The following is a 115,343-nucleotide window of genomic DNA, read 5'->3' as shown; positions in this document are numbered from 1 at the left end:
ATCTATTTTAACAGTAACTTTCTTTTTCTTGTCTTTTTTACCTTTCTTTTTATCCTTTTTCTCGTCTTCAGCTTTTACATAGTAATCACCTTCTTCATGATCTCTATTTGTTTTTTCCCAATCTTCTTTTTGAAGCCATACCATCCAAACATCATAATTGATTCCACTTCTATTTGATAAAAAGGCGAGTTTTTTTCCATCAGCACTCCAAACAGGACTTCTATCTCCTCTTGGATGCATACTTACATTAAATTTCTTTTTACTGTCTTCTACAGATTGAATGTAGATTTCACTATCAAAGTTTAAATCTTCCTGAGAGTAAGCGATGTATTTGCTATCAGGACTCCATGAAAGTCCATCTGCAGATGCCCAAGTATCTGAATAAGTCTTCGGATTCTTAATTTTACCTTCTTTAATATCAGCAATAATTAACTTACTTCTACCTTCAGTATACGCTATTTTCTTTTGATCAGGAGAAACAATGATATTTTTAATATCGACTTTAGCCTTTGTTAATTTCTCTGTTTTAACCGTTAAACTTCTCGATAATTTCACCAAAGTATCTGATGAAACAGCACTATAGATATTATAATACCCATCTCTATCCGAAAGGTAAATTACAGTTTTGTTATCTATCCATTGTGGTTGCCTATCATTAAATAAATCTTTACTAATATTATTAGAATTCTTCTTTTCTTTATCGTTTTCCTTTACGAAAATTTCTCCTTCAATTTCTAATGCTGTTAACTTTCCGTCAGGAGAAATAGCGTAGTTACTTACTTTTGATGTAGTTGTTTTGGTTTCTTCAATATCAAAACGATTATCTGAAGGGATGTTTAATGCTAGCTTTCTTGTATTTCCATTCTCTAAAATATAAGTATCGATTCCTGAAGTATAAACTATTGTTCCATTTTTACTCACTGAAAACGATCTTACCCCATCAACTTTCTGAAAAGTTAATTGAACCGCTTCTCCTTCTTTTTCTCCGGTACTCGAAATAGATTGCTTATAAATATTATACCTCCCACTTTTTGCTCCGATATAATATAAGTTTCCTTGCCCATCCCAAAGAGATGAGTGATCATTTTTATTACTTGTAGTTATCTGATGATATTTATTAGCTCTCTTATTATATACCCAAATATCTCGTTGAGCAGAACCAGAATAATCTTCACGAGAGATTCTACATGCTCCTTTTGTGTAGGATACCAAATTCTTATCAGGCGAAATCGATGCTGCAAACCCGTAAGCAGTGATTAACCTCTTAGGAGTTCCTCCATTTTCATTTACTGAATAAATTTGTGCATCCCATTCGGGTCCTTTTAAAACTCTATTAGTTGTAAAAATAATATTCTTCCCACTCCAATCGGAAGGAGTGTTTGTTGTTGGATAAAATGTTAATTGTTTTGGAAGCCCTCCTTCTACTGGAACAGTGAAAACATTTGTATTTCCTTTTCTATTTGATGAAAACGCCAGTTCACTCCCACTTGAATTCCATATAGGGTTCCCTTCATAGGCTTGATGAACTGTTAATCTTTTTGTTTGTTGGTTAGTTACGTTATAAACCCAAATGTCTCCATGGTAACTGAACGCAATATGTGACCCGTCTGGGCTAATTTTTGGTTGTCGAATTAATGTTTGACTAAATACATGCCCTCCAAGCATTAATAGTAAAACTAAAACTATATTTTTTAATTGCATTTTATATTATTTATGCCACTAAATTACTTTATTGCAACGGAGTGTCTATAAAATTTAGCATTATATTAACAATTCTTAACAGTTTCACGTACAACAATTGTAATTTCTACATATTTTCTTATCATTTTCTCAACGTTTCACACTTTTCGTTCGAACATTCTTATTTGCAGAGTTTAAAAACATAAAAAAGCCGCTCGATAACGAGCGGCCTACGAAAGCTTTAATTTTATTAATACTATTCGATGATTATCTTTTTTGTAACAACCATTTCTTTACTATTGATTCTTATAAAGTAAATACCTTTAGGCAGGTATGCTATAGACATACGATATGCTTCATTTTTTAAAGCAACACCATTGAAATATCTTAATATATGTCCTTTAGAATTAAATAATCTAATAGCAACCGTTTCTTCTTTATCTCCTTTAATATAAACATACTCTCCTTTTACTGGATTCGGATATACTTTAATATTATCTAAATAATCTCCGTGATCATCTGATGAGTCATCATATTTTGCTCTAGGAGATTTCCAAATTCCTCTACCATAAGTTGCAGCATATAAATAACCATCAGCATAATTAATTTCAAGTTCATTTATCCTCACATTAGGTAAGTTATTTGAAAATGGTTCCCATTCATTCATATTCATATCTCTATAATAAATACCATAATCCATTCCTAGATATAAACCATCTCTTTTATTGTTATCCCATTCAAGAGCATATGGAGAAAAGTTAGGTAAACCAGTACTATAATGAATCCAACTACCTCCTCCATCTGTGCTTATAAGAACTTTTTCTTCAGCACCGGAAAGAGCTACAGCAATTTTATTTGGATCTGTAGGATGAATTGCAATACTATTTACCTCACCTTTAAATCCCTTTAATTTACTCCATTCTTGAGTTGCCCCACCGTTTAGAGTTCTGTAAATTTTTGTTCTTCCTCGTAAATCTTCAGGAATGTACCAACCATTACCATAATAAATAGAAGCATAAACAATATCAGGGTTTGACGGTGCTATTTTTACATGGGTCGCATTTCTTCCTAAATCTTGCGATATTTGCTGCCATGAATCGGCTCCATCTACAGATTTATAAACACTTCTTGAACCATAATATAAATCTCCATTTTGATCTTGCTCCAATGGTGTAACCCAGTTACCACGTCCAGGACTGCTTCTTCTCATTTGCCACCAGAATGAATCATTTCCTTGTGTAGATGTTTTATACAGACCTCCAAACTGACTTGTACCATAAACGACCATAGGATTGTTTATGTCTATTAAACCTTCCATTCCATCAGCTCCTAACCAATCAATCCAAGCATCACTCGCTTCACGACCTCCTCTATAAATAGAAGATCCATTATCTTGAGAACCGGCTGTAATAACTACTGGATTTGTTTGAGAAACCCCTAGTTTATAGAATTGTCTAATTCCTAAACCAGTTGTTAAATCTTTGTAATAATCAGCATTTAAGTTAGTTGTATCTTCGCTCAAAAAGATACCTCCATCTGTAACAACAAATAAATCATTACCAACAAACTCTAAATCATCAACATCAGCATGACAATAACCTATATTTAGGTTCTTTGCTCCTTCAACAGTCCACTGTGAAGAGTTTGTAAATGACAAACCTCCGTCCATAGACCTCCATGTATTAATCCCAGCAATATGAACTTCATCTGGGTTTGTTGGAGATATAGCGATTCCCATATCTCTAGGAGCTTGTCCTCTTCTATCAGAAGCATCATCTGCATAACCAAAGTAGTTCTTGTTACCGTGATCTAATTTCTGAAAAGTAACTCCGTTGTCTACTGATTTATATAAAGCATTAAAACGACTCCATCTCTCTTCTAATACATAAACAATATTAGAATCTGCTTTCGATACACCAATCATTTTTGCCCCAAAAGGGAATGTTTTATCCTCTACAAAAGTATTTCCTCCATCAGTAGACCTGAAGAAACCACCGTTACCTCCATAAACTCCAAATGACGATGCAAATATTGTATCCGTATTATTCGGATCAAATTCTACATCGTAAAACCTTCCTTGAATAACTAGATCCCATGACGCTCCCCCATCAAAAGATTTATACAAACCATTTGATTGGTTACAAGCATATAATACGTTTGGGTTTTTCGGATGAATTAAAATTTTTAAAACGCTTCCATTTCCGGCATTTCCAACCTTTTCCCATGTTGCTCCAGCATTTACTGATTTATAAACATGTCCAAAGGCAGAGCCCCAATAATATACTTGCGTATTTGATTGCTCCATTGCCAAGGAATAGGTATACATGTTTCCATGATTATCCGTTAAAGAATTCCACGTTCTTCCTTTGTCAGTGGTTTTCCAGATACCGCCTCCAATAGAACCAATAATTATGTGATCGTGATTCTTGTTTTCCACAGCAAAACTTGAAATTCTTCCAACACCTGGATTCCATCCAGTTGTTTCGTTGAAATAAGTTGGACCTAACTCTGACCAACTAGCTCCATTATCCAAAACTTGATCTGATGAATTTGCATTTCTTCTTTGGTTTTGAGCTTCAAGTTCATTGAATAAATAGTTCGGGTCTTTTACGAAACCATTCACATCCAATTGTTTCATTGCAAAATACTCCCAACGTTTGTACTGCTTATATCCAGTACCTTTTCCTGTTCCATTGATTTCAAAATACTTCTCAGCTTCCTCTTGAATTTCGGATAGCCTATGACTATTTTCTGAAATCATTTTTTGATAATCTTGTGCGTACGAAGAAACATAAGTACACGACAAGAAAACTAATAGTAGTTTTAGTTTTTTCACCATAATTAGTGTTTTTATAATTATTTTGGTTAAGCAGCCGAAAGTAATCTAAAAAGTATAACCACAAGGTGAAAAACAAGAGTTTTACAGGTCTTTAAAATTTCTCTACAAATCTTTTTCTTTTGATGATATTTTTAACACTTATGTTTAAAAGTATATCGATACGTTTGAAATTTCATCTTCAAAATTGATATCAAAAAAAATAAGATTGCTATTCGCAATCTTATTTTTTTATCTAGGTATTATTGTTATTCTTTCAATAAATTAACTATCCATTAATAATGGATTTTACAAAGTCTTTAGATTTAAATATTCCGTTTTGATCTAAATATTTAATATAGGCAGAACCTATGATTGCCCCATTTGCATAAGAACAAGCTGTTGAAAAAGTTTGATTATCCGAAATTCCAAAACCAACAATTAATTTACTTTTTAAATCCATTGATTTAATTCTTTCGAAGTATTCAATTTGCTGATGTGACACTTCTCCTTTTGCCCCAGTAATTGAAGCCGATGCAACCACATAAATAAAAGTATCTGTTAAGCTATCAATTTTACGAATACGTTCTTCCGAAGTATGTGGTGTAATTAAAAACACATTACTAATTCCATGCTTTTCGAAAAGAGGTTTATAATGACTCTCGTATTCTACCATAGGTAAATCAGGAATAATAATGGTATCAATACCACATTCTTTCACCTTTTCACAAAAAGCTTCTTCACCATACTTGATAATTTGATTCACATATCCCATCAAAACTAATGGAGTTGAGTTCTTCTCCTTTAGAGCAATCAATTGTTCAAATACAACATCTAGGTTCATCCCATTTTTTAAAGCGACAGAACTACTATGTTGAATTGTTGGTCCATCTGCCAACGGATCAGAGTACGGTAATCCTACTTCTATGAAATCAACACCAGCCTTACCTAACTCGTTAATGATTGTTTCTGTTCCATTTAAATCGGGAAAACCTGCTGTAAAAAATATAGACAATAAATTTTTGTCTTTCTGACTAAATAATTTTTGTAATGAATTCATTTCTATATTCTTTTTAACCTTCTAAATGTTTAATATATGTTTCTAAGTCTTTATCTCCTCTACCCGACAAATTAATCACGATTGTTTTATCCTTGCTTAAGTCCATTTTTGGTAATACTGCCAGAGCGTGAGCTGTTTCTAAAGCAGGAATAATTCCTTCAATTTTTGTTAATTCATAGGCCGCATCTAATGCTTCTTTATCTGTGGCATTCATAAATGTCGCACGTTTACTTTCGTGCAAAAAAGCATGTAACGGTCCTACACCTGGGTAGTCCAGTCCTGCAGAAATAGAATATGGCTCTACAATTTGCCCATACTCATCTTGCATTAAGATGGTTTTACTTCCATGAATAACACCAACTTCACCCAACTGAGAAGTCGCCGCACTTTCTCCAGAGTTAACTCCTAATCCAGCTGCTTCTACTGCAATCAACTCAACCTCTTCGTCATCTAGATAATGGTAAAATGCACCAGCAGCATTGCTTCCTCCTCCGACACAAGCAATAATAGCATCTGGGTTTTCTTTTCCAGTTTGCTCTTTGAGTTGAACTTTCATTTCTTCAGAGATAACAGCTTGCAAACGAGCAACCATATCAGGATATGGATGTGGCCCTACAACCGAACCTATTAAATAATACGTATCTGGGTTCTGAATCCAATAACGAATGGCTTCATTCGTTGCATCTTTTAATGTTTTACTACCACTCGTTGCCGGTACTACTTTGGCTCCAAGCATTTTCATTCTTGCAACATTAGGTGCCTGACGCTTAATATCAGTTTCTCCCATAAAAACAATACATTCAAGTCCCATTAAAGCACAAACCGTTGCTGACGCTACACCATGCTGTCCTGCTCCTGTTTCCGCAATAATTTTAGTTTTTCCTAAATGTTTTGCTATAAGAATCTGCCCTATCGTATTATTTACTTTATGAGCTCCAGTATGATTTAAGTCTTCTCTTTTCAAATAGATGGTAGCTCCATACTTTTCTGAAAGACGTTTTGCTAAGTATAAAGGACTTGGTCTACCAACATAATGCTTCAATAAATCTTTATACTCTTCTTGAAAGGCTGGTGAATTAATAATATGAATATAGTTGTCTTCTAATTCCTTTACATTAGGATATAATAATTCTGGAATAAAAGCTCCTCCGAACTGTCCATAATACCCATTATTATCAGGTTGAAATTTCATAATTCGTCTCTTATTTTTTTACTATTGTTATAAACTTCTTTAACTGTTTGATCGATTTGTCACCTGGTTTTGTTTCAAATCGGCTATTCACATCGAGGGCAATACATTTTTTTGCATGTGATGTTTTCATAAATTCTTTTACCGAATCTACTTCCTGTAAACCTATACCTCCACTTAAAAAATAAGGTGTGTCAGAGTTATACTTTTCCAATAACTTCCAATCAAAGGTCACTCCATTTCCTCCTCTTTCTTTTCCTTTGGTATCAAAAAGAAAATAATCCACTTTGCCTTCATATGGCTTGAGCTTATCAAAATCAAAAGTATCTTTTACTCCAAAAACCTTCATCATCTCCACTTTTGGTAAATGTTCTTTCAATTTTTCTATATACTCGGGTGATTCATCACCATGTAACTGCAATACTGATAACTGATATTCTTCTGCCAACGACACAACTATCTCTAAATACTCATTTACAAAAACACCTACTTTTTTAATGCTCTTTGGTATCTCAGGAATAATTCCTTCAAAATTTCTTTTTGACTTTTCATAGAAAATAAACCCCAAGTAATCTGGTTTCAATTCAGCAACTTGCTTAATATTTTCTACATACTTCATTCCACAAACTTTCAACTTCATCTTACTATGCTTTTTTATCGTTGAATAATAAACAAATGGCTTTAAAACAATCAGATTCAAATGATATGGTTCTTACACTATCTTTTGAAAACTCAACATCAAAATCTAAATCTATTTCTCCATTAGATTTAATTGAATCGATATAAAAAGTATTACCTTTTGCTTCACTTAACACTCCATAAAAAAGTTCATCCTCTTCATTATCTTGAAATTCGAAACAACCATATTTAGTCTCTACCCATTTAAGTATCTCAATCGTGTTTGTTCCGAATTCAAATCCTTCTGGTTTTTCAAATACGGACTCTCTTAACTCAAGAACTCGCTTTAAACTCTCATTATCATTTGAAAATCTATTTTCCAAATATTTCTTATTAATTAGCTTATAGCCATCTAGTTGAAAATCTACAGGAATCGATTTAATTAAAATCCAATCTTCATTCTCATCTAATAAAACACCTGTTTCGAATTCTTCCCAATCAATTAAAATATAATCCTCTATTAACATTGTTTTATTATCTAATTTGACTGATAAACTCTTGACAAGCAAGTCCTGGGTTTTCTGTTTTCATAAAGTTTTCACCTATCAAAAACCCTTGAAAACCATATTCTTTTAAACCAGTTATAATTCGAGGATCAGAAATTCCACTTTCAGAAACTTTCACAGCACTATCAGGAATTTGACTCGCTAAAGCTATCGAATGCTCTAAATCAACCTCAAATGTTTTTAAGTTTCTGTTATTGATTCCTATTATTTTATTATCCAAATCTGAGATCTTATCTAAATCTTCCTGTGTATGAATTTCATACAACACTTCTAAACCTAAATCAGCAGCTAATTGTCCGTAATCCTTCAATTCTTTTGCCGACAAACAGGTAGCTATCAATAAAACAGCATCTGCTCCAATTGCCTTAGCCTCTACAATTTGAAAACCATCAACCACAAAATCCTTTCTTAGAATTGGTGTCTGTTGATTTATTGTTCTTGCCTCCATTAAATCGGCCATTGTTCCTCCAAAGAATGAAGTGTCCGTTAAAATAGATTGTGCTGCAACTTTTGCTTCCAAATACCCTTCAGTTACTTCTGCAATAGTAGCGCTATCATTGATAATTCCTTTAGAAGGTGATTGCCTTTTATATTCGGCTATAATTCCTGTAGAATATTGATTTGTGAGTGCTTCTTTTAACGAAAATCTTGATCTTTTAAAATTTGGGCTCTCTACCAACTTTTTTACGGGAACCTCAGCTTTTATCTTCGCTACTTCGTTCTTTTTAAATGCTATTATTTTATCTAGTATTGTCATTTTTTTAATTATCAGTGTTCAATTATCAATTATGAGTGATTAGCTTTTAATGTTGTTTATTGTGATAAACAAGTTGTTCTCCCACATATTCAATTACTTCAATAAAAAACTCTTTTAATATATTTATCTGTTTAGCTTTATCATCTTCCTCATCAAAAGATTCAAATCTATTCGTTTCTTTATCAAATAATTCAAAAAAATATGCTTTATCGTATTCAGAATAATAATGCTTCCATTTAAAGTTTTGATTTATATTTCTTTCATTTAAGCGTAAAACATCACATAGTTCTTTATCAGAAAACTCAATTGACACTTCTGTTCTGTTATCATAATATAACCCGATACTTCCTTTTACCTCAAAATCAAAATTTTCAAATCTGACCATGAACGGCTTCCCTACCCAAGCATTAGTAATTTTTACACCTCCATTTTGTTGACTTGTAAAGTTTATTTTGTCTTCTTCTGATTTTTTTGAAATAATAGTAACTTCATCCAAAGAGTTCAAAAAAGAATACAATGATTGAATTCCTTCTAACTTCATTTTTTTTATTTCTTTTATTAAACAAACATTTTCTAAATAAGTAATATACCCTTTAAGTAATTCTTGATCTATTTTTCCATTTTTGTTCAAATGTTCATTCTTTAATGCATTTCTAAAACCTTTCCACGTTGTTATTTTATAACCTTCATGTTCTTCAAGTTCATAATTGGTAATATACCCTCTCTTTGCGTTTGGAAAGTCATCAACATATTGAAGAAAATGCTGTTTTGGATCATTTATTTTCACTTCAATAATATACTCCTGTCCATCATTTTTAAAATAAAAATCTGATCTACTGCTTCCTCTTGAATATTCTCTTTGAAAATCTGAAATATTACTCCAATTATTATCTTCCTCTTCGAAAAAGAAGCTTAAAAAAATATTTCTAAACTCTAAAGAAGACTCGCAAAATGCCCATGTGATATCTGAAAGATCATTCTCTTTTCTGAGTCTCCATGAGACATATCCAAAAAACTTTGATATTTCACTCATTTCTCAATACTAATATCTCATTACTTAATGCTAACCAATCTGTTCAAACAATCTTTTGCTTTTAATCCGAATAATGAATCCTTCGCTTCATCATATGCTGCTTCAAAAGACTTATTTTGATCTACAATTTTTAATGCGTAAGCCGCATTTGTTAACACAACATTATTCTGAGCATCGGTTCCTTCACCATTTAATATCGTTTTGAATATTTTCGCCGCATCAGCTACAGAATTCCCACCATAAATATCCGACTGTTTCAAAGTCTGTAATTGTAAATCGCTTGGCGTAATTAATTGCTCACCTTCCTTTGAAAACAATTTAAAACCTCCTGTTAGAGAAATCTCATCATAACCATCTAAAGCATGTACAATACCATAATTAGAATCTTCCTCTTGTAAAATGTAATTATACAATCGTGCTACCTCAAGATTAAAAGTTCCTAACAATTGATTTTGAGGTGAACTTGGATTCACCAGAGGACCTAACATATTAAAGAATGTCTTTAATTTTAAAGCTTTCCTTACTGGACCAACAGCTTTCATTGCTGGATGAAATTTTGGAGCATGCAAAAAACAGATATTTGCTTTTTCCAAATGAGATTTTAATGTTGCTTCATCATTTGTAAACTCATACCCAAAACTTTCCAACATATCTGAAGAACCAGACTTAGATGATACTGAATAATTACCGTGTTTTGCCACTTTCTGACCTGTTCCTGCAACTACAAAAGAGGTTAAGGTTGAAATATTAAAAGTATCTTTACCATCGCCACCAGTACCAACAATATCAATGGTATTATAGTCAGATAGATCTACCTTTATTGCCAACTCCAATAAAGCTTCCCTAAAACCGGCCAACTCATTTACAGTTATTGGACGCATCATGAAAACGGTTAAAAAAGAGGCTAGGTGGGCTTCATTATATTTTTCATTCGCAATATTGATCAACATTTCTTTGGCTTCTAACTTTGTTAGTCTTTTATGTTGATATAATTTTTCGAGGGTTTCTTTCATCGTTCTTATTATTGATGTTAGGCTACTAATTTTTTCTCAACGTCAGCAATAAAATTACTAACTAGTTTTTCTCCAACTTCTGTTAAAATACTTTCTGGATGAAATTGAACGGCGCTAATTTGAAATTCCTTGTGTCTTATTGCCATGACACCTCCATCTTCGTCGATAGCAGTTATTTCTAAAGATTCAGGTAAATCTTCTTTTGAAGCAATCCATGAATGGTATCTTGCCGCTGGAAACGTTTCTGGAACACCTTTAAATATGGTAGCCTCCTTCTCCAATACTTTCATATCTGTTGCTACCCCATGGAAAACTTCATTCATATTAATGATTTTCCCGCCAAAAACTTCTGTAATTGCCTGTAAACCTAAACACACACCGAAAATAGGTAGCTTACCTGCATATGTCTTTATTACTTCTTTAAGAATTCCTGCTTCATCAGGTATTCCAGGACCTGGAGAAAGAATAATCAAGTCGTAAGTACCAACTTCTTCTATTGATATTTCATCATTTCGATAAACATCTGGATACTTATCGGTTATCTTTTCAACCATATGCACTAGGTTGTAGGTAAATGAATCGTAGTTATCTAAAATTAATATCTTCATTTTTTTAGTATTGAGGATTGTGTATTGAGAACTTCTCTTTTCTCAATTCTAATATTTTACATCTATTTTTTAAACGTTTTCTGCTAAAACCAAGGCCTTCTTCAAGGCTGCCAATTTATTATTCACTTCTTGCAATTCTCCTTCTTCACTTGAATGAATTACAATTCCAGCACCAGCTTGATAATACAATACATTCTTCTTGCTAACAAATGAACGTATAGCAATGGCCAAGTTGACTGAACCGTCCAAACCTATAATTCCAACCGCTCCTCCATAGAATCCTCTCGATTGATTTTCATACGTATCTATTAATTGCATGGCTTTGTATTTTGGAGCACCGCTCAAGGTTCCTGCAGGAAAGGTGTCTCCAACAATTTTAATTGGGTTCCCCTTTATTTGTCCTTGAACAGTAGATACTAAGTGAATCACATGACTGAAATACTGGACTTCTTTAAAAACTTCAACAACAACATTATCCGCATGCTTACTCAAATCATTTCGAGCTAAATCAACTAACATAACATGTTCCGCTGTTTCTTTTTTATCTTCAGAAAGCTTTTTCCCTAGTTTTAAATCTTCAGCCATATTTCCCGTTCTACGGAAAGTTCCAGCAATAGGATTTATAATAGCTTTTCCTTCATTTATTTTAATTTGAGCTTCTGGTGAAGACCCCATTAATTTGAAACTTCCATAATCAAAATAGAAAAGATAAGGTGAAGGATTAATTGATCTCAATGCTCGATAAACATTAAACTCATCCCCTTTAAACTTCTGTTGAAACTGTCGAGATAATACTAACTGAAAAACGTCACCTCTTTTACAATGAGCTTTCGCATTTTTAACGTACTCTTTGAATTCATCATTTGTACAATTTGAAGTTTCCTCTCCTACAATTTCAAATTTTTGTGTATTGAATGACTGTGCTTCAATGATTGTTTCTATTTCTTGAATTTTTGATTCTTCCCCATCTTCAATGTTTTCAATTAAAATCAACTCATCGTTAAAATGATTAATTGCAATAATAAATCTGTAAAAACTATATTGCATCATTGGAATAGCGGATGGAGCATCCTTAACATTCAATTTTATGGTTTCAAAATATTGAACACTATCGTAAGTTGTATATCCATATAAACCATTAAAAGATTTCACTTCAGGATCACAATTAAGTTCTATTGAAGAAGCAAACTCATTAAACAACTCGTTAAAGTTTCTATCAATTGTACTCGTACTAATTTCTTCTCCTTTTTTTAATACAGAAAATTTGTCTTTATCTGCTTTCATTCCAATAATAGGCTCTATACAGATAAATGAAAAGCTCTCCTCTTTACTATGATAATCAGAACTTTCCAGCAATAAAGTATTTGAATAACGATCTCTTAATCGAAGATATAGACCTACAGGAGTAACAGTATCAGAAAGTCTTTTTTTAGAAACTGTAGTAAACTTAATTTTTTCCATTTTTAGTTTTAGTCGTATTGTTTAAAAACAAAAAAGGCTTATCGTGAGATAAGCCTTTTTAATTTATATTTTGATTATAGGGTGCTGCTCACTTAATTTTTGTTAAGAGAGTTCCACCACCATATGTTGTTTTGCGTTAACATGATATGGCAAATTTAAAATAGATTTTTTAGAATGCAAACTTTTAGAGGATTTTATTTTTTGAAGTAGATTTTTCTTGCAACTGTAAATGATTTTATAACGACAATAACATCCCTTTTCCTACAATTTACCCTTAAAACCTGTGATAAAAACTATTGTAAGTTATAATTTTAAATAAAAAAACACTTTTTAATTAAAAATTAAAACCAATAAACTTAAAAATATTTACAAAAACAAACAATCACCGTTAGTTTGTATCAGCAAATTAAATAATAATTATTTAAGGATTGTTGTTTGATAATTAATTAAGAAATAAAAATTTAAAGATATATGTGTGGAATTGTTTGTGCTTTCGATTTAAAAGAAGAGTCTGAGGTTTTAAGACCTCAAATATTAGAAATGGCTAAAAAAATTAGACATAGAGGTCCGGACTGGAGTGGAATATATAGTGATAAAAAAAGTATCATGGCTCATGAACGTTTGGCTATTGTAGACCCAACCTCTGGACAACAACCTTTATTTAGTAAAGATAGAAGATTTGTTTTAGCTGCGAATGGAGAAATCTACAACCACCAAGAGATTAGAAAGCAGTTAACAGATGACCATGAGTTTTTAACAAAGTCTGACTGTGAAGTTATTTTAGCTTTATATAAGGAAAAAGGAGAACACTTCTTAGATGATTTAAACGGAATCTTTGGTTTTGCTGTTTATGACACCGCAACAGATGAATACTTAATTGCTCGTGACCATATTGGAATTATTCCTTTATATATGGGCTGGGATAAAAAAGGAACTTTCTATGTAGCTTCAGAATTGAAAGCATTAGAAGGACAGTGTAACAAAATTGAGGTATTTCCTCCAGGTCACTATTATACAAGAGAAGGCGGTTTACAAAAGTGGTATTCAAGAGATTGGATGGAATATGAAGCTGTAAAAGACAACCAAACGAGTATTGATGAATTGCGTGATGCTTTAGAAGCTGCCGTACACAGACAATTAATGAGTGATGTACCTTATGGAGTTTTACTTTCTGGAGGTTTGGATTCATCGATTACTTCTGCAATCGCTAAAAAATATGCTTCAAAAAGAGTGGAATCTGACGATAAAGATGAAGCTTGGTACCCGCAACTACACTCGTTTTCAATCGGCTTAGAGGGCTCACCAGATTTAGCTGCCGCTAAAGTAGTATCTGAACACATTGGAACAATTCATCACGAAATCACATTTACCATTCAAGAAGGTTTAGATGCAATTAAAGATGTAATTTATCACTTAGAAACCTACGATATTACAACAATTCGCGCCTCTACTCCAATGTATTTAATGTCAAGAGTAATCAAATCTATGGGTATTAAAATGGTATTATCTGGTGAAGGTGCTGATGAAATTTTTGGAGGATATTTATACTTCCACAAAGCTCCAAACGCTCAGGAGTTCCATGATGAAAACGTACGTAAACTGGACAAACTTTATCAATATGATTGCTTAAGAGCAAACAAGAGTTTAATGGCTTGGGGTATTGAAGGTAGAGTTCCGTTCTTAGATAAAGAATTTATGGATGTTGCCATGTCTATAAACCCACAAGACAAAATGATTAACGGTGAACGTATGGAGAAATGGGTTTTAAGAAAAGCATTTGAGAGCTACTTACCAGAAAGTGTAGCTTGGAGACAAAAAGAACAATTTTCAGATGGTGTAGGTTATAGCTGGATTGATACTTTAAAAGAAGTTGTAGAAACAGCAGTAACGGATGAAATGATGGACAATGCAGCTCACCGTTTTCCAATTCAAACTCCAAGAGCTAAAGAAGAATATTACTACCGCTCTATTTTCGAAGAACATTTCCCTAGCGATACAGCTGCATTAACTGTTCCTTCGGTTCCTTCGATTGCGTGTAGTACCCCAACTGCCTTAGCATGGGATGCTAGTTTTCAAAATGTAAATGAACCTAGTGGACGTGCTATAGCAACGGTTCACGAAGATGCTTATTAATATTATTATTAGTTTCTTTTAAATTTTTAGTTGTGTAAAAACCTTGCAAAAGCAAGGTTTTTTTTATTCAAAATCTAAAACATTTTCAGCTTTTATTAACTGCGCTAAAGCTTCAATTTTTTGCATTACTTTATTATAGAATTGATTTTGCTCTTTTTCTCCTGAGGTATTCAATAATTTCGAGTGCTTAATTTGTTTATCAAAATATTTCTTCGCCTCCAAACAGGTTTCTTTGTCAGTTATTTTGAAATAAGAAAGCATTGCACTCGGAACAAATAACATTTGCTTGCTTTCATTAAATACCAACACGTTATTATTCATTAGTAATAACTCATTATAATATAAGTTAAACTCTTGCTTTTTTGAAACTACCTTTGTTGATATTTCATCAAGCAACTCCTTTAAACAATTACACAAATCAATAGCTTCTTCATAAGTTACTTGGTTTGCTTTATAGTAAAAATGTATTTGCTTTAAAGTACTGTTTATTGTAGTAACATCCCAAATTTCCGAAACAGAAATATGATTGTAAATATCCGCAAGCTTACTCGCTGACTGTATTGTTGAGAGTTTTGGGTAAAATTCACTAAAAGACTTATTTCTAAAACTCTTATCCAACAACTTGAGCCATACATAAATTTTAAAACGACTTAATTCTCCAGACCTCAACAAATGAAATAAAGGAATGTCTTTTGCTGAGTACAATATTTGAAACCCAATATTATTAACTATTATTGAAAGTGATTCGTATGAACTTCGAAAATACCGTTCTAAATCTTCCTCATTATTTAATTGGGGAGTTTTTTCCATGGAAACATAGCCTGAATACGCTTCTCCAGTTAACGAATCTAACGACAGGTCAAAATAATGAGCTAATAACATGGCCTCGTCCAAAGAAATTTTACTTTTCAAACTTGTTCTTCGATGCGCTGCATCATAGCTTATATCCAATACTTTCGCTATTTCTTCATTCAATGATTTTGCCTGTAAATCTTCTTGAATTTTATCTAATAGAAGTTTCTGAAACATAGTACAAGATATCTCATTTTTGTGATAATCACAAAAAAAAGCAGTTCATGTTGTGATTAAACGAACTTCAAACTTATATATCACAATAATTTTACCCTATCAAAAAACATATCAAAATGAAAAAATTAATCTTAATTATTGGTTTGATGTTTTCGGTAGGTACCTTCTCTCAAGAAAGAGAATTCTACCGAAGTCCAAGCATTAAAGGGGGTACTGGCATTTTCATCCCCCAAGGAAAATTAACTAAATACTTTGGTGTTTCTCCTTACTTCGAAATTACTGTTGATATCCCCTTTTTCAATAGAGATATTCTTGGAATAAGTGTGCAATGTGCTGTGCCTAGACAGAAAGATAATTTCACCTATATAAGAACTATTGACACTATAAAAACAAGAAGTACTTTCATGTTGAACCTTGTTGCTAACTTAAAAAAGAGAGTTATTGAAACTTCTAAAAAACGGCTCGATTTAAATTTCGGCATTGGTGTTTCAGGAATACAAACCGATGCTCGAAATCCAGATTTTTCTGGAGAAAAAAGTCAAAATAAATATGAAATGGTTTCATCATTACTAATAAATCCTTCGATAGAATTCACTAAAAAAATGAAAAGTAGTAATGAATTGACTTTTGCCTTTGGATTACAATATTCTCCTTATAAAATCGAAGGAGCTATTCAAGAAGACATTGGAGGTTTAGCGTTAATTCCAAAGTTAATTTACCTATTCTAAAATTAAAATAATGAAAACATTAAACATACCTTTAAGTTTGATTCTATTCAGATTTTCACTTGCACCAATCATAATACTCTTGGCTATTTTACTAAAAGAGAAATCCAATTTGATAATAACTATTTTAATGTATCTAGGTTTAACTTCTGATATCCTTGATGGAATTATTGCTAGGAAAGAAAATATTTCATCCGAAAAACTAAGAAGACTCGATAGTCAAACCGATATGGTTTTCTGGCTCTCCATTGGTTGTAGCTGCTATATCTTATATCCTGAATTAATACATGAGAACCTATATGCTGTTTGGTCTATTTTAGTCATGGAAATCATGTGTTATATTGTTAGTTTTCTGAAGTTTGGAAAAGAAACTTGTACTCACGCTTTTTTGTCCAAAATTTGGGGACTAACACTTCTCACGGCATTCACTTCTTTAATAGGTTTTCAAAATGCAGGTTTTCCTTTTTACCTAGCTGTAATTGTAGGACTCATAGCTCATATCGATGTGATACTTATCATTTTGATACTTCCAAAATGGACTCATGACGTACCAAGTTGTTATCACGCTTATTTAATCAGAAAGGGTAAAAAGTTTAACAAACATAAACTACTAAATAGCTAAAAATAAAAAAGAATACATCGTTTACAAATGTTTTTTCATTTCAGGGGAAATTGCTAAAAAATAGGTTGCCTACAAAGGCAACCTATTTCGTATACTATTTTAATAGTATTATTTTATATGTAAACCCAACGTCCGTTAATGTAATCTACTTCATAATTATTGTAGTAATCTCCGTACCACCATTTATTATGCTCTCTACGAACTCGAACACCATCAATAACATGATGTTGGCTATTTGCAAATGCAGCACCATTCAATACCCAAGTTTGATTCATTTCTAAAACCTCATAAAATCTGTTATCATATTCAACATAATACCACCATTTATCCCATCTTCTTTTAACTGTCACTCCATGGATTGTATAATACGTATTATCTTGATATTCTCCATCGTCACCGTCATCACCACCATCATCGCCGTCATCACCACCGTCGTCTCCGCCACCATTATCACCAGGATACATCGTATTAATAGCACTTATATCTCCACTTGATAATCTCGTACTACTTTGAATGATACCTCCATTCTTTTTTCTAATGGTCGGTTGTCCATTTGCAGAAAACCCATAAGAAGAATAGTGCATAATTGAATTAAAGTCATAAGCCCCATAATCTCTATAATTCCAACCTGTCGCTTTATTAAAATTGTGTTCTTGACCTCGCTGTACATTATTCCAATAAATATCTACATACTGATCCCTATCAGAACGATTTTGCTCATGATGTAAACCAATGGCATGCCCCAACTCATGTATAATAATATGCTTTACCAAACAACCTTGTCCTAAAGTCATTCTGGTTGGACCGTAACTTGATGTACCAATATAACTAGAGCATCCTTGCCCCGAATCGATATAAACGTATTGCTGTTGTCCAGATCTTCTTACAAACTTTAGATTGGTTTTATCCTCTAACTCTCTCATTGCATCCTCGATCAACCCTCTGTAATAACTAAGATTCGAAGATATAGAATAAGGAACAGTATTGTTTGGCCATAAACCCTGCGATTTAAGTCCTACACCTCTGTTATTTGAATGCTCCTCTCCATTTTCATAGCCAGCCGCTTGAATAGATTCCTCATAAGTATCCCTCAACAACTCTTTATGTAAGAGCATATCTCCTCCAAAAACATACTCTCCATTAATAATTTCATAAGTAATTTTTTTTCCTAAATAGTACCCTTCTTTTACTTCTCCCCTTTCACCAGGAAAAGCGCTAAATGCATTTGTTTCTGAGGTTACCTGATCGTTCTCCAATACTTCTTCATTGTTGCACGATAGAAATAGAAGGGTAACGAAAATTAGCATTACCAATTTTACGCTTAATTTCATAATTTTAAATTTAATGTTAATAATGTTGGTTAAAACGTAACAATTAAAGTTTGAAAGTAATCGCATGGTTGGCTTTCTCTTGCCAGAAAGCTGAAATTAGTTTGATTTTTTATCTAGTACTTTGTGGGTTTTGTTAACATTTTTTTGCCATACATACTAGATTTAGGCGATATCGCAGAAGTAGTTAGTAGAAATGGTTAAACAATGATGTAAGAATGCACTGTTAGTAAAATAAAGAAACTTAAAGTCACAATACAAAAAGTTCCTCTTTTTCTTTTCACTTATTTATGATCTCGAAGATCCCCCAACATCCAATTTTGATAATTGAATGATTAATAACCGATGAACCGAAGTTCTAAAAATCATCACTTATGACAATTGGGATGCAAATATATAGCCACCAACAGATTAAAAAAAAATATAAATTATTAAATATCACAAAAACTAAAAAACATTTGCAATAAATAATAAATACTGTTGTTTAAAATGCCCTTGAAAAAACTCAAGGGCATCCGAGTTAACTATAAATTTGTTGCCTTACAACGTAATTGTTTTTGAAACTATTCTATACGTACTCCCATTTTCCATTGACATAATCTACTTCATTCCAACTTCCATAGTACAATCTCCACCATTTTCCATTGTATCGTAAAACCTGCCATCCGTCTACATTATAATAGGTATTATGCTTATAAATGTTTCCATTAACATTCCATACCCATTTACCATTAACATCGTCTATAGAAATATACGTATTTGCTCCATTAATATTTGTCAGATACCACCAACGATCCTGATCTCTAAAAACGGTTACACCATGAATCGTATAATTAGTTCCGTTCTGATATTGGTTTCCGCCTCCATTATCACCTTGATCAACATATCTCCAAGCTCCATTAACATATTCTACTTCTTTCCATTTATTTTCGGCTTGAACCCAATACCACCATTTATCATCATGACGATAAACACGTAATCCATATAGTGTATAGTAATTACCATTTACATACTGGTCACCCCCTCCATTATCACCAGGATACATAACATTTAAACCTGCAATGTCTCCTTGAGATAAATACTCTCTATTTGATTGATACGTAGAACCATCTAATTTAGTAATCGTTGGATACCCTTGTCCATACTTTGAAAAAGCATAGGAACCATAGAGCATGATAGAATTATAATCTAAGGCGCTCGTATAATCTGCTCCACTTAAATGTTGCTCTTGGTAGGTATAAAAGTTAAACGCCATACCTTCCTGAATATAATCCCAATTTATTCTTAAATAGCTATCTCTATCCGATCTACTCTGCTCATGAAACAATCCAACGGTATGTCCTATTTCGTGAATTACCGTACCTGTTGAACAATTAATTTCAAGATTAACATATTGCATTCCTCCTTTCATACCTAAATCAGCAGAACATCCTTGATTTACTGGTCGAAAATAAACATAGTTTTGCTGGTTTGTTCTTTGAACAAATTTAAGATTCGTATTGGTTTCCCAATGAGCAATTGCATCTGTAACCCTATATTGATTTGGCAAATTTGATGCTATCGAATAATACACTGTATTATTTGGCCATCTTCCACCTGTTAAACCGACACTTCTTACACCGAAACTATGAGCCGTTTCATTTGAATCCAAAATTAAATCATCTAAATTCTCAGTAAGAAACTTTTTGTTCAGGATCATATCTCCTTCTAAAATATAATCTCCATTGATTTCTTCATAGGTAACTTCATTTCCCAGATAAAACCCTTTCTTAACAATTCCTCTTTGTTCGGGGTAAGCCACCTCTAAAGAAGCTGAAACATCTTCTTTTCCGGAGGGAGCGGCTGGATTAATAACTTCTTCATCTTTACAAGATAAAAACAACATGGTAGCGCATACCATGATTAACAAACTTCGTGTGTTTGATTTCATAATTTAAAATTTAATGTTTGTGGTTTTGGTTAAAACGCAGTAATTAAAGTTTGAAATTCAAATACGATAGTCCTTAAACGGTAAAATTCTAAAGAAAACCAGAATTAACAGCCTAAATGTGGTTCAGACTAAAATTGTAAAATGATATAGTTTTCAGAATGAAATGCGTAGTAAATATTTTTATAAGTATGATACAAAGGGAAACACCTGAAACCTCAATGAGGCTTCTAAGCTTTTCTTTCTCTTTTCATTGAAATATGATTATCATTGATAACCATTAATGCGCCACTATGAAGTAAGGCGCCCCATATAACCGTTAAACCGAAGTTTAAGAATCATTTCCTTATAATGATTGCGGGCGCAAAAGTAATTGTTCGGACTGCTCTAAGAAACTGATTTTCTTTAATAATTTATTAAATATCACAAACTCCGAATAAACTCTTTGCATAATATAAAAAAGCCTCTGAAAAAAATTTCCAAAGGCTTTTCACTTCAATAAATCTGCTAAATATTATTAGTTCGGAGCTACATAAAAAGGAGAAAGATTCACTTTTGCATTCCCTCTGGCTCCATAGTGATTCGTATAAGTTTTATTCTTTTCAATAGTATACAAAGAATCTACATAATCATCATCATTTCTAAACCAAGCTTCTGGCATCGCTTCAAGTATTGCTCCTGCAACTTGCCCTAAAACACTTACCCATGGTTGAGTAGTAACAGTTCCAATTATTTGAAATACCCCATTAATAATTGTTTGTGTTAATTCTTTATAATTTCCACTATCATCTTTTTCAAAAAACTGAATATTTGCTGCTTGATATTGATAATCATCCCAAAACAATAAGATTTGATTTGGATAATAATCAGTTCCTTCATGATCAAGATATTCCATGGTAATAACTTTAATCTCAGGACTATTATCTTCGCTTCTAATTCCAGAGGTGATAGCATAAATTTCAGCAGCTCCTAAAATCCATGACTCCTCATCATTATTCAATCTTATTTTATCTAATTTCGTTGTTTCTAATCCTCCTGTTTTATTAGCTCCCATATTTTCATGGACTTTGCCTCCATTAAAACTTGATTTTTGTAAACCACTCTCTTTTAAAAGCCTGTTCATATGATATACTTCTTTCTTTAAGGCTTCTATTCCATTTTCCTCTATGACAATTACAGGTTGATTTGGTGTTATTTTTGCATCTAGCACAACAGCCTTCTTATTCATATCATACGCTATAACAGACTCCCAATCCTTTTCTTCTCCTTTAGGTGCATATGAAAATAACAAATTTGAAAAATCAGTATTTCCTTTTGGATTATGCATCCATATTTCTAAGATTTCTATTTTATCTGGAGCCTCTTCAGAAACGGCGTTTTTCTCTAATTCTGACGATTGTTTAGACAATTTTCTAAACGAACTTTGATCATCGACATAAGAAGTATTTTTACTTAAAACTTCTGATAACAAAACACCATTTTTTTGGTTCCTTAACAACTCTAATGTTGTTTCTTTGAATTTTTCATTTTTCATTAAACTAATAAGCTCAAGTGCTATTTCTTTTTTGTTTACACTCTCCGAGTTTAATTGTTCTTCTTCTGGTGATAATTCAGTTGAATCTGTACAACTAATTATCAATAAAGAAACCAAAAGGCTTCTAAATAAAAATTGAAGGGTTTTCATTATTGTAATTATTTAGGTTAATAAAATTTCAGCTACAATATAAAAAAACCTCAATAAAAACAATAAAAAATGTTAATTTAATAAATAAAAACCACACAAAACGTTAAATTATAAAAATAAACTCAACAAAAAGTCCACCAAACTCATATTTTAGGCTTATATTTAGATTAACCCTTTCTAAAAAGTGATTTCTTTTCCGAATTATTCTTTATCTCGAACCTTTTCAGACAAAGTTTCATTTAAATAATCGATTTTAAGGCTTCATTTAAGTTTGACTAGATAGGAACTCTTGAATAAATTACAAAAACCTTCATTTTTAGTGTTTTTAAGCAATTTAAGACACTTTTACAAAAACGTAGTTTTTTTCATTTTTTATTAACAAAACCTCTTAAAAACTTTATTTTAAGGTTAAAAAAACGTAAATTTGTATATAAGAATGATCGCAAATGTGCGATTATTTTTTTGGGGGATTTCTAATAATTTACTTTTTTCAGGAATAACATCGTTTGTTCCTTTTAATTATTGTCATCTCCAGAACATAACGTAAAGAATAAAACAAAACTCAATAGTATGAGCGAAGAAAAAAAGCACAATTATTCCGCCGACAGTATTCAGGCACTTGAAGGAATGGAGCATGTTCGTATGCGTCCTTCGATGTATATTGGTGATGTTGGAGTTCGTGGTTTACACCACTTAGTTTATGAAGTTGTTGATAACTCTATCGATGAGGCACTTGCTGGTCATTGTGATGAGATTTCTGTTGACATAAACGAAGATAACTCTATTACGGTAAGAGATAACGGTCGTGGAATTCCTGTTGGGCTTCATAAAAAAGAAGGAGTATCTGCTCTTGAAGTAGTAATGACCAAAATTGGAGCTGGTGGTAAATTCGATAAGGATTCATATAAAGTTTCTGGAGGATTACACGGAGTTGGTGTATCTTGTGTTAATGCTTTATCTGATCATTTAAAAGCTACGGTACATAGAGATGGAAAAATATGGGAGCAAGAATATGAGCGAGGTAAAACTTTATATCCAGTTAAAACTGTTGGAGGTACAGATAAGACAGGTACAGAAGTAACATTTTCTCCAGATAAAAGCATATTTCAACAAACTACTGAATACAACTATGATACCTTGGCCGCTCGTATGCGAGAGCTAGCCTATCTAAACAAAGGAATCACTGTTGTGTTAACTGATAAAAGAGAGAAAGATGATGAAGGAAACTTTATATCTGAAACTTTTCACAGTACAGAAGGACTATCAGAGTTTGTTAAGTTTTTAGATAGCACAAGAGAGCAATTAACCTCTGATGTTATTGCTATGGAGGGTGAAAAAAATGGAATTCCTGTGGAAGTTGCCATGGTTTATAACACCTCTTACTCAGAAAACTTACATTCTTATGTAAATAATATTAATACGCATGAAGGAGGTACTCACCTTTCAGGATTTCGTCGTGGTTTAACACATACACTTAAAAAGTATGCTGATGAATCTGGCTTACTTAAAAATGTGAAGTTTGAAATCTCTGGAGATGATTTCCGTGAAGGTTTAACCGCTATTGTTTCTGTAAAAGTAGCTGAACCTCAATTCGAAGGACAAACAAAAACTAAGTTAGGAAACCGTGAGGTTACTTCGGCTGTTTCGCAAGCAGTGGCTGAAATGCTGAATGACTTCTTAGAAGAAAATCCTAACGATGCAAAAACCATTGTACAAAAAGTAATTTTAGCAGCTCAAGCTAGACATGCTGCTAAAAAAGCTCGTGAAATGGTGCAACGTAAAACTGTAATGAGTATTGGAGGGCTTCCTGGTAAACTTTCCGATTGTTCTGAAACGGATCCTGCTATTTGTGAAATATTCTTGGTCGAGGGAGATTCGGCAGGTGGTACTGCAAAACAAGGACGTGATAGAAATTTCCAAGCAATATTGCCTTTACGTGGTAAGATTTTGAATGTGGAAAAAGCAATGCAACATAAGGTTTTTGAAAATGAAGAAATCAAAAACATGTTTACTGCATTGGGGATTACCATCGGAACTGAAGAAGACCCAAGAGCTTTGAACTTATCGAAACTTCGTTACCATAAAGTTGTTATTATGTGTGATGCCGATGTTGATGGTTCTCACATTGCAACCCTTATTTTAACATTCTTCTTCCGTTACATGAGAGAAATGGTTGAGCAAGGATATATTTATATTGCTACTCCTCCGTTATACCTTGTAAAAAAAGGACAGAAGAAAGAATATGCTTGGGATGACAACCAACGTGACCTTATAGTTCAAAAAATGGGTGGTGGTGCAAGTATTCAACGTTATAAGGGTCTTGGAGAGATGAATGCTGAGCAATTATGGGATACTACAATGAACCCTGAGTTTAGAACTCTTCGCCAAGTAACTATTGATAATCTTACAGAAGCAGATAGAGTTTTCTCTATGTTAATGGGTGACGATGTTCCACCTAGAAGGGACTTTATCGAAAGAAATGCAAAATATGCAAATATTGACGCTTAATCGATTAGCGTTAAAAAATAGAACCTCAACGAATTGTTGAGGTTTTTTTATTTAGGGAGTTATCCTATTTGTTTAATGGATATTTTTTATAATTTTGATTAACATTAGAAACATCTATACATTATAGATGTATACTTTTTTAATCTAACAAAAATGAAAGTATTAAAAGCAATTAGCTTACTCACAGCAATTTTTTGTTTTTCAAAATTGCAGTCTCAAGAATTAGAAACCATCCTCTTAGCTAAAGACGATGCAACAAAATTAACCAAAGCATACCTTGCTCCTTCGTTCAAAGGATTGATGTTTGCAATGAATAACGGTTGGTATCATACTGCTAAAGTTCATAAAAAATTTGGTTTTGACATTTCTATTGGAGCAAATGCGGCAGCTGTTCCATCTCAAGATGAGATATTTTCTATAGCTGAACTAGGTTTATCCAATAACACAACAGTTACTAATGGTGTTACAACTTCACCAACAGTTGCAGGTAATGAATCAATCACTCCTGCTGAATTTCAATATTCTACTCAAATAGAAGGTCAAAATGTAACTGCCAATTTTACCATGCCAAAAGGTATCAAGGAAGATCTTCCTACAAGTGCTATTCCTGCACCAGCCATTCAAGTAGGTGTTGGTCTTCCCTATAAATTAGACGCTATTGTTCGTTATGTTCCAAAAATTGGAGTAGATAACGTAAAAGTTGGTCTTTTTGGTTTAGGAATAAAAAAGGAAATTACGGAATGGTTTGGTCCGTTAGACAAATTACCTCTTCATGTATCCTTATTGGCTGCATACTCAAATATGAGTGTTGATTATGAAATCGGAAATGTAAGTGGAGATGTTTCTACTCAAAATGCTTCAACTGAGTTTGATTTGAACACCTATACTGTTCAAGCAATCGCTTCGTTAAACTTTCCTATATTTAATGTTTATGGAGGTGTTGGTTATAATGCAGGAAATGTTAAACTTAATATGTTGGGTACTTATACACTAAGCTATGATCCCGCTATTAACGGAGCTCCGAATGTTGAAGAGTCAATTACAGACCCTATCTCGTTAAAAACGAATTCAGGAAGTATGAATGCCACCATTGGTGCTAGATTGAGTTTAGGCTTCTTCAAATTATATGGAAGCTATACTCTCCAAGAATATAACACATTAAATGCGGGAATTGCTTTTAGTTTTAGATAACAGTTAGTTCCATTTTAATATAAAAACAAAAACTTTTTAGTTGAAAATTATCAGTTAAAATTAAAATTTGTTAAGACCATCTAAATTTAGATGGTCTTTTGTTTTTTATCCTTCACCAAATCGCTATTTTTGTGCATCTTATTAATAAATTATCTTAACTAAATAATATAAAAAATGAAAGTAACAGTTGTAGGAGCAGGTGCTGTAGGTGCAAGTTGTGCCGAGTACATTGCTATTAAAGATTTTGCTTCAGAGGTTGTTTTAGTCGACATCAAGGAAGGTTTTGCTGAAGGTAAAGCTATGGATTTAATGCAAACTGCTTCGTTAAATGGATTTGATACTAAAATTACGGGAACTACTGGAGATTATAGCAAAACTGCTGGTTCTGATATCTGCGTAATTACCTCTGGTATTGCTCGTAAACCAGGAATGTCTCGTGATGAGTTATTAGGTATTAATGCTGGTATCGTAAAATCTGTTTCTGCAAGTTTAATAGAACACTCTCCAAATACAATTATTATTGTAGTATCAAATCCAATGGATACTATGACTTATTTGGTTCACAAAACTACTGGATTACCTAAAAACAGAATTATCGGTATGGGTGGTGCCTTAGATTCTGCTCGTTTCAAGTATAGATTAGCAGAAGCTTTAGAAGCTCCTATCTCTGATGTTGATGGAATGGTTATTGGTGGGCACTCTGATAAAGGGATGGTTCCTTTAACTCGTTTAGCTACTAGAAACTCTGTTCCTGTTTCAGAATTTTTATCTGAAGAAAGATTAAGTCAAGTAAAAGAAGATACTAAAGTTGGAGGAGCTACTTTAACTAAATTATTAGGAACTTCTGCATGGTATGCTCCAGGAGCTGCTGTTTCTGGATTAGTACAAGCAATTGCATGCGACCAAAAGAAGATTTTCCCTTGTTCAACTTTATTAGAAGGTGAATACGGTTTATCAGGCTTATGTATTGGTGTACCTGTAGTATTAGGTAAAAACGGTATTGAAAGAGTTGTTGAAATCAACTTAAATGATGCCGAAAAGCAACATTTAGCTGATTCAGCCGCTGCTGTAAAGAAAAATAATGAAGCGTTAACTTTCTAAGAAAGTAAGCTTAAAACATAGTAAAATGCCTTATGAACATCAGTTCGTAAGGCATTTTTTTCTTAAAAAGTGTTAAACTTTATATTAAAGTGTAAGTTTATAAAGAAATGCTCGTCTACCTACCAGAGAAACATAGCTTATGTTTCTTTTTCATAGTTTTTCATAGCAATTTTCCCACTTCTTTCTAGAAGTGGGTTTTGTTTTTTATCTTTCGCTTTAAATTTCTCTCATTGAAAAAAATAATAGTTTCTGTTACCAACGATATTACTAATGATCAGCGAGTTTCTAAGGTATGTGATACGCTTTCTAATTTAAATTTTAAAGTAACTTTAGTTGGCAGAAAACTACCTAAAAGTCAACCTCTGAATAGAAACTATACAACCAAGCGTTTTCGTTTACTATTTAATAAAGGAGTTTTGTTTTATGCTGAGTTTAATATTCGTTTATTTTTTTACTTGCTTTTTTCCAAAAGCGACATCCTGCTTTCAAACGATTTAGACACTTTACTTCCTAACTTTATAATAAGTAAGTTAAAAGGTAAGAAGTTAGTGTATGACAGTCATGAATTATTCCCTGAAATTCCAGAGCTAGTTAAACGTCCTACTACAAAAAAAGTATGGGAAGTACTTGAAAGAAAAATGCTTCCTCATTTAAAGAATTGTTATACAGTAAGTCAAAGTATTGCTAAGTACTATAAAGATAAATACAACACAAACTTTGAAGTTGTACGAAATGTTCCTTTGAAAATGGAATCAACTGATATCATAAAGCTTCCTTTTAAAACCGATAATAAAAAAGTCATTTTATATCAGGGTGCTGTTAATATTGGTAGAGGTTTAGAACTTATGATTGACACTATTGTTAAACTTGAAGACTGTATCTTTTTGATTGTTGGTGATGGAGATATTTTCCATAACCTTAAAGAGCTAGTTCATCGAAAAAACCTAAGCAGTCAAGTTATATTTTTAGGTAAACAATCTCCTGAACAGTTAAAAGGGATTACTCCACAAGCTGACCTTGGACTAAGTATTGAAGAAGATTTAGGATTAAGCTATCGTTACGCTCTTCCAAACAAACTATTCGACTATATACAAGCAAAAATTCCAGTGGTTACCTCTAACCTTCCTGAAATGAAGAGAATTGTTTCTCAATATTCCGTTGGTGAAGTTTTGGAAAATAGAACTCCTGAAACTTTATCTAAAAAAATTATAGATGTGTTAAATAATGATTATTCAGAAAACCTTAAAAAAGCAAAGACTGAACTTACTTGGGAAAAAGAGAAAGCTATTTTATTGAAGTTTTTCAATCATTCTTGATAAATAGCCAATTCTGAAAAGATTGAAATAAAATAATGAAGACTTTTTAATGGTTATTTGCTCCAATCGATCTGTAAAAAAACTTAAAAAATAAGGTAAACATAACCACCACACTCGTTTGTAAAACTTAGTAATCTTTGTATCGTCAAAGTTGAGATGGTTTCCTACCAACAACTGGCTTAAATTTTCAAGTGCCTCTTTTGTTTTGGAAAGATAGAGTTCATCAGAATCTATTCCCAAATGATACACTTCATTTTCCATATGCTCTATTGAAATTTCTTGTTTTTGAAGTTCTTTCGCAAAAAGTAAATCCTCGTATCCATATTTTGTTAAACTCTGATCAAAGCTAATACGGTCAAAAACCTTCTTCTGAATTAAAAAGTTACCCGTAAAAAAATACTTATACCTATCAGCTTCTCTTGTTCTTACATCCTTCTCTTCATTTCGCTTTCCTAGCTTCCATCGAATTGTTCTTTCAGTTACTTCTCGCTCATATTTAATTCCTCCTACAATAACATTTTTTTTCTCATTAATGAAGTTTAAATAGTTCTCTATAAAGCTTTCTTGTGCAGGTATCACATCTCCATCCAAGAACAATAACCAAGAATATTTTGCTTTTCTAGCCAAATAATTCCTAATAGCACTTCTACCTATATTTTTGTTTAAAATCTCAAACGAAGTATTTGATAGTTTATGTAACCTATCATTTCCTGAGAACTTAGTATTCGAAGCATCATCAACAATGATTATTTCAAATTGAATATTAGTTAATACCAATTGCTTGTGTAAACCTGAAACTAATTGATAAACATCCCAATTATGTGTTGGGATTAATACAGAAATCATTTTAAACGGATTGTTGTACTACTTCAAACAACTCTCCTCCTTCGCACTTTACTGTTTTTTGCTTGAATTTCACAATAAGCTGATAGTCATGAGTTGCCATCAAAATTGTTTTACCACTTTGATGAATTTCATTTAATAGCTCCATAACCTCTAAAGAAGTTTTTGGATCTAAGTTTCCTGTTGGCTCATCAGCAAGTATCAATTCCGGATCATTTAATAAGGCCCTGGCAATAGCAACACGTTGCTGTTCTCCTCCAGAAAGTTCGAATGTTTTTTTGTAGTATTTTTCTTTCATTCCAACCTTATCAAGAACCTCATAAATTTTCTCCTTCATATCATCCTTGTTCTTCCAACCTGTAGCTTTCAAAACAAATTCTAAATTTTCAAAAACATTTCTATCGTTTAAAAGTTTAAAGTCTTGAAAAACGATTCCTAATTTTCTTCTTAAAAAAGGAATATCCTTTTCCTTCATTTTTTTAAGATCAAAGCCTACGATACTTCCCAGACCACGTTGCAGTCTTAAATCACCATACAATGTTTTCAGTAAGCTACTCTTACCACTTCCCGTTTTTCCAATGAGATAATAAAAATCTCCTTTATTTAAAGTGAAATTAACTTTAGATAAAACCAAATTATCTCGTTGATAAATATCCGCCTTTTCAAGGTGTAAAACAGGTGTGCTCATAAACAGTATTTGTTTTTACAAAACTAAAATTTTATTATGTATTTCTACAACATTTATTACTTTTGGTGATTATTCTTCCAACAAAAACAAAAAACGAACGTTATAGTTTCTAGATAACTAAAAAATATGAGATTTAATTGTTTTAGAAAGAAAGTTTTCTTTTTGCCATTACTAGTTATAACTGGTAAAGGAATTGCGCAAAAAACTGCGTTAAATGTAAGTAATAGTTCTGACTATTACAAGGCAATAGAGCTTTATAACAACAAGGCATATGCTCCTGCTCAGAAGTTATTCATTGCCACTTCGGAGGAAACTCCTTCGAATACAACACTTAAAGGAAATGCGGATTATTATGACGCCATGTGCGCCATAAAACTAGGTCAAGAAGACGCCAATGAAAAAGTATTGAGTTTTGTAGCTAACCATCCTTATCATAACAAAAAAGAAAATGCTTTTTTGAAAGTTGGTAACTACTACTTTGCCAATCGTAAAGCTTCACATGCCTTACGCTGGTACCAAAAGGTAAACGAAAAACTCTTAAATCAACAAGAAAAGGATGAGTTGAATTACAAAATGGGGTATTGTCTTTTGGTTTCCAACTACTTAAAAGACTCCAAAGAAAGATTTAAGAGATTGTTAGGTAATCCTGTATATGGAAATGATGCACGTTATTACTACGGATATATAGCCTATAAACAAGAAAATTTCGGTGAAGCAGAAGACAATTTAAGTCAACTTGCTGATGATGCCACCTATCAATCAAAGGCGAACTATTATATTTTAGATATTAGTTTTAAAGCTGGACGTTTTGACAAATCGGTTCAAATTGGAGAAAAATTATTAGAATCTTCAAAAGATAAAAATGAGAGGTCTCAAATTTCAAAAATAATTGGAGAAAGTTATTTTAATCTAAAAGAATACGAAAAAGCCATTCCTTATTTAAAGAAATATAAAGGAAAAGGTGGACGATGGACGAATACAGATTACTATTATTTAGGATATGCTTATTACAAGCAAAAAGATTACGAATCTGCCATTAACAATTTTAATAAAATTATTGGTGGAACTAACAAAGTAGCTCAAAATGCATATTATCATTTGGGTGAGTGTTATCTTGAATTAGATAAAAAAGTAGAAGCTCTAAACGCTTTTAAGAATGCCAGTGAAATGGATTTCGACTCTCAAATCACCGAAAGTTCTTGGCTTAACTATGCTAAATTAAGTTACGATCAAGGAAACCCATACAAAAGTGTTCCTGAAGTCTTGAAAGAATACCTTGATAAGTATCCGTTATCACCAGAAACCGCCAGTATTAAAGAACTATTGATTACTTCTTATTTACATCAACAGGATTATGTAGGAGCTTTAGAATACCTAAACGCAAACAAAACTCCTGAAAACGAAAAACTTGCCAATGAAGTTTCCCTATATAGAGGTATTCAGTTGTTTAATGAGCAAAAAGTAGCTGAATCGGGGCCATATTTTTTTAATGCTACTAAAGCTGAAAATCCTAAAACAGTAAATAAAGCGAACTATTGGATGGCAGAAACGTCTTATTTGACGGGAGATTATAAAAATGCTTTAACCTATTTCTCTCTTGTATCCGAGAATGAAGGTACAGAATTCGATCAATTGGACTATAATATTGCTTACACCTTTTTTAAACTAAAAAAATACTCAGAGGCGGCCAAATACTTTAAATCTTTCTTAAACAAAAATGTTGATGATACTGATTTAAACGATGATGCATCAAATAGATTAGGAGATTCTTATTATGCTTCAAAAGATTATACTAAAGCTATTGAAGCCTACAATAAAGTTATTGAAGAAGGTGGTACTGGTGCCGATTATGCACAATATCAAACTGGTATGAGTTATGGTTTTTTAGGTAAAAGTGATGACAAGATTAAAAACTTACAAAAGATAGGAAACCAATTCGAAAACTCTCAATTGAAAGACGATGCTCTTTACCAAGCTGCCAATACATTTACCTCGAAAGGAGATGGGAAAAGTGCTCAAGCAACGTATGATAGACTTCTAAAGAAACATCCAAAAAGTAGTTACATTCCTAACGTTTTATTAAGACAAGGACTCTTATACTACAATAGCAATAACAATAACAAAGCCTTAGAAAAATATAAAACTGTAGTTTCTAAATTCCCAAATTCACCAGAAGCAAGACAAGCGGTTACCAACGTAAAAAATGTTTATATTGATTTAGGTAAAGTAGACGAGTATGCTGATTGGGTTAAAAATGTAAAGTTTGTAAATGTTTCGAATGCTGAGTTAGACGACGCAACCTTCCAATCCGCTGAAAACAAATTCTTAGATAACAATACTGAAAGAGCCATCGCAGGCTTCTCAGATTATTTACAACGTTTTCCAAATGGGTTAAATACACTAAAGGCAAATTTCTATTTGGCTCAATCTCTAAGCAAAGTTGGGAAAAACGATGTTGCTGCTCCTCATTATAAATATGTCACAGAGCAACCAAAAAATGAGTATACAGAAGAATCATTAGCGAAACTAGCGCAGTTTTATTTGGATAATGATAATTGGAAAAGCGGAATTGCTACACTCCATATATTAGAAAAAGAAGCTAATTATCCTCAAAATATCGTATTTGCACAAAGTAACCTGATGAAAGGATATTATGAGAGCGAAGAATATGCAAATGCAATAAAATACGCTGAGAAAGTTTTAGAAAACCCTAAAGTAGATAAAAAAGTAAGTGAAGATGCTAATATTATTATTGCACGCTCTTCATTTAAGACAAATGATTATGAAATGGCTCGCGAATTCTTCCATGAAGTTGGGCAAAATGCTACTGGGAAGTTAAAAGCTGAATGTCTTTACTACAATGCCTTTTTCCTAAATGATGAAAAAGCTTATGAAGATTCTAATCAAGCTGTTCAAAATTTGATTGCTAACTATTCAAATTATAAATATTGGGGAGTAAAGAGCTATGTTATAATGGCCAAAAATTACTATGCTTTAAAAGATGCATATCAAGCCACTTATATTTTAGAAAACATCGTTAAGAACTTTAAACAATTTCCTGATGTTATTGAAGAAGCTCAAAACGAATTGAATACAATAAAGAACAAAGAAGCAAAAACCAACGAATCAGTAACTAAACAAAATTAATAATTGTTACAACTTAAAGCGAAATACTTGAAAACAATGAAAAAGCACGTATGGTTACTTGTTATGTTTGCAATAACAATTGTAAATGCTCAAGAAAATACAACGAAAACGAAAGATTCAGTAAAAACTGAAGTGGTTAAGGTAGTTACTTCATATGTTCCTAAAATTACTGATGCTTTTAAATTAAAACAGAAACCAGCGATATCGCACACAAAAGAAACCGAAAAAAAGAAACTTGAATATCAAATTTTTTCAGTTCCTGTCGCTTCTACTTTCATTCCAAAAAGTGGAACTTTAAAGAAAATTAACTTAGGAAAACGTGAACGTTTATATGCTAATTATCTTTCGGCAGGTTTTGGTAACATGGTCGCTCCCTTTTTAGAAGGTTATTTTAGAAGAAGTGTAAATTACGATAGTGAACTAGCAGGATATGCTAGATTCTTTCTATCATTAGACCCTGTTGAAAACACGCAATTGAGTAGCACCTTTTATAACCTGGATTTAGATATTTACCATCAACAAACGGAACGTTACTTCACATGGAAAGCTGGTTTAGATCTAGAAAGAAATAAATATAACTGGTATGGTTTACCTACTAATATTGATTTCACGGAGCGCGTAATTGACGCCATCGAAGAGAGTCAAACACATGGTTTTTATAAACTCTATGGAAACATAGATTTTGACGACTCATATATTAATACCGCTAATGGAGCCATTTCATTTTTTGCGGATGGTTTTAGTAGTACCGAGTTTAATATTGATTTAGGCGCTAACTTCAAGTTTCCTTTGGATAGAATTCATAGAAACTTAAATGATTTTTCTCTCAAAACAACCGTTAATTATTTAGGAGGAAAGTTTGAAAGAGGTTATGAAAGCCAGGATAAAATCAACTATGGTTTTTTAACATTTGGTTTGAATCCTTCATACGAATTTGCTGTTAAAGATTTGGAGGTAAAACTTGGAGCTAAAGGGTATTTCGCCCTTGATACTGAAAAAAGTATCAATCACCTATTAGTATACCCTGATGTAGAACTATCATATCCAATTGTAAAGGATTTTGCCAATATTTATTTAGGAGCTTCTGGTGGTCTATACAACAATAGTCATAAGAGCTTTACTGATGATAATCCATTTGTATCACCAACGCTAAACATTACTCAAACGAACGAAAAGTATAATGCTTTTGCTGGTATTCGCGGTAAAATGGGACAGCAATTTGGTTATAATTTAAAAGGAAGTTATTCAGATATTGAAGACCAACCATTTTTCGCTTTGAATCATTCCAAATCAGATGGTACAAGAACCACTGATACCAATGCCTTTGTTTTAAATGGATATGAATATGGAAATTCATTCAGAACAGTTTATGATGATATTAAACTAATGCGAGTTTTTGGAGAAGTTACTTTTGAAGGTATTCAAAACTTAACACTTGGGGCTAATATGGAGTTCAATCAATTTACTTTAACAAATATTGAGCATCCATGGAATGCACCTGAAGTTAAAGGTGAAATTTTCGGTTCATATAAGGTTGAAAAATGGTATGCTGGGGCTAATATATTTTTCGTTGGTGAGCGTAAAGGAATCCAATATGCAGGAAATAATCCTATTCCTTTTTCTACGGTAGACTTAGATAGTTATATAGATGTTAATTTCAATGGAGGGTACCAGTTTCACGATGATTTTTCTGTATTCGTAAATCTTAAAAATGTTTTGAGCAACGATTACCAGCGCTTCACTAATTTTAGAGTGCAAGGATTTCAGGCTCTAGCGGGAATATCATGGAAATTTGACACATTATTTTAATGTTTAAACTTGTAGTTCACATACTACTATTTATAATATTAACAATCATAACACAAGTTGGCGGTATCATTTATATACTGTCAACTTTATTTTTTAATAGGCAATCGAGTACCAGAATAAAACAACTCGTTTTATTTATTACTTCCTATCTTATAATCACTTTTATTGCCATTCCTAATATAGCACCTCTTATGGGGCGTCAAAAGATAGAAAATTCAAAATTTGTTACAAATCATAATTTCTTAACACTTCTTTGCAATCGTAATTATGTTACTCCAGAGTTAAACAACACAATAAAAAAAACAGGTTGGGAACTTGGTAAAAAATATTCCGGAATTCAATTAGTCTATTTAGATGCCAATTTCCCTTTTTTAAATGGCTTTCCTTTACTACCACATTTAAGTCATAATGACGGTAAAAAAATTGATCTCTCATTTATTTACAAAACAAAATCAGGTTCTCTAAGCAATGAAAAACCTTCACATTCAGGATATGGTATTTTTGAATCGCCTAAAAAGCATGAATCTAACACTTCTCTTTTATGTAAGAAAAAAGGTTATTGGCAATATGACTTTACCAAATACTTGACACTTGGTAGCACAGACAATTTGTTCTTCGCCTTAAAAGAAAATCGAATTTTACTGAGCATATTATCAAAACAAAAATCTGTTTCAAAAATATTTATTGAACCTCACTTAAAAAGTAGATTACAATTAAACTCAACTAAAATTCGATTTCATGGTTGTAAAGCTGTAAGGCATGACGACCATATACATCTTCAGATTAAGTAAGTAATTTTATCTCCAAACGACTTTATCTACCTCCAGACTACCTTCTTTCTTATCCAATTTCATTACCACTGTCTTCTTTGATTCATTTTTTCTAGCATAATTCTTATAAACTGTAACCTTTAATATTGTTGGACCTGATATTTTCTGAACCGCATCAGAGTAATAATTTACTTCAATTTTATAAGTTCCTTTCTTAGCAGCTCTAAGCATAAATTCCTCAGGTCCGTAACCTTCTGTCATATCAAAAGACATTCTGCCACCAATATTTGTCTCTATATTTTTATAAGAAGCTTTTTCACCTGCAGGATCAACAACCCAAAGATCAAGATCGGTATCATTATGATTCCAATCAACAACTATTCGAATATCTACTGGAATATTTATAAATAACTCCTTCTGCTCTTTGGTTAACTTTATATGATTTCCATGAGTATTCACTAACTTACAAAGCTCAACAAATGTTATCGACTCAATTCCTTCAAACCTCCTTTCTTTATCTTTTACCAGTAGCTCACCATTATAGATTTTATAAAGTAACTCAAAACTCTTCTGATACTCCCCTGACAATTCATAAACCAACGCTAAATCTCTATAAGACTGCGGCTCTTCTGGTCTTAAGTCCAATATCTTTTCATATATCACCCTAGCCATATCATACTCTTCAAAATATTCCAATTTATAGGCTAAAGCTTTTAAAAGCTCATAATCATCTAATTCTATTTCAGCAAGATTTGTTAGTATTCTAATTGCTAAATCTTTCTCTTTTCTATCCTTGAAAAAATCAGCGACATCCAAGTAAAATGTTGGACTATTGGAATAATAATCTCTAATTTTCAAGTACTTTTCATAAGCTCTTTTTATAGATTTTTCTTCTGACAACACATCCAAATATTCCATTTTGGGATTCCATCCTTTTAACTCTAATTCCTCTTCAATTTTTAAGTTAAGTTCTTCTATCTCTTTTTTATTTTCTTCTATTCCTTCTTTAGTTGTAATAATTATCACACCAAATTTACCTCTCTCGCCATAAAGTTTCACCGCATCAATTGGTTTAAGTACTTCGATTGAATAGATACTTTCTTTGTTTAGTTTTTTAATACCATTTTCTGTCGCTACAATACCGTCAATTATGTATAATGGATTATTTGATGATAACGCTATCGAGGACGTACCTCTAATTACCACACTATTATTCTCATTTGCAACATTAGCGGTCATTACACCTGAAACCTTACCTTCTAGCGTATCACTAGTAATACTTGAAACCGCGCTACTAGTACTATACGTTTTTCTTGTTGTTCCATAAGCTACTACAACTACCTCCTCTAACAAATTATCGTTCTCCAGCACAACAACATTTTCCAATGAAGCTCCTGCCTTTCTCTCAATTGATTTCATTCCTACAAAAGAAAAAACTAGTGTATCATCTTCATTTGCATTGATACTAAAATTACCATCAAAATCTGTTTCCGTTCCATGAGTAGTCCCTTTAATTAAAACCGTAGCTCCTGGGAGAGGTCCACTCTCATCTTTTACCATTCCTGACACCACTCTTTTCGAATAATCAACAGGGTATTGTCTATTTACTAATTCATTGTTTGTATTATCATTAGAAACAGTATTAACAGTGACATTATCTGGATTAGTATTCTCTGTTAAATTTTGGTTATTACTGTTTAAATTTTCATTTTGAGAAACATTTCTAGGAATAGTGTTCGTTTGGTTCAACTTCGAGTCTTTACTTTTTTCTCTTTTTTTAGGAAATTTTGTTGCATACCAATCTTTTAAATTTCCATATCCCTCTATTAGGGTTTCTTTTTCTTCATTAACCCATTTCTTCAGAGATTCATCCTCTTTCTGTGTTTCTTTTAATCGTCTTTTATATTCTCGTTTCAGTTCAACAGGAGGTTCTATTTTATAACGAACATAATCTTCAATCCTATCTAAAATTAACATCGACGTATAATCAGTTATTAAGTGATGTTCTTTTGCTAGTGAGATTATTTCGTTTTGATTATTCCCTTTATCTCTCATTAAATGCTTCAATCTTTCCTTAGCCCAAAGTCGTTTAACTTTTTTCGATTTTACTCCTTTTTTTAGATCAACAGTAATCCTTTTGGTAACTTTATTTTGATAACCAAACTTTAGTTGTAAACTTTCTTTTTTTGATAGTTTACCTGTAATGACAAAATCTCCTGTGATGTATTTTTTATTCTTCGGATAAACTTCAAGGTCTCTTGGGCCATTTTCAACACCTAAAAATTGAAGCTTTTGATTCGTTAATAAATATTGAGCACTATTAACATCGATTTTACCTAAGTTAAGATACACTCCTCCTCTTTCCTCTGCAATTCTATTTAAATTGAAATGGTCTGCCGATGTTAGCGAATTTATCGTATAAACGAAAGTATTATCCAACTCTTCTATACTTCCTAAATTACTCAACCCATCAGAGAACAAAAGAACTTCATTTGATGTCAGTTTTATTTGTTTTAACACATCAAAATTAGTTCCTCCGTCATAACGTTGTTTACCTAATCGAGACTTTAATTTTGACCAATTACCATTTCTAATCTTATAGTTAAACTCGCTATTAATAGTATTACTGAAAGTTATTAGTTCAACTTTTACATTATTTAAATATCTAAAATATTTATCCAAAAGAGAATATTCTCTTTTTAGATCTCTATTTCGCATCGATGAAGAAATATCCCAAAGTATAGTTATTTTATCTGGCCTTATCTTTTCATTTGTTTCTAATTGAATAGGCACCGAAGCATAGAAATAATCTCTATCGAATAAAACTTCATTTCTCTCCACATTTTTTTCAAGTATAACATCAATAGCTTTGTTAGGCGCAACGTTCTTTTTGTAAACATAAGCACTATACAAATTCCCTTTTCGTATAAAATCAGTTGTACCAAATTGTTTGCTTTTCACTAAAGTATTTGTGAATTTTCCGATAGCAAAGATATCTACGGAAAAATTCTCAATTTCCTTATCTATCCCCAATGGAAGCTGATAAACCATTCTTTTATTCTTTGTGGTCAACTTTTCTTCATACGTCAAAACAATTCTTTTGTAACTATTCGGTAATATCGGATATACCCTAGCTTTATAATTGTTTCCTGAAGTTTTCTCTAACAAAGCAGGATCAATTCTTTGCCTTATCGTACTTTCAAATGCTGTTCGCGCCAGTTCTTTCTCAACAATAACTGATTCACGTAACTTTCCATTGATTTCCATGGCAAATTTAAACACAGTTTGCCCTTCACCTAAAGGAAATACTAACTCTCCTTCCAAAGTTCTATCCAACTCATTGTAAAACTGCATATCGTAAGTTGTGGTGGCGTAATTACCAATAACATTTACTTCAACTTTTAAACTTGAAAGTCTTAATTCGTTGGATTTCCCTGTAATAAGCTTCGGTGTTCTTTGAGAAAAAGTTATAGGTGTTACTAAAAATAGGTAGATAAATATTAAATTCTTCATAGTTGACATTTTGATACTCAAACTTAATCTTTCTAAAAAGAGATTTAAATTAGAATTGAGAGAACAGCTATGTATTTATAGGTGAAATGACAATTTGAATGAGTAAAGAAATATTTCACTCAAATGAACTTTCCTTCTTTTAAGATTAAGTAAGTAAATTTTCACTAACTAACCATTAAACTGTCTTAAATGATAATCCAAATGTTTCCAAATAAGTCGTCCCCAATCTTTTTCAGATAACGAGCCAAAAAATGGATGTGGGTTTAAATTTCTTTTTTCTAATACTTCTTTTAACAACTCAAACAATAAATCTTTTTCTTTTTGAAACCTGCCAACCATATAGGTGTTTTTCTTAATGTCCATTTTTTGTGGAGTAGAAACACCTTTAAACCAAGGTAAACCATACAAGGCTACCCATTTACCAAAACTCGTTCTCATTATAAAACTGCCCTCTAAATCATTCTGTTCTATTTTCCCCAAACCTAACTCCAATTGCTTACCACAATGATTTAGCATTTCGGAAATATTCATGGTTCCCCACTTTCTCTCATTATCAGCATTTAATTTTTCTATTCTTGATACAATTTCTAAATAGTCCGATTTTTGAAAAATATTAGATGGCATTTGCGGATATAATTTTTGGAAAACTAAAATACTCAATTATTAAAAACTCAGTCAAAAAAAATCCATTGTTTAAAACAATGGATTTAACAATTAAGTCTATTTTTTTCTATTAATAGGCATTCACTCCTACTACAATATATTTTAGCTCAACATCCTCATCTTTAACACTAAAATGAATTGCAATTGGTTGAGGGTCACTCTGATTAAAGATTACAGTACTTGTTGTTTTAAAAGCTTGTTTGAATGGAGAGCCTTTTAATTGCTCAGAATCTAGCTCTTCAAGTTCAATGTGAAAATATGGAGGATTTTGTTGAGAAGGTCCATTATAATGCATATCATATACTTCTATCTGATTTTCTCCTTCTTTCAAAAAAAGATAATAGGTTCCTGAATTTACAATAGGAAAATGTGTAAAGTTATCACCATGGTCTACAGGTGTAGCATGAATAGGAATATTTTTAGGACCGTGATGCGGTGGAGCAAAAACGTCTTCAATGTCGTGAACTGGCGTAATAGTTTCTGTTGCATTATCAACTTGAAACTGATCTGAAGCTAATTTAATTATCTCTTGTAGAGATAATTCTTCCTTTATGGAAATGGGGGTTAAAGTAGTCATAAAACTAAGTTTTGGTTAATACTAAAACTAAGATAGCCAATCTTTTAACCACTTATAAAGGGGAAAAACACCCTAAAAAAAATCAGCTGCGCTTATAAGATTGTTTTATCATAAAACAGTTTCAAGTTAACTTTATAAAGCCCCTTTATAACGGGAAAAACGAAATAGGCTAAAACAAAATTTTCAAAATCATAGATAACATTAAATAAAGTTAATTGAATGTTCAATTTCAACAATTTTGAATAACAAATAATGTATCTTTAAACGAAAATAAATTCAAAAAAACAGATGAAACAAAATATAAACCTGGCTGTTTTAATTGATGGAGACAATATACCTTCCGCCAATGTAAAAGAAATGATGGAAGAAATTGCCAAATATGGCAATCCAACAATTAAAAGAATCTATGGTGATTGGACCAAACCTGGTTTAACAAAATGGAAAAATCTACTTCTTGAAAATGCCATTACTCCCGTTCAACAATATGCGTATACTTCTGGAAAAAATGCAACCGATTCTGCCATGATTATCGATGCCATGGATATACTTTACAGCGGAAAAGTAGATGGTTTTTGTCTTGTTTCAAGTGATAGCGATTTTACTCGTTTGGCTACTAGATTAAGAGAAGCACGCATGACCGTAATTGGCATTGGTGAAAAAAAGACTCCCAATCCTTTTATTGTAGCTTGCGACAAGTTTATTTATATTGAAATTTTAAAGAAACAATCTGAAGAAAAAGTTGAAAACAAAGACGAAGAAGTTCCAAATGTGGATAAAATAACTCGAAAAGTTATAAACTTAATATCTTCTACCATAAATGACGTATCAGATGATGATGGATGGGCTTTTCTTGGAGATGTTGGTAGTTTACTACTTAAAAAACGTCCAAATTTCGATTCAAGGAATTATGGCTTTGAAAAATTAACCCCTTTGATCGAGTCGATTGAAAAGTTCGAAATAGAAAAAAGAATCAATCATAAAAACAGACATAAACTAGTATTTGTTAAAATAAAAGAAACAAATTCAAAAAGAGGCAAAAAATAATGTCTTTCCTAAAGCTTTGATCTATTTATTAAATCACTATGAGTAATATTTTATAAACTATTTATAACCATTTATTTTTCTGAAAAATCTTGGTTAAAATCGCCGTTTTAATCACCTATTCTTCCTGTCAAAAAGTTTACATTTCAATTTTAACCTTCTATAATCATAATTTTATGTAGCTTTATAAACTGCATAAATTAAATGAACAATTTACAAATGAAAAAACTAACGATACTTTCAATGGTAGTAGCCAGTATTTTTGCTATTTCCTGTAAAAAAGAAAGCAACACTACACAAAACAAAGAGAATCCAGATGTATTTTCTGCCGAAGAAAAAAAAGATTCTACAAATATTAAGCACCTATTTAACACCGCTCTTACTGAAGGAAAATCTTACGAATGGCTGAGAGAATTAACATCCATTGGAGGAAGACTTTCGGGATCTGAAGAAGCTGCTAAGGCAGTTGTTTGGGGTGAAAAAGTAATGAAAGAAGTTGGTTTAGATTCTGTATGGCTCCAACCTGTAATGGTACCTCATTGGGTACGTGGTGAAAAAGAGGTAGCCAACTATATGTTTAATGGAGAAAAAATAAATGTACCACTTTGTGCCCTTGGTTTTTCTATTGCCACTCCATCTAATGGAATAACTGCAGAAGTAATTGAAGTAAAAAGTCTAAAAGAGGCCGAGTCTTTAGGCGAAAAGGCAAAAGGTAAAATCGTTTTTTTTAACGGTGCTTTTGACAATACTTTGATTAATACATTCCATGCTTACGGAGGTTGTGTAGGACAACGTTTTGCTGGAGCTGCTACTGTTGGTAAATTTGGGGCTGTCGGTATGATTGTTCGTTCTATGACTAATGGAATTAACGACTACCCTCACACAGGGTCAATGAGTTACAAAGACTTGCCTGAAGATAAATACATTCCCGCCGCTGCCATTAGTTCAAGAGCAGCTGAAAATTTAAGTAAACACCTAAAAGAAACTCCTAATTTAAAATTCTACTTTAAGCAAAGTTGTAAAACCTTACCAGATGCCCCTTCTTTTAATGTTGTAGGGCAAATCAATGGAACGGAAAACCCAGATAAAATTATGGTTGTTGGCGGTCATTTGGATTCATGGGATTTAGGTGAAGGTGCCCATGATGATGGTGCTGGTATTGTACAATCATTGGAAGTGGCTTACTTATTGAAGAAGAATGGTATCAAGCCTAAAAATACTGTTAGAGTTGTATTTTTTATGAACGAAGAAAACGGTTTACGTGGTGCTACCGAATATAATCGACTTGCTAAAGAGAACGGTGAAATTCATATTGGTGCCCTAGAATCGGATGCAGGGGGACATACACCAAGAGGTTTCTCTATTGATGCTAATGAGAAAAATGTTGACTTGGTACAAAGCTGGAAAAAATTATTAGCTCCTTATGGTTTACATGATTTACTAAAAGGAGGTGCAGGAGCTGACATCGGTCCCTTAAAAGACGATCATGTTACCCTTGTTGGATATAGACCTGACTCACAACGCTATTTTGATTATCACCATACCGAAATAGACACCTTTGATAAAGTTAATAAGCGTGAACTTGAATTGGGAAGCGCTTCTATGGCAAGTATTGTATACCTAATGGACAAATATTTATATACTGAAGACACTTTAAAACCATAAAACTCAAAAGCGGAATTATTAGAAATTCCGCTTTTTTAATTAGAATCAAACCCAAAATGAGAAAATTAATTCTTTCCCTTTTAATCGTCGGTATTTTTCAGTCTTGTAAAAAGCAAACTCAAGCCGATATACTTGTTATTAACTCCAAAACCTATACAGTTAATCAAAATTTTGAAATAGCTGAAAGCTTTGCTATAAAAGATGGTAAATTTATTGCTATTGGAAGTTCTGAGGATATCCAAAAAACTTATAAAGCATCTAAAATTATTGATGCCGAAGGAAAAACTATTTACCCTGGTTTTATTGATGGACATTGTCATTTTTACGGTTTAGGACTTACACAACAAAAGATAAATTTAGTTGGTACAAAAAGTTATGATGATGTTTTACAAAAGCTAGAGAAATTTCAAAAAGAAAAAAACACCTCTTTTATCACTGGTAGAGGTTGGGATCAAAATGATTGGGATGTCAAGGAGTTCCCAACAAAAGAAAAACTCGATATTCTATTCCCAAAAATACCTGTAGCAATAACAAGAGTTGATGGCCATGCTATGTTGGTAAATCAAGCTGCCATTGATTTAGCCGGTATTTCTCTCGACTCCGAAATAGCTGGAGGAGAATTCATAAAAAAAGATGGTAAACTAACTGGGGTTTTAATCGATAATGCCATGAACTTTATAAAAACTCCTTTACCTACCAAAAAAGAACAAATTCAAGCATTAAAAGATGCCCAAAAGATTTGTTTTGACCTTGGTCTTACTACAGTTGACGATGCTGGTTTAGACAAAGAAGTTATTGAACTTATTGATAGTTTGCAGCAAACAGGAGAAATAAAAATGCGTATCTACGCTATGATTTCAAATAACAAAGAGAATCTTGATTACTATTTGAAAAAAGGAATTATAAAAACAGATAAACTACATGTTCGATCAGTTAAAGTTTATGCAGATGGTGCTTTAGGTTCAAGAGGTGCTGCTTTAAAAGATGAATACGCCGATAAAAAAGGACACTTTGGAGCTCTTGTGAATTCTTATAATGATCTTCAAAAGCTAGCACAAAGAATAGCAGATTCAGACTATCAAATGAATACCCATGCAATTGGCGATTCCGCGAATTATGTAATGTTAAAAACATATCATGAGGCTTTGAAAAATAAAAGTGATAGACGTTGGAGAATTGAACATGCCCAAGTAGTAGATTTAAAGGATTTTGATTTGTTTAAAAAAGTCCTTCCTTCTATTCAACCAACGCATGCCACTTCCGATATGTACTGGGCAGAAGATCGTGTTGGAGAAAAAAGAGTTCAGGGAGCCTATGCTTATAACGACTTATTAAATCAATATGGAAAAGTAGCTTTAGGAACAGACTTTCCTGTTGAAAAAGTAAATCCCTTCTATACTTTTTATGCGGCAACTATACGAAAAGACTTAAAAGGTTATCCAGAAAATGGTTTTCAAATGAAGAACGCTTTATCAAGAGAAAATACACTTAAAGGAATGACTATATGGAATGCTTATGGTAATTTTGAAGAGAATGAAAAAGGTAGTATTGAAATAGGGAAAGTAGCGGATTTTATTATTCTCGATCAAGATATTATGGAAGTCGATGGCAAAAAAATCCCAGACACAAAGGTTATATCGACATACATCAATGGGGAAAAAGTAAAATAATTGCATCTTTTCTAAAGAAACTTTGTCTACTAATAAATCAAAAGTATCATGACAAAGCTTCAACGAAAAACAGCATTTTACAAACAAATACAATTAGGAAAAATGGCGTTTAAAAGTTCAGACTTTGAAACGTCATTTTATCATTTTGAAAATGCCCATATTTTAGGTCAAAAAAATGTATACCGACATACCTTATCTCATTTTTGGATGCTTCTCTTAGGAATAAAATCGAAAAATTATAAAGAAATAGTAGGTCAATTCTTTCGAATTACGGCTTCAATATTTTTCACATTAATCTGGGTACCAAAGGGAAATACGGGAGGCTCAAATATTTCACCTATAAAACCAATACCGATAAGAAAAGAACTTCAGAAATATTTTTAATTCGAAATGCATCTTTTCAATAAAATTATGGTCTACTATATGAACATTAAAAATAATCATTATGACATATAAAACTCAATGTACTTGCACCTGTGATGGATGTGCAAGTGGTAACTGTAAAAACTGTTCTTGTACTAACTGTACTTGTAATAATTGTAATTGTTAAACTAAGGTGTCGTTTATTGGAGTTCTTTGGCCTCGATAAACGACATTTTTCGTAAATTTATATAATGACAACAAAACAAGTTTGGAGCAAATATTCAGATGATTTAAAACGTTTTATCTTTAGTAAAGTGAAAGATCAAACTGCTACAGATGACATTCTTCAGGATGCCTTTATAAAAATCCACACAAAACTTCATACCTTAAAAGATATTACCAAGTTAAAACCTTGGATTTTTAGCATTACCCGAAATTCAATTATTGATTATTTTAAAATTACAAATCAAACATTTGATGCCGCCATTTTTGAAGAAAATCCCGGAGATCATGATCATTCTCATACCGAACAAGATTGTTTAAGAGGTATTTTAAAAAACTTGCCTAAAAAGTATCGTGATCCTCTCTTTTTGTCTGATATAAAAGGGATAAAACAACAAGAGGTTGCGGATCAATTAAAACAAAGCTTGTCTACTACAAAATCACAAATCCAAAGAGCACGAAAATTAATTGCTCAAGGATTTATGGATTGCTGTGGATTTGTTATGAATGAAAATGGAAAACTAGTTGGTGAAATTAAAGACAAAGACGACTGTAAAATTTGTAATTAAATAAAACTGTGTTTACAGTAAGGTGATGTTGATTTGATTTTTTTACTAAAATTAAAATCAAACCCTTTATGAAAAATTATTTTCTATTTTCTCTGTTTTGTTTAACAATACTAACAGCTTGTAGTAATCAAGATGATCCTAACAATCCATCGCCTAAAAAACCATTAATCATTGCACATCGAGGAGCTCAATCAATACTTCCTGAGCATACTCTTGAAGCCTATGAAAAAGCCATTGAAATGGGAGCTAATTACATTGAACCTGATTTAGTACTTACAAAAGATGGTCATTTAATTGTAAGACATGAACCCATGCTTTCAGGAACTACCAACGTTTCGGAACTAGCAGAATTCACTCAACTAAAAACAACAAAAAACATTGATGGGAAACTTGTTACAGATTGGTTCGCTTCGGATTTCACCTTGGAGCAAATTAAAAAACTAAGAGCCAAACAAGCATATCAAGGTAGACCCACTAATTATGACAATCAATTCTCAATACCAACATTTGAGGAAGTTATTGAACTCGCCAAAAAAGAATCTGTTAACCTTGCCGAACCGATAGGTATTTATCCTGAGATAAAGCATCCCTATTTTCACAATGAAATATTTGTAAATCATTTCATGGAAAACAAGCTCATAAAACTTTTACAGAAACATAACTTTGACAACGCCCAAGCTCCAGTATTTGTTCAATGTTTTGAGGTTGAACCTTTACAATACTTAAACACAAAATTATCTGTAAAATTGGTACAATTAATTTCTACTTACAATATCAATGAAGATGGTTCTTTAGACTTTACTGTTCCTCAAGGAGATTTTGTTTCATATGGCGCTCCATATGATTTTTACAAAAAAGGAGATCCTAGAACTTATGAATACTTCACTACGGAAGAAGGAATGAAATTTACTGCAACTTATGCTGACGGAATTGGGCCTTGGAAACCGTTTATTATTTCTTACAAAACCAAAAGTAACGGAAAGAAAGTAGTACTTCTTCCAACAAATTTTGTTAAACTAGCACATGAAAATAATCTTCAAGTGCATCCATATACTTTCCGAAATGAAAACGCGCAATGGAGCAATGGAAACCCAGAAAAAGAATATCACCTATTCTTTGATGCGGGTATTGATGGATTATTTACCGATTATACTAACGAGGCTGTTGATGCTTTAAATTCTTGGTTAGACAAACAATAAATAATAGAGTAACAGAACTCCTTATCAATCAAAATAAGGAGTTCTTGCTCAAATCCCTTAGCTTAAACTTAGGAGATATTCTAGGAAAACAAATACAATAGGCATTTTCTAAAAAATAAAACTTAGCTGACAAACGAATCTTTTGTAATTTTGTGTAAAATGGACACTAAATGAAGAAACCTCAAAATATAAGAGTTGCTGTAGATGCTGTTGTTTTTGGATATGAACAAAAGAAACTTTCTGTTTTATTAATTAAAAGAGGCGTTGAACCTTTTAAAGGTAGTTGGGCACTTCCTGGAGGATTGGTTTTGGAAGATGAATCATTAGAAACCGCTGTACAACGAGAACTTCAAGAAGAAACAGGCGTAACCATAGACTATCTTGAACAGTTATATACCTTCGGAATACCTGGAAGAGACCCGAGAAATAGAGTGGTTTCTGTAACGTATTTTGGTTTAGTAAGTCCGAATCACTTTAAAATTAGTGCCGACACAGATGCTGATGATGTAGAATGGTTTTCTATAGATAAACTTCCCAATCTCGCCTTCGATCATGATATCATTCTTAAAACAGCGCTTCAAAGACTTAAAAATAAAATTAACTACCAGCCAATAGGTTTTGAATTATTAAAAAAGGAATTTCCCTTTTCCGATTTAGAAAATCTATACCAAACAATTCTTAACAGAAAAATTGATCGACGAAACTTTAGAAAGAAAATATTAAGTTTTGGAATACTTACTGAAACTGATAAAATACACCAACCTTCGAGCGGTAGACCTGCAAAACTATTTAAGTTTAATGCTAAAAAATATAAAGAACTCGAAGAGAACGGTTTCCACTTCGAAATAAAGTTTGCGTAAAAAAAACACAAAAATATTTTTCTATCTATAAATCTTTTTTATTTTTGCGTTAAAATTACGCAATATGATTTTAAATTTAGATACGCAGTTCACTCCTTTCGGAAACAATAATTCAATAGAATTTAGTCATTTCACCTTTTCTGGAGGTGAACCACATATTAAAATCATGTCGGATTTATCAAGCGTTGATGAAGTAACCATTACACATCGAATTCGATCGTTTAACGATATAGGGACTTTATTACTAGCAACAAATGCATTAAGAAACATGGAAGTTCAAAAATTACATGTAGTACTCCCCTATTTCCCAGCAGCGAGACAAGATAGATTGATGGTCTCGGGAGAACCTTTGTCAGTGAAAGTATATGCTGACATTATTAATCAACAAGGGTATTTTTCAGTAACCATATTTGACCCGCATTCAGAGGTTACTCCCGCATTGTTGAATAATTGTAAAGTAATTGACAACTTTACTTTCATTGATAACGTAGTAAAGCAGTTATCTACAGACACTCTGTTAATTTCTCCTGACGGAGGAGCTTTGAAGAAAATATATAAGGTAGCTGCTCACCTACAGAATTATGAAGTGGTAGAAGGCTCGAAAAGTAGAAATGTAAAAACAGGTCAGTTAACAGGTTTTAAAGTTTATGCTGATGACTTACAAGGAAGGGACTGCTTAATTGTGGATGATATTTGTGATGGAGGTGGAACATTTTTAGGCTTAGCCAAAGAATTAAAAAAGAAAAACGCTGGAAAGTTATATTTAGCCGTTAGTCATGGAATTTTCAGCAAAGGGTTTGACGAGTTAGGAAAAACCTTCGCCAAAATTTATACTACGGATAGTTTTAAAAACATTGATAACGAACATTGTGTTCAAGTTAAATTAGAAGAAATACTAAAAAATTAAGTTATGAAAACAGTAACACTTTACAGACCCATTGGTGAAAAGGAGTTGCTATTAATTGCCGAGAATGATTTCACTTCATTTCCCCCGAGGCTAGATTGGCAACCAATATTCTACCCTGTTTTAAATGAAGAATATGCTTGTGAAATTGCTTCAAAATGGAATACAGGAGATGAGTTTGGAAATTACTTAGGTTTTGTTACCGAGTTCCGAATCTCACATAAAGAATTCAGTAAATATAAAATTCAAAATGTTGGAGGTAGCATACATGATGAATTATGGGTTCCTGCAAATGAACTTGAAACTTTCAATAATGCTATAGTAGGAAAAATAAATATAATTAAGGTTTATGTAGGCTCTGATTTTAAAGAAGCTTACTCACCAATCTCAAAGGAAATTATAGAACGATTAAATAAAAAACTATGAAACTAAAAACAAAGCTATATAAAGAACAATTAAAAGAATGGCCTCAGAATGGTCATCATATCATGGCGCAGTATGATGATAACAAAGTTACTGTGTATCAATCATATCGACCAGAAATAGGGAATTTTGCTGTGAAAAATCAGTTTTTCGGAGGTGCCTTTAGATATACTCGAATGACGTGGATAAAACCGAACTTTTTATGGATGATGTATCGAAACGGTTGGGGAACAAAGGAAGGTCAGGAAGTCGTATTGGCAATTCACCTAAAAAGAGAAGCCTTTGAACGCTACTTAAACCAAGCCGTGTACTCTAGCTTTAAAAGTGAACTTTATGAAAACTGGGATTCTTGGCAAGAAGAAGTTAAAAATTCGTCAATAAGACTGCAATGGGATCCCGATCATGATCCATATGGAGCTAAACTGGAAAGACGAGCCATACAAATAGGTATTAGAAATGAAGAGATTATTCAATACGCAAAACACGATATTTTAGAAATAGAAGATATCTCAGAATTTGTAAAAGAACAATACGCTCATGTATTGAATAAGAATCTAGATCAATTAATAATCCCTGATGAGAAACCGTATATTCCATTTCATTCAGATGTAAGGAAAAGATTAATGTTAGAAACAACGAGTCATGAAAAATAATTGTATCACATCAACTTTTATTGGATTAGCTGTGGGTGACGCCTTAGGAGTTCCTGTGGAATTTAGAAGTAGAGAATCCTTAAGGCAAAATCCAGTTGTTGACATGCGGTCATTTGGTACACATGAACAGCCCAAAGGCACGTGGTCCGATGATAGCTCTCTTACTTTTTGCTTGGCTGAAAGTTTATGTAATGGCTATGATTTAAAGGATATTTCAATAAAGTTCGCTCAATGGTATTCAGAACTCATATGGACACCACATGGAAAAGTATTTGATATTGGAAATACTACCAGAAGAGCTATTGAGGAATTCATTAGAAATAATAAAACTAGAACCCTGTTTGGTGGTAGTTCTGAATATGATAATGGTAACGGTTCTCTAATGAGAATTAGTCCCTTAGTCTATTATATTAAAGATGTTTCAATTGAAAAACGATTCGATATAATTAAAGATATTTCTAAACTGACACATGGACATATAAGATCTATTATCAGCTGTTTTATCTATTTGGAATTCTTTATCGAAGTAATTAATGGGCAAAAATTAAAAGATGCTTATGACAAAATGAAAATAACTGTAAATAACTTTTTACTTGCTAACCCAATATGTTCTCAGAAAGAGATTGATATTTTTAACAGAGTTTTGACTTCCGATATTGAAACGTTTAAGGAAGATGAAATCAAATCAGGAGGATATGTGGTGCATACTTTAGAAGCTTCGCTATGGTGCTTACTAAATACAAACAGTTATTCTGAAGCTGTCTTAAAAGCAATGAACTTAGGAGATGATACTGACACAACAGCGACAGTTGTAGGGGCTATCGCTGGAATGCACTATGGCTTAACTGAAATTCCAAAAGAATGGATTGAATCACTAGCGAGAAAAGAAGATATTTTCAATTTGAGCAATCAATTTGTCCAAAAATATGGTTATGAAAGTTAAAAAATAAACAAAAATGAAAATTAAAGTTCTAAAAGGAGATATTACAACGGTTCAAGTAGATGCTATCGTAAATGCTGCCAACTCTAGTTTACTAGGAGGAAGTGGTGTTGATGGAGCTATTCATAAAGCTGGAGGTAGTACCATTTTAGAAGCATGTAGACAGATAAGAAATAAACAAGGTAAATGTAATGTTGGTGAAGCTGTCATAACAACAGGAGGTAATTTACCAGCTAAAAAAGTTATTCATACAGTTGGTCCGGTGTACCAAAAAGGGAAAAACAATGAAAAAGAAAAAGAATTATTAACCAACTGTTATGAAAACAGTATCTTACTTGCCAAGGAAAACGATTTACAATCTATTGCTTTTCCGTGCATCAGTACAGGAATTTATCGATTTCCTAAGCAAGTAGCAGCTGAAGTAGCTATTTCGGCTATCAAAAACAACCCAATTCTAAATGAAGTAGTTTTTGTTTGTTTTGATGATGAGAACTATGAAATTTATAAAGAACTATTAAACAATGAATGAAAAAGAGACAAAACGAATCAGTAAATTTTTAAGCTTGATTTTAAGGCATCAACCTGAAAAAATAAGCTTAAACCTAGATAAAAACGGGTGGGCCTCAGTCGAGGAACTCGTTACTAAATCTAAAAATAATGGTATATCATTTACAAAGGATATTTTAGAACAAGTTGTTAGAGATAACGACAAACAACGATTTTCTTTTAACGAAGACCATAGCAAAATTAGAGCGAATCAAGGACATTCTTTAAAGAATGTGGTAGTGTTAACAGAAACTAGCACTCCTCCTCCATTTTTGTATCATGGCACTGTTGCCAAGTTTATGGCTTTAATAAAAGAAACTGGTTTACAAAAAATGAGTAGACAACATGTCCATTTAAGTCTGGACAAAGAAACAGCTATTAAAGTTGGTAGCAGAAGAGGGAAACCGATAATACTTTCTGTTCGCTCTGGTGATATGTTTAAAAATGGATATAAATTCTACCTATCTGAAAATGGAGTTTGGTTAACTGATCATGTACCGCCGGAGTTTATTGAGTTTAAAGATTAACAACATGGAAAAGATAAATCTGTATGAAGACGCATTCATTATTGAAGATTTCTTGTCAATTGACGAATGCAATCAGTATTTGGAACACTATGAAACTATGGAGTTTGAGGAAGCCAAAATTTCTATTCATGGACAACAGATTATGAACAAAGGTGTGAGGAATAACGACAGGTACATTTTTTTTGATAAAAACTTAGGTAATAAGTTATGGATAAGAATAAAAGACCTCATCCCAAACAGAATAGGCTTTTATGAAGCGCTCGAATTAAACGAAATGTTCAGGGTATATAAATATTCACCTGGTCAACGATTCAAAATGCATATTGATGGTAGCTTCCGTAGAAATTTAAACGAAGAAAGTTTATTTTCATTTCTGATTTACCTAAATGACAATTTCGATGGTGGAAATACTAAATTTAGAAAATTCGGCTCTGTTACTCCTAAAAAAGGTATGGCATTTGTCTTTAAACATCGGTTAAGACATGAGGGGGAAGAGATTCTATCTGGTGTAAAATATGTTTTACGTACGGATATAATGTACAGAAGGATCTGACAAGAAATAAATTGATAAATAATATTGTATATGAATAAAGAGCTTAAAGAACTTATTTTCGATCAGATAAATAAAAACAATAAACGAAGAAATAAGGTAGTATTTTTAACAGGTGCAGGTATTTCAGCTGAAAGTGGAATACCTACCTATAGAGGGACTAATGGAATATGGGTAAAAGGTAGTACTTTTTATAAACCTGAATCATTTGGAACTTTTGAGCATTTTTCAAAAAATGCGGATCAAGTTTGGCAATATACTTTCTTTAGAAAGAAGATGTTTCATGATGCTAAACCAAATAAAAACCACAGATTATTGGTCCAAATTGAAAACAACTTGCAAGATAGGTTTCATTGTATTACACAAAACATTGATAACCTCCATCAAAGAGCTGGAACTGAACGTTTATATGAAATACATGGAAATCTCCGTGAAATGAGATGCTCAGAAGAATGTACGAAAGAGGTATATACAATTCCTTCTGAGATTTCTTTAAAAAGGATAGATGAAGACTTAACATGCGATGAGAAAGAATTGCTAAAATGCACAAAATGTGGTGAAGATACTCGTCCAAATATATTATGGTTTGATGAATTTTATAATGAAAGAAACTTCAAACTGCACTCTTCATTAAAACTAGCAAAAAATTCTAGCTTAATGATCATATTGGGCACATCAGGAGCAACCAACTTACCTATTCGTCTTGTAGAGCAAACGCTCAAATATGGTGGTTATGTAATTGATGTTAATCTTGAAGACAATAATTTTACGAAAAGCTTTTCTACGAAAAAACGATTTTATTCAATTAGAGAGGATATTTATTCCTTTCTTGCAGATATGTTACAAATAATAAATTAAAATGAAAACATTTGTTATCGGAGATATTCATGGGGGACTCAAAGCAATTCCACAAGTGCTTAAAAAAGCAAACATAACCAAAGAGGACAAACTAATCTTTTTGGGTGATTATGTAGATGGTTGGAGTGAATCTGCACAGGTAATTGATTTTTTAATTGACTTAGAAGAAACTCATCAATGTATTTTCATTAAGGGAAATCATGACTTATGGTGTGAAGATTGGCTACGAACTGGGCAAGGTGAACCCGTTTGGTTGGCTCACGGTGGGCAAGAAACCGTAAACAGCTACCGTAACTATACAACCGAAGAAAAAGCAAAACATCTTCGTTTTTTCGAATATATGAAACCGTATTATATCGATGAGGAAAATCGTTTGTTTTTACATGCTGGGTTTACTTCAATGCATGGTGTAAAACAAGAAAAATACACCAAGAATTATTTCTTTGATAGAACTCTTTGGGAAACTGCTTTGGTTACTGGAAATAGAGTCGATAAAGAAGCAGATGTGTATCCTGATCGATTAAAACATTATAAAGAAATATACATTGGTCATACTCCTACTATTCGATATAACAAATTGGAGCCGATGAATGCGGCCAATGCATGGAATATTGATACTGGTGCGGCATTTACGGGTTCTCTAACCATTATGAATATTGATACGAAAGAGTTTTGGCAAAGCGATCGTGTAGATAGCTTATATCCAAATGAAATTGGAAGGAATTCCAATCCCTATCGTGTAATTAAGAAAAAGTAGAAAGGATACTAATCAAATCGATTATGGTACATACTTCTGATGCCGATTTACCTCTTCAAGCAAATAGTAAAAAACTTGTTTTTTTAGCGGGTAGTATGTGTATTGATAAAGAAGATGACTGGAGAAAAAACGTTATAAAAAACTTTGCTAACGTTTTCGATTTTATCGATCCAACTAATGAAAATCACAATTTGTTGAACGATTCTCAAATGGAACATCATATCAACTGGGAATTAGAAGGACTTGAACTTTCAGATATCATTTTAATGAACCTTTTACCTGAATCGAAATCTCCAATTTCTATGGTTGAGCTTGGGTTGTATGCAAGATCAAATAAATTGATTATTTGTTGTCCAGAAAACTTCTATCAATACCGATATATAAAAACACTCGCTAAGAAGTATAATGTTGCTTTGTTTACTGAATTAGAAAAAGGAATACAACATTTAAAAAAGGAAATATGAAATACAACAACGAAAATATAATTGAACGCTTTAATAACAACGAAACTTTAAAATTCTTATTCTTTTGGGGACACCAACCCAACAAAGATGGAAGTATTAGTAAAAGTTGTTTTAGTCAATGGTGGGAATCTTCATTCGAAATTGACGGAGTTATCTACCCTACTGCTGAACATTACATGATGGCTGGAAAAGCCAGATTGTTTAAGGACATTGAAATTTTACAGGAAATTTTGAAAGTATCACATCCTCATGACGCAAAAAAGTTAGGAAGAAAGGTAAAGAACTTTGCCCCAGAAATCTGGGATCAACACAAATTTGATATTGTAGTACAAGCAAATCTTGCTAAGTTTTCTCAAAACCCCGAGCTAAAAACATTTTTATTAAATACCAAAGATCGAATCATTGTTGAAGCAAGCCCTGTAGACCCTATTTGGGGAATTGGAATGGCTGCTGACCATCCTGATGTAACAACCCCCAATTTATGGAGAGGATACAATCTTTTAGGTTATGCTTTGATGGAAGTGAGAGATCAGATTCAAACACTATAAATACCTAAACTTTTTTGTATAATTAATAAAAAACTATGAGCTATAAAGATTTTGTAAATATTAATACAACATTCGACAAAGAAGAATTCTATGCTAATGAAAAAATTACAGGAACAATTACTGTTAGAAATGATAGTCCCATAGATCTTGAATTAGAAAACATTAAAATTTCGCTCATTCTAAAACATTATGGAAAAAATAATACTGACAGTATCAATTTAAATTCTCAAAAGAACTATGAATATAAAAGACTTTCAAGAAAACAAACCATAAAGATTGATTTCGTGATACCAGCGGCTTATAATATTACTTTTGAAGGCAAGAATGTAACTCAATCGACATTTATTGTAACGAAAGTGGATATTACCAAAGAGTGTGAAAAATTATTAAGAAATGAAAAACTTTCCAACTTCAAAATCGGAGGGTATGTTAGAGGTCTTTTTACACCAGACTTTTATGATGAAACCAATATTAAAATAACCAAAGGAAATACAAATTATGAATTAAAAAATGCCTCTGGATACATTCATCCAGGAATGAAAAAAGGAAATTCAATACTCCTTGTTGGAGGAATTGCAGCTATCATTCTTGGTATCCTATTTTACGTAAACACAAAAAGTACTGATATATTAATAATAGTAGCATCCATATACGCTATTCTGGTCGCTACGATTTATCATTTTAAAATTGGGCCTTCTAATTCAATAGGTCCAATCAATTTTAAACTACAAAACTTAAAAGATAACTCTTATGAAGTCAATTTAAAATTCAAAAAACGTAGTATAAATATTAAAGAAATTCGCTGTCAATTAATAGGTCAAGAGAAAGTTACTTACCAGAGTGGAAAAAACAGAGCTACGGCAAAAGCTTTTTTCTATAAAGGCGAATCTCATAGGATTCTTCCTCAAGGACTGAAAGTCCTTGATACTATTTCTTTTCCAGAAAAAACATTACCCATAACCATTAAAAATGATGATTTCGAAATTATTTGGTACTTCAAAATAACCATACGAACCAGAAATAATAAAGTTATTTCAGGCAAACATATTGTTGATTTAAAATATAGAAAAGAATAAAATCAAAAATAATTTGTACAAATAATTTAATTTGCGTATTTTTAACGCAAATTAAATTATTCAACTATGAATCCATTATTATATACAGACGGTTACAAAGTAGACCATAGAAGACAATACCCTAATCAAACTACCTTAGTATATTCAAACTGGACTCCAAGAAAAAGTAGAATTAACGGAATTGACAAAGTAGTTTTCTTTGGATTACAATACTTCATCAAAAAGTATATCATTGAAGAATTCCAAACTAATTTCTTTAACAAATCTAAAGAAGAAGTTTGTAAACAATACAGTAGACGTATCAATAATTATCTAGGAGAAAATCAAGTTGGAATTGAACACATTGAAGCTCTGCATGATCTAGGTTTTATTCCAATGGTAATTAAAGCATTGCCTGAAGGTGTTGAAGTTCCTATTAGAGTTCCAATGTTTACTATGTATAATACATTACCTGAATTCTTTTGGTTAACCAATTACTTTGAAACATTATTATCTACTACTGTATGGTTACCATGTAATTCAGCTACCATTGCAAAACAGTACAGAAAAATTTTAGATCAATATGCTCATGAAACCTCTTCTACTCCCGAATTTGTAGATTGGCAAGGACACGACTTTTCTATGCGTGGAATGGCTGGTTTGGAAGCCGCTGAATTAAGCGCTGCTGGGCATTTATTGAGTTTTACTGGTACCGATACCATTCCTGCGATTGACTTCTTAGAGAAGTATTATAATGCTGATTCAGATAAGGAATTGATAGGAGGATCTGTTGCTGCTACTGAACATTCTGTGATGTGTATGGGAACAAATAGTGGTGAAGAAGAAACTTTTAAACGTTTAATTACAGAAGTCTATCCAAAAGGTATTGTATCTATTGTTTCTGATACTTGGGATTTATGGAAAGTGCTTACCGAATACCTACCTAATTTAAAAGAAGAAGTTTTAGCCAGAAATGGAAAAGTAGTAATTAGACCTGATAGTGGTGATCCAGTGGATATTATTTGTGGAAACCCTGAAGGAAAAACTGAGGTTGAACAAAAAGGTGTGATTCAATTATTATGGGAAACCTTTGGTGGTATTACTAATGATAAAGACTATAAAGAATTAGACGCTCATATTGGTGCTATTTATGGAGATAGTATCACCATTGAAAGAGCTACTGAGATTTGTGAACGCCTTAAAAAAAATGGATTCGCTTCTACCAATGTGGTATTAGGGATTGGTTCTTTCACTTATCAATACAATACTCGTGATACATTTGGTTTTGCTATGAAAGCTACCTATGGTGAAGTTGATGGAGAGGGAAGAGAGATTTTCAAAGATCCTATTACCGATGATGGAACAAAAAAATCTGCAAAAGGTTTATTAAAAATTACTTTAGAAAATAGCAAATATCAATTACATGATCAAGTCACTTGGGAAGAAGAACAACAAGGTGCATTAAAAGAAGTGTTTAGAGATGGAAAACTATTGGTTGATGAGAAATTGAATGAGATTAGAAAGAGAATAAAACACCTTTAATATACTTCGATTCTCAAGGAAATAAAACGATCAAAAATCATTATTGTGTGATTTTTGATCGTTCAACGTTAGCAAGTATATTATTTTCTTTTAACTTTAAAAGTATAAGAACCATCGCATGAAATATGAAAGTCTCCTAAATCTCCACTCTTGTGATTCTTAGCTGACTCCAAATCCTCTGAAGCAAAATGCCAATTATTTTCAGTTCCATGGTGTCCTTGTCCTAAACAAATATTATAACTGTTTACTACACCATTACCATATTCAATGGATAATACCCCTGTAAAAGCAAAGTTCAACTTATCTGGTTTAACATTTCCTCCACGGGTATGCATCATATTGTTTGTTTTTCCATCCACAAAATCTTTATAGAACCCAGCACAACTCGAACTACCTTTTCTTCCTGCTTTTACATCTATTTTAAGTGTATTCGGATTATCTGCATTATCTTCGGCATGAATTCCATCAAAAGGTTGATTTTTAGTAACTTTATGATCATCTAACTCAAATTTTAAACTTTTAAGGCTACTATCCCCTTCAATAACGACAATATTCTGGTGCTCACTAGGAGAGACATACAAATGCCCTTTCTTATTTTCACAAAATGCTTCTCCAAACCCTTCAGAATCTCCTTTTAATTCAGCTATTTTTTCCCCCTTTCTTGTTTTAATAGTTAAAATCATGGGTCCGTCTTCGCCTTGTGCCGCTTCTAATGTATATCTACAACTCCCAAAGTGATCAGATGGGTCAAGTTGAAATGTCCCTTCCATTTCACTAACAGCAGCGTCTATAACATCTCCAACACCCAAGGAACTAAGGCATACTTTACGTTTCCCTCCTAAGGATTCATCCCAAAACCCTCCTACTAATTCGTAAACACCAGCCCCCCCAATTTCAAGCGCTCCCACGGCGACACCAAAATTATCTCCTTTAATTGTTTCTTTTCTTGTATGGTTGTATAATGGTATATTATTATTGCTCATAATTAAATTATTTTTAAGTTTTCTAATGATTTCAAACCTTTCTACTGGTAGCTACTTAATTGAATATGGTTTAGATTATTTTAATGTCAACTCTTATCGCCAACACCACAAAAGTATTTACTAAATTGAATGATTTTTGATTACATGTTGTGAATCATAAATTTTATGTTGTAAACGAGCAGTTTTATGTTGTGAATAAAAAAAGAATTAATACACTTATTTTTAAATGATTCCAAGAAATCCATGAGTAATAAACATGATTCATTAGATATCTAAACAACAAAAACGGTCAAATCATCTAATGATTTTGACCGTTTTATTCCCCTTAGTATATTTCTTAGTTCCCCCCTAAGAAATATTTTTTTAAAAATTAAAATTCTATTTTATCATTCCCTTGATTTTTAATAGTTCGACTGTATCTTTGTATAAATAATATCCCATAAAGGCGGAGACAAATCCGGAAATTGGAGCTAACACTAGTCCTATAGAACCTGCGAAAAGAAAAGTTAGCGTAATAAAAGCTACAGTTAAAAAACCAATTCCGAAACATAATAATTCTACCGCTAGTTGATCCACTTTATTTTCCATCTTTTATCTCTTTTTTTTGTTAGTATTTATTCTGATTTTCCAGAAACTCTTGTGAGTTTAATTCCTTTCAGAATCTTGAACAAAGATGCGGTGATATAATCGTAAAAAATATTACACGATATATCACCAACATAAAAAGAGCTCATTAAAAAGTTAAAAAATTATATAGAATCAGCCTTTTACCCCATATTTTTAAAGGGATCTCGTTAGTTTAGTTAAAATATTTATTTAACAAAGTATGAAATCTAGTAAAGATTAGTTGAAGAAAATTCTGTTTAAAACATATAATATTTTTAAAATATTACACGTTTCATCTATTGATATGAAATATTACAAAGGAAGTTAAATTTCAATACAAGTGCCGAATCATATTATAAGTAAAATAAGAATATAGAGAATACATTTTAATTAATTACTGTAACCTGTACATAAGTCCAATATTCACAGATAAGCGATTATTATTAATTAGTGCACCTAGGTCATTTTTTACTACTGAGTTAAATCCTCCTTGACCATCTAATTCCACTAATAAACGTAAACGATCATTAAGCCACCATTTTCGTCCAAAAGAAACCGCGTAACCAAAATCTCCTTTATGAAAGCTATCTGTTATTTCCGTAACCGTTATGGCATTATCACCTTTACCTTGTAAAAGATACCCTCCATAAAAACCTAAACCGATAAACCAGTTTCTTGTTCCTTCAAAATACCAATTAGCCTGAATGGGAAGTGTAATATAATCTAGTTCTATACCTGTGTTATGAACATTATTGTTTGTATCGGTAATTCTACCATTATTCCAACCTTTCTGATCATAAATAAGTTTTGTTTTTATGCTAAACGCATCCGAAAAATAGAATTCGGCAATTGCAGCCAAATTAAATCGTACACGTGTGTTAGAATTTGTTCCAATTCCACCTCCACTTCCACTAGCAATTTGTTTTGTAAAACTTACACCTAAATTCCCACCTATTTCAGTACTTCCTGAATTCTGCGAAACTACATTTGGAACAATAAATAAAACGAATAATATAGAAAGTAGTTTGTTCATGAGTTTGTATCTTTTCTATTTAATAACAGAAATTTGTAATAAAAATTATGTTTGCTTTTCTTTATAATATAATGAAGTTTATCGAATTCTAAACGAAACTCCCAAACCTGCATACCATGTTTCAGAATCCATCCATCCTCCATTAATATCGAGCTGAATATCTCTATGAGGAATCCATGTTAACCCTGTATGAACTCTATTTAAGAATTTGTCATTATAATACTCAATAAAATAGTTAAACTGATCGCTTATTGCTGTTCCTACTAAAAATATATTGTAAAAATTTTCAATATGCCCGATGTTATAAGTAATAAAGAATTTCTCAAAACTTCTGGACATTGCTAGTCTAAAATCATTGACATTGTTCACTAAGTCTCTATTGTATATAAACGAAGTTCCAATACCAAAAGCTGTCTTATCTGGGTTCATTACTACAAATTTTGCTCCAACTGTATTTAAAGCTTTATAGTCAGTGGAAGCTCTTAATTCTATTCGCTTTGTAACGGATCCTCTCAAAAAGGTATTAAAACTAGCATCTGAGATATCATCAAAATAATCTAATCCATTTTCAAATTGAAGTAAATTCGGAACTACTATTGAGTAAGATTCTGTTAAAGTTGGTCTTTGGGCATCAATAATTCCTTTACCATCTTCCTGAGCATTTCCCAAAAGAGGTAACAAAACACATAATATAAGAGGAAATAATTTTCGCATAAAATCTGAATTCATCAATTTTTTCGTTCCTCTAAAATAATAAAATGAAGACAGATATAGAAACGTTAAATAGTATTCCTACCTCCTCTTCTTCTTAAATTTTCTCGATTTATTTCTGGGAGATTTGGAATTTCCTTTAAAAGTAACTGCATCATCAAAAGTATTTTTTGTTTTGCCTGGCTTATTTTTACGCCACGATGCGTCCTCTGGCAACAATTTTTTTAGTAAATCCGTTCGACCAACTTTTGTCAATTTATCTTTAATCCATTTTCTATTTTCCTTCTTATACCAAAAGAAAAACTTATGTTGATCTAACTTCTCTTGTTTGCTTTTAGGGGTTTTAACTTCTTTTAATGTATATGGATGGTATCCACTATAATAAATAACAGTGGCTACAGTCATTGGCGTCGGTGTAAAATCCTGTACCTGTTCTAACTGGAACCCCATATCTTTTGTTTCAGCAGCTAAATTTGCCATATCCTCAGGTTCACAAGCTGGATGACTAGATATAAAATAAGGTATTAGTTGAAGATTTAATTTTCTCTTTTTATTGATTTTATCAAACCTATCTTTAAACTTATGGAAATATGAAAAGGATGGTTTTCTCATTAACTTCAATACAGGATCAGAAGTATGTTCTGGAGCTACTTTTAATCGACCCGAAACATGCTTAGTCATAACCTCCTCAGTGTAAGCGTCTAGTTCCTCTGGATCAGCATTTTTATTAAATTCAGGAACTAACATATCATGCCTAATTCCACTTCCAATAAACGATTTCTTTACTTTAGGATGTTTATCAACTGCCTGATATAATTCAGTTAAAGGTTTATGAGAAGTATCTAAATTACTACATATTACAGGAGAAATACAAGAAGGAGCAACGCACTTATCGCATATTGATTGTATCTTCCCTTTCATTTGATACATATTTGCCGAAGGACCTCCAATATCGGAAAGGTATCCTTTAAAATCATCCATCTGAGTTAACTCATCTACCTCTTTTAAAACAGATTCCTTACTCCTACTAGCAATAAATTTCCCTTGATGAGCTGATATTGTACAAAAACTACATCCTCCAAAACATCCTCTATGAATATTCACCGAAAATTTTATCATTTCGTAAGCTGGAATAGCTCCTCGCTTATTGTATTTCGGGTGAGGCATTCTTGTATATGGTAAATCAAACGACCCATCGATTTCCTTTTCTGTCATTGTAGGAAATGGTGGGTTAATCATTAGCTTTCTATTTCCAACGGCCTGAAAAATTCTTCTTGCATATAACTTATTCGACTCCTGCTCAATTATTTTAAAATTTGATGCGTACGCCTTCTTATCCTTTAAGCAAATTTCATGAGAAGAAATTTCGACGTCATCCCAATTCTTATTTTTAGGAACTTTTTCACCATCTTCTAGTAAAACAGCAGTTTGCTTAATAGTTTTCAAGCTTGAAAAAGGAACTCCCTTTTGAAGTAATTCTACCAACTCTCTTAAAGGCTGCTCTCCCATTCCATATACCAACATATCGGCTCCAGAACTCTCAAGTATCGATGGCATTAATTTATCTGACCAATAATCATAATGTGTTACCCTGCGCAAGGAAGCTTCAATTCCTCCGATTAGCACAGGTACCTCAGGAAATTTCTCCTTTAAAATTTTCGTGTAGACAGAAGTCGCATAATCTGGTCTAAACCCTTTATCTCCGTTGGGTGTATAGGCATCTTTATCCCTTCTACGTTTACTTGCAGTATAATTACTGACCATTGAATCCATACACCCCGCAGTAACAGCAAAAAATAATCTGGGAGTACCTAATTTGGTAAAGTCTTGCAAATTATCATGAACGCTCGGTTGTGGAACGATAGCTACTCGTAAGCCATAGCTTTCTAATATACGTCCAATTACCGCGGGTCCAAATGCTGGATGGTCTACATATGCATCACCACTGAATAGAATTACATCTAATTCATCCCATCCTCTTAACTTTACCTCTTTATTCGTTGTAGGTAACCAATCTGAAAGTCGTCTAATTCTCATGCCAGTGCAAAGGTACGTTGTTTTGATTGAATTTGGTATCGTTCCTAATTAAACCTTAAAATAATACCATTTACAACTCGAAAATATTTCATTTTTTGATTCAACAATCAACTCGCAGAATAAAAAAATCCTTTCTTTTTCAGAAAGGATTTTAAATAAATATCGTGAATTACTGGTTATTTGAAAGACTTTACGCCCTCTTTTAACCAATTGTAATATTCATCTACATCAGGTGTATATGCAACTGGGTCTATTAAATTTTCTTCATTAGTGTCCATCAACACATAATACGGTTGTGAGTTCGTTTGATATTTTATCGTTTGCAACTCACTCCACTTTTGACCGATATATCTTAACTTTTTACCAGGACGTAATTTTGATTCTATAATTTCATCTTCTTCTAAAGCACGCTTATCATCAACATAAAGAGATATTAATACAACATCATTTTTCAATATAGATAATACTTTATCTTTCGCCCATACATTCTGCTCCATCTTTCTACAATTTACGCAAGCATGCCCAGTAAAATCAATTAAAACAGGTTTGTTTACCTCTTTTGCATAGGCCAAGCCTTTATCATAATCATTAAATGCTAAAATATTATGAGGAGGCATTAAATGCGCGCCATCAGGCAATCCAGCATGACTATCATTTGCTTCTGAAGCTACAATCGTACTAGCTTTTTGATAACCCACACCGTAAGGAGATTCACTATAGTGTTGCGCTGGAGGGAATGCACTTATTAAATTTAATGGCGCTCCCCACAAACCAGGTAACATATATAATGTAAAAGATAATGAAACCAAACCTAAGCTCAATCGACCTACAGAAATATGAGTCAGAGGGGAATCATGCGGTAATCTAATTTTTCCGAATAAATACAAGGCCAGAGTACCAAAAATTGCTATCCAAATCGCTAAGAAAACCTCCCTTTCTAAAAAGTGTAATTGTAATACTAAATCAGCATTTGATAAGAATTTAAACGCTAATGCTAACTCTAAAAACCCTAAAACAACTTTTACTGTATTTAACCAACCACCAGATTTAGGCAATGAGTTCATCCACCCTGGGAAAATTGCAAACAAAGTAAATGGAAGTGCAATTGCCATTGAGAATCCAAGCATTCCAATAATCGGGGCAAAACCTCCTTTAGAAGCTGATTCTACGAGTAAAGTTCCTACAATTGGTCCAGTACATGAAAAAGATACAATTGCCAAGGCAAGTGCCATAAAAAAGATACCAACTAATCCTCCTCTATCCGCTTGAGCATCAACTTTCGTACTCCAAGAACTTGGTAATGACAATTCAAATGCTCCAAGAAAAGAGACAGCGAAAATTACTAATAAAAGGAAAAATACTAGGTTAAACCAAACATTCGTCGAAAGAGCATTTAACGAATCCGCTCCAAAAGCCCAGGTAACAACCGTTCCAAGAACTACATATATTACAACAATTGAAACTCCATAAATAATAGCATTTCGTATTCCTTGTGACTTATTTTTACTTTGTTTAGTAAAAAAGCTCACCGTCATAGGTATCATCGGGAAAACACAGGGTGTTAACAATGCTGCAAATCCAGAAAGAAAAGCAATAAAGAAAATGGTTAATAAACCTTTCTTAGAGTCATCGCTCTTTGATTTATTTTCTACTTTTTTTTTTACTTTCTTGGCCTTCGTTAGGTCGAAAACTAAGTCAACTTCAGTTGGAGGCAAACAGCGCGTATCTTTACACACCATAAACTCCACAGATCCTTCAAGCTTTTTAGTTCCTTCTTTAACTTTTACCTGTTGCTGAAACTTTGCTCTTTTATCAAATGACTTCACCTTCATATTAAAGGTTTCATCTTGCTTTGTATGACCTTCTTCTTCAATTACCTTTCCTACCAAACTGAAAGTTTCATTTTCGGTAAAATAAAAGGTTGTAGGAATTGGTCCTCCTGGCTCAACATTTTGAGAATATATATGCCATTCAGCCTCTATTATAGCTGTAGCAATTAAGTTATATTCTGTCTCTGAAATTTTTTCTACAGAAGTTGACCATTTTACTGGCTCATAAATTTGAGAAAAAACTTGATTGGAAAACATACATAGTAAAAAAACAACTACATATTGTAATACACTTTTAAGGGAAAAATTTACAATTGGTTTCATCTGTTTATTTTGCTTTTGTTTTATCAGATGTAATTCATCAAAATGATCTTAACAATAAGATTTTTTTTGATTCATTTCATATATTAAACATTGTTTATTAGTATGATTTTTGAACATTGATTGTTCTATAGTCATGCAATATTATTAAATATGGCACTATTTTATCTTTCAAATCTGTTAAAAAACAGCCTTATGCAATGTAACAATTGTTACATATGGTTTGTACTTTCATTAGAATCACCACTCTTATTTAACAATTAAATGAGGTACTTCCCTAAGTTTCCAATCTATCACCAATCCACCAGCCAAACTTTTAGCTATTTCCTCTCCGTATAAATACTCACATAAATACAAAGCTGCTTCAAAAGACTTTGCTCCTCCAGCCGAAGTAATATACTTACCGTCATGAACAAATAAAACGTCTTTTCGAACATCTAAATCTTGAAACATTTCTCTCATTTTATCAATATCAGATGGAAATGTTGTACTCACTTTTCCATTCAATAGTCCAGCTTTAGCTAAAACAAAAGCTCCATCACAATGAGAAGTTATAAACTGAGCTTCTTTATCTACCTCTTTCACAAAATCAATCAATGCTTTGTTTTCTAAATCTGAATCTAAATGATGTTCTGCACTAGGTACCACTAAAATATCAATTTTAGGTAAACTATCTTTTAAGTAGTTATAATCAGGTAAAATTCTCATTCCCTCAAATGTACGGATAGCGTTATCGGTGTCCGCAACTGTAAAAACATTCATTGCTTTAATACCTTTCCTAAATATCGTATGTTGAAAGATATCATAAGGTGCCGTTAGCTCCGTATTATACGTTCCATTCATAACCAAAAAAGCAACATTGTAGCGATCTGATTTAAGTTCTGGAAATACTTTCTCTGATTTAGTTACCACTTCTTTGACATCCGTTTGAGGTTTTCCACAAGAAATAATAACCATTAATACGAGCAGTAGGGAGAAACGTTTCATCTTTTGATTTTAATTATTTTCTAAAAATACTACTTTTCAATAGTATATTTTAATTTATTGTACACTGCTTTAACATTTTATTAAGATTCATACAGAATCATTTATTTAATTTCGAGGACTTTCAACTAATACTCATAAAACAAACTATAGAATGAAACCAACATGTTTAGAAGATTCGTTTTTCATTTAATGAAACGACTATATTCCAAACATAGTAAGGTTACATCTGACCGTCGAAAAAATTTACAAACAGATGAAAAAACAATTTTCTTTTGTTCTGCTTGCTCTACTACTATCTTTTAGCTGTGCTCGAAAAAAACAATCTACAGCTAACCAAAAGCAAGAAGACAACTATGTTCAAAATCACTACAACAAGAAAGAGGTAAAAATTACCATGCGAGATGGAGTAAAGCTTCATGCAACAATTTACTCACCAAAAGACACCTCTAAAAAATATCCAATATTACTTCAAAGAACCCCATATAGCTGCCAGCCTTATGGAGAAGGTAAGTTCAGAAAAAGAATAGGACCGAATCCTCTTCTTATGAAAGAAGGAAATATTATTGTTTATGAAGATGTTCGTGGTAGATGGATGAGTGAAGGTGTTTATGATAACATGCGTGCTTATATTCCTAATAAGAAAGAAAAGCAGGCTGATGAAACGACTGACACCTATGATACAATTGATTGGTTAGTAAAAAATGTTCCTAATAACAATGGAAAAGTTGGTACTTGGGGAATCTCTTACCCTGGGCATTATGCCACCGTTTCTACTATCGATGCTCACCCAGCGTTAAAAGCGGCTTCTCCACAAGCATGTATTGGAGATTTCTTTTTTGATGATTTCCATCATAATGGTGCTTTTTTACTAAGTTACTTTAGAGCTATTTCTCTATTTGGAACATATAAGGATCAACCAACTGATTCTGCTTGGTACTCTTTCCCTGAAATGAAAACTCAAGATCAGTACCAGTTTTTCTTGGATAAAGGTCCATTAAAAAACCTAAATGAATATTTTCAATATGATAAGTTAGACACCAAAGTTGTAGACTCAAAAAATCGCATTGATGACTTCTTTTGGAAAGAAATTGTTGAACACCCTAACTACGACTCTACTTGGCAAAGTAAAGGAATTATCCAACACTTAAATAAGGTTCCGTCATCAGTAGCGACAATGGTTGTTGGAGGATGGTTTGACGCAGAAGACTTATATGGACCATTGGAAACGTATAAAGGGATTGAAAAGCATCAACCGAACAACTACAATACAATGGTATTTGGTCCTTGGGACCATGGTGGATGGTCGAGAAATAAAGTAAAGAATACTGTAGGAAACTATTACTTTGGTGACTCTATTTCACTAAACTTTCAAAAAGAAATTGAAACAAAATTTTTCAATCACTTCTTAAAAAGTGATGGATCTAATAACTCTGGATTACCAGAAGCTTATGTTTTTGATACAGGTAAAAAAGAATGGCAATCTTATGATGTTTGGCCACCGAAGAACGCAGGTAAACAAAGCTTTTTCTTAAACAAAAACCAAAGTCTTTCAGAAAAACATGATGGTAAATTTACCGATGAAATAAAATTTGTAAGCGATGTTAAGCATCCTGTTCCTTATTCAGAAGATATTAAAACAGTTTTCACTCCTAGAAAATATATGACCGATGATCAACGTTTTGCTGCAAGAAGACCTGATGTGTTGGTTTTTGAAACTGAAATTCTAGATAATGACGTTACATTGGCTGGTGATATTTTAGCTAAGTTAAAAGTTGCCACCACAGGATCAGCTGCAGACTGGATTGTAAAAGTAATTGATGTACATCCTCATGACTTGAAAAATGACAATGAAGAAATGCAAGGTCATTTGAAATTAAGTAATTATCATTTAATGGTAAGAAGTGAAGTATTACGTGGAAGATTTAGAAACAGCTTTGCTAAGCCTGAACCTTTTACTCCTAATAAGAAAACTGATGTTAACATAAAGCTTCAAGATGTTTTTCATACGTTTAAAAAAGGACATAAAATACAGATTCAAGTTCAGAGTACTTGGTTTCCTTTAATAGATTTAAATCCACAAACTTATGTGGATAATATTTACAAGGCGAATGAAGAAGATTTTAAAACACAAACACACTCTGTATTTACAGATTCAAAAATTGAATTTACTGTATTAAAATAATACTACAACTTATAACAAATGAAACCTCGGGAACCATTCCGAGGTTTTTTATTTACACGGTTACTCTAAAAAAGATTTCGTTTTCTTATTTCTTTTTCTATATTTTTATCCCAAGAAAACAAACTAAACTACCAAAAATGAATTGCAAAAACTGTAACCATACGTTAGAAGAAGACGATTTATTCTGTGAAAAATGTGGAGCCAAAGTAATCAAAGAACGAATTACCTTTCGTTTTTTAATTATGGAGCTTTTTGCCATGCTTGGTATAGACAGCTTGTTTTTTCGAACTCTAAAAGGAATGGTGATTAAACCTGAAGTAGTACTCAACGAATATTTGGGTGGAGTTCGAAAAAAATATGTAAATCCGTTCGCATATTTAGCAGTCGGTGCAGCTGCCTCGCTTGTTCTTTTCAATATTTTTCAGGGAAGTTTTTCTCAAATGCAATATGCTATTAATAAAACACAAATTGAAAAACTTAAAGTTTCAGCTAATAAAGATTTATCAGCTATAAAAGATCTTAATTCCGAAGAATTCAAGAAATTGAGTAATGAAAAAGCTCAGGCAAAAGCGCATTTAAAGTTTCTTGATCTATACTTATCATATTTTCTAAAGTTCTTCAATTTAATTACTTTTTTATCCCTTCCAATCTATGCTCTAATAAGTAAGTGGACGTTTAGAAAACCGCATAACTACGGTGAACATATTATCATAAACTCTTTCTTATCAGGAACTACAATGTTTTTCACTGGTATTATTTTTCTATTCACAGTTTTTATCAATCCATCGCTATTCTTTTATAGTATGATTGTATCAGTTTTGTATTATTTATATTCATTTAAAAGATTATACGAGCTTAATATAAAACAGGCTATAGTAAAACTTTTACGTTTTTTTGTTATGCTTTTCGTCGTATTTGTTGTTTCTATGATTATTATTTTTGTTTTAACAGTCCTGAGTCTCTCCTTAATTAAGAAATTTAACCCAAGCTTATCAAATAGTTTAAAAGCCTTTTTCTTGTCTTAGAATTTTTATTTGTTATAATTATTATAATAGTAGTGTCAATTGATAAATATAAGGTTACTTTTGCCGCTTATACTTCTATATGACATTTAACGAATTAGGGTTAGAAAGAGCTTTACTCAAAGCACTTAATGAACAAGGATATGAACGCCCGACACCAATACAAGAAAAGTCCATTCCTGTTTTACTTAAAGGAAAAGACCTGTTAGGGGTTGCACAAACTGGAACTGGGAAAACTGCTGCCTTTGGTATTCCCATATTAAATAATTTAATAATTGAGAATAAAACAGCAAAAGGTAAACGAAAAATAAAGGCTTTAGTGATTGCGCCAACTAGAGAATTGGCCATTCAAATAGGAGATAATTTCAATGCTTATATAAAGTATACAAACTTAAAAGCTGCTATGATTTTTGGTGGGGTAAAACCTGTACAGCAAATCAAAACATTAAAATATGGAGTCGATATTTTAATAGCTACCCCGGGACGTCTGCTCGATTTAATGAGTCTTGGACATGTTTCTTTTAAAGATTTGAAATATGTTGTGCTCGATGAAGCTGATCAAATGTTAGACATGGGCTTTATTCATGATATTAAAAAAATAATTACAAAACTACCACCTAAGCGACAGTCATTGTTTTTCTCTGCTACAATGCCTAAATCTATTGTTGAGCTTTCTAAAAAAATGTTAGGTGACTTTGAAAGAGTTACTATTAAGCCACAACAAGCAACTGCGGAAAAAGTAACTCAAGGTATTTATTTCGTGAGCAAACAAAATAAACCCAAGTTATTAATCCATCTTTTAGAGCAAACTAAAAATGATTCTATTCTTGTTTTTTCTAGAACGAAGCATGGGGCAAATAAAATTGTTAAAAAACTAGATAATGTTGGTATTAAATCAGCTGCCATTCATGGTAATAAATCACAAATAGCAAGGCAAAAAGCATTAACCTCTTTTAAAGAAGGAAAGCTTAAAGTTTTAGTAGCTACTGATATCGCAGCAAGAGGTATTGATGTAGATGATTTATCTCTTGTAATAAATTATGACTTACCAAATGTACCTGAAACCTATGTGCACCGTATTGGAAGGACGGGAAGAGCTAATGCTTCTGGTACGGCTATTTCTTTCTGTATGAATGAAGAACGACCTTATTTAAAAGATATTGAAAAGTTAATTAAACAGAAGGTACCTCATTTAGGCGAACATCCTTTCATGGATGATTCTAAAGAAACAGAAACAAAACCAATACAAAAAGAAAGAAAAGAAACCTCCAACAATCAAAAAAAACATCAATCGCGTAATAAAAACAAAAAAAACAGTAGAAGTCGATATTCTAAAAGATCAAATTACAAGAGCAAAAAGAACTTCACAAAAAAAAGTAAGCTAGGTGATAAAAGTTAAAAAACAAACAACCCGTTTATAACAGGTTACAACCAATTTAAAAATTCTTTTCTTGAAATTTCTCTAGCCCCCAAACTTGCCAAGTGATCATTGTAAACTTGGCAATCGATTAATTTGTAATTACAGTTTTTTGCCAGATGGATAAAAGCTACTTTACTCATATTACTCTCTTTACTAAACATGCTTTCTCCACAAAAAACACCGTTTCCAACATCAACACCGTACAAGCCTCCAACAATTTTGTTGTCTCGCCAAACTTCTATTGATTTTGCCAATCCAGCTCTATACAAATCTAGATAAGCCTGTTGCATATCATCAGTTATCCAAGTTCCAAACTGATCTGACCTATGAATATATTTGCAGTTGAAAATAACCTCAGCAAAGGCTTTGTTTTCAGTGATTACATAATCATTCTTTCTAAGAACTTGTTTCATTGATTTCGAAATCTTAACCTCTTCTGGAAAAAGAACCATTCTTTCATGAGGACTATACCAAACTATTGGTTCTCCTTCATTAAACCAAGGAAAAATTCCTCTTTCATAAGCATGTTTCAGTCTTTCAACTGATAAATCTCCTCCCAACGCAATAATACCTTCCTCTGAAGCTATACTATTTGGAGGAAATGAAATTTCTTTACCTAACCAAATCATTATACACCCTATTACCAATATTCAATCGTCAAAAATACCACTTTTCAACGTTATTAAATTTATGCATTTTATCTAGAAATGAAAAATACTAAATCCTGAAGCTTTTAAACTTCATACTATTATTTTTAACAATAGGAATGAACATATATAACGAATCATAAAAAATTCATTAAAAAATCAACAACCCTAGCAAGTATATGGCACTTCCAACGAGCATTGCAATTAAGGTATAGGGAAGTATTTCACGCGCTTTTAATTTCGTTATTCCTAATAATGGCAACGCCCAAAAAGGTTGCAACATATTTGTCACTTGATCACCATAAGCCATAGCCATAATAGCTTTTGGTAAAGGCACCCCTAATTGTAGGGCACTTTCAACAACAATAGGTCCTTGTACAACCCATTGTCCACCGCCACTTGGAACAAAAATATTGACCAATCCTGCACTAAAAAAGGTGAATAAAGGCAAAGTAGTTGCAGTTGAAACAGATACAAAGAAATCAGAAATTAAGGTAACCATTCCAGTACTTTTCATAATTCCCATAATTCCGAAATATAGAGGAAATTGGATCAAAATACCAGAAACATCACTAATGGATTCACCAATGGCATTTGTAAACTTTTTAAAACTTCCATGAAGAATAATTCCTAATCCCAACATAAAAAAATTGATCAGGTTAGGTGTGATTTTTAACGCGAGTATATCATTTGAATATCGATAAAAAAATGCTATCAAAATCACCAAGCCAAAAATATAAGCCAGCCATTTCGAACTATCTAACTTTTCTGCTTGAGTCTTTCCTTTTTCCTCTGAATTTAAATTATACTCAGGTAAGTTAATTAGAGTTGCTTTAGATTTCTTCCCTAAGAAGTAAAACGTAAATGTAACACCGATGAGCACCAATAAAAAAATGAGTAAATTCCACCAACTAAAAACAGTTTCCGAATAATCAATCAGCTCAGGAATTTGAGCCAAAGCCTTTTCAGAAGAAACAGATTTCATGATACTTTTGATATGACCAGTTTCATTTATTTTGATTGGAGCCGATCCTGAAATACCACCATGCCATACCATAAGACCAACATAACCTGCCGCACCAATTATTGGATAGTTCAATGGAATATTTCTCGATTGCGCATGTTCAGCTACTTTTCTAGCAAGTAATGCTCCAAAAATTAAGCCTAAACCCCAATTAAAAAACGCTACTAACATTGTTGTACAACTAACGATTGCCGCAGAAGTAGCTGTATTAGTACAATATTTTGTTACATGTAGAATTAAATTACTTACGGGCTTACTCAACACCAAAACATGTCCTAAGACTAAAATTAGCATCATTTGGTAAGCAAATACCAACAAACCATTGGTCCAAACACCCTTTTCCCAAAAAGACAATACTTCCAATGAGTACATAGATAAATTACTACTCTCGGGTTTCGTAAAAACCACTCCTAAAGCAAAAGTTATTAACGTTAATAAAATGGCTATAGTAAAAGGAGACGGCAAATATTTCTTAAATACATTTTCTATGAGCTGAGTAATCTTCATTGTTTAAAGTTTGATTTGATAAAAATAATCAAATAGACTAAATTGTTTTAACTAGTTTTGCAGGATGATGAAAGAACTTCAACTACGTGTTAATTTAACAGAAGAACGAATAGAGAATATTCTTAAAAAGAAAGCTGCTAAAAAATTAGGTATACGAGCAAATGAAATTACAAGTATTAAAGTACTTCGTAAATCAATTGATGCACGTAAAAAAGAAGTTATTTTCAATTATAAGGTAGCTGTTTATATTAACGAACCTGCTCCGCAAAGCGCTGAATACCAGTTTGATTATAAAGATGTTTCAAACGACAAAGAAATCCATATTATAGGTTTCGGACCAGCCGGAATGTATGCTGCACTTCGATGTATTGAACTTGGTTATAAACCTATTGTTCTTGAAAGAGGTAAAAATGTTCAGGATAGAAGACGGGATTTAAGGGCTATAAATCAGTTTCATGAGGTAAATGAAGATTCGAACTATTGTTTTGGTGAAGGTGGTGCTGGTACCTATTCCGATGGAAAACTATATACACGAAGTTTAAAACGAGGCGATGTTAGGCGTATTTTCGAAAACCTAGTATATCATGGTGCCACTGAAGAAATTCTAATTGATGCACATCCACATATCGGAACAAATAAACTCCCGAAAATAATTAAAAACATTCGTGAAACCATTTTACATTTTGGTGGCGAAGTTCATTTTGAATCACGAGTTGTTGATTTTGTTGTAAAAAATAATGAGCTTAAAGCCATTCAAATACAAAATGGGAAGGAGCTATCAGTTAATGCCGTAATTTTAGCAACAGGACATTCTGCAAGAGATGTCTATGAACTTCTTAATAGAAAAAATATTCTTCTAAAAGCAAAGTCATTCGCTATGGGAGTTCGTGTAGAACATCCACAAGAACTAATAGATCAAATTCAATATAGTTGCTCAGGTCAAAGAGATGAACTTTTACCTGCGGCGGCCTACAGTTTAGTTCATCAAGTAAATAACAGAGGTGTTTATTCGTTTTGTATGTGTCCTGGAGGCTTTATAGTTCCTGCAGCTACTGCAAATGGTGAAGTAGTTGTAAATGGAATGTCTCCTTCGAGAAGGAATAATAAATTTGCCAACTCTGGAATTGTCGTTGAGATAAATGTAGATAAAGATTTACCTAAATACGAGGAGTTTGGTGTATTCAAAGGGCTTCAGTTTCAAAAAGATTTAGAAAAACTGGCTTTTAATGCTGGTGGAAGAACGCAAACCGCACCCGCACAAAGACTCACAGATTTTGTGGAAGGACGACTATCTCCTAGTTTAAACGAAACTTCTTATCAACCAGGATTAAATTCGTCTCCATTACACTCTTTACTTCCAAAAATAATTGGAGGTAGATTGAGAAAAGGATTTGCCGCTTTTGGGAAAAAAATGCACGGATATTATACAGAGGAAGCTAATATTGTAGGTGTAGAATCTCGTACTTCCTCTCCTGTTAATATTCCTAGAAAAGAAAATTTAGAGCACCCTGAAATTAAGGGACTATTTCCATGTGGTGAAGGTGGTGGATATGCCGGTGGAATTATTTCCGCTGCAATGGACGGCGAACGTTGTGCTGAAGCTGCTATCCAATTATTGTAATTATAACATTATTTGTTTGATTTATCTGTGATTACCTCGTATTTTTGCACGTTCTAAGAACAGAGTGAAAAAGGTATCGGATGAAAAATAATAAGAAAGAAAGGAAAAAGAATAAGACCCCCAAAGCGAAAAGGCTTCATGTTTATTATAAACGAACGGGGTTTTATATGTTTATTTGGGAAAGTTTGAAAAAAGCCTTTTGGCCTATTGTAGCTGTAGTTGTTGGACTAATACTTTTCAATAAGTATGTTTATAATATCAACGATGGGCTTCAAGCAATGACAGAAACCTTCTCCAGAGTAGGTGTTTTAATTACATTTTTTATTTCTGAAACACTTTTAGGTTTAATTCCTCCTGAGATTTTTATTGCTTGGTCGAAAAAAACCTCAGAGCCTGTTATAAATCTTTCCATTCTTGCCTTTTTATCGTATTCTGGTGGAATTATTTCCTATTTTATAGGAAGATCCGCACTTAAAATAAAGTCAGTAAAACAATACTTAGAAGTAAAAATGGCAAAGCACTTAAAGAACACCAGCAAATGGGGTGGTTTTTTAATATTGGTAGGAGCACTTTTACCACTTCCTTTTTCAATCAGTTGTATGACAGCTGGAATGATCAAGTATCCGTTTAAAGGTGTTGTTGTTTTTGGACTATTCCGTTTTTTACGATTTGCAATTTACGCATGGGCTATCTTTAGTATGGTTAGTTAAACCTGAGAGCCTTTATAAAAAAATACACCGTAATTGATTTTGAATTTTATCTAATCAATTACGGTGCTTTATATATATACACCCTTCTTAAAAGTCGATTTTAGCTAAAACCTTCTAGTTTTTATCCTAGAAGGTTTGTTTCCCCTTAAATTAATCCTCATTAGCTGAGAAATAATACTACAAATATAAGTTGCGTTCTCTTGTTAAAAAATGTGTTTTCCGTTAAATAAAATGTAAATTTCCGCAGAAATCCTTAATATTTTCACAAAAAAAAGAGCGATCATCGCTCTTTTAATATTTCTTATGTATGTTTTACTTAGAAAGGTAAATCATCTGGCTCATTATCTGAAGATAAATCTGGAGCTGGAGCAAAGTTATCTGCTGGCGGAATGTTTTGAGAAGCAGCTTGAGCTAAGTTCTCAATTCTCCATCCTTGTACAGAATTAAAGTATTTTGCCTCTCCTTGTGGATTAATCCACTCTCTACCTCTTAAATTAATCGAAACTTTTACATCTTGTCCTACCTGATAAGCATCTAATAAATCACACTTATCTTGAATAAACTCAATTAAAATCATTTGTGGATATTGCTCATCAGTAGTTACTACCAATTCACGCTTTCTAAATCCGTTGCTTCCGAAGGTTTGTGTTTCGTTGATTAATTTAATTTTACCAATTACTTCCATTACTTTTCTATTTTAATAAAAGTACTTTCCAAGCACTTTCTACGTCGTTATTTTCTAAATACTCTTGTGCAAAAGTATGCTTTTTTTCTTCAGATACACCAACAAACTGCCCATGTTCTTTAGCAAAGTTATTAACATCATCTTCAGTAGGAAGCTGCTCCACATTGCCTAACATTCCCAAATTATTACCTGTTAACACCTTACTGTTTTTAATTTCAAAAGGAATTTGATCTACTCCTATGCCCAGTGTTGACAACGGTTTAGGGATTTCAAAGAAACCGTCTCTAGCTCTACTATAGTAACTCCCTCCTGCTCTGGCAACTAAGTCAATTTTGTACTGATCAATACTTCCATCCTCAGCCAAAACATCTTCATTAATATGTAATTTAACTACTTCGCAGACAATTAAGTTTCCAGCTCCTCCTTCACTTCCTGTATAAATAATATCTTTTACCTTACATTCAAACTGTACAGGAGACTCAGCTACTCTAAATGGTTTTACTTCATCAGAAGGTAACATGGTTAAACCTGCTTTTTCAAATTCGTTAACTCCTTTTGGATACATAGTACTGCTTAACGACATTTGTTGTACTATATCATAGTTCACAACATTTACAACCACTTCTTTAGTTGCTTCTGCATTATCCAAGGTATGTTTAGTTGTATTGGCTCTCACGCTTCTTGCAGGAGAAAAAATCATGATTGGAGGGTTTGCTCCAAACACATTAAAAAAACTAAAAGGAGATAAATTTGGAACACCATTTTCATCAATGGTACTCGCAAAAGCAATTGGTCTTGGTGCGACTGCTCCAAGTAAATACCCATGTAATTTTTGTGTTGGTATATTCTTAGGATCTATTGATAACATTGTTCTTTTATTTTAGTGTAAATATACTACAGTTTCCAATAAGAAGTTATACCTAAGAATAGTTTATATTTGACGTATGAGTTTTTTTTACAATAACTTTTGGCTTAAACGAATTGCCGTTTTTGCTTCATTTATAATTGTTTTATTAATTCTTTGGAATACGTATATCTTCTTTCAAAAATTTAAAGAAGAGGAACGTATGAAAATGGAACTCTATGCTTCTGCTAATCAAGAACTAAATAACTCGGATCTTGATACAGACATTACCCTGTTAATGAAGATCATAGATAATAACAAAAACATCCCTGCTATTCTTACCGATTCAAATGGAAGCATTTTAGGTAGTAAAAACCTTGATAGTATTAAAAGTTTAGATTCGTTATACCTTAAAAATCAACTAACTTTAATGCAAAGTCAAAATGAGCCTATTGAAGTAAGTTACAAGAACACTCAAAAGAGATATATTTATTACAGAAACTCCGACCTTCTTTATAAATTAAAATACTATCCTTTAGCTTTACTTTTAATTTTAGCTCTGTTTTTAACCATTATTTACATGGTTTTTAAATCAAATAAAATTGCAGAGCAAAACAAACTATGGACAGGAATGGCTAAGGAAACGGCTCATCAAATTGGTACTCCCTTATCGTCTTTACTAGGTTGGATTGAAATCTTACGTGCAGAAGAAGTCAATGAAATGTACGTTCAGGAAATAGAAAAAGACGTCGACAGATTAAACATAATCGCCAACAGATTTTCAAAAATTGGTTCTTTACCTAATTTACAAGAGCAGGACATCGTTTGTGAAACGAAAAAGGTTTTTACTTATTTAGAATCTCGTAGTTCAAAACAAGTACAATTTTCATTTAATGCTTCCGATACGCCAATTATATCAAGAATTAGTGTCGAACTATTTGGATGGGTTATCGAAAACCTAATCAAAAATGCTATTGATGCGATGGCTGGTAAAGGAGAAATAAATGTCAGTGTTAAAGAAGCTTCTAAAAGTGTAATTATTCATATATCTGATACAGGAAAAGGAATTCCTAAATCTCAGTTTTCAGATGTTTTTAAACCTGGATTTACAACGAAAAAGCGAGGATGGGGACTAGGGCTTTCACTTTCTAAAAGAATTGTAGAGAGCTACCACAAAGGAAAAATATTTGTTCAAAAATCTGAACTCGGAAAAGGTACAACATTTGAAATACAGTTAAACAAAGTCTAAATACCAAAGCTTTAGATTTTGTTTAACTGCAGTTTTTATTTATTGAAAGTTACGAGATATTTCCCCTGCAATAGTAAAAAATTCGTCAGTAGTTAGTTTTGCTTTTGAAATAAAGCGCATGTCATCCATCTTATTTATTGGAATTAAATGTACATGAACATGTGGTACTTCCAAACCAATAACACTCATTCCTACGCGCTCACAGTCAACACTTTTTTCAATAGCTTTTGCCACACGATATGAAAAAGCCATCAAACCACTGTATTCATCTTCTGATAAGTCAAATAATTTATTTTCTTCTCTTTTAGGAATAACTAAAGTATGCCCTGGAGCATTTGGATTAATATCAAGAAAAGCGAAAAAATTGTCATCTTCAGCAATTTTATACGATGGAATTTCTCCTTGAACGATCTTTGTAAATATACTAGCCATAATAGTTTTAAGTTTAATTTTTTCTCAATTAGTTAGCTCTGGGTAAAGTTAAAAAAGAAATCGAGTTTTAGTTTCCTAAAACCCGATTTTCAATTTTAATTTTTAATTATAATTTCTTCTAGCGAGAGATATCCATTATTTCAAATTTCATAATACCATTTGGAACCTGTATTTCTGCTAAATCTCCCACCTCTTTACCAAGTAAACCTTTACCTATTGGAGAGTTAACTGATAATTTTCCATTTTTAATATCGCTTTCACTATCTGCAACTAAGGTATAGGTAAACTCCATATTGTTCACTGTATTTTTAATCTTTACAATGGAATGGATTAATACCTTAGAAGTATCAAGTTCACTTTCATCTATAATTCTAGCACTAGCAACCACATTCTTTAATTTTGCAATCTTAGTTTCTAATAACGACTGCTCCTCTTTTGCGGCATGATATTCGGCATTTTCACTTAAATCTCCTTTATCTCTGGCATCTGCTATCTCTTGTGACACACGAGGTCTTTCCACCTGCTCTAAGTGTGCTAATTCATCTTTTAACTTTTTAAGTCCTTCTTCTGTATAATAAGATACGTTGCTCATAACTTCTTTAAATTTAAAAATCTCATACCCTTTGGGATGAGATTGTCTTACAAATGTACAAAATTTTCGTAAATTCGTAACGTTATGTTTACATCTATATACTTAACAAATGAAAAAAATTCTTTTAACACTTTTCATAGGAGCTTTTGTTAGCTGCGGTGATAGTGTGGTTGAAAACAACTGTTTTAACAACTCAATTCAACCTTTATCTTTTGATTTAAACAACCCTCAATTAAATGGTTTACTTACTCCAAATGGAAGTGCCATTGTTAATGGTGGTATCAATGGTATAGTACTTTTTAACAAAGGTACAGGAGGTTCTTTTTCTCAATATATCGCCATAGACAGACAGTCTCCTAATAGAGATTGTGGTACTCCTATGATTGTGAACCCTCCAATATTGGAATGTCCTTGTGATGGTACCAAATACAGTATGCTTGACGGTAGTATTATTTCTGGAGAAAACAGTTGTGCTGGAGGAGCTAGAGTATATACCGTTACTCAAAGTGGTAGTACTTTACAAATAAGTAATTAAATTGATTTTACTACCAAATAGATTCTTATTTTTGCAGCTACAACAACATAACTAACAGATTTAACGTGAAAAATTATTTCTCTTCAGATTTTAGATTGGGCGTACTGGGTGGCGGTCAATTAGGAAGAATGTTACTTACTGAAACGCAAAAACTAGATATTTACACTGTAATTTTAGATGGTAATTCCAATGCGCCATGCGCTCAAATATGTAATGAGTTTCATCAAGGGGACTTATTAGATTTTGATACCGTATATAATTTCGGAAAGCAAGTTGACTTACTTACTATAGAAATTGAAAATGTAAATATCGATGCCTTAGATAAATTGGAAGAAGAAGGGCTTACCATTTTTCCTAAACCAAAAAATTTAAGAACAATACAAAACAAAGCTTTACAAAAAGTATTTTATCATGAACAAGGAATTCCTACTGCAGACTTTACAAGGTTTGCCTTGAAGGAAGATCTTGAAAAAGCAGTCCTTGAAAATACTGTAAGTACTCCTTTCGTTTGGAAATCTGCTAGATTTGGTTATGACGGAAATGGTGTAAAAATTGTAAAATCGATTGATGATTTACAAAACTTACCTTCTGGAGAATGTATTGCTGAAAAGTTAATTCCTTTTAAAAATGAATTAGCTGTAATAGTTGCAAGGAATAAAGCAGGAGAAATAAAAACATACCCTGTGGTTGAAATGGAGTTTCATCCTGAAGCAAACCAAGTCGAATATGTTATTTGTCCAGCCAGAATCGATGAAACTGTAGCTAACAAGGCTCGAAAAATAGCTCTAGATGTTGCAGATGCTTTTGATTTTGTTGGTTTATTGGCCGTTGAAATGTTTCAAACTGAAGACGACACTATCTTAGTAAATGAAGTGGCTCCCAGAACTCATAATTCAGGGCACTACTCTATCGAAGCAAGTTACACAAGTCAATTTGAACAACACGTTCGAAGTATTTTAAATTTACCCTTAGGAAATACAGATAGCAAAGTTGCTGGAATTATGGTAAACCTTGTGGGAGCTGAAGGTCATACAGGTGATGTAATTTATAAGAATATTGAAGAAGTATTGAAAATTGAAGGAGTTACGCCTCATTTATATGGTAAAAAACATACAAAACCATTTAGAAAGATGGGACATGTAACTATTGTAAATACTGATGTTAATAAAGCGCGTGAAATTGCGCAACAAGTAAAAGAAACTATAAAAGTTATCGCTAAATAAAAATTATGGTAGGAATTATAATGGGAAGTGACTCTGATCTTCCGATAATGCAAGAAGCAATTGATGTTTTAGAGAGTTTTGATATTAAAGTAGAAGTTGATATTGTTTCCGCTCATAGAACTCCTGAAAAGTTATTCGATTATGCTAATAACGCACACAAAAGAGGTGTTCAGGTTATTGTAGCTGGTGCTGGTGGTGCTGCTCACTTACCTGGTATGGTTGCAAGTATGAGTCCTTTGCCTGTAATTGGGGTACCCGTAAAAAGTAGAAATTCTATTGATGGATGGGATTCGGTTTTATCTATTCTTCAAATGCCTGGAGGTGTTCCTGTAGCTACTGTAGCTTTAGATGGAGCAAAGAATGCAGGTATTTTAGCCGCTCAAATTATTGGAGCTTCTGATAAATGTGTTTTAGATAAAATTGTTGCTTACAAAGAAGGACTAAAATTAAAGGTTGAAAAAGCCTCTGAAAGAGTTAGAAAATAATTGTCTTTCAATAAAAAAACAACTAACCTCGTAGACCCAAAATCTATGAGGTTCTTTATTTATATCAATGAGATAATACCTATATTAGTGTCTCTAAAAATTTAAACTGACTTTAAAGAATCAGAAAATGAATCCACTTTTAAAAGATTTTGATACCGCTCCCTTTTCTAAAATTCAAGAAAAAGACTATAAACCAGCCATACAAGAGGCTATTGCTCTTGCAAAAAAGGAAATTGATGTTATCATTTCAAATACCGAAGAACCTACTTTTGAAAATACAACAGTGGCTTTGGATAACACTGGTCAAAAATTAGATAGAATTACTTCTATATTTTTTAACCTGAATTCTGCTGAAACAAATGAAGAAATTCAAAAAATAGCAAAAGAAGTTTCTCCATGGTTAAGTGAGTTCAGAAACGATATTACTTTAAATGAAGCTCTTTTTGCTCGTGTTAAAAAAGTTTATGACCAATTAAGTGATTTAGACTTAACTCCTGAACAAGAAACACTTTTAGACAAGCAATATAAAGGCTTTGCTCGAAATGGTGCAAACCTAAACGAAGAAGATAAACTGGAGCTCCGTAAAATTGATACCGAACTTTCAAAACTTTCATTACAATTTGGTGAACATGTACTTGCCGAAACTAATAACTTCGAAATGCATATTACCAATGAAAATGATTTAGCCGGGCTTCCTGACAGTGCTAAAGAGGGTGCTAAAATGTTAGCCAAGCAACGTAATAAAGATGGTTGGGTTATCACTTTAGATTATCCAAGTTATATTCCTTTTATGACCTATGCTAATAACAGAGGATTACGTAAAGAGCTTTCTGTTGCTTTTGGAAAAAAGGGGTTTCAACAAAATGAATACAATAACGAAGCTATCGTTTTAAAAATTACAAAGCTACGTCATAAAAGAGCTAACTTACTAGGTTACAAAACACATGCAAATTTTGTTTTGGAAGAACGCATGGCTGAGACACCTGAAAAAGTATTAGATTTTTTAAACGACTTGTTGCAAAAGGCTAAACCAGCAGCTGAGCGCGAGTTTGCAAATCTTCAAAATTACGCGAAAAAACTCGATAATATTGATCGATTGGAAAAATGGGATAGTGCCTACTATTCGGAAAAATTAAAGAAAGAACTATTTTCTCTTGACCAAGAGCTATTAAAACCATATTTCAAGTTGGAAAATGTGATCAATGGAGTTTTTGAAATAGCGAATAGATTATTCAAGTTAAACTTCAAGGAAATTGATACCATTGACAAATACCATGAAGATGTAAAGACCTATTCTGTTTCTGATAATGACGGTAATTTTATCTCTTATTTTTATGCAGACTTCCATCCAAGACCAGGAAAGAGAAACGGTGCATGGATGACCTCTTATAAATCTCAACAAATACTAAATGGAGTTAATGAACGCCCGCAAGTTTCAATTGTTTGTAATTTCACCAAACCAACCGAAACTAAACCTTCTTTATTAACTTTTAATGAAGTTACCACCTTATTCCATGAATTTGGGCATGCATTGCATGGTATGCTAGCAAATACAACATATGGAAGTTTATCTGGAACTTCTGTTTCATGGGATTTTGTAGAACTTCCTAGTCAAGTATTGGAAAATTGGTGTTACGAAAAAGAGGCTCTAGAGTTATTTGCTAAACATTACGAAACTGGTGAAACAATTCCAATGGAGTACGTTGAAAAAATCAAAGAATCCGCTAGTTTCCATGAGGGAATGCAAACCTTAAGACAATTGAGTTTTGGGTTGTTAGACATGAGTTGGCATGCTGGAGAATCTCCTGAATCGGTTACTTCAGTTAAAGAATTTGAATCTGAAGCGTTTTCTAACACAAAACTATATCCTGATGTTGAAGAGAATTGCATGAGTACTTCTTTTTCTCACATATTTCAAGGGGGGTATTCTTCTGGATATTATTCATATAAATGGGCGGAAGTATTGGATGCAGATGCTTTTGAATACTTTCAGGAAGAAGGTATCTTTAACAAGGATGTGGCTAATAAGTTTCAAGAAAATGTACTTTCTAAAGGAGGTACTGAAAAGCCAATGGAATTATACAAACGATTTAGAGGTAAAGAACCTAATTCTGATGCTCTGCTAAAACGTGCTGGCTTAATTGCTAAGTAAAAAATTAAGTTAAAATTGAGTTACAATCTTTTTTAACTTTCTATTAGATAAAGAAGTCCTTATTTTTATAAAAACTAACTTTATGAAAATAAGGACTTTTCTTTTTCTTGCTTTCCTATATTCATCTACACTATTATGTCAAATTACTATTCGCGGTAAAGTTTTCTTAAAAAATAATGAAGCTTTGCAAGGAGCCTCTGTTTACTTAAATAATACATCTATCGGAACAATTACCAATAACAAAGGTGAATTCGAGCTCAAAGTAAAAAACGGATATTATGATTTAATTATTTCTTTCCTTGGATTTGAAAAACGCTTAGTTAAAATCAAAAATGAATCACAAGAAAATTTAAAAATCCAATTAACCCCAAGTAATAATGTTTTAGATGAAGTAATCGTAAAAAAAACAGTTTATGATGACGAATGGAAATATAACCTTTCTAGGTTTAAACGCGCTTTTTTTGGCAAGACCAATTTTGCCAAAGAATGTATAATCATAAACGAAAAGGATATTTTTTTCAACTTTAACACGAAAACAAATACACTATCAGCTTATTCAAAAAAACCTATTAGAATAAAAAATAAAGCTTTGGGTTACCTAATTACTTATGAGTTAATAGACTTTTCCATAACCTCCGATCAATTGGTTTTTAGTGGTTATTCTCAATTTAAAAACTTAAAGAAAAAATTAAAGAAGAAATGGCTTGCAAATAGAGCTACAGCTTTTCATGGATCACGCATGCATTTTTTTAGAAGCCTATTGAATAAAACTCTTAAGCAAGAAGGTTTTGTTGTTAATCAATTTAAACGTATTAAAAACCCTGAAAGACCTTCACAAGAAAAAATAAAACAGGCGAGAGAATTGTTAAAGTTAGCTGGAAGAATTGATATATCAAAAAAGATAACAACTCCTAAAACTGCAATTGATAGTGCAATAGTAACACTACAGAAAATGAGATTACCAAAATTTAGAGATTATCTGTATAAGCGAAATGTTCCATATTCAGAAATGGTAACTATAAAAGATAATGAAGTTAAATTAGACTTTGAGAACTTTCTTTCCATTACCTATTTAAAAGAAGCAGAAGAACCAGCATACTTGGTTGGTATGTTCGGTAAAACTAAAAAATCAAGTGGAGTCCAAAGTTCGAGTATTGTGCTGTTGGATGGCAATGTCACAATGTTTCCCTCTGGAGTTGTTGACAATCCAACTTCGGTTTTTAACGAAGGATATTGGGGGTTTGAAGCTTTTGCTCATACCTTGCCATTAGATTACACTCCTCCAAGTAACTAAGCTATTTTTTATTAAAATGATAATTGTTATTAGCTGCTTTTTTTTGATACATCATTCTTGCAATTTTACTTTTATAATATCTCTTTAACATTTCATACACGATAAATTCATTCGTTCTGTTTCTTCCCATAAAAAGTCGGTCTAAATTCATATGTAGAAAACTTGCAACTAAATCGTTCATTTGTATTGCCAACTCACCTTTTTCATATATTAACTTTATTTGTTGTATCACTTTTATATTAGACATGCTTCTAACTTCTAATAGTTTTAATACAGAATAATATTCTTTCTCTCCGTTTTCATTTAAAATATTTTCAATCAATGGTTGTAAAAATCTATATTTTCGATCTAAGCTTACTTTTAAGGCTTTTCCCCCACCATGTTCTTCAAAAAACATAGTACTTAATACTGTTACCAACTGAAATTTTTCTTTTAAATTATATCCAAAATCATTTAAAAAAACATCTACAGACCTAATTGCCATTTGCCAGCGAATAGTATTTCCTGATTCTAAGTCGATTTCCGATAAGAAATTAGTAACAAATATACTGTCATAACAAAATAATTCTTCCGCATGCTCTATGGTGTTTTTTCCATACCTTTCTAATTCACGGATATACGTGTCAACTTGAATTTTTGAAACTAAATCTTGTTTAATTAATGGTTCTAGCTCATCATTTATATATTGTATGACACTTCCTATCAACTGTAAATTTGAAATACGAAATCGCACTCTTAAATGATAGTCAGAGTCTATATATCTAATAAAAAACCAATGATTAATTGCTTTTTTTTCCAGTAGCTTTTCAGTTATTTTTTTTATCTTTTCAATTAAAACAAAATCTGATGTTTTTACTCCTGTATATATTTTATAATACAACCATTCACTACCAATAGTAAAAGACTGTTTAATCTTTGATTGATTTACTTTTTCTTTAATATTATCTTTAACCTGCTCTTTATTCTTTCTTCCATTTAAAATAATTGCAACACATTCATTTGTATAATGATTTCCATTTGTATTAGTTATTAAGGCATCTTTGTTAGAAAACAAATATTCTTCTAAAATAATTTCTTCTCTATTTTTTATCACATTCAAAAACGTATCAATAGCTATTTCTTTTTCTACATCAATCAACAGCTCATTATCTCCTTCTATTATTAAAAATTTGTTCGGTAGCTCTAATTTATTTTTGAAATTAAAAAATAAATCATATCTCTCATCCTTTCTTAAATCTTTATTCAATAACTCTTTATATTGCTCTTTTCTAATTTGCCACCTTGCGGAACTTAAAATAGTCGAATTGAATTCCACTCTTGGTAAAAATTCAAATTGTCTTGCCAAGACTCCCCAATTAAAACCGACATAGGATTTTTCAAAATACTGAGACTGCAAATCACATAAAAAATGATATACAGGTAAACTGTTATAGCTATAATTGTGGGCATTCCCCAAACGAGGAATGATCTCTTTTTGTAACTTTTTGTCAAATAGGATTACTCTATTTCTTCTTACTTTTATAAAGAGATTTTCCATTTTTATTTGAAAATCAGGTTTTAGCGAGCTTTTTGCCAAATATGGTATTTCATAATCTCTAAAACTTGATCTTGCCAAAATATTCCCAGTTCTACTTTCTGGCAAGTGTATTATTTCTGCTAAAATTTTATCAGGAAATTGTTCTTGCTCAAAGGTGGCTATTTCAGTAACCACGCTGTGAAGGTCTTTATTTCCTAAGCCAAAACGTCCTAAAATATTAATAGCGCTACTTCCTCCAGCTCCTTTAAAATGAATTTTATTTGTACTGGCTTCAACAACTTTAAATAACGCCGCCATAGAAGTAGGTAATTCTTTCTTTGTAAAGTCAATATCTTTAAAATCATTGTCAGATATTTTAATTACTTTTTTATTCTCTTTGGTAGCTTTAACTATTAGTTTTAATAAATGAGATTGTAATGTATTCCATTTTATTTCACTTTCACTGTTCTTAAAATTAAAACGAAGTCCTTCAATTAATTCGTTAATTCCTTCTATATCCTTTTCTAAATACCCTACTCCAATTTCAGTATCTAATGCAGTAAGTAAAGACACTTCGTTATCTTCATAACGATCTCGAAATCGTTTTATAAAATTAGTTAAACTATTTTTTTGTATTACGGGTGTTATTTTGTTTAAAAATAACAATGTTCTTTCTAACTCATTTTTAATTTCTTTATCAACACTGTTACTAATTGCTTCTTTAAATAAATCCGTTTGAAGTAGATTAGTTTCAGTTAGATTAGCTATTATTTTTTTTAACTCTATATGAATTGTTTCATATGTTTTTATTGAATTTAATACCTTACTGTCAATTTTATTAATTAACTTATTTACTTTTTCTAAAACATTTAAAAGCTCTGTCGAATTTTTGTTTTTATTTAATTTAACTATTTCTTTTACCTTATTAAAAATCTTTTTAAAATAATCTTCTCCTGTTAAATTTGCTTCCAAATCATTAGTTAGAAGTTGAGATTCTATTAACTCATTAATAAAAAATATTGCTTCTTCTTTTGTTATTTGATCATCAACTAAAAAATCAACCAATTCATTAATTGTCTTTCCTTCTTGTGTGTTTTCTAAAATAAATGTTAAATATGGATTACAATCTACGCTACTTATGTTATGATATCGCTTGTTATTTTTATAGTAATATTCAATATAACGGTAGGTATTACCTACTTTATAAATACTTGTATTTGGATAAAATTTTAAATACGGTTTGATATACTCTTTATCAGCTATTTGTTGAGTTAACATACACAAAACATTCATATCAATTCTTGTTGTACGCACCAATGTTTCACCTAAACTTGCTGATAATTCAATTTCGTTTTTATCTCCCCAACACCCTATACCAATTCCTGCAAACAACCCAAAAGGAGTACATCTATTACTTGCTCTGGATTGATATTTATATAATGATTTTTTTATTTTATCAGAGGCTTCTGAAGATTTATTTAAGTGCTTCTGATACTCTTTATACAAAGTGGGTGTTGACAAATATAGTCCTTCAAAAAAAGCTTGATCGTTTTCTTTTATTTTTTTTGTTGTTGGATAAAGCGGTGATCTAAAAATAACTTTTGATAAAAATTTCACACAAATAAACTTAGATTAAACAATTGTTTTGTGATATTTTAATATAGTCAATAGAAAACCAACTTATGCAATCACATATTGCTTTATTCCTATCTTTTTATAAGGATACCACCTCCCTTTAAATCTTTCAATACTGGTATTTCTTTAACTTAATAACAAGCATTCATCCCAATTTAAATCATTGACCTCATCAGTTAGAAAACCTAACAAAACTAAACCTATTCCAGATACACCTTCAAGCAGCCCCATGTTATTAACCCAACCACGATCTCCTTGCCAAGACTTAAAATTATCTACTTTGTTTTTTTCTAATTTCAAAAAAGTTTGTTCTAACCAGTAATTGCGAGTTTCATCAAACTTTTTAATTTTTGTTTCCTTATAAATTCTATTGTATAGATGTGCAATACCAGATGTCCCGTGGCAAAATCCGGCATCTACCACTTTGTTTTCTTTTAAATTCCTCCGTCTTGATGCATGTAACATAATATTTATGCCTTCTTCTTTCCATTCTTTATGATCAAATGCTTTTCCCGCTTGCCAAAACGCATAAGCTATTCCCAAATCACCATAACACCAAGCCAATCTTGAATCATAAATTATTGGTTCATCCTTTCCTACAAAATTGGGATAAAGTGATAATGTGTTACCTTTAGATTTATGTGATTGTATATATTGTAACACTTTACTTACAATTTTTTTTCTTTCTTTATGTCTACTTTTAGAAAAAATTATTACCACAGAAGCTAAACCATGAGACAAACTAAAATCAACACTCTTTGATGTATCTATATTTTTAAATATTCCCTTCCAATTCTTATAATAATAACCTTTTTCACTTACCTGAACTCCTTCTAAAATAGAATTAGCAATGTCTTCAACAAAATCCGCTTCTACTATTTTTTTACAGGAGTACCCTACCTTTAGCACTCCCAAAGAACCATGTAAAAAATCATAATTCCCGTACTTGTTGAATGTAAAAGCCGTTTCCATTATTTCTCTTATTTCATTCTTAATATCAACCAATAAATCATCAATCACATTTTGTTGTGATAAATAATTTATTAACCAAATATTCCCGCAAACTCCAGAAGAAAACGACACCTTATTAACCTTATCAAAGTTTTCTAAAAATTCTATCATTCTTTCTTCAAAAACTGCATTGACATCGTATAGACCGAGCTTTTTTACAATATATTGAAACAATAGCTGTCCTCCTCCCGTTCCATGCAAACAATAATCAGTTTTTCGAGACTTTTGAACTTCTTTATAAATTAAATAAACGGTCTCGTTTATATTACCTAACATAAATTTTTTATGATTTTAAGAAGAGGCTAAATATTTTTAGCCCCTTTTCATAAACATTTAAATAGTTTTAAGCTCTTCTCTTTTTATCAACGACCTGAGAAGGAGCAGGAGCATACTCCGCACAACCGAACTGTTCACAATGACAAGTATTACGTGTACCAACTTCCCATGCTAAGGATGCCTCTCCTCCATTTTCAAGATTAGAAGGTACGTGAGCTCCTCCATTTAATAGCCCCATTTCTTCTCTATTTAATTTAGTAATCGTTTGCTTGTTTAAGCTTAATTTACCTGAAAAATTAACTTTTTTCATAATTATTATAATTTAATTGATTAAAAAAATCCTTTTCGTGGATCTATACGGTTTAAGGTTTTCTCCTACATACATGTGCACTAGGTATGTTATTAATTAGAAAAAGTATTGTTTAAAAAACAATAATATCTACTAGTAAGTAGTAGAGTTAAAAAAGTATTACCCATTATTTTTAAATATTTCAGGAAATAATACCAATTGAATTTTGAAATGACATCTAAATAATAATGAACTATGTTTAGAACTGATGTAGATAAAAAGTACTAGCATAACATTAGCTATGGGGTTATCTTTTAACGACAATCAAGCTAAAAAGAAATAACTTGTATGTGTCATTTTAATGTTTAATTGCTATAACTATTTTTAGAAGAGAAGAAGACTTTTTACCCTCTATTTACTTTTGTTAATTTTTGAATACAGGCTTTAACTATTTTTGTTATCTTTTTTAGAAAATATTAACAGATTATAGATCTCAGTAATGTCACTTTAAATTTACTTTTGCCATCATGTTGCAATAATTTAAAATGGCGCTAAACAAAAATATACTACTTAAAAAAGGAACATCATTATTTCTATTGATGTTATTTTTGAGCGCTATTGTTTTAAAAGCAATACACCATCATAATGAAAAAAGTGTTAGTGATTCTTCAAACGAGGTAACCCAAATTTACCAAGCAATCGATAATCATTGCGATATTTGTTCGTTTTCAATTCCTAATGTTCAATTACTAAAACTTACATTCTTTCACCTAGTATTACCTCTTGTAATATCTAAAATAGTAATCGATAATTACCAAATTAGCAAATTATTAGATTACTATAACTCGAATTTCCAATTACGAGCTCCTCCCATAACAATTTAATCATATTTCAATTTCAATAACTCGTTTCTATGAATTCCCCATAGAAAATATTGAACCGTAATCAAATTCCTATTATTTGATTATACCAGACTATTTATAACTCTATTTTAAAATGACAAATAAAAGCTTAAGCTATTTATTTTGTGTGTTCTTTTGCGCAATAAGTTATGCCCAAAAGACTCAAAGTATTACTCTTAAAATAATCGATTCAAACTCGAAAAAGGAAATTCCCTTTGCTCATGTCAGTATTGGAGATAAGCACGCTTATGCCAAATCAGATGGAAGGGTCTTTCTTTCTAATATCCCCTACGGTTCTCAAAAGGTAATGGTTACACATGTTGGTTATGAAACTTTAAAAAGAAATATTTCAATTCCAAATGAAAAGGAAATTATCCTTGCTCTAACACTAAATAACGCAACTCTAAGTGAAGTAGTAATTTCACAAAACCCACGAAAAACAATGAGCAAATTTTCTGCCATTACCTCTGAGATCGATAATAATTTCCTTGAAAAAAATAGAGATAATAGTTTAATGCAAACGCTTAGAGACATTCCTGGAGTTAATGCTATTACAATTGGTTCTGGACAATCTAAACCCACTATTAGAGGTTTGGGCTTTAACAGAATTGTGGTTGTAGAAAATGGAATAAAGCATGAAGCACAACAATGGGGAGCTGATCATGGATTAGAAATAGATCAGTATAATATTGAAGATATTGAGGTAACGAAAGGAGCTTCTTCTCTACTCTATGGTTCAGATGCAATATCTGGAGTTATCAATCTAAAGAATAATACAATTCCTGATATCAATAGTTTTTCTGGGGAAATAAATGTAACCAATAGAAGCAATAATGATTTTTATGGTATTTCTGTTGGAATTAAACAACGTTATAATCAATGGTTTTATAAGGCAAGGGTAACTCTTGAAGATTATGGAGATTTTAAAGTTCCTACCGATAGAATAAATTATGATAATTACATTTTTAATCTTCACAAAAACTACCTGAGAAATACAGCTGGGTACAATCATAATTTAGGGTTTTCTTTAGGTTATGTAAATGAGAATATTACTTCTATTACCACCTTCAGTAATATTAATGCTAAAAATGGTTTTTTCGCGAATGCACATGGTTTGGAGGTACGAAGTTCAAAAATTGACTATGACCATGATAATAGAGACATTGATTTACCCTTCCATAAAGTTAACCATTTTAAAATTACAAATAACACGAGTTTTTCTTTTGAGAATAATATACTAGATCTAGAGCTAGGCTATCAAAAAAATCATAGAGAAGAACACTCTGAACCAGTTGCACATGGTTACATGCCAGCTCCTAATAATTCTATGGAACGTCTATTTGAAAAATCTACATATACGTTAAACATTAAAGATCGGATCTCCTGCTTTGAAAACCATAAAATAACTACAGGTATTAATCTTGAATATCAGGATAATAATATTTCGGGGTGGGGCTTTTTAATTCCGGCTTATGACCGTTTTACTATTGGAGGCTTTGTTTACGATCAAGTAAAATTAAACGACAATCTTTATGTCGATGGCGGAATACGGTATGACTATGGATCAATAAAAACACAACCTTATTACGAGTGGTTTTATACTCCTGTAACTGATCAAAATGGAAATACTACTCAGCAGAAATTACAACGTGCCGAAAAAAGAAATTTATCCTTTAGTAGTTTCAGCGCTTCTGCAGGAATAAGTTATACGAAAGAAAGCACTTCTTATAAAATAAACTTTGGTAAAAGTTTTAGAATGCCATTGGCAAACGAGTTAGCATCTGATGGTGTAAACTACCATATGTATCGTTATGAAGAAGGTTCTTTAGACTTAGATCCGGAAAGTTCTTATCAAATAGATGCTGAATTTAAAACTACGTTTAACAACATGGACTTTCAAATAACTCCATTTGTCAATTATTTTGACAATTACATTTATTTAAGTCCTTCTTCAGAATATTATCAAACATTACAAAAATATCAGTATCAACAGAGTAAAGTATTCAGATATGGTGGTGAAATTCTGGCTCATTATAGACCCATAAATTCGATTACTTTGTCAGGTTCTATAGAATATGTTAAGGCGAAGCAATTAAGCGGACGAAAAAAGAACTTTACATTGCCGTTTTCACCACCTCTTACTGGAGTTGTATCTGTTGAATATAACTTAAAACCTTGGTCGTATTTTAAAGAAATGAATCTCTTTGCTAGCGGTAGATTTGCTTCTGATCAAAATGAAATTGTTCCGCCAGAAAAACCTACAAAAGGCTACTCTTTATTCAGTTTAGGTTTACGCACCAATGTGCTCGCTTTTTCAAAAACTAATCCACTTAAAATTCAAGGAAAAATAAACAATCTTTTTAATAGAAAAGCATTTGATCATACAAGTTTTTACAGGTTGATAGAGGTACCACAACCTGGAAGAAACTTTTCAATTACACTAATACAAACATTTTAAATTTTTATCATGAAAAACAATTTTAAAACACTAATTCTACTATTCTTAAGCACTGTCTTGGTTTCATGTAGCGATGATGAAACACCTCCAACATTCGATGAGAACATTAATGTTGAAAGGTTTACAGGTCTTGAGCTTGGTAATTCAGACTTCGTTCTTCCTCAATCGAATATTGATGTCCACACTGAATTCGATTATCAAGGTACAAGTAAGGTTACTAAAATTTACTTTAATGTACAGCCTCATAATGTTTCAACACCTCAAACAGGAGAAGTTGCTTGGGAATTAAAAGACCATTTAGTACCTGTTGATAATTATGAAGGGCAACTTAACCCTCATATTCACTATCACGTATATTTTGATGAAGAAAACAGATACGAGCCTTCTATCAGACCTGCAGAGGGAGTTTACAAATTCAAAATTACAGTTGAACATGAAGATGGGTCAAAAAGCGCTATTACGAAAGAGCTTCACATTATCAAAAAGTTCAAGAATATGGAAATCGGTGAAAACAATGTCGTAGCCTTAGGTACAGATGAACTGCATACAGAGTACCAATACATCTCTGGAAATAACACAGTAACTGAAATTAAATATCAATTATGGTTTAAAGAGTGGAGAGAAGGGCAAAACGTAGAAGTTGGAAAATGGGATAAAATAGAAACTATTTTACCTGCTAATTTATATGAAACCGTAAGAAACCCTGAAATTCACTATCACTATGATCTGATTCAAGGATCGCCAGTTGGTGGATACTGGCTAAACATTTATGTTAAAGAAAGTGGAGAAAGTGAAGCCGTGAAGCTGTCCGTACCATTTAAAATACAATAAAACAGTAAAAAAGAACTTGATGATATCAAGTTCTTTTTTTTATTTAATCTAAATTATATTTAAATTTGAAACTTATTACAATCAATGAAAACAATGAAAAAATTAGGACTACTACTTCTAATAACAATAATAACCACTGCTTGTAGTAGCAATGATGAAGAACCCGACACAACGAAACCAACAATTACTGTTCAATACCAAGGAGGTTTCCCACAATCTTGTGATGTTCTAGAAAAAGGGAATGAATATATACTAAAACTTAAAGTTGCAGATAATATATCGGTGGAAAAATACGCTGTTGATATTCATCATAACTTTGATCACCACACTCATGATGACCAAGGTGCTCAATGCGAATTAGACCCTATAAAAACACCTATAAATGCTTTTTTGTATAGAGAAAGTTTTACAATTTCCAATTCGCCTAAAGAATATGAAATTAATCAAAAAATCAATATTCCAAATGACGTAGACTCTGGAGACTATCATTGTTCAATATCAGTTATTGATGGTACAGGATGGCAAAGCAGAACATCTATTGATATAAAAATTCAATAATAACTTAACCCGTATAAGCCTTATGATTTTAACTAAAGACCTATCAAAAAATTATGGCGATTTTGCAGCCTTGCAAAATTTAAACTTGACTGTAAAGCAAGGAGAAATTCTTTGCTTACTTGGTGCCAATGGTGCAGGAAAATCTACTACGATTAATCTTTTATTAAACTTTATTACTCCAACCTCTGGTAAAGCTTATATAAATGGTTTAGATGTTACAGAAAACGCCACCAAAACAAAGTCTTTTCTAACTTATATTCCAGAAAACTTAATGCTATATCCTACTTTAACAGCAGTTGAAAACCTCGATTATTTTTTAGGTATCAGCGGTAAAAAGTTTTCTAAAACAGACTTGGAGTTATACTTGGAAGAAGCAGGGCTTCAGCATGAGGCTTTTCATAAAAGAGTTCAGTTTTTTTCCAAAGGTATGCGTCAAAAAGTAGGTATTGCCCTAGCTATAGCTAAAGAAGCAAAAGTATTATTACTTGATGAACCAACTTCCGGATTAGACCCAAAATCAAGCAACGAATTCGGTGAATTATTAAAAAAGATGAGAGCAGAAGGCGTTGCTATTCTAATGGCAACTCATGATATTTTTAGAGCGAAAGAAATAGGTACTCACATTGGAATTATGAAGCAAGGAACTTTAAGACATCATTTTCCTACGGAAGATATATCACTTCGCGAATTGGAAGAATTGTATTTAGATACTATGATCTTAAAAGAAACCGCCTTATGATACGTCATATAATTAAGAAAGAATTCAAAGAAACTTTTCGGGACGGTCGATTCAAAATAGCCTCTGTTATTATTTTAATTTTGGCGGTTTCAGCGTTATTTATTACATCTAATCAATATAAAACCGTTAATGATCAACACAAAGAAGCCGAGCAAAAAGAACGAGAATCATGGGAATCACAAGGAGAAAAAACTCCACATTCCGCTGCTCACTATGGAAACTACGTTTTTAAGCCCAAATCACCACTATCACTAATCGATCAAGGTGTAGATAAATACACCGGAATTTCAATATTTTTAGAGGCTCATAAAAGAAACGAAGCTCAATTTAGCAACGCTTCTGATCAAACAGCATTATCTCGCTTTGGAGAGCTAACCATAGATTTTATTCTTCTCTATATACTCCCACTAATTATAATCCTAATTGGATATAATAGTTTTACCAAAGAAATTGAAGGGAATACGTTTCAAATTTTAAAAAGTCAAGGAATTGTTGGATGGAAATTACTAATAGGAAAATGGCTCGCTACTTTAATTCCACCGATTGTTATTACTACTGTTTTGTTTTTGATTAGTGGTTTGTTATTAACCAATATTGATGATTTTTGTACTTTAAATTGGTCTGCTTTAGCTACTTTATACTTTACTTATTGCTTCTATTATATCATTTTTACCAATATTGTTTTACTAATTTCATCATTAGTTAAAAAGTCAGGTATTTCTTTAGTTGTCAATTTATTCTTTTGGGTGTTGGCCTGTTTTGTGGCCCCAAAAATAGCGAGCAATCTAGCGGAAAATCAATATCCATTCCCTACACATCAAGAATTTTCCAAAAGAATTGAAGAGGAAAACAAAAAAGGGCTTGATGGTCATAATCCTTGGAGTAAAGAAGCTAAAAAACTAGAAAAAGAAGTTCTAGAAAAGTATGGAGTGGACAGCTTGCATAAACTACCTTTTAATTTTAGCGCCTACAGAATGCAAAAAGGAGAAGAATACCAAGCTGCTGTATTTGCAAAGCATTACGATTATTTGAAAGAACAAGCTGAAAATCAACACAAAGTTTACAAAACCGCTTCGGTTATTTCTCCATTTTTACCTGCTCGATTCCTTTCAATGGCAATTGCTCAAACCGATTACACTAGTCATAGTGAGTTCGCGGAAGCCGCTGAGAATTATAGAATCGAAGCACAGCGTTTTTTAAATGGTACCGAAGAAAAAAATTCCAAGTATGGTGAGCGTTATGTAGCTTCTAATGACATTTGGTCTAAACTACCAGAATTTGAATACGAAAAAGCCTCTTTTTCATCGGTAATTCCAAATAACTCAGCATTATTTGTAATTCTTTTTCTTTGGTTTGGAGTTTCAAGTTTAGCATTATTATTAACCAATAAAAAATACTAAAGAATGTTTGTACACAATTTTAAATATGAATTAAAAACATTGCTAAGAAGTAAATGGTTAGTACTACTTTTTATAACAACATTTGTAATTATTTTCTTTTCTGGATATAACGGTCAACAAAAAGTATCAAGACGTGCCGCCGATATTGAGAAAATTAATAAAACTGTGAACGAAAAGGATCAAAAAATGTTGCAAGTTTTAGATTCCTTAGAAAAAGGATACGAAATGAACATAAGCTCATGGAGAAGTCCTCAAAGACCAATGACCATTGGATACTCATATCCACGAGTTGCTGCAATGCCTCCTAAACCATTAAGTTTTATTTCTCAAGGACAAAGTGATTTGTTTTCACATTATGTACAACCGAGAGCTTATGGAGATAGCTTCCTATTTAATTATTCTGAATTATCAAATCCTGTTCAACTTTTATTTGGAAGCTTTGATTTGGCATTTGTTATAATTTACATTATTCCTTTAATTGTAATAGCCTTTAGCTTTAACATATTTTCGGCAGAAAAAGAATACGGTTCTCTAAAATTAATTGCTTCTCAACCCATTTCAGTAATTAAATGGACATTTCAAAAAATAGGAATCCGTTATCTATGGATGGTTATCATTACACTTCTCATCTTAGTGATCACATTTGCTTTTAATAGTTTTGATTTTGCCCAACATACTTCTGGTTTCATTTCAATGTTTCTATTAATATTAGCCTATATTACTTTTTGGTTTTCAATTGTATTTTTAGTCAATATTTTCGTTAATAATTCAGCAAAGAATGCAGTTTCATTATTAGCAATATGGGTAGTAATTATCCTTATCATTCCTGCTACCATAAGTCAATTTGGAAATTCATTATATCCTGTTCCTTCCAGAACGAAATTAATAACGGAAGTACGTGAGTTTAAAGAAGAAGTTTCAAAAAAACAGGATAAAATTCTAGATAACTTTTTAAGAGACCATCCTGAGTATGCCGATAATGGAAAGGGAACTAATTATTCTTTCTGGCATAAATATTTGGCTTCGCAAGACATTATTGAAGATGAACTGGCTCCATTGGTTAAAACCTATGAAGAACAACTGAAAGAGCAGCAAAATTGGGTAAAAAAATGGCAATACTTCTCCCCTGCAATTATTGTTCAACAGGCTTTTAACTCTATTGCGGGAACCTCGACATTAGATTATCAAAGCTACAGACAACAGGTAAGTGTTTATGCAAAAGAATGGAGAAATTATTTCGTTCCAATGCTTTATAAAAATGAAAAGTTTTCTACTGAAAAATATGAAAACCTTCCTTTATTCAACTTTAACAGCCCTGAATCAGCATCTGTACCGAAAGCTTTAATTCCATTATTTATTTTTTCTATTGGAATTATAATGATTGGTGTATCAATATTTAAAAAGAAATTGAAAAAAGGTACAATTATCAATATGTAATCCTCTTTAAAAAACTTAAAAAAGAAAACACCTGCCAATCACATAGCAGGTGTTTTTTGTTTTTGTATAATTTATTAAACATTGCAGTTATCATCTTTACAATGTTTCTTGTTATGAAAGTGTAGCCCAATTAATAAAATTGATGGAAAATAAATAGCTTCTTCAAACAATGGTATAAAATGCAAATATTCGTTTAAAATAATTGCTAGTAGTACAATCCAAGTCAAATAAAGAGCAATTTTAATCCAAATTTTATTGGTAATTTTTGATGCCGAGTATACAGCATAAAATGAAATTAATAAAAACAATAAGTCGATTAACCTCCACCATATTGGGCTGGACTCGCAACATGTTACCGTACATGTTTTAGCTATAAAAATAAATGGTGTAGCAAGACAATGTACAAAACATAGGGATGAACTAATTATCCCGATGTTATTAGAGTCAATAGTAAGTTTCCTAATCATGATAATATATTAAAGCAACCAAGTTGCAAATATATTACTATTTTAAAAAAGAAACACTATCTATCTGTTCTTCTCTTCAATCCATTTACTCATAAATTTTGTTGCCTGTACGATTTTATAATTCAAGATACTTCCAATAAAATTGTCTTCTCGATCATTATTAAGATTTAGCAACCTATTTTCAATTTCTTTATTGAATTCACTCTCTAGCTTTTCTTTATTATATTTTAAATTTATAATGTCAATCCCCTTCTCTTGCTTCTCCTTCCATAACTCTTCATTAGTATAAAGCATAGTAGCTTTTTTTGCAAAATCGGCAATATCATTTTCTATAAATCCATTCCAAGATAAATCTCCTTTCATTCCCTCTGATCCTATTTCAGTTGTCACACTTGGAGTTCCTGCTAACATTGCGTCCGTTAGTTTACCTTTAATACCTGCTCCAAACATTAAAGGGGCAAGCATTACTCTGGCTTTTGCTATGGTTTCTAAAGCACAAACGGCGGCTCCCTTTACAATGAATCCTTCTTTATTATTAGTCATTTGTAAAATATGTTCAGGTGCATAGGCTCCATATATATGTAATTCAGCTTTGGGTAATTTCTTTCTAATCAATGGCCAAATAAACTTCTTTAACTGTACAACTGCATTAACATTTGGAGCATGTAAAAAGTTTCCAATAAAAACAAAATGATTTCTTTCATCGTAAGCAGGCCATTCTTTTCTGTGACTCTCCTCTATTCTATTTAATAGGAAAGGTAAATGGATATAGAGTTTTTTATTTATTTTAAAAAAATCTCTCAGTAACTGGACTTCATATTCCGAAATGATTAGCGATACATCACATCTAAGTATAGCTGCAATTTCTCTTTTTGCTAAATCCGAACTTAGCAATTGCGATAGTTTAAATTCTTTCTTCTTTTTAAAAGAATCATGACGTACTTTTCTTAAACTATGCAAATCTTCTGTATCAAGAACCTTTAAAGCATCTGGGCAATTCTCTGTTACCCGCCATCCAAATTGCTCTTCCATCATAAACCTATCAAACATTACAATGGTAGGACTCTCCTCTTTAATAAAAAGGTCAAAAGAAGAGGAATTCAATACGATTGTTTCTTCTTTTACTCCTATCTTTTTTAAGTCTATTGATCGTTCTGTTTTCTGAGCAGGACATGCAAAGGTAACGGTGTATCCTTTTTTTAAAAATATATTAATAAGTTGAAGCATTCTGCTCCCAGCGGCCGATGAGTTCGGTTCAACCCAAACATAACCAATTATAACAACATGTTTTTTCAATAACTATTCTCTTGAATTAGTTCGTAATCTTCTTGTGCTAATTTAGCCCACTCCATCAAGGTCTGTTTTTCCGAATCAGACAACCTCGCTTCTTTATGGGTTACTAAATACGACTTTAAAGGTACTTTGTTTTCTTTAACACCAAAATAAATTTCTTTCATGTGATGTTTCTTTTCTTTCGAAGAGTATTGTTCCCATATTGAAAAATCAAAATAACTTTTACCCTCTTTTATATGCTCCGCCATCCAAAAATTAATTGGAGTAATATTACTATACCATGGATATTTTGTTACAGCACTATGACAATCCAAGCATGCCTTTTTAATTATAACTTCCACATTAGGTGTTACTTTAGTTTCTTTCAAAAAGACCTTTAAGGTTTTATATTCTCCTAAGTTTTTTTCAGGACGAAATAATTGTGCTATCAAAAATATGGACAGTACAATTCCTGCGATTACTTTAAATCCCCTCATTTAATGTTTTCTATTGAGTTTTAAAAATAAAAATTCTTTGGAATTCTCAAAAATTAGAAAACTGTAAAATAGGCAATTACCTCCTTAAGAAAAACAATGTATTTATAGTTTTACTCTTTCTCTAGAATCACTTTGTATTCAGCTTGAGCAGCTTTTCCCCAATCTACTAAAGTTTTAATTTCTTCATCAGTTAATTTAGCATCTCCATGGGTAATTGTATATGATTTTAGAGGCATATGCTTCTCTTCAACCTCTTCATAAACCTCGTCCATTTTATGCTCTTTCTTTTTCAAGCTATAATTTGCCCAGTTCGAAAAATCAAGATGCTCCCTTCCTTCTTCAACATGGTGTGCCATCCAGTAGTTAACTGGAGTAATTTTACTATACCAAGGATACCTAGTTTTTGCACTATGACAATCAAAACATGCCTTTTTAAGAATCGTTTCAACTTCATCATTAGCTCTTGTTTCGGCCAAGAATCCCTTTACGCTTTCATAATCACCTAAATTTTGTTCAGGTTGAAAAAACTGTGCGACCAATAATCCTCCTAAGGCTACAATGCCTACTTTTTTCAGTATACTCATTTGTTTGTTTTTTGTGGTTACGTATTAAATCTTGAACCGTCAGGCTTAAAAAAATAACGTTTATTTTACAGTATTAATAACGATTTTAAACATGTCGGTTTTATTCTGTTTGTTTTTGCTGTCTAAAAATAGTAATTCTTTAGTATAAAGGTATAATATCACAAATAATCGTACATTTGTACTTCTTAAAAAAGAACTAAATAATTTAAGCTGCACGCTTTTAAAAAACGCATAAAAATGAAATACGATGTAATCGTTATTGGTTCTGGTCCTGGTGGATATATTTCTGCTATCAGAGCTGCTCAATTAGGATCTAAAGTTGCTATTATAGAAAAGTATTCAACTTTAGGTGGAACTTGTTTAAATGTTGGATGTATCCCTTCAAAAGCTTTATTAGATTCCTCTCATCATTATTATGATGCAGTTCATCATTTTGAGGAGCACGGTATTTCTGTTGAAAAACCTACTTTTGACTTTTCAAAAATGGTTGCTCGTAAAGCTTCTGTAGTTGAGCAAACTACTGGAGGTATAAAATATTTAATGGACAAGAACAATATTGAAGTATTCGAAGGTCTTGGTTCATTTGAAGACGCTACTCACGTTAAAATTACTAAAAACGACGGTTCTTCAGAAGTTATTGAAGGTACTAATATTATTATTGCTACTGGATCAAAACCATCTTCTTTACCATTTATTTCAATTGATAAAGAGCGTATCATTACTTCTACTGAGGCTTTAAAATTAAAAGAAGTTCCTAAACATTTATTAGTAATTGGTGGTGGTGTTATTGGACTTGAATTAGGTTCTGTATATAAAAGATTAGGTGCTGATGTAACCGTTATTGAATATGCACCTACGATTACTCCTACTATGGATAAGGATGTTTCTAAAGAATTAACCAAAGTATTAAAGAAGCAAGGAGTAAAATTCAACGTAAGTCATGGAGTTACTTCTGTTGAAAGAAAAGGTGATGAAGTAGTTGTTAAAGCTACCAACAAAAAAGGTGAAGAAGTTGAGTTCAACGGAGATTACTGTTTAGTAGCTGTTGGACGTCGTGCTTATACTGATGGTTTAGCTCTTGAAAAAGCAGGAGTAAAAGTATCTGAAAGAGGTCAAGTAGAAGTTAACGACCACTTACAAACTAATGTAAGCAATATTTATGCTATTGGTGATGTAGTAAGAGGTGCTATGTTAGCACATAAAGCTGAAGAAGAAGGTGTTGTTGTTGCTGAATACTTAGCTGGACAAAAACCTCATATTGATTACAACCTAATTCCTGGTATTGTTTACACTTGGCCAGAAGTTGCTGCCGTAGGTAAAACTGAGCAAGAATTAAAAGATGCTGGTATTGATTATAAAGCTGGTAAATTTTCAATGCGTGCTTTAGGTAGATCTCGTGCAAGTGGAGATTTAGACGGTTTTGTTAAAGTTTTGGCTGATAAAGCTACCGATGAAGTATTAGGAGTACATATTGTTGGAGCACGTGCTGCTGATTTAATTATGGAAATGGCCGTGGCAATGGAATTTAGAGCTTCTGCTGAAGATATTGCTAGAATATGTCATGGACACCCAACGTATTCTGAAGCGATTAAAGAAGCTGCAAAAGCTGCTTGGGATGGAAAACCTTTGAACGCTTAAAGTAAATAAGACTTTACAAGATATTTAGAGCGGCTTCGAAAATCGAAGTCGCTTTTTTATTTTGTATTTTTATCAAAACAAAAAGTATAAAACTTTAAAATTCACAAGGTTAGTACTATTTTTTTTCGATAATTTAATTTCAAATTAAAAACCCTCCTTACAATGAAATTCAAATTATTGAAACTATTTACTATAGTTCTCTATTCAAATATTTTATTTTCTCAAAGCTTTATTGAAAAGCAACTTCCTACTCCTGATAATTTAAGCTCTATATTTATAGGTCCACTAATTCGGTCTACAATTCATTACGGAGCAGTTCCCAATAACTTCAATGGTGACGTTATTCTTTTTAACCATGGCTATATCGATCTAAATCAACTTTTCTTTACTAATAACACATTTTATGAAGATGCCTTTAATGCTGGTTATCAAGTTGTTTTTGTGGCTACCACTCGAGGAGAAGGTATGTGGAAAAATGGTGAGTTATTAGCTGAATCAATTGATATGATATGTGACAAATACAATGTAAATGATCTTAACATTATTGCTCACAGTAACGGTGGAAAAGCTAGTGAAGTTGCCATGTATACGCACAATAAAAGTGACAAGGTAAAAAGAGTATTTGCTTTGGGTACTCCATATTGGGGCACTTATTTAGCCGATATTTCACAACAATGGTGGTTCAACTGGATATGGCGTCATACAGGTCTTAATGAGGGAAGTGCTACATCCACAACGTATTATTGTAGAGATGTTGTTCGTCCATATTTTGATAATCATCCAAATAACGAACCCAATAAGTTTTATGTTATTGGTGGCTCTGGTTTTGCCAGTGGACATACTATTTTAGCTCCTTTAATGTTTACCAGCGGCGCTATCTTATATACTAGAGAAGGAACTAATGATGGTGTTGCTTCCTATAATAGTACTTTGAGACCTAATGGTAACTTTTTATTTAATAAAAATGAGCTTAGACTTGATCATATCGACGTTGCTTTAGGTCAATATGTATGGAACTATATTGAACCAATCCTTGCTGGAAATTCATCTAGAAATACCTTAACAAGTAATAGTACCAATACAAACATATTTGAGGCATCAAGCGACTATCAAATAATTCATTCAGAAAACAGTTATGACCAATTGACCTTCGATAACGATAGCTCAAAAGGGCGATTGGTTGTTTTTCATCCCAGTAAAAAAGAAGTTTTTGACTTAAAATCTGATGTTTACCATATTTCTGAAAATGAATTTTGCGCAGAAAAAAGAAATGGTTTTAATAATCATGTAAGCTCATATGAAATTTCTTCTCTAAAAAGAAACATTTCTCTCTCTTCAAATTCAAAATATGTTGCTTACTTACATCAACCGAATGGTGCAAAAATGATTTATCAATATGACAAGCTATCAAAACTTGTCAGTATAAACTTTACAAATACAAGTACTGATGTTAATTCAACAAAAATTACTGCTGTAATATCAAAAGACACAGATCTTTTAGGTAATAAAGCGTCAAACAGCACTTTTATAAAAACATTTAGCTTTAATGAAAACGACGAAAGTTTCGTTTTAGATATTTCAAGTTTTGATGAAGGATCCTATAGTATATATGTTTCCGCAAATCATAAAAACTTTAAAAGAAATATTATATCAGGATTTACTATTGGTAAATTGGATATTTCTAAACTAGCAATAAAAACAAACACAACATCAACCAATGAATTAACTTTACGACTACAGAACACTTTGGTTGACCACTATTTGAACTTTAATCTTACTGGTTATAATAAGTTTAATACAGCTACTAATTATCGTCTTAATGTATTTAATTTAAATGGCCAGAAAGTAATGGAAAGAACAAAGAAAATTCGTTCTGGAAATTTTAAGATTAATGTTGAGGAATTACATTCAGGACTATATATCGTACAAGTAAATTTAAATGGAAAACTAAAAAGCTTTAAAATAATTAAAAACTAGGTTCAAGTTATTTTAAAGAGATTGACTATTAAAAAAACTAAGGTTTAAATGAACTTAAGATATAAATAGTAGAGTGTTTAGAATCACAATTAGTGTAAAAAAAGCCCGAGATTACTCTCGGGCTTTTAATTTATATGGTCTTTAACTCTTATATTTTATTGTTGAATACCGTAAAAATTACCTACGTTATCCTCAATATCAGAAGCTTTCTTAATAGCTTCAAAAATTTGGAATGATTTATTTCTACGCTCATTCGCCAATCTCTTTCTGTAAGTATCATAATTAGGTAAAGCCGTTGGTAACTCTTTAGATTCAACAGCAAAAGCAAATACTCCTCTATCTCCAACTACATTATTGAAAACTTCATTTTCTTTAGCACTTAGCATAGCTCCGATAACTTTTGGCTCGTATCCAACTCCTGCTAATGTAGGCGATTGTAAGTTTACTTTATTAATATTTCTAACTGTTTGTCCAGCGCTCTTCGCAATTTCTTCCAATGTAGATCCTGCCATTTTAGCTTCTAACATTTCAGCTTTCTTCTCTTTCACTAAAATAGGTCTAACTGTAGCCGTAGCTTTATCTACAGACATCAAACCTTTAGCTGTTTTGTTTGTTAAAACAACAACCGCATATCCTCCTTCAATATCAAAACGCTTGTAATCACCAACATTTACATCCTTTTCAAATGCCCAAGTTATAATTTCTCTTTCGCTACCTAAACCAGGAACATTTTCATCTAAAGCCTTTAAACCAACCGCTGGTAAAGATTTTAAATTCTTTTCTTTTAACGTTTCATCATAACTCTTTCCGTTTGCTATATCCTGAGCAAATAACTCAGCATCTTGGTAAATAGTATTTTCAGTTGCATCAGAAGCTACAATTTCTTTTCCAAAAGTAGCTAACCTTAATACAGGTTGAAAATTCTTTTGATCCTCAATTCTAATTACATGAAAACCGAAAACCGTTTTTACAACACCTAAATCATTCTTATTTCCCTTGAAAACGAAATCTCTAAATTCAGGCACCATTCTGTTATACCCGAACCAATCGTAAAAACCTCCTTTAGAAGCAGAACCTTTGTCTGAAGAAAAATCTTTTGCTAAATCAGCAAACTTAGAAGGAGTTTTCTTTACAGCAGCAATCAAACTATCCGCTAAAACCTTAGCTTCTTCTTCTGTTCTTGTAATAGATGGGTCGGCACTTGAAGCTCCAACAAAAGGAACTAAAATATGTCTTGCTTGAGCAGAATCAGGTAATTGAGTAACTTCTGTAATTTTTGATAATTTGAAGAAGTTAGCATCTTTATATGGTCCAAATACGTCTCCTTCTTTCCCTTCAAATAATTTATCAGCAATTACTTGAGGTACTTGAACTTTAAATTGAAACTTATCATCAAAAGAAACATCTGAATCATTTTCATTAAAAAACTCAACATAGTCTGTTGCATTCTTTAACCCTGTTAATTTAATTCCATTTTTTTCAGAATCTTCAATTAACCCAGCAACTGCTTGCTTGATTACTTCCTCATCTTCTGAAGTTGGTTTAATATCAAACTTTACAAATTTTACGTCTCTTGAAGCTTCCACTTCATAATTTGAAGCATGAGATTCAATATATTTTTTTACATCTCCTTTCGTTACTGTAACTAAACTATCAGCAATTAATGTATAAGGAGCGTAAACATACTTACCTGAAATTTTAGTATTTTCAGTAAGATACTTGTTTTCACCTTCTTTTAGAGAAGCTCCTAAACCAGATGTTACTAAATTATCATATGTAGTTTTCTGAAGATTACTTTTTAGAGATGTCATATATTGTTGCCATGCTCTCCACTCATCTCCATTAGCTTCTTTAATTGTTGCCAAAAACTCTGTGAATTTAGACTTGTCAAAAAGTCCTTCTGTTTGGAATCTTGGTTGATTTTGAACACCCGAAGACTCAATTAAAGCTTTCATGATATCCGCTTCACCAACAGTAATACCAGCATTTTCTAATTGAGTTTCATAAATTTTTTGACGTAACAAGCTATTCCAAACATTCTTTGCAGCTTGCATTTCAGAAACTCTTCCTCCTGAACTTTGCTTATATGCTTCTAAAGCATCAGCAAACTCCTGACGAGATATCGTTTCACCGTTCACGGATCCAATATCATTTACTTTGGTTGAGTTGAAAAAATCTGAAATAGTAGATGGGTCTAACACAAATGCAAATAGCGCCAAACCAACAACAAGTATCAAGAACATTGAGCGTTCTCTAATCTTCGATAAAATTGCCATACGTCATTTTATTTAATTAACAGGGGCGAAAATACAATTTCACATTTAATAATGCAACGTTTTTTTGGCTGTTTTAGAGTAGAGTTTGCTTAAAAAGAGCTTATTCCTCAGTTAATACTTCAAAACTGATTGTATCAATTTTAGAAGCACTGACCTTCAATATTTTAATTTGGAAATGTCCTATTATTAAAACCTCGTCTTTTTCAGGAATATTCTCTGTATGGTTAATAATGAATCCTCCTAAAGTTTCGTAAGCATCTTCTTCTGGAATATTCAAATCATATTCCTCATTTAAATAGTCAACATCAAGTCTTGCTGAAAAATGGTATTCTTTTTCATTAATTTGCTCCTCTAGTAATTCAATACTATCATGTTCATCTTCAATTTCTCCAAATAACTCTTCCACAATATCTTCCACTGTTATTATTCCTGAAGTACCTCCATATTCATCAACTACCACAGCAATGCTTCGTCGTTTTTTGATAAGTGAATTTAAAATATCATTACTAATCATTGACTCAGGAACAAATTCAACGGGTAATAAAATAGATTTAATACTTCTAGGTTTTTTAAATAACTCAAAGGCACTTACATACCCTAAAATCTCATCCAAAGAATTTTTATATACGATAATCTTAGAAAGTCCAGTTTCAATAAAAAGTTCTCGCAAATCCGCTACAGTACGATGAATATCAACTGCAATTATCTCAGTTCTAGGCACCATGATTTCTCTTGCTTTCACTTTATGAAACTCTAGAGCATTTTGGAAAATATGAATCTCTGAATCCACTTCTTCTTCATTACTACCTCCATCTAGTTGCTCAGAAATATAATTTCCTAATTCCTCTTTACTGAATTCTTTTTGCTCAGTATCTTCTTTTGTTTTAAACAATACACGAAGAAAAAAGTCTGAAATCTTACTAGTAATCCAAGTTGGGATAAAGAAAATATAATAAAAGAAATATGCCGGAATGGCAAATAACTTAAGTGTTTCGTTTGCATAAATTCTAAAAATTGCCTTTGGTAAAAACTCAGCCGTTATTAGAATTATTATGGTCGAAATTAATGTTTGTGATAGCAATTTTGCCTCTACTAACAAATAATTGATTATTGTATATTCAGAAGGTAAAAACATTTGAAACCAATCAATCAAAAGTTCACCCATAAAATAACTATAAATCACCAAGGCTACATTGTTACCTACAAGCATGGTGGTTATAAATCTTGATGATTTCTCTGTTATTGTTCTAAGAACCTTTGCTAAAAAACCTTCTCGTTTTTTTTCTAATTCAATATGAAGTTTGTTTGCAGACACAAACGCTATTTCCATTCCTGAAAAAAATGCGGAAAATAGCACAGAAACGAAAATAATAATAATTTCAAATTGCATTTGTAGGGTTAATTTTGCTTGTTTCTATCGATAACTTTTTTTCTAAAGCGTCTTTTAAATAAAAAAATTAGCGTGATAAATATAGCAAAACCAAACATTATTAATGCCTGTGGTAGGTCAGAATTTATTTTTAATATTCCTTCTACCAAAAAAATAACCGCTACAACTAAGTAACCATATTGTAAATATTTCCAAAGTGTATTCATTATAACTCTTCTTCTTTTGTTTCTATTTGACCAGTAATATCTTTAGCTATCCACTTTGTTAAATCCTGTTTAGATTCAAACCCATAGCCATTAATGGTATCTGTAGGATTGGTTAAGCGAAAACCATCCTCTGTAAAAAAGTATTTTTCTTTTTGATCCCAAAACAATTGATTTGTCTCAAGTTTCGACTTTTCATTATGGTTTATAATCACCACATTATCTCTAATCTCTGAAATACTCGTTTTGTTATACGTTAATGCATAATTTCCTGTAATGGTTACCGAATCTTTACCGTTGTTTTCGTAAGAAACGATTTTAATTCCGTCTGGAAACTCATTATATGGATGTTCTTTTCTATTTGTAAAATCATGCAATACAGGTGTAATTAACTTTGATGTTACTTTACCTGAATCTTTATAAACATGGTAAATATTTTTCCCAACAGCAATTGGTAAGTTTTTGTCTGCAAGAAAATCCTGCACCTCTTTCTTTGTATTCGTACATGAAAAAAACATTGCTACCAAACCAATGATAGCAATGTCTTTTATCAATATTTTTTTTCTATTTATCATATGTTATGGAACACGTACTGTTTCTCCAATCCAACATCCAATTCTATGAGATGAACCTGAAGCAACTCCTTTTTGGAAAATTAATTTCTTAGAAGGGATATTCGCTCTATAGCTTTTAATATATCTACCAGCTCCACAACCTGGATCAACTCTTTGTGCTTTTAAAGCTTTGTTTAAAGCCGCCACATAAACCATTCTTTTTTCAAATACATCGCTACCACAAGAGTTTGCACTCTTTTGATATAAACTTGCAATATATAAGTATGCTTTACCATAGTTAGGATTATACTTTAATGCCTCCAATGCCAAAGCTCTACCTCTACTTCCTCTTGCTCCTTGTGCCTCTCTTAACTTAAGTTGTGCTTTTTTGATAGGATCTGTTTCTAAATCGAAAGCCTTCTTTCTCATATCAGCAGCTCCCTTTTTATCTCCATTCTTTTCTAAAACACCAGCAACAAAGTTAAATGCATCTGCTGATTGTGTTGCATCTGCATAAGCTGAAGCCAATTTTTCAAATAAAGGATCTTCTTGACAACCTTTGTTATACATACGAGATACAGCTCTTCTTAACCAAATTCCATTCGTTTTATTAGCTTCAAAGTCTCTAGTATAAATTGGTATTAATCTTTCACAAGTAGCGATTTCAGAAATCTTACTATCTAAACCTCCTTCTACTTGACCTAAAGAACTAGAGTTTACCCTTGCCGCATTTAACTTTTTCTTCTCTTTTGAATCCAAAGTTCCAGCCTCTTCTTTTGGTACTAATACAGCCAATCTTTTACTGTAATCATCTAACTTTTCCTGCACTGATTCAACTGCTTCATCATAAGTGTCAAATACTTTTTGCGGATCAGAATCTTTATATTTTTCCACTACAAGCTCAAAATATCTTAAGATATTCTTTACTCCCATGTTTTTTGCTCCTAATTTAAAAGCTTTATCAAGAATACCGAATATTTCATCATTTGTACCTAACTTATTTTTGTACATATAGTTTGCATAATCTCCATGTACTCTAGCAGGGCTTTTCTTTGGAAAATGTGTTAATCTTCCCTCATATATTCTTTTAGCCAATCCGTGATCTCCAGTATTTTCGGCGATCCTTTCTCCTAACTTATAAATATTAACTGATAATGAGGGACAGTTCGTTAATAAATATTCGAGATTTGGTTTAGCCGCGTCATATTTTTTGTTAGTAACGTCTCCTTTAAATAGGTTATACTTTATATTGCACTCTTGACTTGCTTGCGCTTTCACCCCATTTACGGCTACAAACAAAAAGACTCCTGTCAGTAAATACGTAATTTTTTTCATCATTTATCAGTTTTATATTAATCTATCTTTCTTTTAATGAACCAATTTAAACTGTTTAGAGATAAACTCAACTTCATATTAAAATAGTTCTCTTTGACTAAATTATTATTAATAGTTCCTCTTTGTCCGTACTCAAACCCAAGATTTACATTTGATAATAATTTTGGCAATGGTAATCCGATTCCAATATTTATGCCAAAGTCGTCAATCGATGTTAAATTTTGTCCTGTTCCCAGTCCATCAACCAACACTCCTAACTTTTCAAAACGAACCCCCGCTCTATAAGTTACCCTATCCCAGTAACTAGATATAGAGTTAATTTTAGGAATATAATACCCTCCCATAGAAAGTTTTCTTCCACTTTCGTATTGATAACCGTTAGTTGCTGTATTAATTCCGTTAGATGTTGTTATTGCTTTTCTAAATTCTTGATTAATTCCAACGTACCACTTATCCGTTTTTCCTAAACCAACTCCAAAAGCTGCTTTATAAGGCATGGTAATATTTCCTGATATATTTCTTGTATACAATGTATCTCTACCTTGTTCAATTCCTGTATTACTCAATGTTAAAGAATATAATCTTTCAGAACCTGTGGCTGATAAATCACTTTCTAAAACAACGGTAGCTCCTGTATTGAATTTTAATTTGTTTTTTAGCTCTGTTTCGTATTGTGCTCCAAATTTAAACTGTCCTCCTCTAATATTCAACTCTTCTTCGTATTTTGTTCCAAGAGAGACGTTATTTTTTTGGTTAAAAATGTTATTTTCAATATTTCCGAAAATAAAACTAGCCTCTGCTCCAACAGAAAACCCTTTAAAAAGGTAGGCTCCAAAACCAGCATATAGTCTATTCGTTCCTCCACTTCCTGTAAACCTCGAAATCTCTAACAAATCATCTCCAGAGTAAGTACTGTTTAAAAGTCCATATCCAACCGATGAAAAAGGTTGTAATCCAACCGTAAGTCCCATCTTTTTTCCTAAAGGTAAACCTAAAGCGATATATCTTAGATTTGTCGATTTCCCTGAAGAAGAACCATTAGATTCTTTTAAGGTTAAAAAACTCAAACTTCCCCCGATAGCATATGTTGTTACTCTTAAATCAGCATTTGCCGCTGGGTTTGTAAAGTTTAAATGATAAGTATCTTTCATTGCAACTCCTATCCCTCCCATAGAAGATTGCTCTACTGTTAACTGGTCAAAATTTTCTCCAATTCCGAAGTAAGAATATGGTGATGCGCTATTACGCTGTGCTACTATTGTTGTTGTTCCTAATGTTAATATTCCTAATATAAACCTCTTAATCATCCGCTAAATTATAAATCAAAATAGTGTGTAATCCTTCCAAAATAAAATTCGGTTGGGCAAATATGACACTTTTTAATTGTTCTTCCAAGAATTTTGTATCGCCTCCTGTTAAAACAACTGTTAAATCTTTATATTCGCTTGTATATTGATTAATAAGTCCTTTTATTTCATTACATACCCCATTTATTACACCAGAATGAATTGAATCGTTGGTATTCGAACCAATAAATCCATCAATTTTACTTCTTTCTAGCAAAGGTAACTTCGATGTGTATGCGTTAAGAGCTTTGTATCGCATTTTTATTCCCGGAGAAATTGCTCCACCCAAATATTCTTTGTTTTTGCTAATAAACTCATAGGTTATGCAAGTACCCGCATCAATGACTAACACATTTTCATTTGGGTATTGATTCACTGCTGCCGCAGCTAAAGCAATTCTATCAACTCCTAAAGTTTTTGGTGTATCGTATTTATTCTTGAAAGGTACTTTTGTTTCCGAATTTAAAAATAATGGGGTTAATAATTTATCGATTTCGACTATTTCTTTATCTGTAAAACTGGCCACAGAAGAGATAATACTATGCTCAATGAAAAAATCTTGAAAAATTTTCTTTAAATTTTCAATTATTTTTTCCTTTTGAAAAATGAAAACCTCCACGATTTTACCGCTCTCAAAAACAGCTACTTTAACTCTCGTATTACCTACATCAATGATTAAATTCATCCCTATATTTTTAGAAAACTTCAAAATTACTACTCTTTTTTTATTTCTTTTCTTTTGGTAAATTAAAAAACGATTGTATATTTGCATCCGCTTAGCGAAAGTAGCTAACTGGTGCCTTAGCTCAGTTGGTAGAGCAAAGGACTGAAAATCCTTGTGTCCCTGGTTCGATTCCTGGAGGCACCACAAAAAATAAAGCTCGCATAAGTCTTGCGAGTTTTATTTTACCTTAAGCTACTTCGATTTGCAACTGGTGCCTTAGCTCAGTTGGTAGAGCAAAGGACTGAAAATCCTTGTGTCCCTGGTTCGATTCCTGGAGGCACCACCTAGAAAGCCTAAACAAATTTGTTTAGGCTTTTTTATTTGTAATACTATTCCTCCACTTTTCTGTTTTTCTAAATTTTTAAACAAGAGGTTTCATACCTATATTTGCATATGGCAAAATCTTTACTTTTTATTCCAGACATTTCTGGTTTTACCAATTTTGTTCAAAATACAGAAGTCGAACATAGTCAACATGTAATTGCTGAATTACTAGAAGTATTAATAGCAGCCAATACACAACAACTTTCCTTAGCCGAAATTGAAGGTGATGCTCTCTTCTTTTATAAAGAAAACGAAGTTCTATCTCAAGAAAAATTGTTGGCTCAAATCGAAACTATGTACACGGCGTTTTACGGGCATTTAAAAATAATGGAAAAAAATAGGATTTGCCCATGCATGGCTTGTTCTAGTGCCATTAATCTTCAACTCAAAATCGTTGCTCACATTGGCGATTTACAATTTTTAAAAGTTCAGAACAATAGAAAACCTTTTGGTGAACCAGTAATTCAAGTACATCGTTTACTAAAAAACACTATTGATAGTGATAACTATGCCTTAATCAGTAAAGAATTAGCCGAAGAAATAGACCTGTCACTTTCTTATAAAAGTTCTTTATTTCATTTTGAACAAGGAAATGACACCTATGATACCAAAAATATCGATTATATTTTCTCAGAAATTGATGCCAACAAACTCAAGCTAAAACCATTTTTAGAGGAAAGCCATATCGTGTTGAACAAGGCTCCGAATATGGTATTTGAAAGGGTTTTTAAAACAACCTCGAATCAACTTCTGGAAGTTATTACCAACTATAAGTATCGAAATCTCTGGAGCGAAGGTGTTGATGACATCGAATTTAACATCAATGAAGTTACCCGACTTGGAACTGAACACGCTTGCGTTATAGGAGGAAAACACCTGAACTTTAAAGTAGTAACAAAGAAAAACAAGCATAACGAACTTATTTACGGAGAACAAAGTATAGACTCACCATTATTCAAAGAGCTTTATCAATTCTTTAATATTACGACTATTTCTGATACAGAATCAAAGCTAGAAGTAGAGTTCTATTGGGAACCCAAGTCGTTTGTTAAAAAAATAATGATAGCTTTTTTCGCTAAAAAACTACTTATAAAAAACTTCACTGGATCATTAGACCGACTTGAAGAAGTTATTAAAAACCTAAAGAACCTAGAAACCAATTAACTGATTAAAAGCAAATTGAACTAACCACATCTCCTTTTTTTCCTAAAGTTACTTCCCCCTATACACACAGTAAAATCCCTTTTTCAACTTAAGACATTTTAACCATCTTGAAAACAGCGGTTTACCCCTAAAAGCAAAAAGAGATTAACTTGTTGATTTTCAGACTATTCATTGTAAACAGAAAAAGTGTATTGCCTCGAATTTTTCATGATAAACAGGTATAATTTTGAACCATAACTTTAAACCTGACATCATGAAAACTACTATTGCACATTTTAAGCACTTTCACCTTAAAAAGTATATAAGTATTCTCTTTATATTGACCTCACTTTTAGTCCAGTCTCAAAATTATAGTGGTTTACAAAACAAAGATCTTGTAAAAATTGATGATGTTGCAGGATTACTATCCGACATTGTTTCTGATTTTAAAGGTAAAATAGATGGCGTTACAGTGTTGTATGATAGTGAACGTTCTTTAAAAATAAAAGTAGCCTATTCAGGTACTGATAAAGGATATTTATTCGCCAGAGTTCTTAATAGAAATAAAAAATCACAAAGTTTAATACCGAAAATAGATTTAAAACTTGATGGAAAAACAAGTCCTCAAGAATTGGAGTTTCTAATGTCAGATTCGGCCCCAGAGAACACAGAACTATCATCAAGTTTCCTCGAAATTAAAATCTCTGAAAGCAAAAACGCTTTTATCAAAAAGACTTTTTTGTACAGTTTAAACAAAAACTGGAAAAAGGAAATTAGTCCAGAAAACCTTATTATTCCAGTCGTTTTAGAACCAATAGGTAGTGCAACAATTTTAAAGGAAACCCAACAAAAAATTATTCTTCCTACAAAAAAACCTGTCTTAAAATTCGATAAAACCAAACTTGTAAGTGCCAGACTTTATACTACTCCTGCCACTTCTTTAATTCGCACTACTCCAAGTACAAGTTCTACTTCTAGCTCAACCAATAACTTAGACGGAACTTGGGAAAACACCAATAAAAACACTAGAAGTATCACCAAAATTATTATTTCTAATAATGCTACGAAGATCAGAGTGTATGGTAAATGTCACCCAAATGATTGTGATTGGGGAACGAAAACACTAAGCTCAAATAGAAATAAAACTATATACAGAAGCACCTATGACACTAGCCTTGCAAAAACCTCATTTCGCATTCAATTCAAAAACAATCAATTAGAAGTATATCGAGTGAAAGATTACAAAGCTCGAAATAGGGCTACACTCAGAAGTACCGAAAAATTCACCAAAAAGAAAAGTCTATTTATAACAGGAGTTTACACTCCTATTCTATCAACTGGAACAACCTCATCTTCATCAACAACTGAAGAAAAGGAAGAAGACCTAAGTGCTCACGGACCTGACAACGAACCTATTTCTTTATGGGAAAATCTAGTCGCAGACAATGACTTCGAGTTTCCTTATGAAATTACCAATATTAGAATGGATATCTATCCAGATAAAAATAAAGCTTCGGGCATCTTCTATTATTTACCCAGCGCTTATCATTTAAGATGGAATACCGATGAAGGTTATAAGTTCAGAATCATTTATGGAACTTCAGGAAGTGTTGATTCCACAGGAGATGTTCGAATGACAGGAACACTGACTCCTGGAATTAGTTCAAAGGAAATATCTTTAATGAAATCTTTATTGAAAT

Annotated in this window: 97 protein-coding genes and 2 tRNA genes (1 of these 99 only partly in view); 53 read left to right on the top strand and 46 right to left on the bottom strand. The window is 32.2% G+C overall.

Translation table 11 applies throughout. The annotated features are described in order from the left end of the window. From ACKTTV_RS15875 to ACKTTV_RS15825, 11 genes are all read right to left on the bottom strand, one after another. Positions 1-1,701 carry the 5' portion of a S41 family peptidase gene (locus ACKTTV_RS15875; RefSeq protein ID WP_408031846.1) on the bottom strand. The gene continues 1,461 nt to the left of window position 1, outside the view, so 1,701 of the gene's 3,162 nt are visible here — the first part of the coding sequence; the start codon lies at positions 1,699-1,701; the stop codon falls past the left edge of the window. A gap of 235 nt (positions 1,702-1,936) precedes the next feature. Beyond that, positions 1,937-4,519 carry a T9SS type A sorting domain-containing protein gene (locus tag ACKTTV_RS15870; protein WP_408031845.1) on the bottom strand — a complete coding sequence of 861 codons (2,583 nt, stop codon included), beginning with the start codon at positions 4,517-4,519 and terminating at the stop codon, positions 1,937-1,939. A 265-nt stretch (positions 4,520-4,784) separates the two neighbouring features. Further along, positions 4,785-5,555, bottom strand: a complete 771-nt coding sequence (gene trpA / locus ACKTTV_RS15865; RefSeq protein WP_408031844.1) for a tryptophan synthase subunit alpha — start codon at positions 5,553-5,555, stop codon at positions 4,785-4,787. Between the two features lie 13 nt (positions 5,556-5,568). Then, positions 5,569-6,747, bottom strand: coding sequence for a tryptophan synthase subunit beta (gene trpB, locus ACKTTV_RS15860; protein ID WP_408031843.1), 1,179 nt, complete (start codon positions 6,745-6,747; stop codon positions 5,569-5,571). Positions 6,748-6,757: 10 nt separating this feature from the next. Continuing rightward, complete coding sequence (locus ACKTTV_RS15855) at positions 6,758-7,384, bottom strand: phosphoribosylanthranilate isomerase (RefSeq protein ID WP_408031842.1); 627 nt, start codon at positions 7,382-7,384, stop codon at positions 6,758-6,760. A 4-nt stretch (positions 7,385-7,388) separates the two neighbouring features. Then, positions 7,389-7,889 (bottom strand): hypothetical protein, encoded by a 501-nt coding sequence (locus tag ACKTTV_RS15850; RefSeq protein ID WP_408031841.1) that lies wholly within the window; start codon positions 7,887-7,889, stop codon positions 7,389-7,391. 7 nt (positions 7,890-7,896) lie between these two features. After that, the gene (trpC, locus tag ACKTTV_RS15845; RefSeq protein ID WP_408031840.1) at positions 7,897-8,685 is read right to left on the bottom strand and encodes an indole-3-glycerol phosphate synthase TrpC; all 789 of its coding nucleotides are present in this window, start codon (positions 8,683-8,685) and stop codon (positions 7,897-7,899) included. A 46-nt stretch (positions 8,686-8,731) separates the two neighbouring features. After that, complete coding sequence (locus ACKTTV_RS15840) at positions 8,732-9,718, bottom strand: hypothetical protein (RefSeq protein WP_408031839.1); 987 nt, start codon at positions 9,716-9,718, stop codon at positions 8,732-8,734. 20 nt (positions 9,719-9,738) lie between these two features. Continuing rightward, positions 9,739-10,731, bottom strand: a complete 993-nt coding sequence (gene trpD, locus ACKTTV_RS15835) for an anthranilate phosphoribosyltransferase (protein WP_408031838.1) — start codon at positions 10,729-10,731, stop codon at positions 9,739-9,741. Between the two features lie 17 nt (positions 10,732-10,748). After that, a complete protein-coding gene (locus tag ACKTTV_RS15830; protein WP_408031837.1) occupies positions 10,749-11,339 on the bottom strand; it encodes an anthranilate synthase component II in 591 nt (196 codons plus the stop codon). A gap of 69 nt (positions 11,340-11,408) precedes the next feature. After that, positions 11,409-12,800: an anthranilate synthase component I family protein gene (locus ACKTTV_RS15825; RefSeq protein WP_408031836.1), complete on the bottom strand. Its 1,392-nt coding sequence runs from the start codon at positions 12,798-12,800 to the stop codon at positions 11,409-11,411. A 471-nt stretch (positions 12,801-13,271) separates the two neighbouring features. Between ACKTTV_RS15825 and asnB the strand changes: the two genes are divergently transcribed. Continuing rightward, positions 13,272-14,933, top strand: a complete 1,662-nt coding sequence (gene asnB / locus ACKTTV_RS15820; protein WP_408031835.1) for an asparagine synthase B — start codon at positions 13,272-13,274, stop codon at positions 14,931-14,933. Positions 14,934-14,996: 63 nt separating this feature from the next. Here the strand turns inward: asnB and ACKTTV_RS15815 are convergent, their stop codons facing one another. Continuing rightward, positions 14,997-15,962, bottom strand: coding sequence for a hypothetical protein (locus tag ACKTTV_RS15815; protein WP_408031834.1), 966 nt, complete (start codon positions 15,960-15,962; stop codon positions 14,997-14,999). Positions 15,963-16,078: 116 nt separating this feature from the next. On the opposite strand from ACKTTV_RS15815, the gene ACKTTV_RS15810 reads away from it, so the two are divergent. Then, the gene (locus tag ACKTTV_RS15810; protein WP_408031833.1) at positions 16,079-16,690 is read left to right on the top strand and encodes a hypothetical protein; all 612 of its coding nucleotides are present in this window, start codon (positions 16,079-16,081) and stop codon (positions 16,688-16,690) included. 10 nt (positions 16,691-16,700) lie between these two features. Continuing rightward, positions 16,701-17,309 (top strand): CDP-alcohol phosphatidyltransferase family protein, encoded by a 609-nt coding sequence (locus tag ACKTTV_RS15805; protein ID WP_408031832.1) that lies wholly within the window; start codon positions 16,701-16,703, stop codon positions 17,307-17,309. Positions 17,310-17,422: 113 nt separating this feature from the next. On the opposite strand, the gene ACKTTV_RS15800 is transcribed toward ACKTTV_RS15805, so the two are convergent. The 3 genes from ACKTTV_RS15800 to ACKTTV_RS15790 all read right to left on the bottom strand — a co-directional run bounded on the left by ACKTTV_RS15800 (position 17,423) and on the right by ACKTTV_RS15790 (position 22,248). Further along, positions 17,423-18,640: a M12 family metallopeptidase gene (locus ACKTTV_RS15800; protein WP_408031831.1), complete on the bottom strand. Its 1,218-nt coding sequence runs from the start codon at positions 18,638-18,640 to the stop codon at positions 17,423-17,425. A gap of 565 nt (positions 18,641-19,205) precedes the next feature. After that, on the bottom strand, positions 19,206-20,567 hold the full coding sequence (locus ACKTTV_RS15795) for a M12 family metallopeptidase (RefSeq protein ID WP_408031830.1): 1,362 nt from the start codon (positions 20,565-20,567) through the stop codon (positions 19,206-19,208). A 514-nt stretch (positions 20,568-21,081) separates the two neighbouring features. Then, positions 21,082-22,248, bottom strand: coding sequence for a DUF3103 family protein (locus ACKTTV_RS15790; RefSeq protein ID WP_408031829.1), 1,167 nt, complete (start codon positions 22,246-22,248; stop codon positions 21,082-21,084). Positions 22,249-22,818: 570 nt separating this feature from the next. Between ACKTTV_RS15790 and gyrB the strand changes: the two genes are divergently transcribed. The 4 genes from gyrB (at position 22,819) to ACKTTV_RS15770 (ending at position 28,364) form a co-directional block, all read left to right on the top strand. Beyond that, positions 22,819-24,756 (top strand): DNA topoisomerase (ATP-hydrolyzing) subunit B, encoded by a 1,938-nt coding sequence (gyrB, locus tag ACKTTV_RS15785; protein ID WP_408031828.1) that lies wholly within the window; start codon positions 22,819-22,821, stop codon positions 24,754-24,756. 153 nt (positions 24,757-24,909) lie between these two features. After that, on the top strand, positions 24,910-25,947 hold the full coding sequence (locus ACKTTV_RS15780; RefSeq protein ID WP_408031827.1) for a DUF6588 family protein: 1,038 nt from the start codon (positions 24,910-24,912) through the stop codon (positions 25,945-25,947). 174 nt (positions 25,948-26,121) lie between these two features. Then, a complete protein-coding gene (gene mdh, locus ACKTTV_RS15775; protein ID WP_408031826.1) occupies positions 26,122-27,048 on the top strand; it encodes a malate dehydrogenase in 927 nt (308 codons plus the stop codon). A 230-nt stretch (positions 27,049-27,278) separates the two neighbouring features. After that, positions 27,279-28,364, top strand: a complete 1,086-nt coding sequence (locus ACKTTV_RS15770) for a glycosyltransferase (protein WP_408031825.1) — start codon at positions 27,279-27,281, stop codon at positions 28,362-28,364. Here ACKTTV_RS15770 and ACKTTV_RS15765 read toward each other — a convergent pair. After that, complete coding sequence (locus ACKTTV_RS15765) at positions 28,338-29,210, bottom strand: glycosyltransferase family 2 protein (protein WP_408031824.1); 873 nt, start codon at positions 29,208-29,210, stop codon at positions 28,338-28,340. The genes ACKTTV_RS15770 and ACKTTV_RS15765 overlap by 27 nt on opposite strands. Before the next feature lies 1 nt (position 29,211). Beyond that, the gene (locus ACKTTV_RS15760) at positions 29,212-29,895 is read right to left on the bottom strand and encodes a cell division ATP-binding protein FtsE (RefSeq protein ID WP_408031823.1); all 684 of its coding nucleotides are present in this window, start codon (positions 29,893-29,895) and stop codon (positions 29,212-29,214) included. Between the two features lie 126 nt (positions 29,896-30,021). On the opposite strand from ACKTTV_RS15760, the gene ACKTTV_RS15755 reads away from it, so the two are divergent. From ACKTTV_RS15755 to ACKTTV_RS15745, 3 genes are read left to right on the top strand one after another with little or no spacing between them, the layout of a single operon-like run. Next, a complete protein-coding gene (locus tag ACKTTV_RS15755; protein ID WP_408031822.1) occupies positions 30,022-33,042 on the top strand; it encodes a tetratricopeptide repeat protein in 3,021 nt (1,006 codons plus the stop codon). A 36-nt stretch (positions 33,043-33,078) separates the two neighbouring features. Further along, positions 33,079-34,851 carry a hypothetical protein gene (locus tag ACKTTV_RS15750; protein ID WP_408031821.1) on the top strand — a complete coding sequence of 591 codons (1,773 nt, stop codon included), beginning with the start codon at positions 33,079-33,081 and terminating at the stop codon, positions 34,849-34,851. Further along, positions 34,851-35,642 carry a hypothetical protein gene (locus ACKTTV_RS15745; RefSeq protein ID WP_408031820.1) on the top strand — a complete coding sequence of 264 codons (792 nt, stop codon included), beginning with the start codon at positions 34,851-34,853 and terminating at the stop codon, positions 35,640-35,642. Before ACKTTV_RS15750 ends, ACKTTV_RS15745 begins: the two co-directional genes overlap by 1 nt. 6 nt (positions 35,643-35,648) lie before the next feature. Here ACKTTV_RS15745 and ACKTTV_RS15740 read toward each other — a convergent pair whose 3' ends face one another. From ACKTTV_RS15740 to ACKTTV_RS15730, 3 genes are all read right to left on the bottom strand, one after another. Beyond that, on the bottom strand, positions 35,649-39,134 hold the full coding sequence (locus ACKTTV_RS15740; protein ID WP_408031819.1) for a VIT domain-containing protein: 3,486 nt from the start codon (positions 39,132-39,134) through the stop codon (positions 35,649-35,651). Positions 39,135-39,302: 168 nt separating this feature from the next. Beyond that, a complete protein-coding gene (locus tag ACKTTV_RS15735; RefSeq protein WP_408031818.1) occupies positions 39,303-39,758 on the bottom strand; it encodes a DUF1569 domain-containing protein in 456 nt (151 codons plus the stop codon). Between the two features lie 109 nt (positions 39,759-39,867). Further along, positions 39,868-40,374 carry a hypothetical protein gene (locus ACKTTV_RS15730; RefSeq protein WP_408031817.1) on the bottom strand — a complete coding sequence of 169 codons (507 nt, stop codon included), beginning with the start codon at positions 40,372-40,374 and terminating at the stop codon, positions 39,868-39,870. A 288-nt stretch (positions 40,375-40,662) separates the two neighbouring features. Between ACKTTV_RS15730 and ACKTTV_RS15725 the strand changes: the two genes are divergently transcribed. The 20 genes from ACKTTV_RS15725 (at position 40,663) to ACKTTV_RS15630 (ending at position 57,730) form a co-directional block, all read left to right on the top strand. Then, the gene (locus ACKTTV_RS15725) at positions 40,663-41,418 is read left to right on the top strand and encodes an NYN domain-containing protein (RefSeq protein ID WP_408031816.1); all 756 of its coding nucleotides are present in this window, start codon (positions 40,663-40,665) and stop codon (positions 41,416-41,418) included. A gap of 216 nt (positions 41,419-41,634) precedes the next feature. Then, positions 41,635-43,080, top strand: coding sequence for a M20/M25/M40 family metallo-hydrolase (locus tag ACKTTV_RS15720; protein WP_408031815.1), 1,446 nt, complete (start codon positions 41,635-41,637; stop codon positions 43,078-43,080). Positions 43,081-43,136: 56 nt separating this feature from the next. Next, entirely contained in the window at positions 43,137-44,750 is a 1,614-nt protein-coding gene (locus tag ACKTTV_RS15715; RefSeq protein ID WP_408031814.1) for an amidohydrolase, read from the top strand. A gap of 48 nt (positions 44,751-44,798) precedes the next feature. Next, a complete protein-coding gene (locus ACKTTV_RS15710; protein WP_408031813.1) occupies positions 44,799-45,134 on the top strand; it encodes a DUF3703 domain-containing protein in 336 nt (111 codons plus the stop codon). A 230-nt stretch (positions 45,135-45,364) separates the two neighbouring features. After that, complete coding sequence (locus tag ACKTTV_RS15705) at positions 45,365-45,904, top strand: sigma-70 family RNA polymerase sigma factor (RefSeq protein ID WP_408031812.1); 540 nt, start codon at positions 45,365-45,367, stop codon at positions 45,902-45,904. A gap of 68 nt (positions 45,905-45,972) precedes the next feature. Then, a complete protein-coding gene (locus ACKTTV_RS15700) occupies positions 45,973-47,103 on the top strand; it encodes a glycerophosphodiester phosphodiesterase (protein WP_408031811.1) in 1,131 nt (376 codons plus the stop codon). A gap of 170 nt (positions 47,104-47,273) precedes the next feature. After that, positions 47,274-47,963 carry an NUDIX hydrolase gene (locus ACKTTV_RS15695; RefSeq protein WP_408031810.1) on the top strand — a complete coding sequence of 230 codons (690 nt, stop codon included), beginning with the start codon at positions 47,274-47,276 and terminating at the stop codon, positions 47,961-47,963. Between the two features lie 64 nt (positions 47,964-48,027). After that, entirely contained in the window at positions 48,028-48,870 is an 843-nt protein-coding gene (gene prs / locus ACKTTV_RS15690) for a ribose-phosphate diphosphokinase (RefSeq protein ID WP_408031809.1), read from the top strand. 3 nt (positions 48,871-48,873) lie between these two features. Beyond that, positions 48,874-49,293: an ADP-ribosylation/crystallin J1 gene (locus ACKTTV_RS15685; protein WP_408031808.1), complete on the top strand. Its 420-nt coding sequence runs from the start codon at positions 48,874-48,876 to the stop codon at positions 49,291-49,293. Beyond that, positions 49,290-49,943, top strand: a complete 654-nt coding sequence (locus tag ACKTTV_RS15680) for a DUF4291 domain-containing protein (RefSeq protein WP_408031807.1) — start codon at positions 49,290-49,292, stop codon at positions 49,941-49,943. The genes ACKTTV_RS15685 and ACKTTV_RS15680 overlap by 4 nt, the downstream gene beginning before the upstream one ends. Continuing rightward, entirely contained in the window at positions 49,933-50,886 is a 954-nt protein-coding gene (locus ACKTTV_RS15675) for an ADP-ribosylglycohydrolase family protein (RefSeq protein WP_408031806.1), read from the top strand. The genes ACKTTV_RS15680 and ACKTTV_RS15675 overlap by 11 nt, the downstream gene beginning before the upstream one ends. Positions 50,887-50,899: 13 nt before the next feature. Beyond that, on the top strand, positions 50,900-51,412 hold the full coding sequence (locus ACKTTV_RS15670; RefSeq protein ID WP_408031805.1) for an O-acetyl-ADP-ribose deacetylase: 513 nt from the start codon (positions 50,900-50,902) through the stop codon (positions 51,410-51,412). Beyond that, a complete protein-coding gene (locus ACKTTV_RS15665) occupies positions 51,405-51,956 on the top strand; it encodes an RNA 2'-phosphotransferase (RefSeq protein WP_408031804.1) in 552 nt (183 codons plus the stop codon). The genes ACKTTV_RS15670 and ACKTTV_RS15665 overlap by 8 nt, the downstream gene beginning before the upstream one ends. A gap of 4 nt (positions 51,957-51,960) precedes the next feature. Then, the gene (locus tag ACKTTV_RS15660; RefSeq protein ID WP_408031803.1) at positions 51,961-52,509 is read left to right on the top strand and encodes a 2OG-Fe(II) oxygenase; all 549 of its coding nucleotides are present in this window, start codon (positions 51,961-51,963) and stop codon (positions 52,507-52,509) included. 30 nt (positions 52,510-52,539) lie between these two features. Beyond that, positions 52,540-53,364, top strand: a complete 825-nt coding sequence (locus ACKTTV_RS15655) for an SIR2 family NAD-dependent protein deacylase (protein ID WP_408031802.1) — start codon at positions 52,540-52,542, stop codon at positions 53,362-53,364. 1 nt (position 53,365) lies between these two features. Then, the gene (locus ACKTTV_RS15650; protein ID WP_408031801.1) at positions 53,366-54,121 is read left to right on the top strand and encodes a metallophosphoesterase; all 756 of its coding nucleotides are present in this window, start codon (positions 53,366-53,368) and stop codon (positions 54,119-54,121) included. Positions 54,122-54,144: 23 nt separating this feature from the next. Next, positions 54,145-54,585, top strand: a complete 441-nt coding sequence (locus ACKTTV_RS15645) for a nucleoside 2-deoxyribosyltransferase domain-containing protein (protein WP_408031800.1) — start codon at positions 54,145-54,147, stop codon at positions 54,583-54,585. Beyond that, complete coding sequence (locus tag ACKTTV_RS15640) at positions 54,582-55,133, top strand: NADAR family protein (protein ID WP_408031799.1); 552 nt, start codon at positions 54,582-54,584, stop codon at positions 55,131-55,133. The genes ACKTTV_RS15645 and ACKTTV_RS15640 overlap by 4 nt, the downstream gene beginning before the upstream one ends. A gap of 35 nt (positions 55,134-55,168) precedes the next feature. Beyond that, positions 55,169-56,209 carry a hypothetical protein gene (locus ACKTTV_RS15635; protein WP_408031798.1) on the top strand — a complete coding sequence of 347 codons (1,041 nt, stop codon included), beginning with the start codon at positions 55,169-55,171 and terminating at the stop codon, positions 56,207-56,209. Between the two features lie 66 nt (positions 56,210-56,275). After that, entirely contained in the window at positions 56,276-57,730 is a 1,455-nt protein-coding gene (locus ACKTTV_RS15630; protein WP_408031797.1) for a nicotinate phosphoribosyltransferase, read from the top strand. Between the two features lie 80 nt (positions 57,731-57,810). Here the strand turns inward: ACKTTV_RS15630 and ACKTTV_RS15625 are convergent, their stop codons facing one another. The 7 genes from ACKTTV_RS15625 to ACKTTV_RS15595 all read right to left on the bottom strand — a co-directional run bounded on the left by ACKTTV_RS15625 (position 57,811) and on the right by ACKTTV_RS15595 (position 66,237). After that, positions 57,811-58,713 (bottom strand): hypothetical protein, encoded by a 903-nt coding sequence (locus ACKTTV_RS15625; RefSeq protein WP_408031796.1) that lies wholly within the window; start codon positions 58,711-58,713, stop codon positions 57,811-57,813. A gap of 378 nt (positions 58,714-59,091) precedes the next feature. Continuing rightward, entirely contained in the window at positions 59,092-59,301 is a 210-nt protein-coding gene (locus ACKTTV_RS15620) for a hypothetical protein (protein WP_408031795.1), read from the bottom strand. A gap of 412 nt (positions 59,302-59,713) precedes the next feature. Then, positions 59,714-60,352 (bottom strand): porin family protein, encoded by a 639-nt coding sequence (locus ACKTTV_RS15615; protein WP_408031794.1) that lies wholly within the window; start codon positions 60,350-60,352, stop codon positions 59,714-59,716. 78 nt (positions 60,353-60,430) lie between these two features. Continuing rightward, a complete protein-coding gene (locus ACKTTV_RS15610; RefSeq protein ID WP_408031793.1) occupies positions 60,431-61,066 on the bottom strand; it encodes a hypothetical protein in 636 nt (211 codons plus the stop codon). Positions 61,067-61,144: 78 nt separating this feature from the next. After that, positions 61,145-63,100 (bottom strand): YgiQ family radical SAM protein, encoded by a 1,956-nt coding sequence (locus tag ACKTTV_RS15605; protein WP_408031792.1) that lies wholly within the window; start codon positions 63,098-63,100, stop codon positions 61,145-61,147. A 176-nt stretch (positions 63,101-63,276) separates the two neighbouring features. Beyond that, complete coding sequence (locus tag ACKTTV_RS15600; RefSeq protein WP_408032019.1) at positions 63,277-65,187, bottom strand: protein-disulfide reductase DsbD family protein; 1,911 nt, start codon at positions 65,185-65,187, stop codon at positions 63,277-63,279. A gap of 312 nt (positions 65,188-65,499) precedes the next feature. Further along, entirely contained in the window at positions 65,500-66,237 is a 738-nt protein-coding gene (locus ACKTTV_RS15595) for a DJ-1/PfpI family protein (protein ID WP_408031791.1), read from the bottom strand. Between the two features lie 253 nt (positions 66,238-66,490). Between ACKTTV_RS15595 and ACKTTV_RS15590 the strand changes: the two genes are divergently transcribed. From ACKTTV_RS15590 to ACKTTV_RS15580, 3 genes are all read left to right on the top strand, one after another. Further along, positions 66,491-68,419: a CocE/NonD family hydrolase gene (locus tag ACKTTV_RS15590; protein ID WP_408031790.1), complete on the top strand. Its 1,929-nt coding sequence runs from the start codon at positions 66,491-66,493 to the stop codon at positions 68,417-68,419. Positions 68,420-68,556: 137 nt separating this feature from the next. Then, entirely contained in the window at positions 68,557-69,444 is an 888-nt protein-coding gene (locus ACKTTV_RS15585; protein WP_408031789.1) for a DUF3667 domain-containing protein, read from the top strand. A 79-nt stretch (positions 69,445-69,523) separates the two neighbouring features. Continuing rightward, positions 69,524-70,840: a DEAD/DEAH box helicase gene (locus tag ACKTTV_RS15580; protein ID WP_408031788.1), complete on the top strand. Its 1,317-nt coding sequence runs from the start codon at positions 69,524-69,526 to the stop codon at positions 70,838-70,840. A 26-nt stretch (positions 70,841-70,866) separates the two neighbouring features. Here ACKTTV_RS15580 and aat read toward each other — a convergent pair whose 3' ends face one another. Further along, positions 70,867-71,490, bottom strand: a complete 624-nt coding sequence (gene aat / locus ACKTTV_RS15575; protein WP_408031787.1) for a leucyl/phenylalanyl-tRNA--protein transferase — start codon at positions 71,488-71,490, stop codon at positions 70,867-70,869. Between the two features lie 169 nt (positions 71,491-71,659). After that, on the bottom strand, positions 71,660-73,039 hold the full coding sequence (locus ACKTTV_RS15570; protein ID WP_408031786.1) for a short-chain fatty acid transporter: 1,380 nt from the start codon (positions 73,037-73,039) through the stop codon (positions 71,660-71,662). Between the two features lie 64 nt (positions 73,040-73,103). Here ACKTTV_RS15570 and ACKTTV_RS15565 point away from each other — a divergent pair, with 64 nt between their 5' ends. Then, positions 73,104-74,660 (top strand): NAD(P)/FAD-dependent oxidoreductase, encoded by a 1,557-nt coding sequence (locus tag ACKTTV_RS15565; protein ID WP_408031785.1) that lies wholly within the window; start codon positions 73,104-73,106, stop codon positions 74,658-74,660. An 80-nt stretch (positions 74,661-74,740) separates the two neighbouring features. Further along, complete coding sequence (locus ACKTTV_RS15560; protein ID WP_408031784.1) at positions 74,741-75,370, top strand: YqaA family protein; 630 nt, start codon at positions 74,741-74,743, stop codon at positions 75,368-75,370. Positions 75,371-75,686: 316 nt separating this feature from the next. On the opposite strand, the gene ACKTTV_RS15555 is transcribed toward ACKTTV_RS15560, so the two are convergent. After that, positions 75,687-76,055 carry a DUF3127 domain-containing protein gene (locus ACKTTV_RS15555; protein WP_408031783.1) on the bottom strand — a complete coding sequence of 123 codons (369 nt, stop codon included), beginning with the start codon at positions 76,053-76,055 and terminating at the stop codon, positions 75,687-75,689. A gap of 7 nt (positions 76,056-76,062) precedes the next feature. Beyond that, positions 76,063-76,923 carry a flavin reductase family protein gene (locus ACKTTV_RS15550; RefSeq protein WP_408031782.1) on the bottom strand — a complete coding sequence of 287 codons (861 nt, stop codon included), beginning with the start codon at positions 76,921-76,923 and terminating at the stop codon, positions 76,063-76,065. 76 nt (positions 76,924-76,999) lie between these two features. Here ACKTTV_RS15550 and ACKTTV_RS15545 point away from each other — a divergent pair, with 76 nt between their 5' ends. Beyond that, positions 77,000-78,148, top strand: a complete 1,149-nt coding sequence (locus tag ACKTTV_RS15545; protein ID WP_408031781.1) for a sensor histidine kinase — start codon at positions 77,000-77,002, stop codon at positions 78,146-78,148. Positions 78,149-78,187: 39 nt separating this feature from the next. On the opposite strand, the gene ACKTTV_RS15540 is transcribed toward ACKTTV_RS15545, so the two are convergent. Further along, a complete protein-coding gene (locus ACKTTV_RS15540; protein ID WP_408031780.1) occupies positions 78,188-78,580 on the bottom strand; it encodes an HIT family protein in 393 nt (130 codons plus the stop codon). A gap of 118 nt (positions 78,581-78,698) precedes the next feature. Next, entirely contained in the window at positions 78,699-79,172 is a 474-nt protein-coding gene (gene greA, locus ACKTTV_RS15535) for a transcription elongation factor GreA (protein ID WP_408031779.1), read from the bottom strand. Positions 79,173-79,281: 109 nt separating this feature from the next. On the opposite strand from greA, the gene ACKTTV_RS15530 reads away from it, so the two are divergent. From ACKTTV_RS15530 to ACKTTV_RS15510, 5 genes are all read left to right on the top strand, one after another. Next, entirely contained in the window at positions 79,282-79,707 is a 426-nt protein-coding gene (locus tag ACKTTV_RS15530; RefSeq protein ID WP_408031778.1) for a Rieske (2Fe-2S) protein, read from the top strand. Positions 79,708-79,772: 65 nt separating this feature from the next. Beyond that, positions 79,773-80,930: a 5-(carboxyamino)imidazole ribonucleotide synthase gene (locus tag ACKTTV_RS15525; protein WP_408031777.1), complete on the top strand. Its 1,158-nt coding sequence runs from the start codon at positions 79,773-79,775 to the stop codon at positions 80,928-80,930. A 5-nt stretch (positions 80,931-80,935) separates the two neighbouring features. Then, positions 80,936-81,415 (top strand): 5-(carboxyamino)imidazole ribonucleotide mutase, encoded by a 480-nt coding sequence (gene purE / locus ACKTTV_RS15520; RefSeq protein WP_408031776.1) that lies wholly within the window; start codon positions 80,936-80,938, stop codon positions 81,413-81,415. Between the two features lie 127 nt (positions 81,416-81,542). Next, positions 81,543-83,567 (top strand): M3 family metallopeptidase, encoded by a 2,025-nt coding sequence (locus ACKTTV_RS15515; RefSeq protein ID WP_408031775.1) that lies wholly within the window; start codon positions 81,543-81,545, stop codon positions 83,565-83,567. A gap of 82 nt (positions 83,568-83,649) precedes the next feature. Then, positions 83,650-84,861 carry a carboxypeptidase-like regulatory domain-containing protein gene (locus ACKTTV_RS15510; RefSeq protein ID WP_408031774.1) on the top strand — a complete coding sequence of 404 codons (1,212 nt, stop codon included), beginning with the start codon at positions 83,650-83,652 and terminating at the stop codon, positions 84,859-84,861. Between the two features lies 1 nt (position 84,862). Here the strand turns inward: ACKTTV_RS15510 and ACKTTV_RS15505 are convergent, their stop codons facing one another. From ACKTTV_RS15505 to ACKTTV_RS15495, 3 genes are all read right to left on the bottom strand, one after another. Continuing rightward, on the bottom strand, positions 84,863-87,994 hold the full coding sequence (locus ACKTTV_RS15505; protein WP_408031773.1) for a lantibiotic dehydratase: 3,132 nt from the start codon (positions 87,992-87,994) through the stop codon (positions 84,863-84,865). A gap of 144 nt (positions 87,995-88,138) precedes the next feature. Beyond that, on the bottom strand, positions 88,139-89,299 hold the full coding sequence (locus ACKTTV_RS15500) for a lanthionine synthetase C family protein (RefSeq protein ID WP_408031772.1): 1,161 nt from the start codon (positions 89,297-89,299) through the stop codon (positions 88,139-88,141). A gap of 67 nt (positions 89,300-89,366) precedes the next feature. Further along, positions 89,367-89,609 (bottom strand): class I lanthipeptide, encoded by a 243-nt coding sequence (locus ACKTTV_RS15495; protein WP_408031771.1) that lies wholly within the window; start codon positions 89,607-89,609, stop codon positions 89,367-89,369. A 524-nt stretch (positions 89,610-90,133) separates the two neighbouring features. On the opposite strand from ACKTTV_RS15495, the gene ACKTTV_RS15490 reads away from it, so the two are divergent. The 7 genes from ACKTTV_RS15490 (at position 90,134) to ACKTTV_RS15460 (ending at position 97,913) form a co-directional block, all read left to right on the top strand. Continuing rightward, entirely contained in the window at positions 90,134-90,472 is a 339-nt protein-coding gene (locus ACKTTV_RS15490) for a hypothetical protein (RefSeq protein ID WP_408031770.1), read from the top strand. Positions 90,473-90,584: 112 nt separating this feature from the next. Then, the gene (locus tag ACKTTV_RS15485; protein ID WP_408031769.1) at positions 90,585-92,948 is read left to right on the top strand and encodes a TonB-dependent receptor; all 2,364 of its coding nucleotides are present in this window, start codon (positions 90,585-90,587) and stop codon (positions 92,946-92,948) included. A gap of 9 nt (positions 92,949-92,957) precedes the next feature. Then, positions 92,958-93,779 carry a hypothetical protein gene (locus ACKTTV_RS15480; protein WP_408031768.1) on the top strand — a complete coding sequence of 274 codons (822 nt, stop codon included), beginning with the start codon at positions 92,958-92,960 and terminating at the stop codon, positions 93,777-93,779. Between the two features lie 84 nt (positions 93,780-93,863). Then, positions 93,864-94,337: a DUF4625 domain-containing protein gene (locus ACKTTV_RS15475; protein ID WP_408031767.1), complete on the top strand. Its 474-nt coding sequence runs from the start codon at positions 93,864-93,866 to the stop codon at positions 94,335-94,337. A 22-nt stretch (positions 94,338-94,359) separates the two neighbouring features. Beyond that, positions 94,360-95,076 carry an ABC transporter ATP-binding protein gene (locus ACKTTV_RS15470; protein ID WP_408031766.1) on the top strand — a complete coding sequence of 239 codons (717 nt, stop codon included), beginning with the start codon at positions 94,360-94,362 and terminating at the stop codon, positions 95,074-95,076. Continuing rightward, positions 95,073-96,476 carry an ABC transporter permease gene (locus tag ACKTTV_RS15465; protein ID WP_408031765.1) on the top strand — a complete coding sequence of 468 codons (1,404 nt, stop codon included), beginning with the start codon at positions 95,073-95,075 and terminating at the stop codon, positions 96,474-96,476. Before ACKTTV_RS15470 ends, ACKTTV_RS15465 begins: the two co-directional genes overlap by 4 nt. Positions 96,477-96,479: 3 nt before the next feature. Continuing rightward, on the top strand, positions 96,480-97,913 hold the full coding sequence (locus tag ACKTTV_RS15460; RefSeq protein WP_408031764.1) for a DUF3526 domain-containing protein: 1,434 nt from the start codon (positions 96,480-96,482) through the stop codon (positions 97,911-97,913). Positions 97,914-97,987: 74 nt separating this feature from the next. On the opposite strand, the gene ACKTTV_RS15455 is transcribed toward ACKTTV_RS15460, so the two are convergent. The 4 genes from ACKTTV_RS15455 to ACKTTV_RS15440 all read right to left on the bottom strand — a co-directional run bounded on the left by ACKTTV_RS15455 (position 97,988) and on the right by ACKTTV_RS15440 (position 100,733). Next, positions 97,988-98,380 (bottom strand): MerC domain-containing protein, encoded by a 393-nt coding sequence (locus ACKTTV_RS15455; protein ID WP_408031763.1) that lies wholly within the window; start codon positions 98,378-98,380, stop codon positions 97,988-97,990. Between the two features lie 60 nt (positions 98,381-98,440). After that, positions 98,441-99,676 (bottom strand): glycosyltransferase family 4 protein, encoded by a 1,236-nt coding sequence (locus ACKTTV_RS15450; RefSeq protein ID WP_408031762.1) that lies wholly within the window; start codon positions 99,674-99,676, stop codon positions 98,441-98,443. After that, positions 99,673-100,149 carry a heme-binding domain-containing protein gene (locus ACKTTV_RS15445; protein ID WP_408031761.1) on the bottom strand — a complete coding sequence of 159 codons (477 nt, stop codon included), beginning with the start codon at positions 100,147-100,149 and terminating at the stop codon, positions 99,673-99,675. The genes ACKTTV_RS15450 and ACKTTV_RS15445 overlap by 4 nt, the downstream gene beginning before the upstream one ends. A gap of 110 nt (positions 100,150-100,259) precedes the next feature. After that, positions 100,260-100,733, bottom strand: a complete 474-nt coding sequence (locus ACKTTV_RS15440; protein WP_408031760.1) for a heme-binding domain-containing protein — start codon at positions 100,731-100,733, stop codon at positions 100,260-100,262. A 237-nt stretch (positions 100,734-100,970) separates the two neighbouring features. On the opposite strand from ACKTTV_RS15440, the gene lpdA reads away from it, so the two are divergent. Beyond that, positions 100,971-102,371, top strand: a complete 1,401-nt coding sequence (lpdA, locus tag ACKTTV_RS15435) for a dihydrolipoyl dehydrogenase (protein ID WP_408031759.1) — start codon at positions 100,971-100,973, stop codon at positions 102,369-102,371. A gap of 162 nt (positions 102,372-102,533) precedes the next feature. Next, positions 102,534-104,348, top strand: coding sequence for a T9SS type A sorting domain-containing protein (locus tag ACKTTV_RS15430; RefSeq protein WP_408031758.1), 1,815 nt, complete (start codon positions 102,534-102,536; stop codon positions 104,346-104,348). Between the two features lie 155 nt (positions 104,349-104,503). On the opposite strand, the gene ACKTTV_RS15425 is transcribed toward ACKTTV_RS15430, so the two are convergent. The 6 genes from ACKTTV_RS15425 to ACKTTV_RS15400 form a co-directional block, all read right to left on the bottom strand. Then, entirely contained in the window at positions 104,504-106,624 is a 2,121-nt protein-coding gene (locus tag ACKTTV_RS15425; RefSeq protein ID WP_408031757.1) for a peptidylprolyl isomerase, read from the bottom strand. A gap of 100 nt (positions 106,625-106,724) precedes the next feature. Beyond that, entirely contained in the window at positions 106,725-108,014 is a 1,290-nt protein-coding gene (locus tag ACKTTV_RS15420; RefSeq protein WP_408031756.1) for a hemolysin family protein, read from the bottom strand. Positions 108,015-108,219: 205 nt separating this feature from the next. Further along, entirely contained in the window at positions 108,220-108,792 is a 573-nt protein-coding gene (gene lptC / locus ACKTTV_RS15415; RefSeq protein WP_408031755.1) for an LPS export ABC transporter periplasmic protein LptC, read from the bottom strand. A gap of 3 nt (positions 108,793-108,795) precedes the next feature. Continuing rightward, positions 108,796-110,109, bottom strand: a complete 1,314-nt coding sequence (locus ACKTTV_RS15410; RefSeq protein ID WP_408031754.1) for a hypothetical protein — start codon at positions 110,107-110,109, stop codon at positions 108,796-108,798. 14 nt (positions 110,110-110,123) lie between these two features. Then, entirely contained in the window at positions 110,124-111,413 is a 1,290-nt protein-coding gene (locus ACKTTV_RS15405) for a hypothetical protein (protein ID WP_408031753.1), read from the bottom strand. Further along, a complete protein-coding gene (locus tag ACKTTV_RS15400) occupies positions 111,406-112,137 on the bottom strand; it encodes a type III pantothenate kinase (protein ID WP_408031752.1) in 732 nt (243 codons plus the stop codon). The genes ACKTTV_RS15405 and ACKTTV_RS15400 overlap by 8 nt, the downstream gene beginning before the upstream one ends. Before the next feature lie 110 nt (positions 112,138-112,247). Between ACKTTV_RS15400 and ACKTTV_RS15395 the strand changes: the two genes are divergently transcribed. The 3 genes from ACKTTV_RS15395 to ACKTTV_RS15385 all read left to right on the top strand — a co-directional run bounded on the left by ACKTTV_RS15395 (position 112,248) and on the right by ACKTTV_RS15385 (position 113,664). Continuing rightward, positions 112,248-112,320: transfer RNA gene (locus ACKTTV_RS15395), tRNA-Phe, on the top strand. 66 nt (positions 112,321-112,386) lie between these two features. Next, positions 112,387-112,459, top strand: a tRNA-Phe gene (locus ACKTTV_RS15390). A 110-nt stretch (positions 112,460-112,569) separates the two neighbouring features. Continuing rightward, positions 112,570-113,664, top strand: a complete 1,095-nt coding sequence (locus tag ACKTTV_RS15385; RefSeq protein WP_408031751.1) for a DUF2652 domain-containing protein — start codon at positions 112,570-112,572, stop codon at positions 113,662-113,664. Positions 113,665-115,343 lie beyond the last annotated feature (1,679 nt).

The sequence above is a fragment of the Tenacibaculum xiamenense genome (genome assembly GCF_964513065.1).
In the GTDB taxonomy this organism is placed as follows: Bacteria; Bacteroidota; Bacteroidia; order Flavobacteriales; family Flavobacteriaceae; genus Polaribacter; species Polaribacter xiamenense.
The sequence above is the reverse complement of the archived record's forward strand: the minus strand, read 5'-3'. Positions and strand labels throughout refer to the sequence as shown.

Bases quoted from the DNA above. Each gene is read 5' to 3' on its own strand.
- ACKTTV_RS15720 (WP_408031815.1), top strand. From the start codon at position 41,635: ATGAAAAAACTAACGATACTTTCAATGGTAGTAGCCAGTATTTTTGCT.
- ACKTTV_RS15665 (WP_408031804.1), top strand. From the start codon at position 51,405: ATGAATGAAAAAGAGACAAAACGAATCAGTAAATTTTTAAGCTTGATT.
- ACKTTV_RS15735 (WP_408031818.1), bottom strand. From the start codon at position 39,758: ATGCCATCTAATATTTTTCAAAAATCGGACTATTTAGAAATTGTATCA.
- ACKTTV_RS15405 (WP_408031753.1), bottom strand. From the start codon at position 111,413: ATGATTAAGAGGTTTATATTAGGAATATTAACATTAGGAACAACAACA.
- ACKTTV_RS15565 (WP_408031785.1), top strand. From the start codon at position 73,104: ATGATGAAAGAACTTCAACTACGTGTTAATTTAACAGAAGAACGAATA.
- ACKTTV_RS15400 (WP_408031752.1), bottom strand. From the start codon at position 112,137: ATGAATTTAATCATTGATGTAGGTAATACGAGAGTTAAAGTAGCTGTT.
- ACKTTV_RS15855 (WP_408031842.1), bottom strand. From the start codon at position 7,384: ATGAAGTTGAAAGTTTGTGGAATGAAGTATGTAGAAAATATTAAGCAA.
- ACKTTV_RS15615 (WP_408031794.1), bottom strand. From the start codon at position 60,352: ATGAACAAACTACTTTCTATATTATTCGTTTTATTTATTGTTCCAAAT.
- ACKTTV_RS15410 (WP_408031754.1), bottom strand. From the start codon at position 110,109: ATGATGAAAAAAATTACGTATTTACTGACAGGAGTCTTTTTGTTTGTA.
- ACKTTV_RS15635 (WP_408031798.1), top strand. From the start codon at position 55,169: ATGAGCTATAAAGATTTTGTAAATATTAATACAACATTCGACAAAGAA.
- ACKTTV_RS15555 (WP_408031783.1), bottom strand. From the start codon at position 76,055: ATGGAAGTAATTGGTAAAATTAAATTAATCAACGAAACACAAACCTTC.
- lpdA (WP_408031759.1), top strand. From the start codon at position 100,971: ATGAAATACGATGTAATCGTTATTGGTTCTGGTCCTGGTGGATATATT.
- ACKTTV_RS15550 (WP_408031782.1), bottom strand. From the start codon at position 76,923: ATGTTATCAATAGATCCTAAGAATATACCAACACAAAAATTACATGGG.
- ACKTTV_RS15685 (WP_408031808.1), top strand. From the start codon at position 48,874: ATGAAAACAGTAACACTTTACAGACCCATTGGTGAAAAGGAGTTGCTA.
- ACKTTV_RS15870 (WP_408031845.1), bottom strand. From the start codon at position 4,519: ATGGTGAAAAAACTAAAACTACTATTAGTTTTCTTGTCGTGTACTTAT.
- ACKTTV_RS15510 (WP_408031774.1), top strand. From the start codon at position 83,650: ATGAAAATAAGGACTTTTCTTTTTCTTGCTTTCCTATATTCATCTACA.
- ACKTTV_RS15605 (WP_408031792.1), bottom strand. From the start codon at position 63,100: ATGAGAATTAGACGACTTTCAGATTGGTTACCTACAACGAATAAAGAG.
- ACKTTV_RS15705 (WP_408031812.1), top strand. From the start codon at position 45,365: ATGACAACAAAACAAGTTTGGAGCAAATATTCAGATGATTTAAAACGT.
- ACKTTV_RS15655 (WP_408031802.1), top strand. From the start codon at position 52,540: ATGAATAAAGAGCTTAAAGAACTTATTTTCGATCAGATAAATAAAAAC.
- ACKTTV_RS15765 (WP_408031824.1), bottom strand. From the start codon at position 29,210: ATGATTTCTGTATTAATCCCAACACATAATTGGGATGTTTATCAATTA.
- ACKTTV_RS15650 (WP_408031801.1), top strand. From the start codon at position 53,366: ATGAAAACATTTGTTATCGGAGATATTCATGGGGGACTCAAAGCAATT.
- ACKTTV_RS15800 (WP_408031831.1), bottom strand. From the start codon at position 18,640: ATGAAATTAAGCGTAAAATTGGTAATGCTAATTTTCGTTACCCTTCTA.
- ACKTTV_RS15590 (WP_408031790.1), top strand. From the start codon at position 66,491: ATGAAAAAACAATTTTCTTTTGTTCTGCTTGCTCTACTACTATCTTTT.
- ACKTTV_RS15470 (WP_408031766.1), top strand. From the start codon at position 94,360: ATGATTTTAACTAAAGACCTATCAAAAAATTATGGCGATTTTGCAGCC.
- aat (WP_408031787.1), bottom strand. From the start codon at position 71,490: ATGATTTGGTTAGGTAAAGAAATTTCATTTCCTCCAAATAGTATAGCT.
- ACKTTV_RS15570 (WP_408031786.1), bottom strand. From the start codon at position 73,039: ATGAAGATTACTCAGCTCATAGAAAATGTATTTAAGAAATATTTGCCG.
- trpB (WP_408031843.1), bottom strand. From the start codon at position 6,747: ATGAAATTTCAACCTGATAATAATGGGTATTATGGACAGTTCGGAGGA.
- ACKTTV_RS15645 (WP_408031800.1), top strand. From the start codon at position 54,145: ATGGTACATACTTCTGATGCCGATTTACCTCTTCAAGCAAATAGTAAA.
- ACKTTV_RS15420 (WP_408031756.1), bottom strand. From the start codon at position 108,014: ATGCAATTTGAAATTATTATTATTTTCGTTTCTGTGCTATTTTCCGCA.
- ACKTTV_RS15640 (WP_408031799.1), top strand. From the start codon at position 54,582: ATGAAATACAACAACGAAAATATAATTGAACGCTTTAATAACAACGAA.
- ACKTTV_RS15610 (WP_408031793.1), bottom strand. From the start codon at position 61,066: ATGCGAAAATTATTTCCTCTTATATTATGTGTTTTGTTACCTCTTTTG.
- ACKTTV_RS15745 (WP_408031820.1), top strand. From the start codon at position 34,851: ATGTTTAAACTTGTAGTTCACATACTACTATTTATAATATTAACAATC.
- purE (WP_408031776.1), top strand. From the start codon at position 80,936: ATGGTAGGAATTATAATGGGAAGTGACTCTGATCTTCCGATAATGCAA.
- ACKTTV_RS15500 (WP_408031772.1), bottom strand. From the start codon at position 89,299: ATGTTAGGTAATATAAACGAGACCGTTTATTTAATTTATAAAGAAGTT.
- ACKTTV_RS15515 (WP_408031775.1), top strand. From the start codon at position 81,543: ATGAATCCACTTTTAAAAGATTTTGATACCGCTCCCTTTTCTAAAATT.
- ACKTTV_RS15750 (WP_408031821.1), top strand. From the start codon at position 33,079: ATGAAAAAGCACGTATGGTTACTTGTTATGTTTGCAATAACAATTGTA.
- ACKTTV_RS15485 (WP_408031769.1), top strand. From the start codon at position 90,585: ATGACAAATAAAAGCTTAAGCTATTTATTTTGTGTGTTCTTTTGCGCA.
- ACKTTV_RS15850 (WP_408031841.1), bottom strand. From the start codon at position 7,889: ATGTTAATAGAGGATTATATTTTAATTGATTGGGAAGAATTCGAAACA.
- ACKTTV_RS15630 (WP_408031797.1), top strand. From the start codon at position 56,276: ATGAATCCATTATTATATACAGACGGTTACAAAGTAGACCATAGAAGA.
- ACKTTV_RS15490 (WP_408031770.1), top strand. From the start codon at position 90,134: ATGGCGCTAAACAAAAATATACTACTTAAAAAAGGAACATCATTATTT.
- ACKTTV_RS15385 (WP_408031751.1), top strand. From the start codon at position 112,570: ATGGCAAAATCTTTACTTTTTATTCCAGACATTTCTGGTTTTACCAAT.
- ACKTTV_RS15660 (WP_408031803.1), top strand. From the start codon at position 51,961: ATGGAAAAGATAAATCTGTATGAAGACGCATTCATTATTGAAGATTTC.
- ACKTTV_RS15620 (WP_408031795.1), bottom strand. From the start codon at position 59,301: ATGGAAAATAAAGTGGATCAACTAGCGGTAGAATTATTATGTTTCGGA.
- ACKTTV_RS15440 (WP_408031760.1), bottom strand. From the start codon at position 100,733: ATGAGTATACTGAAAAAAGTAGGCATTGTAGCCTTAGGAGGATTATTG.
- ACKTTV_RS15495 (WP_408031771.1), bottom strand. From the start codon at position 89,609: ATGAAAAAAGTTAATTTTTCAGGTAAATTAAGCTTAAACAAGCAAACG.
- greA (WP_408031779.1), bottom strand. From the start codon at position 79,172: ATGAGCAACGTATCTTATTATACAGAAGAAGGACTTAAAAAGTTAAAA.
- ACKTTV_RS15715 (WP_408031814.1), top strand. From the start codon at position 43,137: ATGAGAAAATTAATTCTTTCCCTTTTAATCGTCGGTATTTTTCAGTCT.
- ACKTTV_RS15580 (WP_408031788.1), top strand. From the start codon at position 69,524: ATGACATTTAACGAATTAGGGTTAGAAAGAGCTTTACTCAAAGCACTT.
- ACKTTV_RS15670 (WP_408031805.1), top strand. From the start codon at position 50,900: ATGAAAATTAAAGTTCTAAAAGGAGATATTACAACGGTTCAAGTAGAT.
- ACKTTV_RS15725 (WP_408031816.1), top strand. From the start codon at position 40,663: ATGAAACAAAATATAAACCTGGCTGTTTTAATTGATGGAGACAATATA.
- ACKTTV_RS15595 (WP_408031791.1), bottom strand. From the start codon at position 66,237: ATGAAACGTTTCTCCCTACTGCTCGTATTAATGGTTATTATTTCTTGT.
- ACKTTV_RS15810 (WP_408031833.1), top strand. From the start codon at position 16,079: ATGAAAAAATTAATCTTAATTATTGGTTTGATGTTTTCGGTAGGTACC.
- ACKTTV_RS15600 (WP_408032019.1), bottom strand. From the start codon at position 65,187: ATGTTTTCCAATCAAGTTTTTTCTCAAATTTATGAGCCAGTAAAATGG.
- ACKTTV_RS15815 (WP_408031834.1), bottom strand. From the start codon at position 15,962: ATGTTTCAGAAACTTCTATTAGATAAAATTCAAGAAGATTTACAGGCA.
- ACKTTV_RS15430 (WP_408031758.1), top strand. From the start codon at position 102,534: ATGAAATTCAAATTATTGAAACTATTTACTATAGTTCTCTATTCAAAT.
- trpA (WP_408031844.1), bottom strand. From the start codon at position 5,555: ATGAATTCATTACAAAAATTATTTAGTCAGAAAGACAAAAATTTATTG.
- trpD (WP_408031838.1), bottom strand. From the start codon at position 10,731: ATGAAAGAAACCCTCGAAAAATTATATCAACATAAAAGACTAACAAAG.
- ACKTTV_RS15825 (WP_408031836.1), bottom strand. From the start codon at position 12,800: ATGGAAAAAATTAAGTTTACTACAGTTTCTAAAAAAAGACTTTCTGAT.
- asnB (WP_408031835.1), top strand. From the start codon at position 13,272: ATGTGTGGAATTGTTTGTGCTTTCGATTTAAAAGAAGAGTCTGAGGTT.
- ACKTTV_RS15530 (WP_408031778.1), top strand. From the start codon at position 79,282: ATGAAAAAAATTCTTTTAACACTTTTCATAGGAGCTTTTGTTAGCTGC.
- ACKTTV_RS15740 (WP_408031819.1), bottom strand. From the start codon at position 39,134: ATGAAGAATTTAATATTTATCTACCTATTTTTAGTAACACCTATAACT.
- mdh (WP_408031826.1), top strand. From the start codon at position 26,122: ATGAAAGTAACAGTTGTAGGAGCAGGTGCTGTAGGTGCAAGTTGTGCC.
- ACKTTV_RS15585 (WP_408031789.1), top strand. From the start codon at position 68,557: ATGAATTGCAAAAACTGTAACCATACGTTAGAAGAAGACGATTTATTC.
- ACKTTV_RS15730 (WP_408031817.1), bottom strand. From the start codon at position 40,374: ATGACTACTTTAACCCCCATTTCCATAAAGGAAGAATTATCTCTACAA.
- ACKTTV_RS15700 (WP_408031811.1), top strand. From the start codon at position 45,973: ATGAAAAATTATTTTCTATTTTCTCTGTTTTGTTTAACAATACTAACA.
- ACKTTV_RS15445 (WP_408031761.1), bottom strand. From the start codon at position 100,149: ATGAGGGGATTTAAAGTAATCGCAGGAATTGTACTGTCCATATTTTTG.
- ACKTTV_RS15840 (WP_408031839.1), bottom strand. From the start codon at position 9,718: ATGAGTGAAATATCAAAGTTTTTTGGATATGTCTCATGGAGACTCAGA.
- ACKTTV_RS15480 (WP_408031768.1), top strand. From the start codon at position 92,958: ATGAAAAACAATTTTAAAACACTAATTCTACTATTCTTAAGCACTGTC.
- gyrB (WP_408031828.1), top strand. From the start codon at position 22,819: ATGAGCGAAGAAAAAAAGCACAATTATTCCGCCGACAGTATTCAGGCA.
- ACKTTV_RS15760 (WP_408031823.1), bottom strand. From the start codon at position 29,895: ATGAGCACACCTGTTTTACACCTTGAAAAGGCGGATATTTATCAACGA.
- ACKTTV_RS15830 (WP_408031837.1), bottom strand. From the start codon at position 11,339: ATGAAGATATTAATTTTAGATAACTACGATTCATTTACCTACAACCTA.
- ACKTTV_RS15465 (WP_408031765.1), top strand. From the start codon at position 95,073: ATGATACGTCATATAATTAAGAAAGAATTCAAAGAAACTTTTCGGGAC.
- prs (WP_408031809.1), top strand. From the start codon at position 48,028: ATGATTTTAAATTTAGATACGCAGTTCACTCCTTTCGGAAACAATAAT.
- ACKTTV_RS15675 (WP_408031806.1), top strand. From the start codon at position 49,933: ATGAAAAATAATTGTATCACATCAACTTTTATTGGATTAGCTGTGGGT.
- ACKTTV_RS15695 (WP_408031810.1), top strand. From the start codon at position 47,274: ATGAAGAAACCTCAAAATATAAGAGTTGCTGTAGATGCTGTTGTTTTT.
- ACKTTV_RS15790 (WP_408031829.1), bottom strand. From the start codon at position 22,248: ATGAAAACCCTTCAATTTTTATTTAGAAGCCTTTTGGTTTCTTTATTG.
- ACKTTV_RS15780 (WP_408031827.1), top strand. From the start codon at position 24,910: ATGAAAGTATTAAAAGCAATTAGCTTACTCACAGCAATTTTTTGTTTT.
- ACKTTV_RS15425 (WP_408031757.1), bottom strand. From the start codon at position 106,624: ATGGCAATTTTATCGAAGATTAGAGAACGCTCAATGTTCTTGATACTT.
- ACKTTV_RS15540 (WP_408031780.1), bottom strand. From the start codon at position 78,580: ATGGCTAGTATATTTACAAAGATCGTTCAAGGAGAAATTCCATCGTAT.
- ACKTTV_RS15475 (WP_408031767.1), top strand. From the start codon at position 93,864: ATGAAAACAATGAAAAAATTAGGACTACTACTTCTAATAACAATAATA.
- ACKTTV_RS15710 (WP_408031813.1), top strand. From the start codon at position 44,799: ATGACAAAGCTTCAACGAAAAACAGCATTTTACAAACAAATACAATTA.
- ACKTTV_RS15460 (WP_408031764.1), top strand. From the start codon at position 96,480: ATGTTTGTACACAATTTTAAATATGAATTAAAAACATTGCTAAGAAGT.
- ACKTTV_RS15455 (WP_408031763.1), bottom strand. From the start codon at position 98,380: ATGATTAGGAAACTTACTATTGACTCTAATAACATCGGGATAATTAGT.
- ACKTTV_RS15680 (WP_408031807.1), top strand. From the start codon at position 49,290: ATGAAACTAAAAACAAAGCTATATAAAGAACAATTAAAAGAATGGCCT.
- ACKTTV_RS15560 (WP_408031784.1), top strand. From the start codon at position 74,741: ATGAAAAATAATAAGAAAGAAAGGAAAAAGAATAAGACCCCCAAAGCG.
- ACKTTV_RS15805 (WP_408031832.1), top strand. From the start codon at position 16,701: ATGAAAACATTAAACATACCTTTAAGTTTGATTCTATTCAGATTTTCA.
- lptC (WP_408031755.1), bottom strand. From the start codon at position 108,792: ATGATAAATAGAAAAAAAATATTGATAAAAGACATTGCTATCATTGGT.
- ACKTTV_RS15755 (WP_408031822.1), top strand. From the start codon at position 30,022: ATGAGATTTAATTGTTTTAGAAAGAAAGTTTTCTTTTTGCCATTACTA.
- trpC (WP_408031840.1), bottom strand. From the start codon at position 8,685: ATGACAATACTAGATAAAATAATAGCATTTAAAAAGAACGAAGTAGCG.
- ACKTTV_RS15625 (WP_408031796.1), bottom strand. From the start codon at position 58,713: ATGAGCAATAATAATATACCATTATACAACCATACAAGAAAAGAAACA.
- ACKTTV_RS15795 (WP_408031830.1), bottom strand. From the start codon at position 20,567: ATGAAATCAAACACACGAAGTTTGTTAATCATGGTATGCGCTACCATG.
- ACKTTV_RS15545 (WP_408031781.1), top strand. From the start codon at position 77,000: ATGAGTTTTTTTTACAATAACTTTTGGCTTAAACGAATTGCCGTTTTT.